This is a genomic window from Streptomyces sp. NPDC055103 (assembly GCF_053607625.1).
This window is the reverse complement of record NZ_JBSGTX010000006.1, coordinates 57,672-148,482: the sequence shown is the minus strand read 5'-3', so window position 1 is coordinate 148,482 and position 90,811 is coordinate 57,672. Positions and strand designations below refer to the sequence as shown.

General features: G+C 72.7%; 89 protein-coding genes, 1 tRNA gene, 1 other RNA gene and 1 pseudogene (1 of these 92 running past the window's edge). 48 read left to right on the top strand and 44 right to left on the bottom strand.

The genetic code is table 11. The annotated features are described in order from the left end of the window. The first annotated feature begins 143 nt into the window (after positions 1–143). The 3 genes from ACWFR1_RS06525 (at position 144) to ACWFR1_RS06515 (ending at position 2,733) form a co-directional block, all read left to right on the top strand. On the top strand, positions 144–719 hold the full coding sequence (locus ACWFR1_RS06525; RefSeq protein ID WP_453547171.1) for a TerD family protein: 576 nt from the start codon (positions 144–146) through the stop codon (positions 717–719). Positions 720–748: 29 nt separating this feature from the next. Next, complete coding sequence (locus ACWFR1_RS06520; RefSeq protein WP_453547169.1) at positions 749–1,888, top strand: DUF475 domain-containing protein; 1,140 nt, start codon at positions 749–751, stop codon at positions 1,886–1,888. Between the two features lie 107 nt (positions 1,889–1,995). After that, positions 1,996–2,733: a TerD family protein gene (locus ACWFR1_RS06515; RefSeq protein WP_453547166.1), complete on the top strand. Its 738-nt coding sequence runs from the start codon at positions 1,996–1,998 to the stop codon at positions 2,731–2,733. 54 nt (positions 2,734–2,787) lie between these two features. On the opposite strand, the gene ACWFR1_RS06510 is transcribed toward ACWFR1_RS06515, so the two are convergent. Next, positions 2,788–3,717 carry a TerD family protein gene (locus ACWFR1_RS06510; protein ID WP_453547164.1) on the bottom strand — a complete coding sequence of 310 codons (930 nt, stop codon included), beginning with the start codon at positions 3,715–3,717 and terminating at the stop codon, positions 2,788–2,790. A gap of 186 nt (positions 3,718–3,903) precedes the next feature. Here ACWFR1_RS06510 and ACWFR1_RS06505 point away from each other — a divergent pair, with 186 nt between their 5' ends. Genes ACWFR1_RS06505 through ACWFR1_RS06495 form a run of 3 tightly spaced genes read left to right on the top strand, consistent with a single transcriptional unit; the run spans position 3,904 to position 8,480 of the window. After that, a complete protein-coding gene (locus tag ACWFR1_RS06505) occupies positions 3,904–5,109 on the top strand; it encodes an HpcH/HpaI aldolase/citrate lyase family protein (RefSeq protein WP_453547162.1) in 1,206 nt (401 codons plus the stop codon). An 18-nt stretch (positions 5,110–5,127) separates the two neighbouring features. Continuing rightward, positions 5,128–7,662, top strand: coding sequence for a phosphoribosyltransferase (locus ACWFR1_RS06500; protein WP_453547160.1), 2,535 nt, complete (start codon positions 5,128–5,130; stop codon positions 7,660–7,662). Further along, the gene (locus ACWFR1_RS06495) at positions 7,659–8,480 is read left to right on the top strand and encodes an HAD family hydrolase (RefSeq protein WP_453547158.1); all 822 of its coding nucleotides are present in this window, start codon (positions 7,659–7,661) and stop codon (positions 8,478–8,480) included. Before ACWFR1_RS06500 ends, ACWFR1_RS06495 begins: the two co-directional genes overlap by 4 nt. Before the next feature lie 83 nt (positions 8,481–8,563). Here ACWFR1_RS06495 and ACWFR1_RS06490 read toward each other — a convergent pair whose 3' ends face one another. The 3 genes from ACWFR1_RS06490 to ACWFR1_RS06480 form a co-directional block, all read right to left on the bottom strand. Then, on the bottom strand, positions 8,564–8,788 hold the full coding sequence (locus tag ACWFR1_RS06490) for an FmdB family zinc ribbon protein (RefSeq protein ID WP_453547156.1): 225 nt from the start codon (positions 8,786–8,788) through the stop codon (positions 8,564–8,566). 121 nt (positions 8,789–8,909) lie between these two features. Further along, positions 8,910–10,232: a hypothetical protein gene (locus tag ACWFR1_RS06485; protein WP_453547267.1), complete on the bottom strand. Its 1,323-nt coding sequence runs from the start codon at positions 10,230–10,232 to the stop codon at positions 8,910–8,912. Between the two features lie 128 nt (positions 10,233–10,360). Continuing rightward, complete coding sequence (locus ACWFR1_RS06480) at positions 10,361–11,131, bottom strand: DUF4097 family beta strand repeat-containing protein (protein WP_453547154.1); 771 nt, start codon at positions 11,129–11,131, stop codon at positions 10,361–10,363. A gap of 177 nt (positions 11,132–11,308) precedes the next feature. Between ACWFR1_RS06480 and ACWFR1_RS06475 the strand changes: the two genes are divergently transcribed. Continuing rightward, positions 11,309–11,383: transfer RNA gene (locus ACWFR1_RS06475), tRNA-Val, on the top strand. A gap of 73 nt (positions 11,384–11,456) precedes the next feature. Here ACWFR1_RS06475 and ACWFR1_RS06470 read toward each other — a convergent pair. From ACWFR1_RS06470 to ACWFR1_RS06455, 4 genes are all read right to left on the bottom strand, one after another. Then, a complete protein-coding gene (locus ACWFR1_RS06470; RefSeq protein ID WP_453547152.1) occupies positions 11,457–11,894 on the bottom strand; it encodes a hypothetical protein in 438 nt (145 codons plus the stop codon). Positions 11,895–12,132: 238 nt separating this feature from the next. Next, positions 12,133–12,357, bottom strand: a complete 225-nt coding sequence (locus tag ACWFR1_RS06465) for a DUF4240 domain-containing protein (protein ID WP_453547265.1) — start codon at positions 12,355–12,357, stop codon at positions 12,133–12,135. Between the two features lie 840 nt (positions 12,358–13,197). Continuing rightward, the gene (locus ACWFR1_RS06460; RefSeq protein WP_453547150.1) at positions 13,198–13,599 is read right to left on the bottom strand and encodes a hypothetical protein; all 402 of its coding nucleotides are present in this window, start codon (positions 13,597–13,599) and stop codon (positions 13,198–13,200) included. An 80-nt stretch (positions 13,600–13,679) separates the two neighbouring features. Further along, on the bottom strand, positions 13,680–14,291 hold the full coding sequence (locus tag ACWFR1_RS06455; RefSeq protein ID WP_453547148.1) for a DUF4253 domain-containing protein: 612 nt from the start codon (positions 14,289–14,291) through the stop codon (positions 13,680–13,682). 120 nt (positions 14,292–14,411) lie between these two features. Between ACWFR1_RS06455 and ACWFR1_RS06450 the strand changes: the two genes are divergently transcribed. Further along, complete coding sequence (locus ACWFR1_RS06450) at positions 14,412–14,945, top strand: DUF4231 domain-containing protein (RefSeq protein WP_453547146.1); 534 nt, start codon at positions 14,412–14,414, stop codon at positions 14,943–14,945. 56 nt (positions 14,946–15,001) lie between these two features. Here the strand turns inward: ACWFR1_RS06450 and ACWFR1_RS06445 are convergent, their stop codons facing one another. After that, complete coding sequence (locus ACWFR1_RS06445) at positions 15,002–15,448, bottom strand: lamin tail domain-containing protein (protein WP_453547144.1); 447 nt, start codon at positions 15,446–15,448, stop codon at positions 15,002–15,004. A 114-nt stretch (positions 15,449–15,562) separates the two neighbouring features. Between ACWFR1_RS06445 and ACWFR1_RS06440 the strand changes: the two genes are divergently transcribed. Beyond that, the gene (locus tag ACWFR1_RS06440; RefSeq protein ID WP_453547142.1) at positions 15,563–16,372 is read left to right on the top strand and encodes an MBL fold metallo-hydrolase; all 810 of its coding nucleotides are present in this window, start codon (positions 15,563–15,565) and stop codon (positions 16,370–16,372) included. Here ACWFR1_RS06440 and ACWFR1_RS06435 read toward each other — a convergent pair. Beyond that, complete coding sequence (locus tag ACWFR1_RS06435) at positions 16,314–17,072, bottom strand: GntR family transcriptional regulator (RefSeq protein WP_453547140.1); 759 nt, start codon at positions 17,070–17,072, stop codon at positions 16,314–16,316. The genes ACWFR1_RS06440 and ACWFR1_RS06435 overlap by 59 nt on opposite strands. A 197-nt stretch (positions 17,073–17,269) precedes the next feature. Between ACWFR1_RS06435 and ACWFR1_RS06430 the strand changes: the two genes are divergently transcribed. Beyond that, on the top strand, positions 17,270–17,491 hold the full coding sequence (locus ACWFR1_RS06430; protein WP_453547137.1) for a hypothetical protein: 222 nt from the start codon (positions 17,270–17,272) through the stop codon (positions 17,489–17,491). Between the two features lie 179 nt (positions 17,492–17,670). Further along, on the top strand, positions 17,671–17,931 hold the full coding sequence (locus tag ACWFR1_RS06425) for a DUF2277 domain-containing protein (protein WP_453547135.1): 261 nt from the start codon (positions 17,671–17,673) through the stop codon (positions 17,929–17,931). Here ACWFR1_RS06425 and ACWFR1_RS06420 read toward each other — a convergent pair. The 3 genes from ACWFR1_RS06420 to ACWFR1_RS06410 form a co-directional block, all read right to left on the bottom strand. Beyond that, positions 17,891–18,520 carry a DedA family protein gene (locus ACWFR1_RS06420; protein ID WP_453547132.1) on the bottom strand — a complete coding sequence of 210 codons (630 nt, stop codon included), beginning with the start codon at positions 18,518–18,520 and terminating at the stop codon, positions 17,891–17,893. The genes ACWFR1_RS06425 and ACWFR1_RS06420 overlap by 41 nt on opposite strands. A gap of 226 nt (positions 18,521–18,746) precedes the next feature. Beyond that, positions 18,747–19,256, bottom strand: coding sequence for a DoxX family protein (locus ACWFR1_RS06415; RefSeq protein ID WP_453547263.1), 510 nt, complete (start codon positions 19,254–19,256; stop codon positions 18,747–18,749). Between the two features lie 200 nt (positions 19,257–19,456). Further along, positions 19,457–20,107 carry an HNH endonuclease family protein gene (locus ACWFR1_RS06410; RefSeq protein ID WP_453547130.1) on the bottom strand — a complete coding sequence of 217 codons (651 nt, stop codon included), beginning with the start codon at positions 20,105–20,107 and terminating at the stop codon, positions 19,457–19,459. A 231-nt stretch (positions 20,108–20,338) separates the two neighbouring features. On the opposite strand from ACWFR1_RS06410, the pseudogene ACWFR1_RS06405 reads away from it, so the two are divergent. Next, a pseudogene (locus tag ACWFR1_RS06405) lies at positions 20,339–21,126 on the top strand (ABC transporter permease). On the opposite strand, the gene ACWFR1_RS06400 reads toward ACWFR1_RS06405, so the two are convergent. From ACWFR1_RS06400 to ACWFR1_RS06390, 3 genes are all read right to left on the bottom strand, one after another. Then, a complete protein-coding gene (locus tag ACWFR1_RS06400; RefSeq protein ID WP_453547127.1) occupies positions 21,110–21,778 on the bottom strand; it encodes an HAD-IA family hydrolase in 669 nt (222 codons plus the stop codon). The pseudogene ACWFR1_RS06405 and the gene ACWFR1_RS06400 sit on opposite strands and share 17 nt — an antisense overlap. A 157-nt stretch (positions 21,779–21,935) precedes the next feature. Continuing rightward, entirely contained in the window at positions 21,936–23,228 is a 1,293-nt protein-coding gene (locus tag ACWFR1_RS06395; RefSeq protein ID WP_453547126.1) for an enoyl-[acyl-carrier-protein] reductase FabV, read from the bottom strand. A gap of 153 nt (positions 23,229–23,381) precedes the next feature. Continuing rightward, positions 23,382–24,182, bottom strand: coding sequence for a peptidoglycan-binding protein (locus tag ACWFR1_RS06390; protein WP_453547124.1), 801 nt, complete (start codon positions 24,180–24,182; stop codon positions 23,382–23,384). A 547-nt stretch (positions 24,183–24,729) separates the two neighbouring features. Between ACWFR1_RS06390 and ACWFR1_RS06385 the strand changes: the two genes are divergently transcribed. Beyond that, positions 24,730–26,799 carry a DHA2 family efflux MFS transporter permease subunit gene (locus ACWFR1_RS06385; protein WP_453547122.1) on the top strand — a complete coding sequence of 690 codons (2,070 nt, stop codon included), beginning with the start codon at positions 24,730–24,732 and terminating at the stop codon, positions 26,797–26,799. A gap of 72 nt (positions 26,800–26,871) precedes the next feature. On the opposite strand, the gene ACWFR1_RS06380 is transcribed toward ACWFR1_RS06385, so the two are convergent. Further along, positions 26,872–27,357 carry a GNAT family N-acetyltransferase gene (locus ACWFR1_RS06380; protein WP_453547120.1) on the bottom strand — a complete coding sequence of 162 codons (486 nt, stop codon included), beginning with the start codon at positions 27,355–27,357 and terminating at the stop codon, positions 26,872–26,874. Between the two features lie 29 nt (positions 27,358–27,386). Beyond that, on the bottom strand, positions 27,387–27,719 hold the full coding sequence (locus ACWFR1_RS06375) for an antibiotic biosynthesis monooxygenase family protein (protein WP_453547117.1): 333 nt from the start codon (positions 27,717–27,719) through the stop codon (positions 27,387–27,389). 135 nt (positions 27,720–27,854) lie between these two features. On the opposite strand from ACWFR1_RS06375, the gene ACWFR1_RS06370 reads away from it, so the two are divergent. Beyond that, positions 27,855–29,003 (top strand): serpin family protein, encoded by a 1,149-nt coding sequence (locus ACWFR1_RS06370; protein ID WP_453547114.1) that lies wholly within the window; start codon positions 27,855–27,857, stop codon positions 29,001–29,003. 179 nt (positions 29,004–29,182) lie between these two features. Here ACWFR1_RS06370 and ACWFR1_RS06365 read toward each other — a convergent pair whose 3' ends face one another. From ACWFR1_RS06365 to ACWFR1_RS06355, 3 genes are all read right to left on the bottom strand, one after another. Beyond that, positions 29,183–29,863 carry an O-methyltransferase gene (locus tag ACWFR1_RS06365; RefSeq protein ID WP_453547112.1) on the bottom strand — a complete coding sequence of 227 codons (681 nt, stop codon included), beginning with the start codon at positions 29,861–29,863 and terminating at the stop codon, positions 29,183–29,185. Then, positions 29,860–30,981 carry a DUF2330 domain-containing protein gene (locus ACWFR1_RS06360; protein ID WP_453547110.1) on the bottom strand — a complete coding sequence of 374 codons (1,122 nt, stop codon included), beginning with the start codon at positions 30,979–30,981 and terminating at the stop codon, positions 29,860–29,862. Before ACWFR1_RS06360 ends, ACWFR1_RS06365 begins: the two co-directional genes overlap by 4 nt. A gap of 128 nt (positions 30,982–31,109) precedes the next feature. After that, positions 31,110–32,357: a cytochrome P450 gene (locus tag ACWFR1_RS06355; RefSeq protein ID WP_453547108.1), complete on the bottom strand. Its 1,248-nt coding sequence runs from the start codon at positions 32,355–32,357 to the stop codon at positions 31,110–31,112. Between the two features lie 241 nt (positions 32,358–32,598). On the opposite strand from ACWFR1_RS06355, the gene ACWFR1_RS06350 reads away from it, so the two are divergent. Then, entirely contained in the window at positions 32,599–33,768 is a 1,170-nt protein-coding gene (locus ACWFR1_RS06350; protein WP_453547106.1) for a steroid 3-ketoacyl-CoA thiolase, read from the top strand. A 93-nt stretch (positions 33,769–33,861) separates the two neighbouring features. Here ACWFR1_RS06350 and ACWFR1_RS06345 read toward each other — a convergent pair whose 3' ends face one another. From ACWFR1_RS06345 to ACWFR1_RS06315, 7 genes are all read right to left on the bottom strand, one after another. Continuing rightward, positions 33,862–34,263, bottom strand: a complete 402-nt coding sequence (locus ACWFR1_RS06345; RefSeq protein WP_453547103.1) for an aggregation-promoting factor C-terminal-like domain-containing protein — start codon at positions 34,261–34,263, stop codon at positions 33,862–33,864. 283 nt (positions 34,264–34,546) lie between these two features. Beyond that, the gene (locus ACWFR1_RS06340; protein ID WP_453547101.1) at positions 34,547–35,419 is read right to left on the bottom strand and encodes an ECF transporter S component; all 873 of its coding nucleotides are present in this window, start codon (positions 35,417–35,419) and stop codon (positions 34,547–34,549) included. After that, positions 35,416–37,332, bottom strand: coding sequence for an ABC transporter ATP-binding protein (locus tag ACWFR1_RS06335; protein ID WP_453547098.1), 1,917 nt, complete (start codon positions 37,330–37,332; stop codon positions 35,416–35,418). Before ACWFR1_RS06335 ends, ACWFR1_RS06340 begins: the two co-directional genes overlap by 4 nt. Continuing rightward, a complete protein-coding gene (locus ACWFR1_RS06330) occupies positions 37,329–38,555 on the bottom strand; it encodes an energy-coupling factor transporter transmembrane component T (RefSeq protein WP_453547096.1) in 1,227 nt (408 codons plus the stop codon). Before ACWFR1_RS06330 ends, ACWFR1_RS06335 begins: the two co-directional genes overlap by 4 nt. Beyond that, positions 38,552–39,277 carry an SCO2322 family protein gene (locus ACWFR1_RS06325; protein WP_453547094.1) on the bottom strand — a complete coding sequence of 242 codons (726 nt, stop codon included), beginning with the start codon at positions 39,275–39,277 and terminating at the stop codon, positions 38,552–38,554. Before ACWFR1_RS06325 ends, ACWFR1_RS06330 begins: the two co-directional genes overlap by 4 nt. Beyond that, on the bottom strand, positions 39,274–40,539 hold the full coding sequence (locus ACWFR1_RS06320) for a prenyltransferase/squalene oxidase repeat-containing protein (RefSeq protein WP_453547092.1): 1,266 nt from the start codon (positions 40,537–40,539) through the stop codon (positions 39,274–39,276). Before ACWFR1_RS06320 ends, ACWFR1_RS06325 begins: the two co-directional genes overlap by 4 nt. A 313-nt stretch (positions 40,540–40,852) precedes the next feature. Beyond that, positions 40,853–41,890 (bottom strand): MBL fold metallo-hydrolase, encoded by a 1,038-nt coding sequence (locus ACWFR1_RS06315; protein WP_453547089.1) that lies wholly within the window; start codon positions 41,888–41,890, stop codon positions 40,853–40,855. 130 nt (positions 41,891–42,020) lie between these two features. On the opposite strand from ACWFR1_RS06315, the gene ACWFR1_RS06310 reads away from it, so the two are divergent. From ACWFR1_RS06310 to ACWFR1_RS06300, 3 genes are all read left to right on the top strand, one after another. Next, positions 42,021–43,493 (top strand): aldehyde dehydrogenase, encoded by a 1,473-nt coding sequence (locus ACWFR1_RS06310; protein WP_453547087.1) that lies wholly within the window; start codon positions 42,021–42,023, stop codon positions 43,491–43,493. Then, the gene (locus ACWFR1_RS06305; RefSeq protein ID WP_453547085.1) at positions 43,493–43,726 is read left to right on the top strand and encodes a ferredoxin; all 234 of its coding nucleotides are present in this window, start codon (positions 43,493–43,495) and stop codon (positions 43,724–43,726) included. Before ACWFR1_RS06310 ends, ACWFR1_RS06305 begins: the two co-directional genes overlap by 1 nt. 140 nt (positions 43,727–43,866) lie before the next feature. Beyond that, positions 43,867–44,397 (top strand): hypothetical protein, encoded by a 531-nt coding sequence (locus ACWFR1_RS06300; protein ID WP_453547083.1) that lies wholly within the window; start codon positions 43,867–43,869, stop codon positions 44,395–44,397. Positions 44,398–44,460: 63 nt separating this feature from the next. Here the strand turns inward: ACWFR1_RS06300 and ACWFR1_RS06295 are convergent, their stop codons facing one another. Next, positions 44,461–45,099, bottom strand: coding sequence for a TetR family transcriptional regulator (locus ACWFR1_RS06295; protein WP_453547081.1), 639 nt, complete (start codon positions 45,097–45,099; stop codon positions 44,461–44,463). A gap of 237 nt (positions 45,100–45,336) precedes the next feature. Between ACWFR1_RS06295 and ACWFR1_RS06290 the strand changes: the two genes are divergently transcribed. The 4 genes from ACWFR1_RS06290 (at position 45,337) to ACWFR1_RS06275 (ending at position 49,296) form a co-directional block, all read left to right on the top strand. Continuing rightward, positions 45,337–46,671, top strand: a complete 1,335-nt coding sequence (locus ACWFR1_RS06290) for a glycosyltransferase family 4 protein (protein WP_453547079.1) — start codon at positions 45,337–45,339, stop codon at positions 46,669–46,671. Between the two features lie 145 nt (positions 46,672–46,816). Continuing rightward, on the top strand, positions 46,817–47,563 hold the full coding sequence (locus ACWFR1_RS06285) for a class I SAM-dependent methyltransferase (protein WP_453547077.1): 747 nt from the start codon (positions 46,817–46,819) through the stop codon (positions 47,561–47,563). After that, a complete protein-coding gene (locus ACWFR1_RS06280) occupies positions 47,560–48,648 on the top strand; it encodes a prenyltransferase (protein ID WP_453547075.1) in 1,089 nt (362 codons plus the stop codon). Before ACWFR1_RS06285 ends, ACWFR1_RS06280 begins: the two co-directional genes overlap by 4 nt. A 96-nt stretch (positions 48,649–48,744) precedes the next feature. Next, the gene (locus tag ACWFR1_RS06275; protein WP_453547073.1) at positions 48,745–49,296 is read left to right on the top strand and encodes a hypothetical protein; all 552 of its coding nucleotides are present in this window, start codon (positions 48,745–48,747) and stop codon (positions 49,294–49,296) included. A 4-nt stretch (positions 49,297–49,300) separates the two neighbouring features. Here ACWFR1_RS06275 and ACWFR1_RS06270 read toward each other — a convergent pair whose 3' ends face one another. The 3 genes from ACWFR1_RS06270 to ACWFR1_RS06260 form a co-directional block, all read right to left on the bottom strand. Next, positions 49,301–50,311: an LLM class F420-dependent oxidoreductase gene (locus tag ACWFR1_RS06270; protein ID WP_453547071.1), complete on the bottom strand. Its 1,011-nt coding sequence runs from the start codon at positions 50,309–50,311 to the stop codon at positions 49,301–49,303. Between the two features lie 112 nt (positions 50,312–50,423). Further along, on the bottom strand, positions 50,424–51,305 hold the full coding sequence (locus ACWFR1_RS06265) for a hypothetical protein (RefSeq protein ID WP_453547069.1): 882 nt from the start codon (positions 51,303–51,305) through the stop codon (positions 50,424–50,426). Positions 51,306–51,417: 112 nt separating this feature from the next. Continuing rightward, a complete protein-coding gene (locus ACWFR1_RS06260) occupies positions 51,418–52,329 on the bottom strand; it encodes an N-acetylmuramoyl-L-alanine amidase (protein ID WP_453547067.1) in 912 nt (303 codons plus the stop codon). A gap of 634 nt (positions 52,330–52,963) precedes the next feature. On the opposite strand from ACWFR1_RS06260, the gene ACWFR1_RS06255 reads away from it, so the two are divergent. Beyond that, entirely contained in the window at positions 52,964–54,586 is a 1,623-nt protein-coding gene (locus tag ACWFR1_RS06255; protein ID WP_453547064.1) for a hypothetical protein, read from the top strand. A 25-nt stretch (positions 54,587–54,611) separates the two neighbouring features. Here ACWFR1_RS06255 and ACWFR1_RS06250 read toward each other — a convergent pair whose 3' ends face one another. Then, positions 54,612–55,244 carry a class I SAM-dependent methyltransferase gene (locus ACWFR1_RS06250; RefSeq protein ID WP_453547062.1) on the bottom strand — a complete coding sequence of 211 codons (633 nt, stop codon included), beginning with the start codon at positions 55,242–55,244 and terminating at the stop codon, positions 54,612–54,614. Positions 55,245–55,304: 60 nt separating this feature from the next. Next, on the bottom strand, positions 55,305–55,712 hold the full coding sequence (locus ACWFR1_RS06245) for an ATP-binding protein (RefSeq protein ID WP_453547060.1): 408 nt from the start codon (positions 55,710–55,712) through the stop codon (positions 55,305–55,307). A gap of 84 nt (positions 55,713–55,796) precedes the next feature. Here ACWFR1_RS06245 and ACWFR1_RS06240 point away from each other — a divergent pair, with 84 nt between their 5' ends. From ACWFR1_RS06240 to ACWFR1_RS06230, 3 genes are read left to right on the top strand one after another with little or no spacing between them, the layout of a single operon-like run. Further along, positions 55,797–56,636 (top strand): helix-turn-helix domain-containing protein, encoded by an 840-nt coding sequence (locus ACWFR1_RS06240; RefSeq protein ID WP_453547058.1) that lies wholly within the window; start codon positions 55,797–55,799, stop codon positions 56,634–56,636. Next, entirely contained in the window at positions 56,605–56,877 is a 273-nt protein-coding gene (locus ACWFR1_RS06235; protein ID WP_453547056.1) for a DUF397 domain-containing protein, read from the top strand. The genes ACWFR1_RS06240 and ACWFR1_RS06235 overlap by 32 nt, the downstream gene beginning before the upstream one ends. Positions 56,878–56,879: 2 nt before the next feature. Further along, positions 56,880–57,311: a hypothetical protein gene (locus ACWFR1_RS06230; protein ID WP_453547053.1), complete on the top strand. Its 432-nt coding sequence runs from the start codon at positions 56,880–56,882 to the stop codon at positions 57,309–57,311. Positions 57,312–57,315: 4 nt separating this feature from the next. Here ACWFR1_RS06230 and ACWFR1_RS06225 read toward each other — a convergent pair whose 3' ends face one another. Continuing rightward, positions 57,316–57,726: a DUF4259 domain-containing protein gene (locus tag ACWFR1_RS06225; protein WP_453547051.1), complete on the bottom strand. Its 411-nt coding sequence runs from the start codon at positions 57,724–57,726 to the stop codon at positions 57,316–57,318. A 124-nt stretch (positions 57,727–57,850) separates the two neighbouring features. On the opposite strand from ACWFR1_RS06225, the gene ACWFR1_RS06220 reads away from it, so the two are divergent. From ACWFR1_RS06220 to ACWFR1_RS06200, 5 genes are all read left to right on the top strand, one after another. Beyond that, positions 57,851–58,849, top strand: a complete 999-nt coding sequence (locus ACWFR1_RS06220) for an endonuclease/exonuclease/phosphatase family protein (RefSeq protein WP_453547049.1) — start codon at positions 57,851–57,853, stop codon at positions 58,847–58,849. A 90-nt stretch (positions 58,850–58,939) separates the two neighbouring features. After that, complete coding sequence (locus tag ACWFR1_RS06215) at positions 58,940–61,102, top strand: acyl-CoA dehydrogenase (protein ID WP_453547047.1); 2,163 nt, start codon at positions 58,940–58,942, stop codon at positions 61,100–61,102. 13 nt (positions 61,103–61,115) lie between these two features. Continuing rightward, positions 61,116–62,315, top strand: coding sequence for a lipid-transfer protein (locus ACWFR1_RS06210; RefSeq protein WP_453547045.1), 1,200 nt, complete (start codon positions 61,116–61,118; stop codon positions 62,313–62,315). An 85-nt stretch (positions 62,316–62,400) separates the two neighbouring features. Beyond that, positions 62,401–63,909: an MFS transporter gene (locus ACWFR1_RS06205; protein ID WP_453547043.1), complete on the top strand. Its 1,509-nt coding sequence runs from the start codon at positions 62,401–62,403 to the stop codon at positions 63,907–63,909. A 25-nt stretch (positions 63,910–63,934) separates the two neighbouring features. Continuing rightward, complete coding sequence (locus ACWFR1_RS06200; RefSeq protein ID WP_453547041.1) at positions 63,935–65,227, top strand: phospholipase D-like domain-containing protein; 1,293 nt, start codon at positions 63,935–63,937, stop codon at positions 65,225–65,227. 2 nt (positions 65,228–65,229) lie between these two features. Here ACWFR1_RS06200 and ACWFR1_RS06195 read toward each other — a convergent pair whose 3' ends face one another. From ACWFR1_RS06195 to ACWFR1_RS06185, 3 genes are read right to left on the bottom strand one after another with little or no spacing between them, the layout of a single operon-like run. Next, the gene (locus ACWFR1_RS06195; RefSeq protein ID WP_453547039.1) at positions 65,230–65,835 is read right to left on the bottom strand and encodes a response regulator; all 606 of its coding nucleotides are present in this window, start codon (positions 65,833–65,835) and stop codon (positions 65,230–65,232) included. Continuing rightward, a complete protein-coding gene (locus ACWFR1_RS06190; RefSeq protein WP_453547261.1) occupies positions 65,832–66,164 on the bottom strand; it encodes an ATP-binding protein in 333 nt (110 codons plus the stop codon). Before ACWFR1_RS06190 ends, ACWFR1_RS06195 begins: the two co-directional genes overlap by 4 nt. Further along, on the bottom strand, positions 66,074–67,126 hold the full coding sequence (locus ACWFR1_RS06185) for an ABC transporter ATP-binding protein (protein WP_453547037.1): 1,053 nt from the start codon (positions 67,124–67,126) through the stop codon (positions 66,074–66,076). The genes ACWFR1_RS06190 and ACWFR1_RS06185 overlap by 91 nt, the downstream gene beginning before the upstream one ends. Positions 67,127–67,411: 285 nt before the next feature. Between ACWFR1_RS06185 and ACWFR1_RS06180 the strand changes: the two genes are divergently transcribed. From ACWFR1_RS06180 to ACWFR1_RS06170, 3 genes are read left to right on the top strand one after another with little or no spacing between them, the layout of a single operon-like run. Beyond that, positions 67,412–68,266 (top strand): MaoC/PaaZ C-terminal domain-containing protein, encoded by an 855-nt coding sequence (locus ACWFR1_RS06180; RefSeq protein WP_453547035.1) that lies wholly within the window; start codon positions 67,412–67,414, stop codon positions 68,264–68,266. Between the two features lie 40 nt (positions 68,267–68,306). Further along, positions 68,307–69,383, top strand: coding sequence for a Zn-dependent alcohol dehydrogenase (locus tag ACWFR1_RS06175; RefSeq protein ID WP_453547033.1), 1,077 nt, complete (start codon positions 68,307–68,309; stop codon positions 69,381–69,383). 29 nt (positions 69,384–69,412) lie between these two features. Next, complete coding sequence (locus tag ACWFR1_RS06170) at positions 69,413–70,357, top strand: 3-oxoacyl-ACP reductase (RefSeq protein WP_453547031.1); 945 nt, start codon at positions 69,413–69,415, stop codon at positions 70,355–70,357. A gap of 311 nt (positions 70,358–70,668) precedes the next feature. Here the strand turns inward: ACWFR1_RS06170 and ACWFR1_RS06165 are convergent, their stop codons facing one another. After that, positions 70,669–71,073 carry a winged helix-turn-helix transcriptional regulator gene (locus ACWFR1_RS06165; RefSeq protein WP_453547028.1) on the bottom strand — a complete coding sequence of 135 codons (405 nt, stop codon included), beginning with the start codon at positions 71,071–71,073 and terminating at the stop codon, positions 70,669–70,671. Between the two features lie 82 nt (positions 71,074–71,155). On the opposite strand from ACWFR1_RS06165, the gene ACWFR1_RS06160 reads away from it, so the two are divergent. Next, positions 71,156–72,265, top strand: a complete 1,110-nt coding sequence (locus ACWFR1_RS06160) for a Gfo/Idh/MocA family protein (RefSeq protein ID WP_453547027.1) — start codon at positions 71,156–71,158, stop codon at positions 72,263–72,265. Between the two features lie 185 nt (positions 72,266–72,450). Here ACWFR1_RS06160 and ACWFR1_RS06155 read toward each other — a convergent pair whose 3' ends face one another. Beyond that, positions 72,451–73,599 (bottom strand): hypothetical protein, encoded by a 1,149-nt coding sequence (locus ACWFR1_RS06155; RefSeq protein ID WP_453547025.1) that lies wholly within the window; start codon positions 73,597–73,599, stop codon positions 72,451–72,453. A gap of 234 nt (positions 73,600–73,833) precedes the next feature. Between ACWFR1_RS06155 and ACWFR1_RS06150 the strand changes: the two genes are divergently transcribed. The 5 genes from ACWFR1_RS06150 (at position 73,834) to ACWFR1_RS06130 (ending at position 78,832) form a co-directional block, all read left to right on the top strand. Further along, positions 73,834–74,871: an ABC transporter substrate-binding protein gene (locus ACWFR1_RS06150; RefSeq protein WP_453547022.1), complete on the top strand. Its 1,038-nt coding sequence runs from the start codon at positions 73,834–73,836 to the stop codon at positions 74,869–74,871. A 77-nt stretch (positions 74,872–74,948) separates the two neighbouring features. Beyond that, complete coding sequence (locus ACWFR1_RS06145; RefSeq protein ID WP_453547020.1) at positions 74,949–75,767, top strand: Nif3-like dinuclear metal center hexameric protein; 819 nt, start codon at positions 74,949–74,951, stop codon at positions 75,765–75,767. Continuing rightward, on the top strand, positions 75,764–76,504 hold the full coding sequence (locus tag ACWFR1_RS06140) for a zinc ribbon domain-containing protein (protein WP_453547259.1): 741 nt from the start codon (positions 75,764–75,766) through the stop codon (positions 76,502–76,504). Before ACWFR1_RS06145 ends, ACWFR1_RS06140 begins: the two co-directional genes overlap by 4 nt. Continuing rightward, positions 76,504–77,946 (top strand): bifunctional RNase H/acid phosphatase, encoded by a 1,443-nt coding sequence (locus ACWFR1_RS06135; RefSeq protein WP_453547018.1) that lies wholly within the window; start codon positions 76,504–76,506, stop codon positions 77,944–77,946. Before ACWFR1_RS06140 ends, ACWFR1_RS06135 begins: the two co-directional genes overlap by 1 nt. A 64-nt stretch (positions 77,947–78,010) precedes the next feature. Then, positions 78,011–78,832, top strand: a complete 822-nt coding sequence (locus tag ACWFR1_RS06130; protein WP_453547016.1) for a GNAT family N-acetyltransferase — start codon at positions 78,011–78,013, stop codon at positions 78,830–78,832. On the opposite strand, the gene eda is transcribed toward ACWFR1_RS06130, so the two are convergent. Further along, positions 78,813–79,460, bottom strand: coding sequence for a bifunctional 4-hydroxy-2-oxoglutarate aldolase/2-dehydro-3-deoxy-phosphogluconate aldolase (gene eda, locus ACWFR1_RS06125; RefSeq protein WP_453547013.1), 648 nt, complete (start codon positions 79,458–79,460; stop codon positions 78,813–78,815). The genes ACWFR1_RS06130 and eda overlap by 20 nt on opposite strands. 67 nt (positions 79,461–79,527) lie before the next feature. Further along, the gene (yaaA, locus tag ACWFR1_RS06120) at positions 79,528–80,295 is read right to left on the bottom strand and encodes a peroxide stress protein YaaA (protein WP_453547010.1); all 768 of its coding nucleotides are present in this window, start codon (positions 80,293–80,295) and stop codon (positions 79,528–79,530) included. A 94-nt stretch (positions 80,296–80,389) separates the two neighbouring features. Between yaaA and ACWFR1_RS06115 the strand changes: the two genes are divergently transcribed. Beyond that, the gene (locus tag ACWFR1_RS06115) at positions 80,390–81,832 is read left to right on the top strand and encodes an RNB domain-containing ribonuclease (protein ID WP_453547008.1); all 1,443 of its coding nucleotides are present in this window, start codon (positions 80,390–80,392) and stop codon (positions 81,830–81,832) included. Here ACWFR1_RS06115 and ACWFR1_RS06110 read toward each other — a convergent pair. Both ACWFR1_RS06110 and ACWFR1_RS06105 read right to left on the bottom strand, forming a co-directional pair. Continuing rightward, a complete protein-coding gene (locus ACWFR1_RS06110; RefSeq protein WP_453547005.1) occupies positions 81,777–82,628 on the bottom strand; it encodes a hypothetical protein in 852 nt (283 codons plus the stop codon). The two genes, ACWFR1_RS06115 and ACWFR1_RS06110, sit on opposite strands and share 56 nt — an antisense overlap. Beyond that, a complete protein-coding gene (locus ACWFR1_RS06105; protein WP_453547003.1) occupies positions 82,625–83,374 on the bottom strand; it encodes a MerR family transcriptional regulator in 750 nt (249 codons plus the stop codon). The genes ACWFR1_RS06110 and ACWFR1_RS06105 overlap by 4 nt, the downstream gene beginning before the upstream one ends. Before the next feature lie 136 nt (positions 83,375–83,510). On the opposite strand from ACWFR1_RS06105, the gene ACWFR1_RS06100 reads away from it, so the two are divergent. From ACWFR1_RS06100 to ACWFR1_RS06070, 7 genes are all read left to right on the top strand, one after another. Then, entirely contained in the window at positions 83,511–84,092 is a 582-nt protein-coding gene (locus ACWFR1_RS06100; RefSeq protein ID WP_453547001.1) for a Uma2 family endonuclease, read from the top strand. 46 nt (positions 84,093–84,138) lie between these two features. Next, positions 84,139–84,537, top strand: an RNA gene (gene rnpB / locus ACWFR1_RS06095) — RNase P RNA component class A. A gap of 195 nt (positions 84,538–84,732) precedes the next feature. Continuing rightward, positions 84,733–86,244 (top strand): DHA2 family efflux MFS transporter permease subunit, encoded by a 1,512-nt coding sequence (locus ACWFR1_RS06090; RefSeq protein WP_453546999.1) that lies wholly within the window; start codon positions 84,733–84,735, stop codon positions 86,242–86,244. A 46-nt stretch (positions 86,245–86,290) separates the two neighbouring features. Then, a complete protein-coding gene (locus ACWFR1_RS06085) occupies positions 86,291–87,400 on the top strand; it encodes a ketoacyl-ACP synthase III family protein (RefSeq protein ID WP_453546997.1) in 1,110 nt (369 codons plus the stop codon). A 64-nt stretch (positions 87,401–87,464) separates the two neighbouring features. Then, positions 87,465–88,733, top strand: coding sequence for a beta-ketoacyl-[acyl-carrier-protein] synthase family protein (locus ACWFR1_RS06080; protein ID WP_453546995.1), 1,269 nt, complete (start codon positions 87,465–87,467; stop codon positions 88,731–88,733). Beyond that, positions 88,730–89,947: a ketosynthase chain-length factor gene (locus ACWFR1_RS06075; protein WP_453546992.1), complete on the top strand. Its 1,218-nt coding sequence runs from the start codon at positions 88,730–88,732 to the stop codon at positions 89,945–89,947. Before ACWFR1_RS06080 ends, ACWFR1_RS06075 begins: the two co-directional genes overlap by 4 nt. Continuing rightward, positions 89,944–90,811, top strand: partial view of an acyltransferase domain-containing protein gene (locus ACWFR1_RS06070; protein ID WP_453546990.1) — the 5' portion only. It continues 419 nt past the right edge of the window; 868 of the gene's 1,287 nt are visible here — the first part of the coding sequence; its start codon is at positions 89,944–89,946; its stop codon lies beyond the right edge, outside the window. Before ACWFR1_RS06075 ends, ACWFR1_RS06070 begins: the two co-directional genes overlap by 4 nt.

The window sequence follows — 90,811 nt, the reverse complement described above, 5'->3', positions numbered from 1 at the left end:
TGCCTACGGTGGTGCGGGGCCCTCCAGGTCGAGAAGCCGCCCCGGGTGGCCGACGGCGAGCTCGGGCAGCCCGGTGCCGGCCCCGGTGGTTCAGCGTTAACGAGGCCTCTCCAGGCCAGTTCACGGGGGGAGGAATCAGCATCATGGGCGTCACGCTCGCCAAGGGAGGCAATGTCTCCCTCTCCAAGGCCGCTCCCAACCTCACGAAGGTCCTCGTCGGACTCGGCTGGGACGCGCGCTCCACCACCGGAGCCCCCTTCGACCTCGACGCCAGCGCCCTGCTGTGCCAGGCCGGCCGTGTGCTGGGAGACGAGTACTTCGTCTTCTACAACCAGCTCCGCAGCCCCGAGGGATCCGTCGAGCACACCGGCGACAACCTCACGGGCGAGGGTGACGGGGACGACGAATCCCTCATCGTCGACCTGAGCCAGGTCCCGGCCCATTGCGACAAGATCGTCTTCCCGGTCTCCATCCATGACGCCGACAACCGCGGGCAGAGCTTCGGCCAGGTCAGCAACGCCTTCATTCGCGTCGTGAACCAGCTGGACGGTCAGGAACTCGCCCGCTACGACCTCTCCGAGGACGCCTCGAGCGAGACCGCGATGATCTTCGGCGAGCTCTACCGCTACAACGGCGAATGGAAGTTCAGAGCGGTCGGCCAGGGGTACGCGTCCGGGCTCCGGGGCATCGCTCTAGACTTCGGGGTCAACGTTTCGTAAAGCCATGTAATTTCACGATGGGGTAGACAGTGGTTCTGAAAACCTTCGGCTGGTCGTTCGCGATCACTGCGCTCGGTCTGGTCGCAGCGGTGCTCTACGGGGGGTGGGAGGCATTCGGGATCGTCGCGATCCTCTGCGTCCTCGAGATCTCGCTGTCCTTCGACAACGCGGTGGTCAACGCCGGAATCCTGAAGAAGATGAATGCCTTCTGGCAGAAGATCTTCCTCACCATCGGTGTGCTCATCGCCGTCTTCGGCATGCGACTGGTCTTCCCCGTCGTGATCGTCGCGATCAGCGCGAAGATCGGCCCCATCGAGGCCGTCGATCTCGCCCTCAACGACGCCGAGCGCTACGAGCAGCTCGTGACCGACGCGCACCCGTCGATCGCGGCCTTCGGCGGCATGTTCCTGCTGATGATCTTCCTCGACTTCATCTTCGAGGACCGTGACATCAAGTGGCTCGGCTGGCTGGAGCGCCCGCTGGCCAAGCTCGGCAAGGTCGACATGCTGTCGGTCTGCATCGCCCTCATCGTCCTGGCGATCAGCGCCATGACCTTCGCGACCCAGGCCCACCAGCACGGCGGTACGCACATCGACGCGTCGTCGACCGTGCTGCTCTCGGGCGTCTTCGGTCTCATCACGTACCTCGTCGTGGGCGGTCTCTCCAGCTACTTCGAGAACAAGCTGGAGGAGGAAGAGGAGCGCGAGCACGAGGCCGAGGAAGAGGCCAAGCGCAGCGGCAAGAAGGTCACCGTGGTCCAGCTGGCCGGCAAGGCCGCCTTCTTCATGTTCCTCTACCTGGAGGTCCTCGACGCCTCCTTCTCCTTCGACGGTGTCATCGGCGCCTTCGCCATCACCAACGACATCGTCCTGATGGCGCTCGGCCTCGGCGTCGGTGCCATGTACGTCCGTTCGCTGACGGTCTACCTGGTCCGTCAGGGCACCCTCGACGACTACGTCTACCTGGAGCACGGCGCGCACTACGCGATCGGCGCACTGGCGGCGATCCTCATGGTCACCATCCGCTACGAGATCCCCGAGGTCGTCACCGGCGGCATCGGTGTCGCCCTCATCGGCTGGTCCTTCTGGTCCTCCGTCCGCCGCAACAAGCGGCTCGCGGCGGCCGAGGGCGGCGCCGAAGACAAGACAGAGGTGTCCTCCGGGGTGTGACACCCCCGGTAACGAGGAACGCTTCTCTGCGGGGCGGTCGGTGCACCCGGCCGCCCCGCAGGCATGTGCGTGGTGCGGAATGTGCGAGCAGTGGGGGTGGGGGCGGCATGGGCTTCTGGGACAACCTGTTTCCGGGGCGGGCGGCGCAGTTCGACATGGGCGGCGCCGCGTCGAACACGATCGATCTGACGAGGAGGCGCCCGTCGGTCTCGCTGTCCAAGCAGGGCGCGGCGACCGGGAACCTCCGGGTCAACCTCTCCTGGCGGATGCGGACCTCCGACCTCGAAGGCCGGTCCCGGCAGAGCGGCCGGCTGCTGCGCAATCCCTCGCAGCTCTTCAAGCCCGAGGTGGTCCAGGCGCACACCCAGGGCGTCGTCAACGTCGACCTGGACCTGGGGTGCCTGTACGAGCTCGCCGACGGCACCAAGGGCGTGGTGCAGCCCCTCGGCGGCTTCTTCGGTGACCTCAACGCGGCGCCGTACGTGAAGCTGAGCGGCGACGACCGCTTCGGCGCCCCGTCCGGAGAGACGATCTTCGTCAATCTGGACCACAAGGACGAGATCAAGCGGCTGCTGTTCTTCGCGTACATCTACGACCAGACACCGGCCTTCGACCGTACGCACGCCAAGATCACGCTCTACCCGAGCAACGGCCCCAGGATCGAGATCGAACTCGACGAGCGCGCCCCGCAGGCCCGCTCCTGCGCGGTCTTCTCCGTGGAGAACGTCAAGGGCGACCTGACGGTCCGCCGCGAGGTGCGGTTCGTCTACGGCTTCCAGGCCGAGCTGGACCGGCTGTACGGCTGGGGACTCCAGTGGGGGCGCGGCTACAAGACCAAGGCGTGACAGGTGCTGCCCCGGGCCTCGGCCCCCTCAGGGGTCTCCGGGAGTCCCCGGGTCTCAGGGCCTGACGAACTGGGGACCCATGGGCGGCATCCGGAACTCCGGAGCCGCGTGCGGATCCGGCGGGCGGACGGGCTGCGGATAGCCGTAGGCGGGCCCGGGGCCCGGGGCCGGGGCGTTCACCGGCTGCTGCGGGTACCCGTAGGCGGGCGCCCGGTCCGGCACGGGAGGTACCGCCGGCTGCGGCGGTACGGGGGCGTGGATCACGGTCGCGTCGAGATCCGGGGAGCCCGCGACGGGGAAAGCGGAGGCAGGGACGCCGGTCGCGCCGCTCTGGGCCTCCTGGCCCTGGGACTGGATCTGGAGCTCACGGGCGTCCGGGGCGCCCTGAGCGGCCGCCTGGGCGGCCGCCTGAGCGGCTTCCTGGGCCGCCTCCTGGGCGTCCTCGTCGACCGAGATGCCGAAGTCCGTGGCGAGACCGACGAGGCCCGTGGGATAGCCCTGGCCCACCGCGCGGAACTTCCAGGTGTCCCCGCGCCGGTACAGCTCGCCGCAGATGACCGCCGTCTCCTCGCCGGTCTCCGCCGTCACGTCGAACCGCGCCAGCGGCTCGCGGTCCGGCCCGGCCGTCGCGTCGTACAGCAGGATCCGCAGGTCGGAGACGGACCGGAAGGTGCCGCCGTCGGAGGAGGCCGCGACGACCACCCGGTCGACCGAGGCCTCCACATTGCCCAGATCGGCCTCCACGGTGTCCGTCAGCCCCTGGGCCACCCGCTTCTTCGGCAGCCGCCGCACACACCCCGAGGGGTGGCGCGGCTGGTTGTAGAAGACGAAGTCCTCGTCGGACCGCACGCGCCCGTCGGCGCCCAGGAGCAGGGCCGAGGCATCCACGTCAGGGACCCCGGGGCCCGGGGTCCAGCAGAGCACGGCCCGTACGGCCGCGGTGTCGAGAGGGACGTTGGAGCCCTTCAGCATCGCGTGCGTCATGACCGCAATCCTGCCCTCCCGCCCGACCCGCGGACAACGCGGGGGCACCACCGATACCGGGACGAGATGACGGATGCTGACGAGTTACCTGAATTTCATGCAGGGAGGGAACTACGGACACCCGCACCTACGTACTATTACCGGCCACATGTCGTCAGGGCCCAGAGAGGCAGACGGGGGACTTACATGCGTCATTTCGGGCACATCCCGTCCGCAACGCGGACCGGGTTGTTCCACAGCGAGCCGGCCGAGTTTTCGGCCGACTCGCCCGCGAGCACGCTCGCCGTGGCCCTCGGGGCCACGCTCTACAGCCCGGCCACCCGGCCGCGGCTCGCCGACGACATCCGCAAACAGGCGGCGCGTGGCGTGGTCTCCATGGTGCTCTGCCTGGAGGATTCCATCAGCGACGCCGACGTCGAGGCGGGCGAGGCCAACCTCGTCCGGCAGTTCGCCGACCTCGCCACCGGGACCGTGACGGGTGCCGCCGGGACCGTGACGGACGCCGACACCGGCACGGACGTACCTCTGCTCTTCATCCGGGTGCGCGATCCGCACCAGATCACCGACCTCGTCGCCCGGCTGGGTGACACGGTCCGGCTGCTGTCCGGATTCGTACTGCCCAAATTCACCGAGACCCGCGGCCGCGCCTTCCTCGAAGCACTCACCCAGGCCGAGCGGACGAGCGGCAGGCGCCTCTTCGCCATGCCCGTCCTCGAGTCCCCCGAGCTCCTCCACCTGGAGACCCGGGCCGAGACCCTCGCCGGCATCGCCTCGATCACGGGCAAGTACCGCGACCGCGTCCTCGCCCTGCGCCTCGGCGTCACCGACTTCTGCTCCGCCTACGGCCTGCGCCGCTCGCCCGACATGACCGCCTACGACGTCAAGATCGTCGCCAACGTCATCGCCGACGTCGTCAACGTCCTCGGCCGCTCCGACGGCACCGGCTTCACCGTCACCGGGCCCGTCTGGGAGTACTTCCGACCCGGCGAGCGCATGTTCAAGCCGCAGCTGCGGCGCAGCCCCTTCCTGGAAGGCCGCGCCGAGGACCTGCGCACCGCCCTCATCGAGCACGACCTCGACGGCCTGCTGCGCGAGATCGAGCTCGACCGGGCGAACGGCCTGCTCGGCAAGACCTGCATCCACCCCACCCATGTGGTGCCGGTGCACGCGCTCTCCGTGGTCAGCCACGAGGAGTGGAGCGACGCCCAGGACATCCTGCGGCCCGAACAGGGCGGCGGCGGGGTGCTGCGCTCCGCGTATACGAACAAGATGAACGAAGTGAAGCCGCATCGCGCGTGGGCCGAACGCATCCTCCTGCGCGCCGAGGTCTTCGGCGTCGCCAAGGAGGACGTCGGCTTCGTGGATCTGCTCACCGCCGGACTTGCCGGCTGACGAAGGGACGTCGACGACGTGGTGTGGACCGGAACGTGGGTCGCGGAGCGACTGGGCGTCGAACTGATCGGCGGCGAGGAGCTACCGGCCCTGTTGGGCCTCGCACTGCGTCGTAACCCCAAGCGGGCGCACCTGCTCGTCTCCAGCGTGCTCGGCAAGCACGTGCCGCAGCGGCCCTCCGTCGTGTACGGCTCCGGCCTCGGCCTCGGCGTCCGCGTCCGCGAGCTCCTCGGCGACGAGGAGGCGGCCCGCTCGGTCGTCCTCGGCTACGCGGAGACCGCCACCGCCCTGGGCCACGCCGTCGCCGACGGCCTCGGCCTCGCCCCGTACCTCCACTCCACCCGGCGGCCGGTGGCCGGAGTCGCCCCCGCGGGCGGCTTCGAGGAGTCCCACTCGCACGCGACCTCGCACCTCCTGCTGCCCGAGGACCCGAAGCTCCTCGCCGGCGCCGGACCGCTGGTCCTCGTCGACGACGAGTTCTCCACCGGCAACACCGTCCTCAACACGATCCGGGACCTCCACGCCCGCTACCCGCGCGAGCGGTACGTCGTCGTGGCCCTCGTCGACATGCGATCCACCGCCGACCTGGGCCGCCTGGACGCCTTCGCGGCGGAGATCGGCGCCCGCGTCGACCTGATATCCGCCGCTGCCGGGACCGTACGCCTCCCCGAGGGGGTCCTGGAGAAGGGCCGGGCGCTGGTGGCGGAGCACGAGAGGGCGTACGAGCCGAAGGCCGCCGCGGGCCCCGTCGCCGCTCCCGGGGCGCACGCCCCCGTGCGGGTGGAGCTCGACTGGCCGGCGGAGCTGCCCGACGGCGGCCGCCACGGCTTCACGCCCGAGCACCGGGAGCTCCTGGAGGAGACCCTGCCCGGCCTCGCGGCCGGCATCGGCCGGGCCTTGGAGGCCTCGGAGACCCCGGGGACCTCGGAGACCTCGGAGTCTCCGCATTCCACCCGCGCCGGCCACATGTCGCACACCCACCGCATCCTCGTCCTCGGCTTCGAGGAACTGATGTACGCGCCGCTGCGGCTCGCCACCGCCCTGGAGGAGACCGGGCACGACGTCCGCTACTCCACCACCACCCGCTCGCCGGTCCTCGCCGTCGACGACCCCGGCTACGCGATCCGCACCCGCCTCGTCTTCCCCGCCCACGACGACCCGGCCGACGGGCCCGGCGAGCGCTACGCCTACAACGTGGCGGGAGCGGGCTTCGACGCTGTCGTCCTCGTCGTCGACTCCGCCGCCGACACCCCGGAACTGCACGCCCCGGACGGCCTGCTCGCACAGCTCGCCGCGCACGTCCCGCGGGTCGCGCTCGTCGTCGTCCCCTCGTACAAGCCCCCAGTCTCCGAAGCTCCCGACGCTCCCGAAGCTCCCGAAAGGAGCTCCATGCTGCCCGAGCCCCTCCGCGGCCCCGCCTTCTCCTCGTACGCGCCCGAGGAGGTCGGCTGGCTGCTCCAGGACCTCTCGGGCGTCGAGCTGGAGGCGCCCACCGAGGAACGCGAGGAAGCCATCCAGAGCGGCGGCGCGCACTACGCCGAATCGCTCCCCGTCGAATACCAGCCCAGCGCCCGCTACCAGGAGCTCTTCCACTCGGCCCTGGAGGGCTCCGCCGCCCGAATAGCCCGCGCGGTCGGCACCGTCACCGAGACCGTCCTCGCCGAGCGCCCCGGTCGCAGCCCCGTCCTCGTCTCGCTGGCCCGGGCCGGCACCCCCGTCGGCGTCCTCATGCGCCGCTGGGCCCAGGCCCGCCACGGCCTGGACCTCCCGCACTACGCCGTCTCCATCGTGCGCGGTCGCGGCATCGACGCCAACGCGCTGCGCTGGCTCGCCGCCCACCACGACCCCGCCGACGTCGTGTTCGTCGACGGCTGGACCGGCAAGGGCGCCATCACCCGCGAACTCGCCGAGGCCATCAAGGAGTTCGAGGCCTCCGAAGGGGTCTCGGGCTTCGACCCGGAGATCGCGGTCCTCGCCGACCCCGGCTCCTGCGTCCGCACGTACGGCACCCGCGAGGACTTCCTCATCCCCTCCGCCTGCCTCAACTCCACGGTCTCCGGCCTGATATCGCGCACCGTGCTCCGCCCCGACCTCGTCGGACCGAACGACTTCCACGGCGCCAAGTTCTACCGCGAACTGGCCGGAGCCGATGTCTCCGGCGCCTTCCTCGACGCCGTCGCCGCCCGCTTCGACGAGGTCGCCGAGACCGTCGACGTGGACGTCAAGGAACTCCTCGCCGCCGACCGCACCCCCACCTGGGAGGGCTGGGCCGCCGTCGAGCGGATCAGCGAGGAGTACGGCATCCACGACGTCAACCTGGTCAAGCCCGGCGTGGGCGAGACCACCCGCGTCCTGCTCCGCCGCGTCCCCTGGAAGATCCTCGCCAAGCGGGGCGCGGACGCCGACCTCGCGCACGTCCGCCTGCTCGCCGAGCAGCGCGGTGTACCCGTCGAGGAGGTCGACGAACTCCCGTACAGCTGCGTCGGCCTGATCCACCCTCAGTACACCAGGGGTGCGACAGGCGCCGACGGCAAGGCGGTGGTGTCCCAGTGAGTACGCCGCCGAACACCACCCTGGTCGCGAGCGACCTCGACCGCACCCTCATCTACTCCAGTGCGGCCCTGGCCCTCGGCATGCCCGACGCCCAGGCGCCCCGCCTCCTCTGCGTCGAGGTCCACGAGTCGAAGCCCCTGTCGTACATGACCGAGGACGCGGCCGGCCTCCTCGCGCGACTGACCGGCGAGACCGTCTTCGTCCCGACCACGACGCGGACGCGCAAGCAGTACCAGCGCATCCAACTCCCGGGCGCCACACCGAAGTACGCGATCTGCGCGAACGGCGGGCACATCCTCGTCGACGGCGTCTCCGACCGCGACTGGCACACCACGGTGGTGAACCGGCTGGCCGAGGAATGCGCGCCGCTCTCCGAGATCCGCGCCTACCTCACCGCCACGACCGACCTGTCGTGGGTGCGCAAGCACCGGGTCGCCGAGGACCTCTTCGCCTACCTCGTCGTCGAGCGCGAGCGGCTCCCCGAGGAGTGGCTGGGGCGCTTCGGAGAGTGGGCGGGGGAGCGCGGCTGGACCGTCTCGCTCCAGGGCCGCAAGGTGTACGCGGTGCCGAAGCCGCTCACCAAGAGCGCGGCCGTCCGCGAGGTCGCCCGCCGCATCGGCGCCACGCTCACCCTGGCGGCCGGGGACTCACTCCTCGACGCCGACCTGCTGATGGCCGCGGACCGGGCATGGCGCCCCGGCCACGGCGAACTGGCCGACAGCGACTGGACCGCCCCCCACCTCGACGTCCTCGCGGAACGCGGCGTCGCGGCGGGGGAGGAGATCCTCCGCCGCTTCCGGGCGGCGGCGGCAGGCTAGGGGCCTGTCCGGCGGATCGGGGTCGGACAGGCCCAAGGGCCTGTCTTTCGGATCATGCCGGCTGGCCGGTGTCCCCGCGGGGCTCAGCCGCAGCAACCCCCGCCGCAGCAGCCACCGCCACCCCCGCCGCCGCCCGCGCTCTGCGCGGGGGCGGCGGTGCTGCTGCCGCCGACGGCCACGGCCGAGAGCAGCTTCACGGTGTCGTCGTGCCCGGCGGGGCAGGCGGCCGGAGCGGAGGACTCGGCCATGGGCCGGCTGATCTCAAAGGTGTCGCCGCAGGTGCGGCAGCGGAATTCGTAACGAGGCATGGGAACAGGCTAACGGCGGGCGGGCCCGGAGGGCAGTGAGCCCCGGGGGCGCAGCGCCCGCCGCGCACACCCCGCGGGGGACCCGCCGGTCTCACCTCACGCCCCTCGGGCCGGGCCGGGCTCAATGACCGGCGGCCGTGCCCCGGTCCTCCCGGATCTGCTCGACGACGCGCGCGGCGGTGGCGCGGACGCCCTCCAGCTCGGTCAGGAAGTGCCAGTAGTCGGGGTGGCGGCCCTCCAGCGTGCCGAGCGCCCGGTCGAGCCGGGCCACGGCCTCGTCGAGCGGGCGGGCGTGGCGCGGGTCGGGGGTGTTCCGACCCGCCATCGCCAGCCGCTGGGCGTCCCGTACCGCGAAGCGGGCGCGGTCGGTCTCCTCCTTCGGGTCCTTCGCGACGGCGTCCAGGCGGCGCAGCCGCTCCCCGGCGGCCGACACGGCCTCGTCGGTCGAGTCGAGGAGCGCGCGGACCGTGGAGAGCCGGGAGGTCGCGTCGGGCCAGCGCTGCTCCTCGCGGGCCTTCGCGGCCTCGGCGAGCCGCTCCTCGGCCTGCCGGAGCGTGCCGGCGGCCTGCTCGGGCACATGCTGGAGGTCCTGCCAGCAGGCCGCGGAGAATCGCCGCCGCAGCTCCGAGAGGACCAGCTCGACACCGCCGGCGCGGGTGGTCAGCGCCTCGGTGCGGGTACGCAGGGAGACGAGCCGGCGGTCGATCTCGGCGGCGCGCTGCGGCAGCCGCTCGGCCTCGGCGCGTACGGCCTCGGCGTCCCGCAGGACGCGGTCGGCGCGCTGGAGGGTCTCGGGGACGCCGTGCCGCCCGGCGCCCTCGTTGAGCCGGGTCAGTTCGGGCCCGAGCTGGGCGAGCCGCAGCGCGAGGTCGTCGGCGCGCAGACCCCCGTCCCGTACGGCGTCGAGCGCGCCGCTCGCGCCGCGCAGCGCCTGGCGGGCCCGCTCGACGGCGGGGGCGAGCCGGGCGAGCTGGGTCTCGGCGCGGTCCAGGAGCGGCGCGAGGCCCTCCTCGAACCGGTCGAGCTCGCCCTTGACCCGGTCGAGTTCGTCCTTGGCGGCGCTCAGTTCGGCGCGGGCGCGGCCGGCGGTGGCGGCGTCGAGCTCGTCACGGTCGAGGTCGTGGGCGTCGACGGCACTGATGTACGTGTGGCTGACCTCGTCGATGCGGTGCCCGAGGGCCTGGAATCCCTCGACGACGCGTCGCGCCTCGGGCGAACTGTCGACAGCGGTGATCGTCTCGATGGAGATCCGCAGCCCGCGCTGGGCGGTGTCGAGCTCGTAGAAGGCGGCCGCGGCGGCGTCCTTGGCGGCCTGGGCCTCGGCCCGCTGGCCCTCCCCGCGCCCGCCGAACCAGCGTCGCGTACCGCCCCCGGCGAAGGCCTGCGGCAGCAGCGCCCCGACCAGCAGCGGCAGCGCGAGGGCCAGTCGGAAGGTGGACGGAATCCTGGGCGCCGCACTGCCCCCAGGGGATGTCCTGCCGTCGCTCGCCGCCACGTACTCTCCCCGTGCTGTGTCCACCGTCACCGGTCCGGTTCATTCTCCCACCCGGTAAGGACGAACACACGGGCCGATCAGTTCGCCGTTCGTACGGAGATGTCACCGTCGTCACTGCGGACGCTCACTGCATGCCCGCTGCCGTCGCGGCGCGGCACGTCGACGTGGACGTCACCGCTGTCGCTGGAGCCGGTGGCCTCGTACTCGCCGGTGGGCAGGGTGACGTCGACGTCGCCGTCGTGGGTGATCACGTCGACCTGGAGGGGTACGGCCCCGAGGGCGATCAGCACGTCGCCGTCGTCGGACCGGACGAGCACGCGGGGCGAGCGGGTGTCGCCCTGGACGGCCAGGTCGCCGTTCTCGGTGCCGAGGTCGAGCGCGCCGGTGCTCTTGGCCACCTGTACGTCCCCGTCGTCGGACCGCACCTTCAACGACGTGGCGAACCCCTCCGCCGAGACGTCCCCGTTCTCGGTCTCGACGGTGACGGCGACATCGCGCGGCACCTGGATCCGGTGCACGGCGCCGCAGCTGGACGCCACGGCGTCACAGTCCACCCGCAGGGTGAGCCGCCCGTCCTCCAGCTTCCAGTCGGCGTCGGGCCCGGACCCCATGAACACCCACCCGTCGACCTGCCGCTCGACGACCACGTCGTCGACGTCGGCGGGCGTGACGACGATCTCGGAGTCGTCGGAGTCCACGGTGAGGGCGCCCCCGTCGAACGCGAACGTCCTCCTCTCGACCGGCGCGTCCCCGGTGTCCACCGTCCCGCAGGCACTGAGCGGGAACGCGGCGAGGAGAACCCCGCCGGCGGCGAGGAACACACGGGACGGGCGGCGTGCTGCGGCCATGACGATCGAACCCCCAGAAGAAGACATTCGGTCCGCCGACGGTACGAGCCCACCACCCCCCGTCACGATCCGGCGACCCACCGTCCACGGGGTGGGGCTACCCCCCGCCCACCACGCCACCGCGAACAATGGATTCGGCCCCCACCCGTCGGCCATGTAGGCTGTTGCCTCTTCCACGGGTGCGTAGCTCAGGGGTAGAGCGCTGCTCTTACAAAGCAGATGTCGGCGGTTCGAAACCGTCCGCGCCCACCAGGGAAAAGCCCCCGACCGATCACGGTTGGGGGCTTTCCCATGCCACATGGATGCCACCTGTCCACGACGGTCTTCAGGATTGCGTGGGCGGCAGCGTCCCGATTGGTGCCGCGCCGGCATGCTCCACCGTGCAGGTCGGATCCGGGTCATGCCAGAGAGCCACGGCGGCAACCGTCACCAGGATGAGGACAAGCTGGGTCTTCCACACCAGCGGCTTTGCCTTGGCGGCGCCCCACACCGCGACGCCCGCAAAGGCTCCGGCGGCCACGACCGCCACAGGGATCAACGGATCGAACTGGGCGGGATGAACCTCTGGACCAGGTATGGGCTCGCTGCCAGGTGCGAGACAGGCCATCCCCGAGAAAGCGGCCAGGAACAAGGCCGCGACAGCAAGTGGCGGAGTGAGGGCGATCAGCTCCGCCGCGAGCCACCCCACCCGCGTACCCCACACCCGCACGGCGGTTCCGGCCCGCGACCTACCCGCCGCGCCAGACCCCTCAGCGTTGACCATGATTCCCCCCTGCTGGTGCGCGGAGCGTACAGCAGGCGCGGAGTCATGTGATGAGAGGACCGACATGGCGAAATCGTCTACGAGCTGCCCGTCGGCGATAGCCGCCTCAGTCCCGCAGGTTCGGCCAGCCGTCCTTGTTGGAGTAGCTCTCGAAGCAGTACCGGGTCAACCGGTCCCACTCCTTGCCGGTGGCGAGCTCGTACGCTTCATCCGGCACGTACAGCAGCAACTCGCCGTCCTACTCGGTCGATGTGTACGGGGCGAACTCGTCGACGTCGGAGAAGGCGCTTTCCCACACGGCCTGTCCTGCGGCGACGACAGCGCAACGGGCGTACAGGAACCCGTCGTCCGACTGCGGGAAGGGGCTGCCGTTCCGCCTTTTCATGTTGGCGACGGGAAGTGTCCCGAACTGCTCCTGGTCCAAGCGGTAGAGAGCCTCTGCATGGCGTTCCGCGAACCCGATGACGTCCGGGTCGTGGCCGCCTCACTCGTGACGCGCATCCGGCGGACGTACTGCAGCGAACAGGGGCAGCCCCTGGAAACGGCTGACATCATGCTGCCGGCGGCCCCTGTGCGAGAGAGTCTACGACGTTCCCGTCAGTCGCTGACGGAACGCTGCTTGAGGGGGAAAGAGATGGAGTCGCTCGGTTATCTCATGGGTGCCTTGGCGTGGGGTGCGCCAGTTGCTGCTCTGCTGGTGGGGGCGCTCGCGACGGTTGTGGCCGTACGGTGGCGGCGGAAGGCGATCGCAGCCTTGGAGCGTGCAGAGTTGGATACCGACGCGCGGCTGACTGCTGAGTGGTCGGCCGAGTCAGGGCCCGGTTGGACGTCGCCTCGTGGGGGACAGGGGGACCCCCCGCGGCCAGTGCAGAAGGACTGACCTGCGGCGATGCGCCAGACGCGCCGAACCCGTGACGACGTATGCCGTCCGTGCTCCTGTCCGCGTTGTCTGCGCCTCCCCTGACGTGGCCGGCGCTGGGAACCTTCCGGGGTCTGATCGATGGCGATGTCGGAGACGGAAGGGGTCGGGATGGTCCAGTCGAAGTGTGGTGCTCCGACGCAGAGCGGAGGCCGGTGCCAGAGCAAGACGGTCATCGGGAGCTCGCGGTGTGCCAAGCATCAGGGGCCGTGGTCCGCGTACGGGGTGGAGCAGCGGAAGAAGAAGGAGGCCGAAGCGAAGATGCGGAAGCTCCGGAAGAAGCGGTGACGGGGGCTGTCGGCTCGCGAGGCTGACATCTACAGCTGACATCAACGGGCCCGGACGTGGGCGGTGCCGAGGGGACGCCAGTGTCGTTCTTCGCGCTCAGGCGTCGCCCGGGTTTCCCGGTGGCACGACCACGATCTGGTTCTCGTCCTCGTAGATGACCACGCCGGGGTTCGAGGACACCAGGCGACGGCACTCGACGCCGTGCGCGGCGAGCAGCTCCAGGTATCCGTCCACTCGGGTGATGAGCCATTCGGCGGACGACTTGAACCAGGCCACGGCACCCGGGTTCACGGCGGGGTCGTACACGCTGGGATCGACGCTGGTCGGGTTCGTGTAGTGGGCGTCGTACCAGTCGTTGGCGGACCTCCAGAACCGGTGCTGCTCCTCGGTCAACCTGCCCTGTGCCGCCAGCTCGTTGGCAAGGACGAAGACGCCGGGGAAGTGACCCCGCGCATGCCTTGCGGTTCCCTGGAACCGGACGTACGACGCTTGTTCCATGAGTGCTCCCCCCATGCCGACCCTCACTGTCCAGCGCGGATCCTAGGACAGGCCAGGAGCAGGTGCCCTCCGAGAGGGGCTCAGTCCCACCAGAAGGACCACATCTGCTTGCCCATGATGTGGTTGGCCGCGTAGGCGCGGAGGGTTTCGTCGTCGCCCTGGGTGATGGTGTCCGATGAGAAGGCGAAGTGTTCGGCGGAGACGGCTTCCGCTTCGCTCATCGTCCTGATGGGTGCCGCGACCGAGACCATCAGACGGTCGTGTCCCAGTCCCACGAGCCGGGCACCGAAGCGCTCTTCCCAGGATCGCAGGACTATGCGCATCTCTGACATGCCATAGGGCCAGCAGTCTGCGCCTGTCAGGCCGCGTTCCTCCGCCAGGGCCGGCAATTCCGTGCTGCGGTAGGCCCTGTCCAGGAGGTACGGCTCCCACGTGTCGTCGTCGTCCTCCGCCAGATCGGCCAGCACCCGCGCCGCTACTTGCTCCGTGTCCGGCCAGGCTGCCGACGGCGTGGCTGCCAGTCCGGGCCACTGGGCGTTGAAGGGAGCGACCACGTCGTCGAACGAAGCGGGTTCGCCGAAGAGGTCGACGACATTCTCCCGGCCGGGGAACTGCTCGCCGGGATGCGCGGCTTCCTGCGCGTAGGCCTCCCAGCTCTCGCCCAGGATCCGGTCCGCCGTACGTTCGTGCATGGCTGGTTTCTGCCCCCTCTGTGGAATCGCCAGGAAGTTACCAGCTGCCTCTGACAGCGACAGGGACGCCTGCCTGCCTGGAGTTGACGTGGGCCTGACCGGCCGGGTGTACTCCGGGGCATGGCTGAGGTGGGGGACGCGCCCGAATCCGGCGTGCAGAGCGGCGAGATGACGTCGCAGCGGTACGTCGAGACCAGGCTCGCGCAGTACCAGGAGTGGTACGACGTCAAGGCGACCCGGATGAAGGCGATGCATCTGCGGATGCGGACCGTGTCCGTCGTCGGCGGGGCGCTCGTGCCGGTGTTCGTGAACGTGGACCTCGCGTTCGCGCGGGTCACGGCCACCGTGCTGAGCGTCGTGGTCGTCGCCGCCGTGTCGCTGGAGAGCGTGTACCGGTACCGGGAGCAGTGGAAGAACTACCGGTCGACCGAGCAGCTGCTCGGGCACGAGCGCGTCTACTTCGAGACCAAGGTGGGTCCCTACAGCGGGCTTTCGAGGCGGGAGGCCTTCTCCACGCTCGTCGCCCGGGTCGAGCGGGCCATCGCCGGCGAGAACTCGGCGACGTTGAACGTGATGACGCTCGGCGGGCGGGTCAACGCCGATGTGCAGCAGCAGGCGGTTCCCGCCGCCCGGCAGGAGTCCGAGGGGTCCTGAGGCGGCCGCGAGCCCCGGGATCGCCGGGGCCCGCGTTCGTCAGCTGCGGGGTGCGGTCAGCACCACTTGTAGTCGACCTGCGTGGAGTTGTACCAGCAGTTGTCGACCCACGTGCCGTTCGGCTTGCGCAGCGTCGCCATGTCCTTGTCGTTGTTCCAGACGTACCAGCCACGGTTCTGGTAGACGTTCGCGGCGGTGTTCGTCCCGCGGCCCGTGCGGATCGTCACGATCTTGCCCGCGCCGAGGGTGTACGAGCCGAAGGTGTACTTGTGGTTGGCGAGGTCCGTCACCGTCCAGCCCCGCAGGTTCACCGCGTAGCCGGTCGAGTTGCGTATCTGTACGTACTCGGCGTTGAGGCTCGTGTTGGCGCCGCCGTCCGAGCCCGGGCTGTCGTAGTAGATCTTGTACAGGTAGACCGAGCCGGCGGCCTGGGCCGGCGAAGGCAGCAGCAGGACGCCGGCGGCGGCAGCGGTCACGGCCGCGAGCGTGCGTACACGAAGCATGAATGTCCCTCAGTTCTCTGCCGGACGCCCGCCGATGGGGTCCGGCGAGCACACAGAATACGCATTCCCTTCACCTCTTCCGCACAATTCGGCCAGGCGCCCTAGGGTGGGGCCATGGTCAGTGACGTACTGCGGATCACCGTCCTCGGGTCCGCCACCCCCTTCCCCCGGCCGGGCAACCCCTGTTCGGGCCATCTCGTCGAGGGCGGCGGCGTCCGCGTGTGGGTGGACGCCGGGACCGGCACGCTCGCGGAGCTCCAGCGGCACATCACGCTCGGCGACATCGACGCCGTCTGGATCTCCCACCTCCACGCCGACCACAGCGCCGATCTGCTCACCGCCTTCTACGCGTTGCTGTATGCCGGGCTCGAGCTGCCGGTGCCCGTGCCTCTCTTCGCGCCAGCGGGAACCGCCGACCGGCTCGCCGGGTTCCTGACGAACGGGCCCGAGCGCAGCCCTGTCGAAAGGGCTTTCGCCATCGAGGAGTTGTACGACGGGCACGTCGTCCGGGTCGGCGGGCTCACCCTTCGGTCGCGGGCCGTCGAGCACGGCGGGCTCGACGCCTTCGCCCTGCGCGTCGAGGACGAGGGAGGGGCTTCCCTCGTCTACTCCGGTGACTGCGAGCCCTGCCCCTCTCTTGTCGAACTCGCCCGGGACTGCGACCTCTTCGTCTGCGAGGCCGACGGGGACGTGCCCGGCCACCACTCCGCCGCGCAGGCCGGGCGGAGCGCCGTCGCGGCCCGTGCCGGGCGGCTCCTCGTCACCCATGTGGGGTCCGGCGTCGAGCCCGCCGAGGCCGTCGCGCTGGCCGCCGCCGAGTTCCCCGGCGAGGTCGCCCACGCCGACCCGGGCGCGCGGTTCGAGGTCACGCGTCGAAGTCGTACTCCAGGACGTACGACGACGAGTCGAGCGTCATCTCGTTGAGCTCCACCGCGACCCCCGGCCCCGTGAACGCCGTGCGCCCGATCAGGACCACCGGCGTACCGAACTCCAGGGCCAGCCGGTCCGACTCGTCCGCCGTCGGCATCCGGCAGCGGATCTCCTCGCGGAAGCGCACCGGCCGGTGCCCCAGCTCGGTCAGCCGGGCATAGGTGCCGCCCGGCCCCGTGTCCGGCTCCGTGATCGGCGTCCCGCGCACCAGCTCCGCCGAGAGGTACGAGACCGAGAGCAGCACCGGCTTCGCGTCGAGAACGAAGCGGCGGCTCCGGACGCAGACGGGCGCGCCCGGCGCGAGGTTCAGCGCCCCCGCGACCCGGGCTCCGGCCGCCGCCTCCGCCACCTCGATCTGGTCCACCACCAGGGCCCGGTCCTCCACGTCCGCCGACCAGACCGAGCGGCCGCTGCCCCAGCGGTCCCCGGCGAGGCGCGGGATGCCCCGGCGGCGCAGCGGACGGAAGACCCGGACGAAGACCCCGGCGCCCTTGCGGGCCTCGGCGAGACCTTCGTTGCGCAGGACGGAGAGGGCCTGCCGCGCCGTCATCCGGGCCACGTCGTAGGTCGACATCAGGTCGTTCTCGCCGGGGAGCCGGTCGCCCGGCGCGAAGGCGCCCGACTGGATCGCGGTTCTCAACTCGTCCGCGATGCGCTGGTACTTGGGCCGACGAGTGCTGTCCTGGTCAGTCACGGGTGGACCACTCCCTTCATCTGCGGGACACCCTACGGCGCACCCCCGGGCCAGGGTGCACACGTGTGCGCCGTCCCGCCGGGTCGATCCATCCATCGGAGGACATCTCTAGAGATACGTTGACAGGGCGGGGTGTCCCCGCTTCTCTGGTGGTCCCCAGGATGCAGACTTCGGTACGGACGGGACGGAGGGGATGCGTGCAACCACTGCCCGAGGTCGGTGACCTCGTCCGCGACACCGCCACCGGGCGGGTCGGTTTCTATGTGGAGAGCGTCTCCGGACGCTTCCTGATCCGCGCCGTCCACGGCGGCGGGCAATGGGAGGCCGAGCCCGCCGACGTCCAGCTCGCCACGCCCCTGCGCGAGCTGCGGGCCCGCGCCGCCGAGATCAACGCGCGCAGCAGACGGGGCCTCTCGTGAGGTGAGCGCGGTGCTCGATGGGCTGCGGTGGGATCGATGGGCCGGGGTGGGCTCCATGCCGCTGGGCTCGGTGGGCTCGGTGGGCAGGGCTGGGCTCGGTGGGCTGAGGTGCGATGCGCTGCGGTGTCGTGAGTGGCGGAGCCGGGGCGATTGTCAGTGGGGCGCGCCACACTGGAGGCATGTGCCGCAGCATCAAGACGCTCCGACCACCCGCGCTGCCCGAGGAGGCGACCGAGGAGGACTTCCGCGCCGCCGCCCTGCAGTACGTCCGCAAGGTCTCCGGCTTCCGCGCGCCCGCCGCCCACAACCGCGAGGTCTTCGACCGCGCCGTGGACGAGATCGCGGAGGCGACCGCGAGGCTCCTCGCCGGCCTGGAGGTGCGCGGGGCGCACCCCGACGTCAGGAGACCGGAGCGGGAGCCGCAGCCGGACGCTGTATGACGTACGCGGCGAGGCCACCCGCCAGGAAGAGCGCGAGGGTCGACACCCCCGCGCTGAACCAGGTCGCGCCCAGCCACTGCCCGCCCAGCCAGCCGAGCCCCACGCTGTAGGAGGCCCAGGTCACGCCCGCGAGCGCCGACCACGGCAGGAAGTCCTTGATCCTCCGCCTGGCCGCGCCCGCGCCCAGGGAGACCACGGAGCGGCCCGCCGGCGCGAAGCGCGCGAGCACCACGAGCAGCCCCCCGCCCCGGGCCAGCGCGGTGCCGAGACGTTCCTGCGCCACGGAGAGGCGTCGGGAGCGGGCGATCGCCCTGTCCAGCCTCGCCCCGCCCCGCCGGGCCAGCCGGTACGCGAGGAAGTCGCCGAGCACGGACGCGGTGGCCGCGCAGAGCAGCAGCGGGAGGAGCGACGGCACGCCGGGGGAGGCCGCGGTGGCCGTCGCCGCGGCCGTGGCGGCGGTGATCACCAGGAAGCCGCTCGGCAGCACGGGCAGGAAGACGTCGAGCAGGATCGACGCCGCCACCACCGGGTAGATCCACGGGCCGGCGGTCAACGACCGCAGCGAGCCGAGGCTGTCGAGCAGATTCACAGGGCCAGAGCCTACGCGGGGGTGGGAACACCCCTGGCGGGCGGGTGCCGGGGAGGGGGGTGGGGTGTGCGAGGCGGCGCGGGGGGCGGTGTGCGGGACCGGGTGGGGATGCGGGGTGTGCGGGACCGGGATGGTGATGGTGACGGTGATGCGGGGTGTGCGGGGCGCGTACGGGAAAGGCCGGAAACCGTCCTGCGGTTTCCGGCCTCCTCCGGCTGCGTCCGGCTCAGGCCGCGATCGGCGCGCCCTGCTTCTCGTGCTCCTCGCGGGTCTTCACGCCCGCGCCGCGCCGGGCGCCGAAGAGCCCGTCGAGGGCCAGCGCGCCCGGGCCGGTGAAGACGAGCAGCGCGAAGGACCAGCAGAACAGGGCCGCGGTCTCGCCGCCGTTCTGGAGCGGGAAGAGGGCCTCCGGCTGGTGGACCTTGAAGTACGCGTACGCCATCGAGCCCGACGCGAGGAACGCGGCGCCGCGGGTACCGAGGCCGGCCAGGACCAGGACGCCGCCGACGAGCTGGATCACGGCCGCGTACCAGCCAGGCCACGTGCCGGCCGGGACGGTGCCGCCGCCCATCGCGCCGCCGAGGACGCCGAAGAGCGAGGCCGCGCCGTGGCAGGCGAAGAGCAGGCCGACGACGATGCGGAAGAGGCCGAGCGCGTAGGGCTGCGCCTGGTTCAGGCGGCCCGTGAGGGTGGTCGCGCCACCGCTGCTCAGGCTGCCGGTCGGACTGTCGTTCATCGGGCTGTCGTTCATGGGGGAACTCCTTCGGCCTGACCCCACCCGTGGGGAGGGCGAGGTGTGGGGGACGGAAACCGAGGCCGCAAGGTTAGGCACCCCTCACCAGTACTTGCAAGTTCAAACATTCAGCCACCGGGGAGCGTGTGGCGAGGCTCACTCCCCGGGGCCACTGTGGTGACGGTGGTTCAGGGGGTCCGTGGTCAGCAGCCGTTGAGGACGGACTGCAGGGCGCTCTTCTCCGCGGAGTCGATGCTGAGGTTCCAGTGGTACTTCACGTGCACCCACGCCCGGACGTACGTGCAGCGGTAGGCCGTGCGCGAGGGCAGCCACTCCGCCGGGTCCAGGTCGCCCTTGGACTGGTTGACGTTGTCGGTGACGGCTATGAGCTGGGGCCGGGTCAGGTCGTTGGCGAAGGCCTGGCGCTGCGCGGTCGTCCACGCGTTCGCGCCCGAGCGCCAGGCCTCGGACAGGGCGACCACGTGGTCGATGTCGAGGTCGGAGGCGACGGTCCAGGTGGCGCCGTCGTACTCGGAGTACCAGCTGCCGCTGATCGAGGCGCAGCTGGAGTCGGTGACGACGTTCACGCCGTCGCGCTTGAGCACGGTCTCGCGGGTGTTGCAGGTCCCGGACTGGGTGATCCAGTGCGGGAAGAGATCCCTGCTGTAGCCGGTGGAGGAACCTTCCGCCTTGACCGTGAGGGCGGCGAGGTAGGTCCGGGCGGTGGCCGCGCTGACCGGGGTCGGCATGGCCGCCTGGGCGGCCGGTGCCGTGGCGAGGAGGCCGGTGACGGTGAGGGCGGCGGAGGTGGCGAGTACAGCGAGTCGACGCGCGTAGATCATGCCGACGGGCATGTGAACTCCCTTGAGGTGGGGGGACCTTGGCTGGGATCGGTCCCCGCGAGGTGCCGGGCGCTGGCCCGGTCATCGTGGCGGCGCCAGGTTTCCGTGGGGGGTGCGCCAGGTAACAGGGTGGCGACATGAGCACGTCACATCAAGGGGTGTGACGTGACTGATGGAGCGCCAGATTCCGCCCGGCGCCCGTCCGTTACGGGAGGTCTCGGCCGTGCGCTCTGCTGTGGCCGTGTGCTTATGGACGTGAACGTCACCTTTGGGGCGGTACTCGCCGTCCTGCTCGCCCTCGCCGCCGGCGTCGTCGCCCTCGCGCACCTCGGCCGGGCCCGCGCACCCTGCTCGCCGGTGCGCGCGCCGCCGTCCAGTTGATCGCCGTCTCGCTCGTCATCGGCTGGGTGGTCCGCTCCGTACCGCTGCTGCTGTGCTTCCTGCTCCTGATGTACGCCGTGACGGTACGGACGGCCGGGCGGCGGGTCGTGCCCGCGCCGGGGCGCGGCTGGTGGTGGGCGGGCGTGCCGATCGCCGCCGCCGTGGCGCCGGTGGTGCTCGCGTTCGTCGTCACCGGACTCGTACCGGTGAAGGGGATCACGCTCGTGCCCGTGACGGGCATCCTCGTCGGCGGCGCGCTCACGGCCACCGTCCTCGCGGGGCGGCGCGCGCTCGACGAGCTGGAGACGCGGCGGGGCGAGGCGGAGGCGGGGCTCGCGATCGGGCTCGTCGAGCGCGAGGCGCGGCTCGAGGTCGCGCGGAAGGCCGCGGCGGACGCCCTGCTCCCCGGCATGGACCAGACGCGCACGGTGGGTCTCGTGACGCTGCCGGGGGCCTTCGTGGGCATGCCGCTCGGCGGCGCGCCGCCGCTGCACGCGGGCGCCGTCCAGCTCTTCGTGCCCATCGCCCTGCTCGCGGTGCAGGCGGTGGCCGCCGCGACCACCCTGGAACTGGTCGCGCGCGGCCGGATCACCCGGCCTGGGAAGGCCGGCGCGGAGGTGGGCCCCGGGGGTGCTAGGCCAGGGCGGTGAGGGTGATCGTGCCGTCCGGCGCGGCCTCGACCCGCAGCCGGGTGAGGTCCGCGACGTGGAGGTCGGGGGCGAAGGCAGCCGCGCGCGGGCCCACGCCCACGATCCGCATGCCGGCCGCGCGACCCGCCTGGATCCCGGCCTCGGAGTCCTCGAAGACGACGCAGTCCGCCGGCGCGAAGCCCAGCTCGGCCGCTCCCTTGAGGAAGCCCTCGGGGTCCGGCTTGCTCGCGCTGACGCTCTCGGCGGTGACCCGCGTCCCGGGCATCGGCAGCCCGGCCGCGCCCATCCGCGCCTGGGCGAGGGCCTCGTCGGCCGAGGTCACCAGGGCGTACGGCAGCTCGGCGATCGCGGCCATGAACGCGGGGGCGCCGGGGACGGGCACGACGCCGTCGAGGTCGGCGGTCTCCTCGGCGAGCATCACGCGGTTGTCGGCGTAGTTCTCCTCCATCGGGCGTTCCGGGAGGAGGACGGCCATCGTCGCGTACCCCTGGCGGCCGTGGACCACCTTGAGGACGGCGGCCGCGTCCAGACCCTGCCGCTCGGCCCAGCGGCTCCAGCAGCGCTCGACGACGGCGTCCGAGTTGACGAGGGTGCCGTCCATGTCGAGGAGGAGGGCGCGGGCGGTGAGCTGTGCCGGGGTGGTGGCGGCCATCGGGTCTCCAGGGAGGGGTACGGCGAACGAAGCGGTCCCGCCCGCCGGTCAGGGAGTACGGGCGGGACCACTTTGTTTTTCCACGATACAAAACCGGGAGCCGTCTTGGCCAGCCGGTCGCCCCCGCGGGGACCGGTGGCGTGGTCAGACCGTGCGGTCAGGCCGTGTGGTCGGGCCACGGGACGTCGGTGGCCACCGGGGCGCTGTAGTCGATGCCCGGCACGGAGAACCCGTACAGGCGGCGGACCTCGTCGCGGAACCAGGCGAGGTCGGCGAGGCCGGCGATGGTGTCGGTCGTGGCGGCCTCCCAGCGTTCGGCGACGGCCGCCTGGACGCCGTCGGCGAGCTCCCAGTCGTCCAGGCGGATCCGGCCCTCGTCGTCCAGGGCGAGCGGGGCGACGCCGGTCAGCCGGTCCCACAGGGCGGCGAGCTGGTGGATCGGCGGGACCAGGTCCTCGCCGAGGACGCCGCGCAGCAGGCCGGTGTACAGGGCGATGCCGGGGATGGCGGTGGAGGACTGGGTCACGGCGGCGGCGTTGACGGAGGTCACGGCCCGCCCGCCCACCGTCTTGCCGAGCCGCTCGTCCAGCGTGCGGGCGGTGGCCTCCAGGTGGGCCTTGGCCACGCCGATGGTGCCCTGCCGGTAGATCGCCGCCGTCAGCGGCGAGCCGATGTACGACAGCGCGACGGTGGCGAAGCCGTCGGCGAGCAGGTCCCGCCCGGCGAGGTGGTCGATCCAGCGCTCCCAGTCCGCGCCGCCCATCACGGCCACCGTCTGCTCGACGTCGTCGCCCTCGGCCGGCCCGGTCTCGACCTCACGGACCTCGGGAACGCCCTGGTCGTCGAAGAGGAGCGTCTTCGTGCGGTTCGCCCGCCCGATCGGCTTGAGGACGGAGGCGTACGTGGTGCCGGTCTCGGGGTCGGTGCGCCGGGGCGCGGCCACCGAGTAGACGAGGTAGTCCAGTCTGCCGCCGAAACGCCGCTCGACGAGGTCGGCGACCTGGTCCTTCATCGTGTCGGAGAACGCGTCGCCGTTGAGGAAGACCAGGTCCCGCCCGGCGCCGCGGGCGAGTTCGGCGGTGGCGGCGGTGCGGTACCAGCCGGCCGTGCCCGTACGCCGCTCGGTGGGGGCCTTCTCGAAGGAGACCGCGATGCCGCGGATGCCGGCGCGCTTGAGTCCGGCGAGGGTCGCCGCGAGGCCGTATCCGGCGGAGGCGCCGATGATCAGAGCCACCGGTCCGGTGCCGTCCGGTGCGGTGCCCTCCAGTCCGGCACCCTGCGGTCCGGTGCCGTCCAGCCCGGCGCCCTCCGGTATGTCGGCCGGGGCCGGGGCGGCGACAGGAGCCGGGCACGCCTGCCACATGTCGGCCACCAGCCGCGCGCAGCCCGCCGGATGGGAGTCGAGGAAGAGGAAGCCCCGGTTGCGGGGGGTGAGAACGCGCTCGCTCACGATTGCAGTCCTTGGTTCGGCCGGCACGAGGGCGCGGTGACCGGCCGGGCCACCGCGTTCCGCCAGTCTGCGACAGGGCGGACACGGACAGTGGCCCCGCCAAGGACAATGATCGCGAGCCGGTCTTGGAGCGTTCCACCAGTTCCGGACACCTCAGAGCACGGTGCTCCGCTCCAGCGCCTCCCGCGTGCGGGGGCCGTACACACCCTTCGGGTCGCCCTCGATGTACATCCAGGACTGGTAGCTCTTCACCGCGCGCCAGACTTCCTGGTCGTACTCCCCGTCGGGGGAGCCGTGGTAGGCCCCCGCGAGGGTCAGGCGCTTCTGGAGCTCCAGCACTTCGGCCCCGGTCGAGCCGAACCTCAGCGTGGGTGCGGGCTCCTCGGTGGTCTCCTCGGGCGCCCGCGTGGTCGGCGGGGCCGTCGTCGGCGCCGCGGTCGTCGGGGCAGCCGTGGTGGTGGCCCGCGGAGGGGCCGCCGCTGTGGTCCGCGAGGGGGTGGGCGTGGGGGACGGCGAGGCGGAGGTGGTGGACGGGCGCGCGGATGGGCGCGCGGACGGGGTCGAGGGGGTGGGCTCCGGCGTCTCGGACGTCGGGGCCTCCGAGACGGCGACGTTCAGGGACGCGCTGGTGGTCACCTCGGGCACGGCCGCCCGGTCGTCGGTCTCGTCCCCGCCGGCGAGGAGGACCGCCGCGAAGGCGGCGGTGCCCGCCACGGCGACGGCTGCCACCGCCGCGACCACCATGCCGCGCTTCCGCCCGCGCGCCGGGTCCTGCTCGGTCGCCGGGTCGACGATGCGGCCGATGCCGTGCAGCAGCAGCGGCGCCGTCTCGAAATCGCCGTCGCCGTTGCCCGCGCCCGCGCCCTCGCCCTCGCCGTTGCGGTCGCCGTTGCCATAGCCGTGGCCTCCGCCGTACGGGCTCGGGGGCGGACCCAGGTCCTCCGGACGGATCACCGCCAGCTGCGCCGTCGGCGGGTCCTCCGGCGCGTAGCCCCCGACAGGCCCGGAAGGCCCGCCGAGCCCGGAAAGCCCGGAAAGCCCGGAAGGCCTAGCAGTCCCGACCGGCCTAGCAGTCCCGACTGGCCCAGCAGTCCCGACCGGCCCAGCAGTCCCGACAGTCCCGACAGGCCCGGAAGGCTCAACAGGCCCGACGGGTCCCGAAGCCCTCGTGGGTTCCACGTACCCCGAAGGCCCCGGGCCTCCCATGGCCTCCGCGGGCTCCGTCGCGCCCAGCGTCACGTACGGCCTGATCCGTAGCGGATCGAAGTCCTCGGCCGTCGCTATCTCCGCCTGGGCGCAGGCGCAGCCAGGTCTGTGTACACCGCATTCAGGACAGGCATGTCCGGTCATGATGGGTCCCCTCCCCGAGACAACTGCGAGCGATTATGCAGCCCGTCCCCGTTCGGTAGATGAACGGCGTACGTCTCAGCAGGCCATATCGGGACATTCGGACCAGGATGGAGGAGTTGTCCGAGGACGAGGCCCCCGAGGAGACACGCCCATGGCCCAGGAAACGAGCCCGTCCCAGCTCGGCGGCGATCCCCTGCCCGGGGAGGGCCAGAGCCACCGCACGGTCATGGTCGCGATCGGCGCGCTGCTGCTCGGCATGCTGCTCGCCGCGCTCGACCAGACCATCGTCTCCACCGCCCTGCCGACCATCGTCAGCGAACTCGGCGGCATGGAGCACCTCTCCTGGGTGGTCACCGCCTACATGCTGGCGGCGACGGCGGCCACCCCGCTGTGGGGCAAGCTCGGTGACCAGTACGGCCGCAAGAAGCTCTTCCAGGCCGCCATCGTCCTCTTCCTCATCGGCTCCGCCCTCTGCGGCATCGCCCAGAACATGCCGCAGCTCATCGCCTTCCGCGCCGTCCAGGGCCTCGGCGGCGGCGGTCTCATGGTCCTGTCGATGGCGATCGTCGGCGACCTCGTCTCCCCGCGCGAACGCGGCAAGTACCAGGGCCTCTTCGGCGCCGTCTTCGGCGCCACCAGCGTCCTCGGCCCGCTGCTCGGCGGCCTCTTCACCGAGCACCTCTCCTGGCGCTGGGTCTTCTACATCAACCTGCCGATCGGGATCGTCGCCCTCTTCGTGATCGCCGCGGTGCTCCACATCCCGGTGCGCTCCACCCGGCACACCATCGACTACCTCGGCACCTTCCTCATCGCCTCGGTCGCCACCTGCCTCGTCCTGGTCGCCTCCCTCGGCGGCACCACCTGGGCCTGGGGCTCGGCGCAGATCATCGGCCTCGCCGTCCTCGGAGCCGTACTCCTCGTCTGGTTCGTGTACGTCGAGCGGCGGGCCGCCGAACCGGTCCTGCCGCTGAAGCTGTTCCGGATCCGGACCTTCAGCCTGGTCTCGGTCATCAGCTTCGTCGTCGGCTTCGCGATGTTCGGCGCGATGACCTATCTCCCCACCTTCCTCCAGGTGGTGCAGGGCGTCAGCCCGACCATGTCCGGCGTCCACATGCTGCCCATGGTCCTCGGCATGCTCATCACCTCGACCGCCTCCGGCCAGATCGTCTCCCGTACCGGCCGCTGGAAGGTCTTCCCCCTGGCCGGCACCGCCCTCACCGCCCTGGGACTGCTCCTCCTCAACGAGCTGACGGAGACCACGTCCACCTGGGAGATGAGCGTCTACTTCTTCGTCTTCGGCGCCGGGCTCGGCCTCGTCATGCAGGTCCTCGTCCTGGTCGTGCAGAACGCCGTCTCGTACCAGGACCTCGGCGTCGCGACCTCGGGAGCCACCTTCTTCCGCTCCATCGGCGCCTCCTTCGGCGTCGCCGTCTTCGGCACCATCTTCACCAACCGGCTCACCGGCAAACTCGACGACGTCTTCGCGAGCGCGGCGAGCGCCGGGGAGGAGATCCCGCCCGGCGTCGGCGCCGACCAGGTCGCCGCCGACCCGCGCACCATCGCCGAACTCCCGGCCGACCTGCGCCCCTCCGTCCTCCACGCGTACGCCACGTCCATCACCGACGTCTTCCTGTACGCGGCTCCGGTCGTCCTCGTCGCCTTCGTCGTCGCCTGGTTCCTCAAGGAGGACAAGCTGCGCGCCTCGGTCACGGCGCCCGACACGAGCCAGACCCTCGCCTCCAACCCGGTCGAGCGCTCCTCGTACGACGAGTGCGCCCGCGCGCTCTCCGTCCTCGGCTCCCGGGCGGGCCGCAAGGAGATCTACGAGAAGATCACCGACCGCGCGGGGCTCGACCTGCTGCCCGCCGCGAGCTGGCTGCTGCTGCGGATCCGCCGGCACGGCACCGTCGAACCCGCCCGGCTCGCCGAGACCACCCCCGTACCGCTGCGGGCGATCACGGAGGCCTCCCGGCAGGTGGAGGAGCGGCGGCTGGCCAGCCGGGAGGGGGTCCAGCTGTTCCTGACCGAGGAGGGCGTCGAGGCGGCGACGAAGCTCGCCAAGGCGCGCGAGGAGTCGCTCGCCGAACTCCTCGGCGACTGGTGGGGACCGGACCGGCCCACCGACCTCGTGAAGCTGGTGGAGGAACTGACGGCCGAGCTGAACGGCTCGGACGGGGAACGGCCTCACACACCCGAACCGCCCCGCGACCACCACGCGTAGCCCGGGCCAGGGGCCGGGCCAGGGGGCGGCTCAGGTGGCGGGGCGGAGGCCGTGCGTGTGCGGCGCGTCGCCTCAGAGGTCCTTGCCGTACCAGATGTCCATGTACGGGCCCGTGCAGTACGCCGGGATCTCCCCGTACCCGTGCCGCGTGTACAGGGCGCGTGCCTCGACCAGGTCCAGGCGGGTGTTGAGGACCATCCGGCGGGCGCCGAGGCCGCGGGCCGCGTCCTCCAGCTCGCCGAGCAGGGCCCCGGCCCCGCCCAGGCCGCGGAAGGCGTGACGCAGGAAGACCCGGGTCAGTTCGGCGCGCCCCTCGTCGAGGAGGAGCACACCGCCGCAGCCGGCGGCCTTCCCCTCGTACCGCGCGACGAGGAACTGCCCGGTCGGCGGGGTGAGCAGTTCGACGCCGTCGTTCGTCAGCCCCTCGTCGATCTCCGCGGCGGTCACGGGCCGCTTCCAGTACCGGCCGGCGACGTCGTCGTAGTAGTCGCGGCGGAGGGCGACGGCGTCCGGGGTGTCGACGCGCTCGGGGGAGAAGTTCCAGGTCATGCGCGCCATTGTGCGGCGCGCACGACCCGGGACGCAGCTCAGTTCTTCGGGGACGCCTGCTGCACGACCTCGAAGGACCAGAGGGTGGAGCCGGAGGCGGCCGGCTTCGGCCGCTCGCCGCCCTCGGCGCCACCGCCACCGCCGTGCGCGGCCTTCATGGAGCCGTTCATCCAGTTCTGGAAGTCCTCCTCGCTGCGCCAGCGGGTGTAGACGAGGTACTGGTCGGTGCCCTCCAGCGGGCGCAGCAGCTCGAACCACTCGAAGCCGTCGGACCCCTCCACGGCCCCCGCGCGGGAGGCGAAGCGCTGCTCCAGGACCTCACGCTGCTCGGCCGGAACGGTCAGGACGTTGATCTTCACCACACTGGGCACACGACACCTCTCAGTTCAGTACGCACTTTGTGTCCGCAGTCTCCTACACCGGTCCCCCGACCCGCCGGAGGCCTTCCGGCGGGGAAGCGGTCATGATGCTCACGAAGGCAGGAGACCGATGACAGGGGGCAGGGCGTGAGCGGGTTCGAGGTGGCGGTCCGGGCCGGTGCGGTGCGGGAGTTGGCGGCGCGCTGGCTGCCCCGTCTCGGGGACGGTGACTTCGTCGTGTCGCCGGTCGGGCTGTGGCTGGCCCTCGGGGCCGTCGCCTCCGGGGCGCGGGGGCGGACCGGGGAGGAGCTGGCGGGGCTGCTCGGGGTCGACGGGGAGGAGGCGGCCCGGGCCGTGACGGAGGTCGGGCGGTGGCTCGGCGGGACGGACGGGGTCGGGGTGGCGACCGGGGTGTGGAGCACGATGCCGGTGCTCGACGGCTTCCGGCGCGGGCTGCCCGACGTCGGGTTCGGGGTGCTGCCCGGTGCGGCCTATCACGCCCTGCCCGACGCGGTCTTCGGGGCGACGGACGACATGTCGTGGGGCGAGATCCCCGACGCCCAGGAGGAGCTCGACGCGTGGGTCGGGCGCGCCACCGACTGGCGGATCCCGCGGCTGCCGCTCGAACTCGACGGTTCCGAGGACCTCGTCCTGATCAACGCCCTGGCCCTGAAGGCCTCCTGGGCGACCGCCTTCCCCGGGCACCTCACCCGCGACGAGCCCTTCACCGACGGGAGCGGCGAGACCCGGCCCGTACCGACCATGCGGCAGCGGATTCCCGCCGGGTGGGTCTGGTACGTGGACGGGGTGACCGTCGTCGAGCTGCCGTGCGACGGGGGCGCCCGGGTGCGGTTCGTGCGGGGGCGCGAGGGGGCCGGGCCGGGTGAGGTGCTGCCCGCCGCCTGGGCCGGGGCGGGTGAGCGGACGCCGCTCGCGGCCGACTCGGCCGATCTCGCGCTGCCGCGCTTTACGCTCCGTACGAGGACCGAGGTCGACGCCCACCTCGACGCGCTCGGAGTCCGTCTGGCGCTGCGTCGCGAGGCCGACTTCTCGGGGATCTCCGAGGCCGCCATGTACATCGACAAGGTCGTGCAGGAGGCGGTGGTCGAGGTCGCCGAGGAGGGGGTCGAGGCGGCGGCCGTCACCACGGTGAGGATGACCCGGAGCGCGGCCGCCCCCCGCCCCGCCACGGTGGAACGCATCGCCTTCGACCGCCCCTTCGGGGTCGTCGTCCTCGACGGCGACGGGGAGGTGCCGCTGTTCGCGGGGTGGCGGAGAAGCGCGCCGGGGGCCTGAAGCCTCGGGCGTGTTTCGAAAGTCCCGTCTGCCGGGCGGCGTCTGGCACGCACGCTCGCCGCGTTGTCGGGATCATCCCGATACACCAGTATCGGGACGACCCTCCGCCTTGCGATCGCACGCACCAGACGCCGCCCGGCCTGCCCTTCGGGCAGACGACGCTACTTTCGAAACACGGCCTAGGGCTCGACGACGCGGGCGATCAGCAGGCCGTCGTGGCCCTTCGTGCCGACCGTCTGGAACGCGGTCGCGTCCAGCCGCGGTTCGCGCGCCACCAGCTCGAACATCTCGCGGGTGCCGGTGACGGCCGGGTCGTCCGGGTGCGGGGTGGCGATCCTCCCGCCGCGCACCACGTTGTCGACGATGATCACCGTGCCCGGGCGGGAGAGCTTCAGCGCCCACTCCACGTACCGCGGGTTGTTGACCTTGTCCGCGTCGACGAAGACGAGGTCGAAGGGGCCCGCGCCCTCCTTCTCGAGGAGCGGCAGGCTGTCCAGGGCCGCGCCCGTGCGGACCTCGACGATCGTGTCGAGGCCGGCGCGGGCGATGTTGGCGCGGGCGACGTCCGCGTGCGCGGGGTCGTACTCCAGGGTGATCAGCCGGCCGTCGGCGGGCAGGGCGCGGGCCAGCCAGATCGTGCTGTAGCCGCCGAGGGTGCCGATCTCCAGGATGCTCCGGGCGCCCTGTGTCGCGGCCAGCAGGTGCAGCAGCTTGCCCTGGTTCGGGGCGACCGCGATCTCCGGCAGGCCGGCCGCCGAGGACGCGGCGAGCGCGCCGGTCAGGGCCTCGTCGGCCGGGGCCAGCAGTTCGGTGACGTAGCGGTCGACGGCGGTCCACAGGTCGGTCTGAGGGTTCGTCATGCGGCCGAACGTACACCGGGGATGGGTGCCGGGCGGCGCCTCGACGCGCGTACGGCGAGGAGCGTCGCCGCTGCCCCGAGCAGCACGCCGCCGCCGACCGTCGCCAGCCACGCGGGGATGTCGCCACCGATCGTCAACAGGCGTTCCGTGTAGACGACTTCGCGGTACGGGGTGTCCGCGACCGCCCGCAGGTGATGGTCGTCGGCGATGCGGTCGGGGCGGGGGAACCTCTGCTCCAGGGCGGTGAGGTAGACCGGTCCGGTGCCCGCGAGGCTCGCGACCGCGCCCTCCGGACGGCCGATCCGGCCCGCGAAGGTGACCTCGGGGGTGTCGCCGCCGATGGGGGAGCGCGGCTCCATCCGGTGGTCGGCGAGGATGTGGAGACCGAGGCTCTGGGCGTCCTTCGCGAGTCTCGACAGCCGCATGGGATAGACGAGTTCGGGGGAGGCGAAGGCGATCCGCAGGGGCGTGAGCTCGCCGGAGAGGACCGCGTCCTTCTCCGCGGGCGCGAGGCGGACCGCGACGTACTCCCACTTCCGGTCCACATATGGCCGCAGCGCGTCCGTGAGGCGTTCGGGCAGCTCGAAGCCGTTGGCGCTCAGCCAGTCGCCGAGGGCCTCGGGGTCGGTGGCGGTCAGCCGGGCCACGTCGAAGGGACCGAGCCGCTCGCGACCGACGACCCCGACCCCGGCGCCCCCGCCGGGGGGCGCGGCGGCGCCGGCACCGTCCCCGTAACCGTGGGAGAACGGCCAGTCGTCCCCGCGCGGCCAGAAGTAGAAGCGGTCGCGCTGCTCGGGCTCGGTGAGCCGGTCGAGGGCGTCGAAGAGCGCCGGGTCGCCGAGGGTCACGTCGGCCCGGCCGGGCACTGGCATGATCCACGCGGCGCGCCGGGCGTTCCCGTGGACGCGGAAGCGCATGACGACGGTCTCGGTGTCGCCGTCCCAGTGGACGGCCGACTCCTCCCGGTCGACGCCGATGCGTTCGGCCTTGTCCGGGATCATGGCGCCGCAGCCGCAGGCGTACGCCGGTGCGACGAGCTGGCCGAGTTGGAGCGCGAGCAGCGCGACGACGATCGCGACGACTCGGCTGGTCAGGCTTGTTCTGTGTGTCCCCCGCATGGGGGGTCGGACGCGGCCGGTGGCGGTCCGGTTCCGACCGATGGCGGTCCGCTTCCGGCCGCCCCGGATTCAGGACCTCGCTCGGAGCAGGGCTGCTGCCCCGGGCTCAGCCCCTCCTCCTCCCCCCGTCACGCCGACGTACGGACCCTGAGTTCCTTCACGCCGTTCAGCCAGGCCGCCCGCAGCCGGCGGGGTTCGCCCGCGAGCGTGAGGTCGGGCAGGACGTCCGCGATCGCGTTGAAGATCAGGTCGATCTCCTTGATGGCGAGCGACTTGCCGAGACAGAAGTGCGGTCCGCCGCCGCCGAAGCCGAGGTGCGGGTTGGGGTCGCGGGTGATGTCGAAGCGTTCGGGGTCGGTGAAGACCTCGGGGTCGTTGTTGGCGGAGGAGTAGAAGAGGCCGACGCGGTCGCCCGCGCTGATCTTCTGCCCGCCGATCTCGGTGTCCTGGGTGGCCGTCCGCTGGAAGGAGACCACCGGGGTCCCCCAGCGCACGATCTCCTCGGCGGTGGTCGCCGGCCGCTCCCGCTTGAAGAGTTCCCACTGGTCGGGGTGGGTGAGGAAGGCGTGCATGCCGTGGCTGATGGCGTTGCGCGTGGTCTCGTTGCCGGCGACGGCGAGGAGGAGGACGAAGAGCCCGAACTCGTCGGAGGAGAGGTTGCCCTGGCCCTCGGCGGCGACGAGCCGGCTGACGATGTCCGCGGCCGGGCACTCCTTGCGCGCCGCGGCCATCGTCATGGCGTAGCCGATGAGTTCCATGGCGGCCTCGGCGCCGACCTCTTCGGTGATGGCGTACTCGGGATCGTCGTACGCGATCATCTTGTTCGACCAGTCGAAGATCCGGGAGCGGTCCTCCTGGGGGACGCCGATGAGTTCGGCGATCGCCTGGAGGGGCAGCTCGACGGCGACCTGGGTGACGAAGTCGAAGGTGCCGTCGGGTCCCGCGCCCTGCCGGGCCTCCTCGGCGATGGCGCGGGCGCGGTCGCGCAGGACCGTCTCCAGGCTCCGGATCGCCCGGGGGGTGAAGCCGCGCTGGACGATCTGGCGGACCCGGGTGTGCTCGGGCGGGTCCATGTTGAGCATGATCAGCTTCTGGACGTCGATCTGCTCCTGAGCGATGCTCCCGTTGAAGCGGATCACGGCGGTGTTGAGGTTCGAGGAGAACAACTCCGGGTGCGTGGACACGTACTTGACGTCCGCGTGGCGCGTGACGGCCCAGTACCCCTCGTCCTGGAAGCCCGTGATGCCGGCCGGCTGGGGGCACCACCACACGGGGGCGGTCTGCCGCAGTTCGGCGAACTCCGGCAGGGGTACGCGGGTACGGAGGAGGTCGGGGTCCGTGGCGTCGAAGCCTTCGGGGAGGTGAGGGCAGGACATCGGCAACACGCTCCATTATCCGATGATTATCTGATGGCCCATCAGAAACTGCCGTGAAAGTTAGTAACGAGTTCGCCAAGTGGCAAGAGGCGGAGCGAGAACTGTTGCGCCCCGGACCCTTGCGTACCCGGGGTAGCAGTCATAAGACTGCACTCAGAACTAGAACGCGTACTAGTTCCCCAGGGACGCCGACCGGACGAGGTGCCGGGACACCTCGACCGGTCGAGGAGAGGACGAGCTCATGGCCGCGGAACCCGTCATCGTCGAAGCCGTACGCACCCCCATCGGCAAGCGCGGAGGCGCGCTCGCCAATCTCCATCCCGCCTACCTCCTGGGCGAGACCTACCGTGAACTCCTCGGCCGCACCGGCATCCACGCCGACTGCGTCGAACAGATCGTCGGCGGTACGGTCACCCACGCCGGCGAGCAGTCCATGAACCCGGCGCGCACCGCCTGGCTCGCCATGGGGCTGCCCTACGAGACGGCCGCCACCACCGTCGACTGTCAGTGCGGCTCCTCGCAGCAGGCCAGCCACATGGTCGCCAACATGGTCGCGGCCGGCGTCATCGACATCGGGATCAGCTGCGGCGTCGAGGCCATGTCCCGCGTCCCGCTCGGCTCCGGCTCCAAGCACGGCCCCGGCAAGCCGTTCCCCGACGAGTGGAACGTCGACCTGCCCAACCAGTTCGAGGCCGCCGAGCGCATCGCCCGCCGCCGTGGGCTCACGCGCGAACGCGTCGACTCCCTCGGCCTCCTCTCCCAGGAGCGGGCCGCGATCGCCTGGTCCGAGGAGCGGTACAAGCGCGAGACCTTCGCCGTGCAGGTCCCCACCACGGAGGCCGAGCAGGCCGCCGGGCAGGGCATGTGGCGGCTCGTCGACCGGGACGAGGGCCTGCGCGACACCACCATGGAAGGCCTGGCCCGGCTCAAGCCCGTCATGCCGACCGCCGTCCACACCGCCGGGAACTCCTCCCAGATCTCCGACGGCGCCTCCGCGATCATGTGGGCGTCCAAGCGCATGGCCCGCGCCCTCAAGCTCCGCCCGCGCGCCCGCATCGTCGCCCAGGCCCTCGTCGGCGCCGACCCGCACTACCACCTCGACGGGCCGGTCGACGCGACCCGCGCGGTGCTGGGCAAGGCCGGGATGAGCCTCAAGGACATCGACCTCGTCGAGATCAACGAGGCCTTCGCGTCGGTGGTGTTGAGCTGGGCGCAGGTCTTCGACCAGGACCTGGAGAAGGTCAACGTCAACGGCGGAGCCATCGCCCTCGGCCACCCCGTGGGAGCCACCGGCGCCCGGCTCATCGCCACCGCCCTGCATGAACTGGAGCGCACCGACAAGGAGTTCGCGCTCATCACGATGTGCGCGGGCGGCGCGCTGGCGACCGGCACCATCATTCAGCGGCTCTGACTCCCGGCCTTCCGGCACGGAAAACGCCGCAGGCCCCGCCCCTCCGAGCGGAGGGCGGGGCCTTGCGGGTGCGCTGTGCGGCGGCAGGGACTCTTAGTACCAGCCGTTGGCCTGCCAGAACGCCCAGGCGGCGTTCGGGGAGCCGTAGCGCTCGTTCATGTAGTTCAGGCCCCACTTGATCTGCGTGGCCGGGTTGGTCTTCCAGTCGGAACCGGCCGAGGACATCTTCGAGGCCGGCAGGGCCTGGACCAGGCCGTAGGCGCCGCTGGACGAGTTGGTGGCGGTGTGGTTCCAGCCGGACTCGTGCGAGACGATCTTGCTGAAGGACGCGTACTGCGAGGCGGGGACGATGTCACGAGCGAGCTCCTGCGGGCTGGCGGCCGAAACCGAGCCCGTCGTACCGAGCACCGCACCCGACGCGCCCAGCAGCACGGCTGCGGTGGCGGCGAAGGTCTTCTTGCGGGCGGCGATACGAGTGGTGAGCGTGCTGATCAACGTTTCTACCTAACGTCGGGAACGGGGGTCGCGCCGGGCGATTTCGGCAAGCCGGAACCAGAGCCCGGGAGACCCGGGAACTGGGGGAACCGGCCGTCCGAGGCTCCGTGGTGAACACCGGCTGCCTGGCGACGTCCTCTACAGAACCAGGGCTGGAGCGCCGATGCAACGACCCCCGGTACGAGGAAGGTTCGGACCCGGGCGGAAGGGCCCAGGGAGGGTGTGGGGCGTTTCCGCAGGTCATGCCCTGTTGTGGGGTGTTTTGACCGGGTGCGCCTGGCTACTATTCCGGCTCGTACGTGACGTAGGTCCTGTGGGGCGCCTCACCCGGAGCGGCCTTTTCCGGGCCTTCGAATGTGACCTGGGCCTCGAAGTTCGCCCGTCGAGTGGCACGGCGGAGGGCCTTCAGAAGCGTGGATCCGATGGTGAGGGTGAGGACGACGGTGAGGACGGCGCGGCCGAGGTCCCAGCCGAGGGAGGTGGCGAGGACGTAGGCGAGGAAGCGGACCAGGTTGTGGTCGAGCGGGGCGCCCGGCTCGAAGGAGATCCCGCTGCTCATGCCCTGGAGCAGGACCCAGCCCTGGAGGTTCATGACCGTTCCGTACGCGAACGCCGCCACGAAGCCGTACGCGGAGAGCATCAGCAGCTCACCCCGGCCCCGGAGCCCCCGGGGGGCGGGGAGCAGTCCGGCGCCCATCGTGAACCAGCCCATCGAGAGCATCTGGAACGGCATCCAGGGCCCCACCCCGCCCGTGAGCAGGGCCGACGCGAACATGGTCACCGAGCCCAGGACGAAACCGAAGCCCGGCCCGAGGACCCGGCCGCTCAGCACCATCAGGAAGAACATCGGCTCCAGGCCGGCCGTCCCCGCCCCGAGCGGGCGCAGCGCGGCCCCCACGGCGGCGAGCACCCCCAGCATCGCGACGGCCTTCGCGTCCATCCCGCAGTCCGCGATCGTCGCGATTACGACCGCGACGAGGAGGGGAAGGAGGGCGGCGAAGAGCCAGGGCGCGTCCCCGGCGTGCGAGGTGACGGCCGAGTCGACGTCCGCGAAGAGAGGCCAGCTGAAGGCGGCGATCCCGATGAGCGACACCAGGACCAGCGCGGTGATCGAGCGCGGGCCGAGCCGGACGGGGCGACCGCTCGTCTGCTTCACAGCGCCGCCTCCACCTGCTCGACCGTGAGCCAGGGCTGCGGCGCGAGGATCTTGGCGACCTGCGGGGAGAAGGCGGGGGAGGAGACGACGACCTCGGCCGTCGGGCCGTCCGCGACAACCTCGCCGTCCGCGATGATCACCACCCGGTGCGCCAGCTCCGCCGCCAGCTCCACGTCGTGCGTGGCGAGGACGATCGCGTGACCGTCCGTCGCGAGCGCGCGCAGATGCGTGACCAGACGGGCCTTGGCCGCGTAGTCCAGACCGCGCGTCGGCTCGTCGAGCAGGAGGAGGGGCGGGCGGCCGGTCAGCACGACGGCCAGCGCGAGCGCGAGCCGCTGCCCTTCGGAGAGGTCCCGGGGGTGGGTGCCGTCCGCGACCCCCGGCAGCAGCTCGGACACCAGGGCCCGGCAGGTCCCGGGCCGCGTGCCCGCGTCCGCGTCGGCCGCCGCGCACTCGGCGGCGACGGTGTCCGCGTACAGCAGATCCCTCGGCTCCTGCGGGACGAGGCCGACCTGGCGGATCAGCTCGCGGGGGGCGGTGGTGTGGGGGGTGAGGCCGGCTACGCGGACCGTGCCGGAGGTCGGCGCGATCATGCCGACGAGGGTGGAGAGGAGGGTGGACTTGCCGGCGCCGTTCCGTCCCATGAGCGCGACGGTCTCGCCGGCGTCGACCCGGAGGTCCACCCGGCGGAGGGCCTCCACGCGGCCGCGCCGCACGGCGAGCGCGTCCGCGAGGACGAGGGGGGTGGGGGCGGTCGGTGTGGTGGGGGTGGTGGCTGGGCCGGTCGTGCGGGTGCGGCGCCGTAGGAACGGGAGGATTCCCCCACCCCGGCCCTTCCCGAAACCGGGGGCGCTGCCCCCGGACCCCCGGTCCTCAAACGCCGGACGGGCCGAGATGGCCCCCTCTCGGGAGCGCGCTGAGAGCGTAGAGGTGTCGCCCCGCAGAGCAGCCTCGCTCCCGCCGAGCTCGGTGGCCAGGGCCTCGCCCGCCGTGGAGCGGTGCACACTCAGCCCGTCCGGCGTTTGAGGACCGGGGTCCGGGGCAGAGCCCCGGTTTCGGGAAGGGGCGGGGTGGGGGAGACGCCCCGCAGGGTCCCGCCCTTCCAGCCGGCCCTCCAACCGTCCCTTCAGCTCGCCCGACCGCCGCCGCGCGTCCCGCACCGTCAGCGGCAGCGGGGACCAGCCCGCCAGTCGGCCGAGGGCCACCACCGGCGGGTGGACCGGTGAGATCGCCATGATCTCGGCCGGCGGGGCCATGACGGCCTCCGGCAGGAGGATGACCTGGTCCGCGTACTGCACGACCCGCTCCAGGCGGTGCTCCGCCAGGAGGACCGTCGTGCCCAGGTCGTGGACCAGACGCTGGAGCACCGCGAGGACGTCCTCCGCCGCCGACGGGTCCAGCGCGGACGTCGGCTCGTCGAGGACGAGGACCTTGGGGTGCGGCGTCAGGACCGAGCCGATCGCGACGCGCTGGCGCTGCCCGCCGGAGAGCGTCGCGATGGGGCGGTCGCGGAGTTCCGCGAGGCCCAGGAGGTCGAGGGTCTCCTCGACCCGGCGCCGCATGACGGCGGGCGCCAGGCCCAGCGACTCCATCCCGTACGCCAGCTCGTCCTCGACCGTGTCCGTCACGAAGTGCGCCGACGGGTCCTGCCCGACCGTGCCCACCACGTCCGCCAGCTCGCGCGGCGGATGCGTGCGGGTGTCCCGGCCGTCGACCGTCACCCGGCCCGTCAGGGTGCCGCCCGTGAAGTGCGGGACCAGGCCCGAGACCGCTCCGAGGAGCGTCGACTTACCGACACCGGACGGGCCGACGAGCAGCACCAGCTCGCCCTCGGGGACCGTGAGGTTCACGTCCCGCAGGGTCGGCTCGGCACCGTCCTCGTACCTCACCGATACGTTGTCGAAGCGGATCACGAGCTCTCCTTGGCAACGGCGGTGGCAACGGCGGTGGCAGCGGTGTCCTGCGGTAGGGAGTCATGCGGCACGGACTCTTGCGGCACGGTGTCCTCTGGTACGGACTCCCGCGGTACCGGCGCCACGAACGCCGGGATCAGGCCCACCAGGATCGAGGCGGCCGGCCAGAGCGGCAGTTCCGGTGCCTCCAGGGGGACGACCCCGGGGTGCAGCGCCTCCGGTGCGTACGCGTTCGCCCAGATCATCAGGACCGCGACCGCCACCCCGGAGCCCGCGACCAGCCAGGCCCGCGCGCCCCAGCGGTCGGGCCGGTACCGGGTCCGTACCGTCCGCAGCCCGCCGAGCCGGAGCCCGGCCATCGCCGCGAGGAGTCCCGCCGCCAGCAGCGGCAGCCCGTACGCCGCGCCCTCCGCCGCGAGCAGCCCGTACGAACCGGCGCAGACGCCGAGCAGCCCGCCCAGGGTCAGGACGTTCGTCGTACGGCGTACGGACGCGGGGACCTGGGCCGTCCGGCCGTACCCCCGCGCGTCCATCGAGGCCGCCACCGCGATCGACCGCTCCAGCGCTCCTTCGAGCACCGGCAGGCCGATCTGGAGCACCGCCCGGACCCCGCCCGTGGGCCGGCCCCGGAGGCGGCGGGCGGTCCGCAGCCGGACCACGTCGGCGACCATGTTCGGCGCGAAGGTCATCGCCACGACGACGGCGACCCCGGCCTCGTACAGCGCCCCCGGCAGCGACTTCAGCAGCCGCGCCGGGTTGGCGAGCGCGTTCGCCGCGCCCACGCAGATCAGCAGCGTTGCCAGCTTGGCGCCGTCGTAGAGGGCGAAGACCAGCTGCTCGGCGGTGACCCGGCCCCCGATCCGTACCCCTTGCGCCCACTCGGGCAGCGGCACCTCGGGCAGCGTGAACAGGACGTGCGTCCCCGGGATCGGGGAGCCGAGCAGCAGCGAGAACACGACCCGCAGGAAGACGACGAACAGGCCGAGCTTCACGAACGCCCCGTACGAGCGCGCCCAGGGCGCGTCCGTGCGGCGGGCCGCCACGACGTACCCCGCGACTCCGACGAGCAGGCCGAGGAGGAGGGGGTTCGTGGTGCGGGAGGCCGCGACGGCCAGGCCGAGCGCCCACAGCCACCAGGCTCCGGCGTGAAGGGCGTTCGAGCGGTTCGCCACGGGCGCGGTGAACGGGGCCGTGAACGTACTGCGGCTAGGGGCCGGACTCATCCGCGACGGCGGGCCTTCCAGATCGCCGCGCCGCCCAGGGCGAGCACGGCCGCCCCGCCGGCGAGCACGCCGAACGACGGGCCGCCGCCGCTCTCCTCGCCGGAGGCGGAGGAGGGAGCGGCGGTGGCGGAGGAGGGAGCGGTGGTGGCGGACGCGGCCGACCCGGTCGGTTCGGGCGACTGCTCATCGCCCTCCGCGACCGGCTCACCACAGCCCCGCGCCGGATACCCGGCGATCCCGCACAGCATCGCCGCTCCGTCGTACCGCAGTGGCTTCGCCACCTCGGCCAGCGCCTCCGCGCCCGTCGCGTCCTCCCGGACCTGCGCGCAGCCGGCCTCGACCGGCTTCGCCGGCGGCTTCTCGCCGGACGGGGCGTCCTTCGGACCGCCGAAGTCGACGACGACCGCGATCCGCTTGCTGCCGTCCTTCTTCGCCACGCCCGCGCAGACCTCCGCGAAGTCGGGGGCGGCGGAGGGCCTGGAGGTGTCGCTCGTGCCCTGGCTGAGCGCGAAGCGGAAGCCGATCGCGTCGCCGTCGGCGGGGCGAGCGGTCGCCGGTCCCTGCGTGGCGTAGGTCCAGGACGTCCCGCCGTCGCTCTCCCAGAACGACCAGTAGCGGTATCCGGCGGCCTGCGCCGGGGCCGCCGCGACGGTGAGCGTCAGGAACGCCCCGGCCGCGGCGCCCGCGATCCGGGCCGTGCGTCCGGTGAGGGCGGTCGTCACTTCTTGCGGCCGCTCACGAGGAAGCCGATGCCGACGCCGACGACCATGCCGATGCCGATGATCCACCAGATGTCGAAGCCGCCCTCGTCGTCGGTCGTCGAGGAGGCGGAGGTGTCCGGGGTCTTGGGCGCGGGGCCGGTGGCGTTGAGCTGCTCGACGAGGTCGGCCGTGCCGAACTCGCGCGGGTCGGTGTCCGTCGCGCGGGCGGCCAGGATCAGCTGCGCGTAGGCGGCGGGGCCGTTCTCCTTCGCCCAGGCGGCGGAGTTCTTCTCCAGCCAGGCGAGGGCGGGCTGGGCCTGCTGGGTGGCCCCGGCGGCGGCGAGCGCGACGACCGCGTCGGCGGTGTTGCCGATGTCCGGCTTCTCCGTCGTGTCGGTGGAGCCGGGCATCGGCGGGGCGGTGAGGTGGCCGGTCTTCGCGAGGGCCTTCGCCAGGTAGGAGGCGCCGTTGAGGGCGGCCCGCTCGGCGGTCGGCTTCGTCAGGTCCTGGCAGGTCGGGGCCTGCTCGGGGGAGGCCTTGGTGGAGACGATGCTCTTGCCGAGCCCGGCGAGGGTGGCGGCGGCGGTGGCGTCCGCGTTGGCGAGCAGCTTGCCGTTCTTGTCGGGCTGGTACGCGAAGGCTCCGGCGCCGTCCTTGTCGGAGCAGGGCACGGCGAAGGTGAGGAGCGTGTCGTACGGGGTGCGGCCCTCGGCGGAGGTGTACGAGCCGGGCTTGACGCCGGTCGCGGCGAGGGCGCCGGCGATGAGCGAGGTGGAGTTGGCGTCGCTGGGGCCGCCGGGGGTGTAGCCCCAGCCGCCGTCCTTGTTCTGCACGGACCGCAGCCAGTCGTCGCCGGCCGTGACGGCCGTGTTGACCTTCTCCGGCTCCGCCGCCTGACGGCGGACGGCGCCGAGCGCCTGGACGGCGACGGCGGTGGCGTTGGTGTCCCGCATCGTCTTCGCGTCGCAGGGCTGCGTCGTGTCCGCGCGGTAGGAGCTGAAGGAGCCGTCGGCGCACTGCTGGGCGAGGAGCCACTCCACGGCCTGGTCGGCGGGCTGGTAGCCGGTGGCGCGCTGGGCGAGGAAGGCGAGGGACTGACGCCAGACACCGTCGTACGTCGGGTCCTTCGTGCCGTACAGGCCGGTGGAGGCCGCGCCGCCGGAGGGGGCGGACGCGGACGGGGAGGGCGAGGCGGCGGCCGGAGCGGCTGCCGCGGGGGCTGCGGTGCCGAGTACGACTGCGGCGGCTGCGAGCGCGGCGGCGCCGCGGCGGACGGTGTTCATGGGGCCCTCTCCTGCGGCCGGGCACCGGCACGCCTCAGGGGCACCAGGCTCCGGCTCCGTATTCCTCGACGGTGCCGGCGGTCACGTCCCGGACGGGGCATTCCGACTTGCCGCCCCTTTGGCGGGGCGGCTTACGGTTGCGGGTCAGTGCCGGATTTCCACCGGCTTTCCCCCGTACGGGCATGATGACGACCCGCTCACTGTACCGGCCCGTACGCCCGCCACCCGGGGGTGGGAGGCGCCTCACACCACGCCGAGGCCGGGCCGGTGCGGGGACCTCCCATCACGCCGAGGCCGCCCCGTCGCGGGGACCTCACACCGCGACGTACGTCACCGGGTCCGTGCCCGGCACGGCCTCCGCGCGGCCCAGCTTCACCAGGCGGCGGACGTGGGCCTCGGCCTCGCTGACGGCGATGTTCCGGGAGCCGTGGGGGATGTCGGCCCAGGGGCGGTTCCACTCCATCCGCTCGGCGAGCTGCCAGGGGGTGAGCGGGGTGGCGAGCAGGCGGAGGAGCCCGGTGAGGCGTTCCTCGTGGTGGGTGAGGAGCTCGTCGACCCGGCCGGCGGCGTCGGCGAACGCGTACTGGTGGGCGGGGAGGACCTCGGCGACGCCGAGGCGGCCGATGCGTTCGAGCGAGTCGAGGTAGTCGCCGAGGGGGTCGGTCTCGTGCACGTCGCCGGGGTGCTCGTACAGGCCGATGTGCGGGGAGATCCCGGGCAGCAGGTGGTCGCCGGAGAAGAGCCGGCCGTGCCCCGGCAGCCCGGCGGGGTGATCCTCCTCCAGGTGGAGGCAGACGTGGCCCGGGGTGTGGCCGGGCGTCCAGATCGCGCGCAGCCGCCGGCCGGCGAGGTCGAGGAGCTCGCCGGGGACGATCTCGCGGTCGGGGACGGCGGAGCGCAGCCCCGGCAGGGTCCGCATCCGGCCGGAGGCCCGGGCGGCCCGCAGCGGGGCGACGTGCTCCTCGGGGGCGCCGACGGCGGTCAGCTTGTGGACCATGTAGTCGAACCAGGTGCCGGGTTCGGCCTCGCGGGTGCGGCGGACGACGGCCGTGTCGGCGGCGTGCATGGCGATCCAGGCCCCGGACTCCTCGCGGACCCGGCCGGAGAGGCCGTGGTGGTCGGGGTGGTGGTGGGTGATGACGACCCCGTGGATCTCCTGGACCGACAGGCCCAAGGCGACGAGGCCGCCGGTGAGTTCGTCCCAGGAGGCCGGGTCGTCCCAGCCGGTGTCGACGAGGACCGGCCCGCGGTCGGTGTCGAGGACGTGGACCAGGGTGTGGCCGAGCGGGTTGTCCGGGATGGGGACCCGCAGGGACCAGACGCCTCCGCCGTGCTCGGTCACCTGGGTCATGTGGGCGCCCTCATCTCTCCAAAGACCGTGCGGAGCCTGCTCGTTCCGTTGCCCATCATAACTAGAACTGGTATCAGTTCTAGTTCTGAGACATCGTCAGAGATTTTCATCTCCTCGGGAGGCCGCGGTCATGACCGAGCTTGTGGAGCACGGAAAGCTGTTCATCGGCGGGGAGTTGACCGATCCGCTCGGCGACGCGGTCATCGAGGTGATCTCGCCGCACACCGAGGAGGTCATCGGGCGTGTCCCGCACGCCTCACCGGCCGATGTCGACCGGGCCGTCGCCGCCGCTCGCCGGGCCTTCGACGAGGGGCCCTGGCCGCGGATGAGCGTGGAGGAGCGGATCGCGGTCGTCACCCGGATCAAGGACGCGATCGCCGCCCGCTACGAGGAGATCGCCCGCTCCATCAGCTCGCAGAACGGCTCCCCGTACTCCTGGTCCGTCCTCGCCCAGGCGCTCGGCGCGATGATGGTCTGGGACGCGGCGATCACCGTCGCCCGCGACTACGCCTTCGAGGAGCGGCGCGGCGGCGTCCTCGGCCCGCTGCTCGTCCGGCGCGAGCCGGTGGGTGTGGTCGCGGCGGTCATCCCGTGGAACGTGCCGCAGTTCACCGCCGCCGCCAAGCTGGGGCCCGCGCTGCTCGCCGGCTGCGCCGTGGTCCTCAAGCCCTCGCCCGAGGCGCCCCTCGACTCGTACATCCTCGGCGAGATCGCCGCCGAGGCCGGGCTGCCCGAGGGGGTGCTCAGCATCCTGCCCGCCGACCGCGAGGTCAGCGAGTACCTCGTCGGTCACCCCGGCGTCGACAAGGTCTCCTTCACCGGTTCCGTCGCGGCCGGCAAGCGGGTCATGGAGGTGGCCTCCCGCAACCTCACCCGCGTCACGCTCGAACTCGGCGGGAAGTCGGCCGCCGTGATCCTGCCCGACGCGGACCTGGACGCCACCGTCGCCGGGATCGTCCCCGCCGCCTGGATGAACAACGGTCAGGCCTGCGTGGCCCAGAGCCGTATCCTCGCCCCGCGCTCCCGTTACGAGGAGATCGCCGAGGCCCTCGCGGCGGCGGCCGGCGCGCTCGTCGTCGGCGACCCGCTCGACCCGGCCACCCAGGTCGGCCCGCTCGTCGCCCGGCGCCAGCAGCAGCGCTCCCTCGACTACATCGGCATCGGCCAGGCCGAGGGCGCCAAGGTCCTCGCGGGCGGCGGGCGTCCGGCCGCCCTCGACCGGGGCTGGTACGTCGAGCCGACCCTCTTCGGCGGCGTCGACAACTCCATGCGGATCGCCCGTGAGGAGATCTTCGGCCCGGTCATCTGCCTCCTGCCGTACGGCGACGAGGCCGAGGCCCTCCGGATCGCGAACGACTCCGACTTCGGGCTCAGCGGCAGCGTCTGGACCGGGGACGTGGAGCACGGCATCGACTTCGCCCGGTCCGTGCGCACGGGCACGTTCAACGTCAACACCTTCAGCCTGGACATGCTCGGCCCCTTCGGCGGCTACAAGAACTCGGGCCTGGGGCGGGAGTTCGGCCCCGAGGGCTTCGGCGAGTACCTGGAACACAAGATGATCCACCTGCCCGGTGGTTACGAGGCTCCCGCGGGCGGGGCGTGATGGGGGACCGCTGGCACGTCGAGGTCGACCGGAGCGTCTGCATCGGCTCCGGCATGTGCGTCAACCACGCCCCGGCCGCCTTCCGGCTGGACACGGCCCGTCAGTCCCATCCGGTGGAGCCGGAGGTGGACGCGGGGGAGACCCTGCTCGCCGCAGCCGAGGGCTGTCCGGTGGAGGCCATCATGATCGCCCTCGCGGACGGAGGCGAGCCGGTGTTCCCGCCGGAGGAATGACGGGGGAGTGACAGGGGAGTGACGGAGGAGTGGTGGAGGGACGCGCACCCGGAGCGCGCCGCGCTGTCGTTCCCTTGTGCAAAACTGGGCCCTTGGTCACGGGGGCAAGGGGCCTTTGTGTGTGCGTATTTGGGAGTGCTGTGCGCAAGGTGAAGTGGGCGGCTGCGGCTGCTGGTGTCGTGCTGCTGGTCGCTGGTTGCGGTGGCGCGGGCGGTTCGGACAAGGGCGGTTCGTCCTCGGCCGGCGCGGCCGCCACGGGCGGTTCGGGCTCGGGCGGCGGCGAGCGGCTCGACGGCGCCGCGGTCACCAAGGAGCTGGAGGCCGCGGCGACGGGGGCCGGCTTCACGCAGGACGCCTCGGGCGAGGACATCGCGCCGGAGCTCAAGGACTGCATGGTCAGCTGGACGGCCGACGCCGAGAAGGCCGCGGACCCGGGCAAGTCCTACAAGGCCACCGTCGCGACCCTGACCGGCGGCGGCTGGAAGGAGCTCCGGAACCACGAGCAGAACGGCTCGGTGATCAAGTCCCTGGAGAAGAGCGGCTGGACGCTCCAGGCCAGCAACCACTCGCAGGGCCCGCTGAAGATGGTGATGTTCATCGCCGCCGACGGCGGTCCGGAGTGCGCGGCGAAGATCGCGGCCGACAACGCGAAGGCCAAGCAGTCGTCCTGACCCCGCCGAGCCGACCGTGCCCCCGACCCGTCCATCGGACGTCGGGGGTACGGACGGACACCCTCAGCCGGACGGAGACGGCTCCGGTCCGCCCGGCGTCGTCAGGTCGATCAGCCGGCAGACCGTCTCGATGTCGATCTTCACCTGCGCGATCGAGGCACGCCCCGACAGCCAGGTGATCAGCGCCGAGTGCCAGGTGTGCTCGATCACCCGCACCGCCGAGAGCTGCTGCGGGCTCGGGTGCTCCGCCCCCATCGCGTCCAGGATGATCGCCGTCGTCAGCCGCGACACCGTGTCGACCTCGGGGCTCACCCCCCGGTCCGCGAAGGTCAGCGCCCGCACCATCGCGTCGGCGAGCTGCGGTTCCCGCTGGAGCGCCCGGAAGGCGCGCATGAGGGTCTCCGCGACCCGCTCCGCCGGGTCCGTGCCCGCGGGCGGCCGCTTCCGCAGGGTGGTGTGCATGTGCTGGAGCTGGTCCTGCATCGTCGCGACCAGCAGATGGATCTTGGACGGGAAGTAGCGGTACAGCGTGCCGAGGGCCACCCCGGCCGCCTCGGCGACCTCCCGCATCTGTACGGCGTCGAAGCCGCCCCGCGCCGCGAGCTGGGCGCTGGCGTCCAGGATGCGCCGTCGCCGCGCCTCCTGGCGCTCCGTGAGGGGCGGCGCCGAGGGGCCGAGGCCCGCTCTGTTGTCTGCGGTCATGAGTTCCCGTTCCGTGCGGTAGGAGCGGCGGTGGGGAGCGACAGTATGGCGGCCCGGCCGTCGTGGCGCGAATCACCTGTTCCGGCTCTCACCACGGGGCTACCTGCCGGTAGATTCTGTCCTCCTGTGCGATCAAGAAGATCATGCAAGAAGATCGAGAACGATCAAGTCTGTAACTTGTTCTAGATTAGCGCGAGCGGTTACGCTCCGGCGAAACACGCTCGAAGGGGGTCGCGCATGACCGCGGAAGCCATAGAGGCAAGCCCGGCAAGCCCCCGACAGGGCCTCGCGACGGACGGTGACAGCCCGTTGCGGATCGCTCTCCTCACGTACAAGGGGAACCCGTTCTGCGGTGGCCAGGGCGTCTACGTCCGCCATCTCTCCCGTGAGCTCGCCCGCCTCGGCCACAGCGTCGAGGTCATCGGCTCCCAGCCGTATCCCACGCTGGACGAGGGCGTGCCGCTCACCGAGATCGCCAGCCTCGACCTCTACCGCTCCCCGGACCCCTTCCGGACGCCGAAGCGCGACGAGTACCGGGACTGGATCGACGGCCTCGAAGTCGCCACCATGTGGACCGGCGGCTTCCCCGAGCCGCTCACCTTCTCCCTGCGGGCCCGGCGCATGCTCGCCGCCCGCCGCGGCGACTTCGACGTCGTCCACGACAACCAGACCCTCGGCTACGGCCTCCTCGGCGGCACCCGCGCCCTGGGCGCGCCGCTCGTCACCACGATCCACCACCCCATCACCGTCGACCGGCAGCTCGAACTCGACGCCGCCGCCGACTGGAAGCGCCGCGCCTCCGTCCGCCGCTGGTACGCCTTCACCCGCATGCAGAAGCGCGTCGCCCGCCGGATGCCGTCCGTCCTCACCGTCTCCGGCACCTCCCGCCAGGAGATCGTCGAGCACCTCGGCGTACGCGAGGACCGCATCCGGGTCGTCCACATCGGCGCCGACACCACGCTCTGGTCCCCGGACGCGGCCGTCGCCGAGATCCCCGGCCGGATCGTCACCACCTCCAGCGCCGACGTCCCGCTCAAGGGCCTGATCCACCTGATCGAGGCGCTCGCCAAGCTCCGCACCGAGCGCCCCGACGCCCATCTCGTCGTCGTCGGCAAGCGCGCCGAGGACGGCCCCGTCGCGCAGGCCATCGAGCGGTACGGGCTCGAGGGCGCCGTCGAGTTCGTCAAGGGCATCAGCGACACGGAGCTCGTCGACCTGGTGCGGTCCGCGCAGGTCTCCTGCGTGCCGTCGCTGTACGAGGGCTTCTCGCTGCCCGCCGCCGAGGCCATGGCCACCGGGACACCGCTCGTCGCTACCACCGGCGGCGCGATCCCCGAGGTCGCGGGCGCCGACGGCGAGACCTGCCTCGCGGTGCCGCCGGGCGACGCGGGCGCGCTGGCTGCGGCGCTGGGCCGAGTCCTCGGTGACGCCGAGCTCCGGGCCCGACTCGGCGCGGCGGGCCGCGCCCGGGTCCTGGAGCGTTTCACCTGGGCCCGCGCGGCCCAGGGCACGGCGGACCTCTACCGCGAGGCCGTCGAGCGCCAGGGAGCCCGTCAGGGCGTCCGCAGGTGACCGTCCGGCTCGCGGACCTTCCCGGCCCTCCGCACCCTCCCGGCTCTCCGCGCTCCTCCGGATCTCATCGATCTCCCCGCTCTCCGCAGTCTCTCCGTTCTCCGCACGCGCACCACCCCCGTCCCGACCACGAAGGCAGGCCCTCGTGCTGACCGTCGACTTCACCCGCTTCCCGCTCGCCCCCGGCGACCGCGTGCTCGATCTGGGCTGCGGTGCGGGCCGGCACGCCTTCGAGTGCTACCGGCGCGGCGCCCAGGTCGTGGCCCTCGACCAGAACGGCGAGGAGATCCGCGAGGTCGCCAAGTGGTTCGCGGCGATGAAGGAGGCCGGGGAGGCCCCCGCCGGGGCGACGGCCACCGCGATGGAGGGCGACGCCCTCAACCTTCCCTTCCCCGACGAGTCCTTCGACGTCGTGATCATCTCCGAGGTCATGGAGCACATCCCGGACGACAAGGGCGTCCTCGCCGAGATGGTCCGCGTCCTCAAGCCGGGCGGCCGGATCGCGATCACCGTGCCCCGCTACGGCCCCGAGAAGATCTGCTGGGCGCTCTCCGACGCGTACCACGAGGTCGAGGGCGGCCACATCCGCATCTACAAGGCCGACGAGCTCCTCGGCAAGATCCGGCAGGCCGGCCTCAGGCCGTACGGCACCCACCACGCGCACGCCCTGCACGCGCCGTACTGGTGGCTGAAGTGCGCCTTCGGCGTCGACAACGACAAGGCGCTGCCGGTCCGCGCCTACCACAAGCTCCTGGTCTGGGACATCATGAAGAAGCCCGCCCTGACCCGGGTCACCGAGCAGCTGCTCAACCCGGTGGTCGGCAAGAGCTTCGTGGCGTACGCGACCAAGCCCCACCTCCCGAAGGCCGACGCCGCGGACACGGCCAAGTGACGAGCCCCGAGCGGATCGCCGAGCACCTCGTGCTGCCCGGCGTCCTCACCGCCGAAGAGGCCGCCGAGACCGTCACCGGGATACTCGCCGTCCAGCGCGAGGACGGGGCCATACCGTGGTTCCGGGGCCACCACCTCGACCCGTGGGACCACACCGAGGCGGCCATGGCCCTCGACGCGGCCGGCGAGCACGCCGCCGCGACCCGCGCCTACGAGTGGCTCGCCCGCCACCAGAACGCGGACGGCTCCTGGTACGCGGCCTACCACGACGGCGACCCGGACGACGTCACCGACCGGAGCCGCGAGTCCAACTTCGTCGCGTACATCGCGGTCGGCGTCTGGCACCACTACTTGTCCACCGGCGACGACGCCTTCCTCGACCGGATGTGGCCCGTCGTCTACGCGGCCGTCGAGTTCGTCCTCGGACTCCAGCAGCCCGGCGGCCAGATCGGCTGGAAGCGCGAGCCCGACGGCGAGGCCGTGACCGACGCGCTCCTCACCGGCTCGTCCTCCATCCACCAGGCGCTGCGCTGCGCCCTCGCCATCGCCGAGGCCCGCGAAGAGCCGCAGCCCGACTGGGAGTTGGCGGCGGGCGCGCTGGGTCACGCGATCCGCAGGCACCCCGAGCGCTTCCTCGACAAGTCCCGCTATTCGATGGACTGGTACTACCCGGTCCTCGGCGGAGCGGTCACCGGACCCGAGGCCACGGCCCGTATCGAGGCCGCCTGGGACGCGTTCGTCGTGCCCGGCCTCGGTGTGCGGTGCGTGATCCCGAACCCGTGGGTCACCGGCGGCGAGTCCTGCGAACTCGCCCTCGCGCTCTGGGCGACGGGCGAATCGGACCGCGCCCTCACGATCCTCCAGGACATCCAGCACCTGCGCGCGGCGAACGGCATGTACTGGACGGGGTACGTCTTCGAGGGCGCCACGGAGAGCGACAAGGCCATGTGGCCGGAGGAGCAGACGGCCTGGACCGCGGGCTCCCTGCTGCTCGCGGTCGCGGCCCTCGGCGGCGACGAGGCCACGGGCGCCGTCTTCGGCGGCGAACGCCTTCCGGCGGGCCTCGAACCGGACTGCTGCCCCTGACGCGACGGCTCAGGGCGGCCCGTTCGGAGTCGCCCGAGTGGCGGACACCCTGGGGCTGGGTGAGGCTGACGCCACAGTCATCAGGGAGGTCCTGTCGTGCCCAGAAGTGTCTCGCGCGGAGTGGTGGCGCTGCTCCTGTCCTGCGCCCTGCTCCTCACCACCGCCGCCTGTGAGGACGACGCCGACGCGCAGAGCGGGAGCGGCGCCGCGACCCCGTCGGCCTCGGCCACCTTCGAGCAGCAGAGGCTGGCCAAGACGCGGTTCGTGGCCAACGCCGGGCTGGCCGCCGGTGCCACGTACCAGTGGATCGTGAAGCCGTACCGCGCGGGCAAGTTCACCAAGGGTGCGGATGGCCGGACCTTCGCCCTGGTGAAGGCGGGCCTCGCGGGCGCGTTCACGTACAACCGGCTCAAGGCGGCGACGAACAACGCCAAGGGCGACCCGCTGCTCTCGAAGGCGGTCGCGCCGCTCACGGCCGGGATCGAGTCGCTCAAGGACCTCGGGACGAAGCTCCGCAAGGGCGAGGTGGGGGACGCGGACGTCGGCGCCTTCGAGTCCGTCATCAACAGCGTCAAGGACGCGGGCAAGAGCGCCGGCGCCGAGGTCGTCGACAAGGTACCGAGCGCCTCCCAGCTCAGCGGCGGCTGACCGGTCAGGCGTTGAGCTCCGCGAGTACGCGGAGCGTGGCGGGGTCCGGTGCCGTGACCAGCAGGTCCGTGACCGGGCCCCGTCGCCACGCCTCCAGGCGTTCGGCGATCCGCCGGCGGGGACCGACGAGCGAGATCTCGTCGGCGAAGGCGTCCGGCACGGCGAGCACGGCCTCCTCGCGCCGCCCCGCCGCGAACAGCTCCTGGATGTGCGCGGCCTCCTTCGCGTACCCCATCCGCCCCATGAGGTCGGCGTGGAAGTTCCGGGCGGCGTGCCCCATGCCGCCGATGTAGAAGCCGAGCATCGCCTTGACGGGCAGCAGTCCGGCCGCCACGTCGTCGCAGAGGTGCGCCCGGACCATGGGGGCCACCAGGAAGCCCTCCGGGAGGCGGTCGGGGAGCGTGTACACCTCGGCCCAGCGGTCCGGGGACCAGTAGAGGGGCAGCCAGCCGTCGGCGATGGTGAGGGTCTGCGCGATGTTCCTGGGGCCCTCGGCGCCCAGCAGGACCGGGAGGTCCGGCCGGAGCGGGTGGGTGATCGGCTTGAGGGCCTTGCCGAGGCCGGTGCCGTCCGCCCCGGTGTACGGGTGGGAGTGGTGCCGTCCGTCGAGCCGGACGGGGGCCTCGCGGCGCAGGACCTGCCGGATCACGTCCACGTACTCGCGGGTCGCCGTCAGCGGGGAGCGCGGGAAGGGGCGGCCGTACCAGCCCTCGACGACCTGCGGCCCGGACAGGCCGAGCCCCAGCATCACGCGCCCGCCGGAGAGGTGGTCGAGCGTGAGCGCGTGCATCGCGGTCGCGGTCGGGGTGCGGGCGGCCATCTGCGCGACGGCGGTCCCGAGCCGGATGCGCGAGGTGTGCGCGGCGATCCAGGTCAGCGCGGTGAACGCGTCGGAGCCCCAGGCCTCCGCCGTCCACACGGAGTCGTACCCGAGCCGCTCGGCCTCGCGGGCGAGGTCGAGGTGGGCGGGGGAGGGGCCGCGGCCCCAGTAGCCGAGAGCGAGTCCGAGGCGCATGACACGAGAACCTTTCTGACGGTCCGTCAGCTCAGTTCTCCGGGACTGTACGCCAACGGCCCCCCGCCCGGAAGGGATTCCGGACGAGGGGCCGCCGAGGCGTGTCTACGCGTCAGCCGCGCTGGATGCCCGTGGTGTCCTGGAGGACGCCGCGGCGGCCGTCCTGGGTCTGGGCCACCAGGGCCGGGCCGCGCTGCTCGACCGCGAGGTACCAGGTACCCGGCGCCAGTTCGGCGATCGGCGCCTGCGAGCCGTCCTCCGCGTACAGCGGACGGGCGACCGGCACCGCGAACCAGAACGGCGCGAAGTCCGCGGCCGGCTGCGCCGCCTGCGGGGCCGGGGCCTGGGCGGCCTGCGGCTCCGGCTGCTGCGGGGCGTGCGGCTGGGGAGCGTGCGGCTGCGGGGCGCCGGCCTGCGCGCCGAACGGCTGGCCCGCACCCTGCGACGGGTCCTGCGGGGTGCCGTACTGCTGCTGCGCACCCGGGTAGCCGTAGCCACCGGCGACGCCCTGCTGGCCCGGCTGGCCGGGCTGCATGCCGTACGGCTGCGGGGTCTGCGGGCGCGGCGCGCCCACGAGCGGCGCCTTGAGGGCGGGCACCAGCGGACCGGCGACGGCGGCACCGGCCACGACGAGCGCGGCGATCAGGCCGAGGATCAGACCGGCGCCGGCGTTGTTCGCCTCGAAGATCCACATGAGCAGGGTCCACGCGGCGGCGATGGTGAAGCCGGCACCGACCTGGCCCAGCTCGAGACCGGCCACCTTGCGCTGCTGCGGCAGCCCGTGGGAGACGACGATCAGTGCGGCGCCGGCGATGCCGAGGAAGAAGGTGCCCCAGCCGAGGTAGGACACCTCCCACGCGTTGGGGGTCTCGTACTGGGCGCAGAACGAGTCGGGGCCGTCGCAGCCGGCGACGCCCAGGAATGAGGCGATGAACAGCACCACCGCTGCACCGATCAGCACGCCATCGCCTCGGGTGAGGGAGCGGATATTCACGTAAGAGTCCTTCGTCGGGTCGTCGTCGCGTCGTCGTCGCGTCGGGGTGGCGCTCAAGGTCGTGGCACGGGGGCGGCCCCATGTTACGGACCGAATCTATCGCTCGCCGGTTCTACCCGTTGAGGTAGGTGCCGATGCCGTCCGCGATGCCCTGGGCCGCCTTCTGTCGCCAGGCCGCCGACGTCAGCAGCGCGGCGTCCTTCGGATCACGCATATTGCCGCATTCGACGAAGACCTTGGGCACGGTTGAGAGATTCAGCCCGCCGAGATCGTCACGGACGTCCAACCCCGTACCCGAGCCCAGGTAGTTGGAGGGGGCCGTGCCCGTCGCGCGCGCGAAGCGGTCCGCGATGTCCTCCCCGAGTTCACGGGAGGGCCCGACGATCGGCGCGGTGTCCGCGGCGCCCGAGCTCACCCGGGCGGGGAGGATCACATGGAAGCCGCGGTGGCCGACGGCCGAGCCGTCCGCGTGGACGGAGACGACGGCGTCGGCGCCGGCCTCGTTGCCGATCCGGGCGCGCTCGTCGATGCAGGGGCCCCAGGGGCGGTCCGCGTCCTGGGTGAGGACCACCTTCGCGCCGCGCGCGACGAGCAGGTCCCGCAGCCGGTGGGAGACGTCCAGGGTGAAGGCGGCCTCCGTGTAGACGGCCTGCGTGGCGGTGCCGTTCGTGGAGGTGCCGGTGGTGTCGCACTCCTTGCGGCCCGTGCCGATGTTCACCTTCGCGTTGATCTCCCGGGAGTGCCGGAAGTTCCCGGGGTTGTGGCCGGGGTCGACGACGACGGTCCGGCCGGCGAGGGAGCGGGTGCCCTGGGAGGCGGTGGGGGAGGGGGCGCTGGATGTACGGGGCTGGCCGGGTGTGGCGGCCACGGCGGGCGGCGGTGTCTGCGTCGCGCCCTTCCCGGACGTCGGCGAGGCCTGGGACGCCTGGGAGGCTCCGCAGCCGGCGAGCGCGGCGCCGCAGCCCGCGAGGGCCAGCGCGAGGGCGAGGGTACGGGGAGTGGTCTTCCGGTGGTCGTACGGCACCCCGCGACTTTAGGCCCTGCGCGGGGCGAATGCGGGGAGCCCCAGGTCGCAGGTTGGTCACCGCTTCGTGGAACCGTGGACGCGTGTGCGCGGACGGTGAAGGGTAGGTGTACGAGGCGACGGTGGGGTGTCACCGCGCATGGACCCACGAGGGGGAACCGTGGTGGGGGAAGAACCGAACGACGCACGTCCCGAGCCGTCCGACCGCATTCCGGGAGACGGATCGTTAGACAGACCGCCGCAGGGGATGCCCGGTGGGGCGAGTGGTGCCGGTAGCGGCAGTGGTACGGGTGGGGGCTTCGGGGCTCCGGCGCCCTGGGAGGCCCCGCCGCCGAGCGGACCGGCTCCGAGCGCCTCGGCCGAGGGAGCTCCGGCGGCTCCCGGCTTCGGCCCGCCGACCGGCTCCGGGGCCGGGCAGGGGCAGGGACAGGGCCAGGGGTCCGGGCAGGGTCAAGGGCAGGGGCAGGGCCAGGGGTCCGGGCAGGAGTCGGGGCCGGGATACGGCCAGGGGTACGGGCCGGGACAGGGCCAGGGGTACGGGCCGGGACAGGGCCAGGGGTACGGGCCGGGACAGGGCCAGGGGTCCGGGCCGGGATACGGGCAAGGGCCCGGGCACGGATACGGACCCGCGCCCGTGCCGCCCGGCACCGGCGCCGCCACCGGCCCCGCGACCGTGCCCGGCTGGGCGGGCGCGGGCACACTGCCGCCGCCGCCCGCCGCACCGCCCGGGTACGGTCCGCCGCCCGGCTCCGGGCCGCGCGGCGAGGCGAACCCGGCCCAGGCCGCCCTGATCGGCCTGCTCAACCTCTCCTGCCTGGGCCTCGGTTACGTCTTCCTGCGCAACTGGATCGGCGCCGCGCTCTGCTGGGCCGCCACCGTGGCCCTGCTCGTCCTGGTGCTCCCCGCCGACGTCGACGGCGTGCCCCCGGGTGTCCTCATCGGCTACGGCGCCTTCCTGCTCGTCGTCGCCGCCGACGGCGCCCGGCGGGGCCTGCGCGCGACGCTCCGCCTCGGCGCCTCCTTCCGGCGCCTCGCGCTCCCGCTCGCCGTCGTCCTGCTCGCCGTCCCCGCGGGCGGTTCGCTCGCCTACGGGGCGGCCCGCGACGAGGCGCGCGAGCAGGCGCTCCTCGACCGGCTCGCCGCCGCGGACGCCCAGGTGAAGTCGGCCGACGGCCTGGCCTTCGACAAGGCCCAGCCGATCTTCGCCAAGGCGCTTGACGTGTACGAGGACCTCGGCACGAAGCAGGCGGGCTCGCGAGCCGGGAAGCTGGTCCCCGAGCGGCTCGACGCGTACTACGAGACGGTGTCCTACCCGTACAAGAACACGATGTACTGCGAGGCGATCGCCCCGCTCAAGCACCTGCGGGGGCTCGCCGACTCGTTCGACAAGGAGCTCCTGGGCGCCCGCCCCGCGAAGACCGACGAGCCGCTGGCCCACTCCCTCTACGAGTGCGGGACGTCGGCGCTCGGTGTGTCGACCGCCACACCGACCGCCGAGACGAGCCTCAACGAGCTCCTCGGCACCTTCCCGAAGTCCTCGCACGCCACCCGCGTCGAGCCGGCCGTCCGGGCGGCGCTCAAGACCCGTACGACCGCGCTCGACAGCGGCACCGAGCCCTGCGAGGTCACCGCCGAGCTCCACACGCTCCGGACGTCCCTCCGGGCCATGACGGACCCCTCTCTCGACGGCGCCACCCGCGAGGCGAAGGAGGCGGCCCAGCGGGGTGACTTCGCCTGCGGGAGCGACCAGTTCAAGGACAAGGAGTTCGAGGAGGCGGCCAAGACCATGACCGAGTACGCCAAGGCGTACCCGGACAGCCCGCAGGCCGCGCACGCCCGCTCCATCGCCATCGCGGCCGAGATCGCCGACGAGGAGCCGGCCGCCGGCAAGAAGCTGCCCCCGTCGGAGGTGCCCGGCGGCACCCGGATGATCATGGTGGTGAGCAACGACGGCCCCGGTGAGGTCGAGCTGCTCTACACCGGCCCGATGACCGGCAAGGTCACGCTCAAGGCCTGCGCCACCTGCACCAAGTACCCGGGGCCGATCTTCTCCCAGGGCAAGAAGGTCAAGGCCTGCACCGGGCCGTCCTCGAAGTACCCGAAGGCGACCCTGCTGCTGCCCGCCGGCGACTACCACTTCCTCCAGAAGCGGGCGACCACCGGCACCTCCACGGCGGGGGACACCAAGACCAGCAAGGCGAAGATCGAACCGGGCTACAGCTACACCAACTGCCTGTACGTGACGTCAGGGTTCTGACGTCACGCCCGCTTCGGGTCCCGCGTCAGCCCCGGCGGCGCAGGACCCGCAGCGAGTCGGTGACCGAGATCTCCTCGAAGTCGCCGGACTCCAGGGCGCGCAGGTAGATCCGGTACGGCGCCTGGCCGCCGTCCTCCGGGTTCGGGAAGACGTCATGGATGACGAGCAGGCCCCCGGGGGCGACCTTGGGGGCCCAGCCCTCGTAGTCGTTCGTGGCGTGCTCGTCGGTGTGCCCGCCGTCGATGAACACCAGCCCGAGCTGCCCGCCCCACGCCTTCGCGACCAGCGGCGACCGGCCGACGACCGCGACGACGTGCTCCTCAAGACCGGCCTTGTGCAGCGTCCGGCGGAAGGTGGGGAGCGTGTCCATCAGCCCGACCTCCGGATCGACGACGCTCGGGTCGTGGTACTCCCAGCCCGGCTGCTGCTCCTCGCTGCCCCGGTGGTGGTCCACGGTCACCGCGACCGTCCCCGCCTGCCGGGCCACGTCGGCGAGGAGGATCGTGGACCGCCCGCAGTACGTCCCGACCTCCAGCAGCGGCAGCCCGAGCTTCGCGGCCTCCGTGGCCGCCTTGTACAGCGCGAGGCCCTCCCCGGCGGGCATGAAGCCCTTCGCGGCGTCGAAGGCGGCCAGGATCTCGGGCGCGGGCACGGACATGGTGTCTCCTACTGGCGAGTAGTACGCGGGTACGGGCGCCCATCGTGCCCTACGCGTGCCCTACCCGTCGCACTCGAACCACACCGTCTTCCCGTCGGCCGCCTCCTCCGCTCCCCACCGGTCCGTCACCGCCTCCACCAGCACCAGCCCCCGCCCGCTCTCCTCCAGCGGCCCCGCGAGCTTCGCGATCACCGTCCCGGGCACGCCGTCCGCGACCTCCACCCGCAGCCCGTACGGCTCCCACAGCATCAGCACGGAACACCGCCGACCGGGCACGTGCCGGACGACGTTCGCGACGAGCTCGGTGAGCGCGAGCGCGCCGGAATCGGAGAGCCGGTCGAGTTCCCACCGCGTGAGGAAGATGCGCAGGATGCGGCGCATGTGACCGGCCGAGTGCTCACCCACGGTGAAACCCATCCGGTAGCTGGTGGCAATTACCGGGGGATAGAGGTCAGTTGCGTGATTCATGCCACCAGGGTGGAGTGCTGTCGTTACGCTCGGCTACGGACTGAACGCAACGCCTCACCGCGTGAGCTTGGGGGTGACCTCGCCGTGGTCAACATCCGGAACCTGGATCCCAGCGCCTCGCCGCTGGACTACTACGGATCCGAACTCCGCCGCCTGAGGGAGGAGGCCGGCCTCAATCAGCAGCAGTTGGGTGACATCGTCTTCTGCACGGCGTCGCTGATCGGCCAGATAGAGACGGCGAAGAAGGTCCCCACGCGACGCTTCTCGGAGCAGCTGGATGCGGCGCTGCTGACGGGCGGGGTGTTCTCGCGGCTGATCGGGCTGGTGCTGAAGAGCCAGCTGCCGACGTGGTTCCAGCCGTACGCGGAGATGGAAGCGAAGGCGACGTACATCTCGACGTACCAGTCGCAACTGGTCTACGGCCTGCTCCAGACGGAGCCGTACGCCCGGGCGGTGCTGTGCGTCGACAACCCGGGGCGGCTGGACGAGTTGGTGGCGGCCCGGATGGAACGCCAGCGCATCTTGGAGCGCGAGCATCCGCCGGTGCTGTGCGTCGTGCTCGACGAGGCGGTGCTGTACCGGGAGATCGGCGGCGCCGAGGTCATGCGAAACCAACTCGCCCACTTGTTGGGGTTCCTGGACCATCCGTGGATCCAGGTGCAGGTGCTTCCCTTCGAGGTGGGGCAGCACTCGGCGATGATGGGTTCGTTCAATCTTCTGCGCTTCGACGACGACCCGGACCTCTTCTACGCGCCGGTCTGCGGTGGGGGGCATATGACCGCTCATCCGCAAGTGATCAGGGAGCGGTCTGTCGGCTACGCTCGGCTGCAAGCCTCGGCCCTCTCCCGGGAGGCCTCGGCGACGCTGATCGAACGTGTGATGAGGGAGCGGTATGGGCACCAGCCAGGACCTGCGGTGGCGTAAATCCTCGTACAGCGGCTCCGATGGCGGCGACTGCGTCGAGTGCGCCCCGCTCGGCACCGCCGCCTGGCGCAAGTCCTCGTTCAGTGGCCCCAACGGCGGCGAATGCATCGAAGTCGCCGACCTCGACGCCCACATCGCCATCCGTGACTCCAAGCGCCCCGAAGGCCCCGCCTTTCTCGCCCGGCCCGCCGCCTTCACGGCCTTCGTGCGGGCCGCCGCCGAGGGACGTATCGGGCGCTGACCGTGGCGACCCTCATAGGAACCATGGTCCTCGTCATCGGCCTGCCGGCCTGGGCGGGGATCACCTACGTCGGCCTCGTCCGGGCCCGGCGGGGCGACGCCCTGCCGGAGCCCGACCCGCCCCGCCCCCGCCGCACCCCCGCCAAGAAGGCCGCCTGGATCGCCGGGCTCGCGTACGTCGCGGGCGGCGCGCTGCATCTGTACGGCATGTCGTACCTGCCGTTCCTCTTTCCCGAGGACGCGTGCTGGTTCAACGCGGGACACAACGCCGTCCCCGACTCCAGCAGCGCACTCCCCGTCAGCCTGGTGTGCGCCGGCGAGGAGATCGTCCCGTGGTGGGTCAATCCCGGTCTCCTCGCCCTCGGCGTGACCGCCGTCGCCGCGACCGTCACGAGCGTCGTCCTCGCCGGGCGGCGTCGCTTCGGCGACCGTTGACGGGTCAGGCGGCCCCCGTCAGGACCGCCCGGAGCTTCCGTACGCCCGCCTTCCACTCCTCGCCGTCCGACTCCTCCCACAGCTCCAGGAGCTCCGACTCCGGGGTGAGGACCCTGTCCAGCGCCGCGACGGCGAGCGGACGCAGCTCCGCCGGGAGTTCGGGCAGGGGCTCCTTCGGGCCGTACGCGGTCGTCACCGGGTCTCCGCCCGGGCACTGCGCGGCGACCAGCGCCGCCGACGCGATGGCCTGCACCGCCTCGTACGAGTCCAGGTAGTCGTCGTCGCCGGTCGCGGTCACCTCGTGGAAGGCCGCGCGCAGCACCTCCGCCCGCTTCTCCGGTGGGGCCTCGTCCACCCGCGCCGAGAAGTCGGCGGCGGTGTCGTTGTCGAACGGTCCGATGTCCCACGTACCCATGGTGTGCTCGCTCCCTCTGTTCGTGTTCTGCGGGCATCGTGGCAGGGGCCACTGACAACGCCCCGGCGTCCGGGCGGACATGCGAGGATGCGCCGTCCGTTACCGATCATGAAAGGACGTGCCCATGCGCGCGTCGTTCAGAGCGCTGCTTGCCGCGCTCTTCTCGATAGGTCTGCTCCTCGGCGCCGGGGCCGGCCCCGTCCAAGCCGACGTGGTCACCCCCGAGACCGCGAAGCCGCTGCGCTTCATCTCGTACAACGTGTGCGGGGCGAAGTGCCCCATCGCGGCGGAGGGGGCGACGGCGACGGAGCTGGCCGCGGCCAGGTCCGCGTGGGTGTCCGGGCTGGTGGCGGAGATCGACGCCTGGGACTCCGACCTGGTCATGCTCCAGGAGCTCTGCTACGGGCAGTGGAAGATGATCCGTGACGCGCTGACGCCGCAGCGGCGCGTGGGGAACGCCAGCTACGAGACCGTGTGGGGCGCGTCGCTCTCGGCCGCCTCCGACTGTGACCAGTGGGATCCGGTCGACCGTCGTTTCGGTCTGGCGATCTTCTCGAAGGGGGAGGGCTCGATCGTCGCCGGTACGCGGACCGTCACCTTCCTCCCCGAGGTGGTCACGACGCCGACGGAGGACCGCATCCTCCTGTGCACCCAGGCCGGTCTGGACGGCCGGGTGGTCAGGGCCTGCAACACCCACATCGACCCGCACGACGCGACCACGGCCCTCCAGATCCCGAAGGTGACCGAACTCGTCGAGGGCGCCAGGAAGGACGGCGAGCCCGTGGTCCTCGCGGGGGACTTCAACCAGCGTCCCGAGCACGCCGACATGAACACCGTCTACAACCACGGGACGGGTTCGACCGGCCGGTTCCAGGAGGTCGACGAGAACGACCAGGCGGAGTTCGCCGGGGACGACTGCGCCCCCGAGACGACGGTTCGCTGTCGCAGCGGTGAGGAGACCGCCAGCCCGGCCTGCTCGGACCACACCTCCGAGACCAGCAAGATCGACTACGTCTTCCTGAGCTACGAGTGGTTCAAGACCGTGCAGGGAGACGCGCTGCCCTGCGCGTCGGGGCTGTCCGACCACCACCTCCTCCGCGGCGCGGCGGCCTGGGAGCAGTAGTCCCGGACCGCGTCGCCCTGGACTGGATTCCTGTACCCAAAAGCCTTTCTGACCTTCCGTCAGAATGGAACGTGTTCTAGTCTGCGGCGCATGGGCATCGCCATCACGCACGAACAGCGGGAGCTCGCCCGATCCGTCCGCGGCCGGCTCACCCGCGCCGTCCCTCCCGAAGAGGTCCGCAAGCACCTGGACGTCCCCGACTCCGCCGCCGGCCGGCCCGCGTACTGGGACGCCGCCGTCGAGCAGGGGCTCCTCGGGCTCCATCTCCCCGAGGAGTACGGCGGCGGGGGCGGCGACCTCGTCGACCTCGCCGTCGTCGTCGAGGAGGCGGCGCGGGCGCTGCTGCCCGGGCCGTACCTCCCCTCCGTCCTCGCCGCCGAGGTCCTCCACCGGGCCGGGCAGGGGGAGCTGGCCGCGTCGATCGCGGGCGGGGAGCGGATCGCGGCGGTCGCGCTCGGCGGTACGGGGAGCCTCGCCGCCGTACGGACCGCGAGCGGCTGGCTCCTCGACGGCGCCGCGCCACCCGTCCTCGGTGGGGCCCAGGCCGACCTGGTGATCCTCAGGGCCGCCACCGCCGACGGCTCCGTCTGGCTCGCCGTCGACGCCGAGGGGCTCGCCGTCCGGGCCCACGAGAGCGCCGACCCGACCCGGCCCACCGGCGAGATCACCGCCCGCGCCACCCACGTCCCCGCCGCCCGCGAACTCGCCCTCGACACCGGCCTCGTACGGGACGTCGCCGCCGTCCTCCTCGCCGCCGACGCCTGCGGGACCGCCGACCGCGCCGTCGAGACCGCCGCCGAACACGCCCGTACCCGCGAACAGTTCGGGCGGCCCATCGGACAGTTCCAGGGCGTCAAACACCTCTGCGCCGACATGCTCGTCCGGCTCGAACAGGCCCGCGCCCTCACCTGGGACGCCGCCCGCGCCGGCCACGACGAGGCCCGCTCCCTCACCGCCGCCCTCGCCGCCGCCACCGCCCTCGACGCCGCGTACACCTGCGCCAAGGACTGCATCCAGATCCTCGGCGGCATCGGCTTCACCTGGGAGCACGACGCCCACCTGCTGCTCCGCCGCGCCGTCGTCGCCCGCCAGCTCCTCGGCACCGGCGACCACCACCGCCTCGCCGCCCTGCGGCACGCCGCCGACGGCGTCCGGCGCGGCCTCCGCCTCGACCTGCCGCCCGAGGCGGACACGTACCGGACGCAGGCCCGCGAAGCCGTCGCCCCCGCCGTCGGCCTCGACCCGGCCGCCGCCCGGCGCGCCCTCGCCCCCACCGGCTACGCCGCCCCGCACCTCCCGGAGCCGTACGGACTCGGCGCGGGTCCTCTCCAGCAGCTGGCCGTGCAGAGGGAGTTGGACGACGCCGGGATCTCCCTTCCCGGGCTCGGCATCGGCGCCTGGGTCGTCCCCTCGCTCCTCGCCCACGGCTCCGCCGCGCAGCAGGAGGCGCACCTCGGGCCGACCCTGCGCGGCGAGCGGCTCTGGTGCCAGCTCTTCTCCGAGCCCGGCGCCGGCTCCGACCTCGCCTCCCTCCGCACCCGCGCCGAGCGGATGGAGGACGGCCGGTGGCGGATCAACGGCCAGAAGGTGTGGACGAGCGCCGCCCAGTGGGCCCACCACGGCATCCTGCTCGCCCGCACCGACCCCACCGTCCCCAAGCACAAGGGGCTGACCTACTTCCTCGTCGACATGCGGCACACCCCCGGCATCGACATCCGGCCGCTCAAGGAGATCACCGGCGACTCCCTCTTCAACGAGGTCTGGTTCGACGACGCGATCCTGCCCGCCGACGCCGTCGTCGGCGAGGTGAACGACGGCTGGCGGGTCGCCCGCAACACCCTCGGCAACGAACGCGTCCACATGGCCGACCAGGTCGCCTTCGACACCGGCCTCGAAGCCCTCATCGAGCGGGCCGGGCGGGAGGACGGTCCCGTGCGCGTACGGGTCGGGGCCCTCCTCGCCGAGGCGCACGCCCTCGCGTGCATCGGCCTGCGCACCACCCTCCTCCAGGTGTCCGGCCTCGAACCGGGCGCGGGCGCCAGCGTCCGCAAGCTCGTCCAGACCCTCCACCAGCAGAAACTCGCCGAACTCACCCTCGAACTCCTGGGCCCCGAAGGCGCCTTGCGCGAGGGTCCCGGCGAGCGGGCGCTGCACGGAATGCTCATGTCGCGCTGCCTCACCATCGCGGGCGGCACCACCCAGGTACAGCTCAATGTCGTCGCCGAGCGCCTGCTCGGCCTACCGAGGGACTGAGGGGGAACAGCTCATGGGGAAGGCGTACGTCGTCGGCGTCGGGATGACGAGGTTCGAGAAGCCGGAGACCCGGGACTGGCAGTACTGGGACATGGCGAAGGAGGCGGGCACCGCCGCCCTCGCCGACGCCGGCGTCCCGTACGAGAGCGTGGAACAGGCGGCCGTCGGCTACTGCTTCCAGGCCTCCACCGCCGGCCAGCGGGCCGTGTACGAACTGGGGCTCACCGGCATCCCCGTCTACAACCTCAACAACAACTGCGCGACCGGCTCCACCGCCCTCATGACCGCCCGGCAGTTCGTCGAGGGCGGCATCGCCGACTGCGTCCTCGCCCTCGGCTTCGAGAAGATGTCCCGGGGCTCGCTGGGCGGGGGCGGCTCGGCGGGAGCCGAAGACTTCAAGACGTCGCCCGTCGCCCGGCACTACGGCATCATGGCCGCCGCCCACGGCTTCGAGATGTCCCCGCCCACCGCGCAGATCTTCGGCAACGCCGCCCGGGAGCACATGGAGCGGTACGGGACGACCGAGGTGCAGCTCGCGGCCGTCGGCGCCAAGAACCACCAGCACTCGGCGAACAACCCGAACGCGCAGTTCCAGGACGTCTACACGGTCGACGAGATCCTCGCCGCCAGGACCGTCCACCGGCCGCTCACCAAGCTCCAGTGCTCGCCCACCTCCGACGGCGCGGCGGCGGCCGTCGTCGTCTCCGAGCGGTTCGTCGAGGAACACGGGCTGCGCGGAAGGGCCGTGGAGATCGCCGCCCAGGCGATGACCACCGACACCGGGGAGTCCTTCGCCTCGGGCTCCTGCATCGACGCCGTCGGCCGCCCCATGTCCCGGGCCGCCGCCCGCCAGGTGTACGAGCGCTCCGGGATCGGCATCGAGGACGTGGACGTCATCGAGCTCCACGACTGCTTCTCCATCAACGAGCTCCTCACCTACGAGGCGCTCGGCATGTGCGAGGAGGGCGCCTCCGGCAAACTCGTCGAGTCCGGCGCCACCACGTACGGCGGGCGCTGGGTCGTGAACCCCTCCGGCGGGCTCATCTCCAAGGGCCACCCGCTGGGCGCGACCGGCCTCGCGCAGGCGACGGAGCTGGTCTGGCAACTGCGCGGCGAGGCGGGGCCGCGGCAGGTCACGGGCGCGCGGGTCGGGCTCGCGCACAACATCGGCCTGGGCGGCGCGGCGGTGGTGACACTCCTGCGGAAGGCGTAGGTCCGCTCCCGGGGCCGAGACGTACGGAGGCGCCGGAGGGCGTAGGGCGAAATGCCCATGTACGGGGCTGAGGTGGTCTGCGACCATGACATGCATGCCGCAGACCGACTCCGCCACGGAAACCCCCTCCCGTACGCCCTCGATACGCACCCCCCGCCCGTGGCTGGTCGTCCTGACCGCCTGCGCCGCCCAGTTCCTCGTCGTCCTCGACGTCTCCGTCGTGAACGTCGCTCTGCCGTCCATGCGGGCCGACCTCGGGCTCTCAGAGTTCGGGCTGCAGTGGGTCCTCAGCGCGTACTCGATCGCCTTCGCCGGCTTCATGCTGCTCGGCGGCCGGGCCGCCGACCTCTACGGGCGGAAGGCGATGTTCCTGCTCGGGCTCGGGCTCTTCACCGCCGCGTCCGTCGTCGGCGGCCTCGCGCCGGAGGGCGCGTACCTCATCGGCGCCCGCGCGGTACAGGGCCTCGGCGCCGCCTTCCTGTCGCCCGCCACGCTGACCCTGGTCACCGGCGCCGTCGCGGCCGGGCCCGCCCGCACCCGGGCCATCGGCACCTGGACGGCGGTCGGCGCGGCCGGCGGCGCCGCGGGCGGCTTCGTCGGCGGCCTCCTCGTCGACCTGCTCTCCTGGCGCTGGGTCCTCCTGATCAACGTCCCCATCGGCGTCCTCGTCCTCGCCGCCGCGCTGCTCTGGCTCCGCGAGGGCCCCACCGGCACCGGCCGCCGTCTCGACCTGCCCGGCGCCGTCCTCGTCACCGGCGGCCTCGCCACCCTCGCGTACGGCATCGTCCAGACCGAGGAGGCAGGCTGGTCCGACCCGGCCACCGTCCTGACGCTGCTCGGCGGGCTCGCCCTCCTCGGCGCCTTCGTCGCCGTCGAGGCGCGCACGGCGGCCCCGCTGATGCCGCTGAAGATCTTCCGCAACCGGGCCGTGTCGGCGGCCAACGTGGCGATACTGCTGTGCGGTTCGAGCTCCTTCGGCATGTGGTTCTTCATGACGGTGTACGCGCAGAACGTCCTCGGCTACACCCCGCTCCAGGCGGGCCTCGCCCTCGTCCCCAGCTCCCTCAGCGTCATCCTGGGCTCCAAGCTGGCCCCGCGCCTCATGCCGGCCCTCGGCGCCCGGAACGTCGCCGTGGCCGGCGCGCTCATCGGGGCGGCGGGCTTCGCCTGGCAGTCGACGCTGACCGCCGACGGCACCTTCCTCGGGACGATCCTCGGCCCCGGCGTCCTCATGATGGTCGGCCTCGGCCTGGCCACCACCCCGCTGGCCACGCTCGCCACCTCCCACGCCGGACCGGGCGACGCGGGCCTGGTCTCCGGCCTCGTCAACACCTCCCGCACGATGGGCGGCGCCCTCGGGCTCTCCGTCCTCTCCACGGTCGCCGCCGCCGCGGCGGCACCGCCCACGAGCGCCTACGTCCCCCTGGAGGGCTCCTCGTCACCCGCCGCCCAGGCGGCCCAGGCGTACCTGGCCTCCCAGGCCTACCTGGTCCCCGGCTACGCCATGGCCTTCCGCGTCTCGGCCGTGATCCTCGTGGCGGCGTCGGCCCTGATGCTCCTGTGGCTCCCGAAGCCGGTCCGGCGCGTGGGGTGACCAGGTCCGGGGCGACAATGCCCGGGTGATCTCGATCAAGAGCAAGTTCAGAACGGCCGTGACCGCGCTCGCCGTTGGCGCCGCCCTGACCGTCGCGCCGTCGGCGTCGGCGGAGCCGGTCCTCGCGGTGACCACCGGCGCCGTGTTCAACGACCCGAACAGCGCCGAAGCCGCCGCCAGGGGCCGGATCCTCTTCCACCTGGCGGACCTCGTCGACGGCGCCGAGGCGGGGTCGTCCATCCGGATATCCCTCTACCTGTTCCAGTCGGTGTACCTGGCGAACAAGCTGGGCGACGCCCACCAGCGGGGCGTCACCGTCCAGGTCGTCGTCGACGACGACAGCAGGTCCACGGGGCTCGACACCCTGAAGACCCGGCTCGCGGACCCGACGGGCGGCCCCGACTCCTGGGTCCGCGGCTGCAAGGAGCAGGAGGCCTGCCTGGCCCTGGACCCGGGCACCACGGAGACGGCCCCGAAGGGCACGTACGACAACGTCAACCACAACAAGTTCTTCCTGTTCTCCCGCACCAAGGGCAAGGGCGACACCTACGCCGACGACGTGGTGGTGCAGTCCTCCGGCAACCTCACCGGGCAGGACGTCGACGACTGGTGGAACGACGCGCTGACGGTCGCCGGCAACCCGGCCCTGTTCGACGCGTACACGCAGTACTTCACCGACCAGGCGGCCGCCGCCGTCGGACAGACACCGCAGGTCGCCGACTACGCGCACGACACCCAGGCGGGCAAGGCCAAGGTCTACTTCTTCCCCCGGGCGACCATCGACCCCGTCGTCAACATCCTCGCCACGGTGGCGCCGGTCGGCACCCCGGACTCCTGCGGCGGCAACTCCACCGGCTTCGGCACGACCGACGGCCGTACGAGGATCCGCATCGCCCAGGGCCACATCACCCGCACCGACGTCGCCAGGAAGCTGTGGGAGCTCGCCAACGCCGGCTGCCAGATCGAGATCGTCTACCGCTCGCTCGACAACTGGAGCGACACGACGGGCAAGCCGATGTCGGAGGTGGCGAACTGGCTGACCAGGCCGGTGACCGGCAAGGGCCGCATCACCCTCCACCAGCTCGACAACGACCGCCGGGGCGGCTCCGACTCCCACACCAAGTACCTGCTGATCGAGGGCACGTACTACGGCGGCGCGAACAAGAAGATCGTCTTCACCGGCAGCCACACGTACACGCAGACGGCCCTCAGGTACAACGACGAGACGCTGCTCAAGTACGAGGACGCGGCCGTCTTCGGCGCGTACGTACGGAACTTCGAGGACCAGCGCGCGGCGGCCCTCTCCGAGGGCCTCTAGGGCTACAGCCACCCCTGCTGACGTGCCGCCCGCACCGCCTCCATGCGGTTGCGGGTGGACGTCTTGCCGATGGCGGAGGACAGGTAGTTCCGGACGGTGGACTCGGACAGCCGGAGCCTGACCGCGATGTCCGCGATCGTCGCCCCGTCCACCGAGGCGGCCAGGGCCTCCCGCTCCCGGGCCGTCAGCGGGTTCGGGCCCGCGCCGAGGGCCGCGGCCGCGAGGGCCGGGTCGATGACCGTCTCGCCCCGGAGGGCCTTGCGGATCGCCTCGGCGAGCTCCTCCACCGGGCCGTCCTTCACCAGGAAGCCCACCGCGCCCGCCTCCATCGCCCGGCGGAGGTAGCCGGGGCGGCCGAAGGTCGTGAGGATGAGCACCCGGCAGTCCGGGGCCTCGTCCCGCAGGTCGGCGGCGGCGTCGAGACCGCTGCGCCCCGGCAGCTCGATGTCGAGAAGCGCCACGTCGGGCCGCGACAACAGCGCCGCGTCCACGATCTCGTCACCCCGCCCCACCTGGGCGACGACCTCGATGTCGTGCTCCATCCCGAGCAGCAGCGCCAGCGCCCCGCGCATCATGCCCTGGTCCTCGGCCAGCAGGACTCTGATCATCGCGTCCGGTCCCCCTCGTGGTCGTTCTCGGCGGCGTCGTCACTCATGGGCTCCGCCGGGAGCTCCGCGGCGACCCGGAAGCCGCCCTTGGGCGCCGGTCCCGACTCCAGGGTGCCGCCTGCCGCCGCGACGCGCTCGCGCAGACCGCGGAGACCGCTGCCCGGCGGGCCCTGCGCCGGGCCCCGGCCGTCGTCGGTGACCGTGAGGCGGACGCGGTCGGCCGTGCCGTCGAGGGCTATCACGCAGCGGTTCGCGCCGCTGTGCCGTACCGCGTTCGTCGCGGACTCCCGGACGACCCAGCCGAGGAGGGCCTCCGTCTGCGGCTCCAGGAGCGGGCCCGAGCGGCGTACGACCGGTTCGATGCCGGCGGAGGAGAGCGCGTCGCGCGCCCGGTCCAGCTCCGTGGCGAGGCCGCCCTCGCGGTAGCCCGTGACGGCCTCCCTGATCTCCGTGAGCGCCTGGCGGCCCACCGACTCGATGTCCGCGAGCTGGGAGAGGGCGCCGTGTCGTCGGTACGCAGCCGGGCGCGGTCGCCGCGGATCTCGACGGAGGCGACCCCGGGCAGCGTTCCGAGCCACTCCGTCGGGCCGCCCGCCAGGTCGAAGGCGACGAGGCTGCCGCCGGCCGCCCGCTTGAGCTCCTCGCCGGTGCCCTCGGCGAGGAGCCGGCCCGAGTCGAGGACGACGATCCGGTCGGCGTACGTGTCGGCCTCCTCCAGGTAGTGGGTGGAGAACAGGACGGTGTTGCCCCGGCCCGCGTAGCCGCGCATCGCGTCCCAGAACTCCTTGCGGGCCTCGATGTCGAGGGCGTTCGTCGGCTCGTCGAGGACGATCAGCTCCGGGTTCCCGGCGAGGGCGACGGCGAAGCGGACCCGCTGGACCTGGCCGCCGGAGAGCCGCTCGACCCGGCGGTCGGCGAGACCGGTCAGACCGGAGAGGGCCAGGGCCAGGGCCTCGGCCACCGGCATCGGCGCCGGGTACGTCCGGGCGACGAAGGCGACGAGCTCACGGACCGTGACCCGGGGGACCGGCCGGCCCTCCTGGAGCATCGCGCCCACCCGCCCCGCCGCGACGGCGCGGGCCGGCGCCCCGCCGAGGAGCCGGACCCGGCCGCTGTCGGGTGCGTCGAGGCCGAGGAGCAGGCCGATGGCCGTGGACTTTCCGGCGCCGTTCCGGCCGAGCAGGGCCACCGTCTCGCCGGGCGGGACCACGAGGTCGAGGCCGTCGACGGCGCAGACCGTTCCGTACGCCTTGGAGGCCGCCTCGAAGGCGACCGCGGGTTCGTTCGTCATACGGACGACGCTACGGAGCCGGGGCCCCGCGCGGCAGGCGTGGATGTTCGGACCTGGCCGTGACAAATGTCCCGGGAGCGCACGTGCTGACGCTTCGTCAGGTAAGGGTGCGGGGAGGGTTCCCAACTCCTCCCGCCTCGGCTATACATGGGGTCCACCGACCTAGAACGCGTTCTAGAACGGCCGCGTTCCGGGACGGTCCCGCACGGCCTCGGTGCGACCGACGGTGCGGACGGTCGCACCGAGGTCTTTCCCGCCACCTCGCCCACGAGGAGCAGCAGCCCGATGCCGATCGACCCCGCCAAGGCCGTCGCCGCCGAACCCCGCAGCGCCGAGATCTCCTGGGACCACAAGGACGTCCAGCTCTACCACCTGGGACTGGGAGCCGGCCTGCCCGCGACCGACCCCGACGAGCTCCGCTACACCCTGGAGTCCAGGCTCCACGTCCTCCCCAGCTTCGCCACCGTCGCGGGCGCCGGCATGGGTGTCGTCGGCGGGCTCTCCGCCCCCGGCATCGACATCGACCTCGCCGCCGTCCTGCACGGCGGGCAGTCGGTCACCCTCCACCGGCCCGTCCCCGTCAGCGGCCGGGCCGTCTCCACCTCCCGCGTCGCCGCCGTGTACGACAAGGGCAAGGCCGCCGTCCTCGTCCTGCGCTCCGAGGCCTCCGACGCCGACGGCCCGCTCTGGACGAACGACGCCCAGATCTTCGTACGCGGCGAGGGCGGCTGGGGCGGCGACCGCGGGCCCTCCGAGCGCCTCGCGCTCCCGGACCGGCAGCCCGACGCCACCGTCGAGCGGCCCATCCGCGAGGAACAGGCCCTGCTCTACCGGCTCTCCGGCGACTGGAACCCGCTCCACGCCGACCCCGAGTTCGCCAAGCTCGCCGGCTTCGACCGGCCGATCCTGCACGGCCTTTGCTCGTACGGCATGACCCTCAAGGCCGTCGTCGACACCCTGCTCGACGGGGACGTCACCCGGGTCCGCTCGTACCGCACCCGCTTCGCGGGGATCGTCTTCCCCGGCGAGACCCTGCGCGTCCGGATGTGGGCGGGCGAGGGCGGCGTCCAGGTGACGGTCACCGCCGTGGAGCGCGACGACGCCCCCGTACTCGCCGACACCGTCGTCGAACACTCCTGACACCTCGCCCCATTCCCGTACTCCCGAGGGGAGCCGCACCATGCGCGCAGCCGTACTGCACGAGATCGGCCAGGACAAACTCGAGGTCCTCGACGACGTCGAGGCGGTGGGCTTCGGGCCCGGCAAGGTGCGGATCCGTGTCCGGGCCACCGGCCTCTGCCACTCCGACGTCTCCGCGATGAGCGGTGTCCTCCCGCAGCCCGCCCCCTTCATCCCCGGTCACGAGGGCGCGGGCGAGATCCTCGACATCGGCGACGGCGTCACCGGCCTGACGCCGGGCCAGCGCGTCCTGCTCTGCTGGCTGCCGGCCTGCGGCACCTGTCCCGCCTGCAAGCGCGGCCAGACGCAGCTCTGCCTGGCCGGCTTCATGAACGCCGGCACGCCCAACTTCAAGCGCCCCGGCGGGGACGTCTTCGGCTTCGCCGGCACCGGCACCTTCACCGAGGAGGTCGTCGTCCCCGCGGGCTGCGCCGTCCCGATCCCCGACGACGTGCCCTTCGACATCGCCGCCCTCATCGGCTGCGGCGTCACCACGGGCCTCGGAGCCGCCATCAACACCGCGAAGGTGGAGGCCGGTTCGTCGGTCGCCGTCATCGGCTGCGGCGGCGTCGGCATCTCCGCGATCCAGGGCGCCAAGCTCCAGGGCGCCGCCCAGATCATCGCCGTCGACCCCGTCGCGTCCCGGCGCGAGGCCGCGCTGCGCTTCGGCGCGACGGAGGCCGTCGCCCCGGACGCGCTGGCCGACGCCAAGCAGCGGATCACCGGCGGCGAGGGCTTCGACTACGTCTTCGAGGTCGTCGGCAAGTCCGCCACCGCCCGCACCGCCTACGAGACGACCCGCCGCGGCGGCACCCTCTGCATCGTCGGCGCGGGCGCCCTCGACGACTTCCTCCAGCTCAACATGTTCGAGCTGTTCTTCGACGAGAAGAAGATCCTGCCCTCCATGTACGGCGGCGGGGACGTGCTCACCTCGTACGAGCGGACCATCGCGCTCTGGCGGGCCGGCCGCATCGACCTGGAGTCGCTCATCACCCACCGGGTGCCGCTGGCCGGGATCAACGAGGCACTGGAGCAGATGCGCACGGGCACGGCGCTCCGCACCTGCATCGAGATCTGAGATCCGACACCTGAGAGGACTTCTGCGAGATGTCACTCCCCCTTGAGGGCTTGAGCGCGATCGTCACCGGCGCCGGACGGGGCCTCGGCCGCGCCGAGGCGCTCGAACTGGCCCGGCTCGGCGCGGCCGTCGTCGTCAACGACTACGGACAGGCCGGCCGCGACGGCTCGGGCGAGGCCTCCGCCACGCCCGCCGAGGAGGTCGTCGCGGAGATCCGCGCGGCGGGCGGCCGGGCGGTCGCGCACCTCGGCGACGTCGCCGACTTCGAGACGGCGCGGGGCCTGATCGACCTGGCGGTGTCCGAGTTCGGGAAGCTCGACGTCCTGGTCAACAACGCGGGCATCCTGCGCGACCGGATGGTCTTCTCGATGAGCGAGGACGAGTGGGACTCGGTCGTACGGGTCCACCTCAAGGGCCACTTCAACACCACCCACTTCGCGGCGGTGCACTGGCGTGGCCGGTCCAAGGCGGGGGAGACCGGCGTCTACGGCCGGATCGTCAACACCTCCTCCGAGGCCTTCCTCGCCGGCTCGGCCGGCCAGCCCAACTACGCGGCGGCCAAGGGCGGCATCGTGGGCCTCACGACCTCGTCGGCGCTCGCGCTCGCCCGGTACGGGGTCACGGCCAACGCCATCTGCCCGCGGGCCAGGACCCGTATGACGGAGGACGTCTTCGCGGGCTTCGCCGAGCCGGCGACCGAGGGGGACCTCGATCCGCTGTCCCCCGAGCACGTGGCACCGCTCGTCGGCTACCTCGCCTCCCCGGCGGCGGCCGGGGTCAACGGCCAACTGCTCGTCGTGCACGGCGGGATGGTCGCGGTCGTCGACCGGCCCAGGGTGTCGGCGAAGTTCGACACGGCCAAGGAGGCCTTCACGTACGAGGAACTGGACTCCGTGCTGACCCCGCACTACGCGGCCCGCCCGGCGGGCGAGACCTTCGCCGCGGCGGAGGTGCTGGCCCTGAAGAAGGGCTGACCCGACCGGGGGAGACGGTGGGGAACGGTGAAGGGCCCCGGGGAGACCCGGAGCCCTTCACCTTCACCGTGCTGAACCGCCTGCTGAACCGCCTGCTGGACTGCTCGGTCACTGCCCGTCGGACGGACGGCGGTGGCGCCCGTGCGGCGAGGACGAGGAGTCCTCCGCCGGCGACGCCTCACCGCGGTGCCTTCCGGAGCCGTTCGGTTCCTTACCCTCCGTGCTTGCTTCCGACATGGTGCAACTCACCCCGTACGAATCGGTCTTTCGGTCTTGCTGTGCAGCCCGTGAGTTTAACGAGGCGAACTCCGTCATGTCCCGTCGTACGCGTCGCGGGCCCGGTCGATCGCCTCGACGTGCCGCTCGGCCCAGCCGGCGAGGCCGACCAGCGAGTCGTACAGCTCCCGCGCCATCGGCGTCGCCACGTACTCGACCTTCGGCGGCACCGTCGGGAAGACGGTGCGGGTGAGCAGCCCGTCGCGCTCCAGGTTGCGCAGGGTGAGCGTCAGCATGCGGCGGCTGATGCCCGGGACCTGCCGCTCCAACTCGGTGAAACGGGCCGGGCCCTGCGTCGTGACCAGCAGGACGGCGATGGTCCACTTCCCGCTGACCCTGCCGAGGACGTCGAGCACCGAACAGGCGGCCCGCGCGGCAGGAGATTCGCACTCCTTCACGGCGCTGACCTGGACGGTCACATCGGTGTTCCCCTGAGACATGAATGTGCCTCCTTCCGCCTCGGATCATCGTCCCGGACCATGATCCCTGTCACCGGAACGGAACGGACCAGGGGGAGTCACCATGGCGGACAGGATTCGTGTAGGAGTGGTCGGGGCGCACGCCGAGCGTGGTTGGGGGCGCGCCATCCACCTGCCGGCCCTCGCGGCCTCGCGGGACGACTACGAGATCACCGCGGTCGCCGGGACGAGTGCGGAGTCGGCCCGCGCGGCGGCCGGGGTGTGGGGAGCCCGGCACGCCTTCGACGACGCCCGCGAGCTGATGGCGCACCCCGAGGTCGACCTGGTCACCGTCGCCGTACAACTCCCGCAGCGGGACGGCCTGGTGGACGCGGCGATCGCGGCAGGAAAGCACGTGTACAGCGAGTGGCCGCTGGCCCTCGACGCGGAGACCGCCGAGCGGTTCCGTACGAGCGCGGCGGCGGCCGGCGTCCAGGCCGCGGTCGGGCTCCAGTCCCGCCACCACCCGGCGGTCCGCCATCTACGCGACCTGCTCGCCGAGGGCGCGGTCGGCGAGGTGCTCTCCACCTCGCTCACCTACTCGCTCGCGGCGCCCGAGGTCTGGTCGCAGCGGTACACGGCGCTGTTCGACGAGACGAAGGGCGTCAACCACGTGGCCGTCGTCGGCGGTCACTCCCTCGACATGTACCGGTCGATCGTGGGCGACTTCGCCGAGCTGTCTGCGACCCTGACGACCCGGATCCGCACGGTCACCCTCCAGGAGACCGGCGAGGACATCGAGGTGACCTCGCCGGACCAGATCGTGGTGGCCGGCCTCCTGGAGTCGGGGGCCGCGGCCTCCGCGCACTTCATGACGGGCGGCCCGCGCGGCGACGGCTTCCGTGTCGAGGTGCACGGGCGGACCGGCCGGCTCGTGCTGCGCTCCACCGACGACTCGCTGGTCGGCCCCGAGTTCGTCCTCACACGCGCGACGGCGAACGGCGGTCCCGTCGAGACGCTCACGCTGCCCGCGCGCCACCTCTCCGACGCCGCCGGTCCGGCCCTCGCGCCGGGGCCGGTGAGCAACGTGCGGCAGGTGTACGCGGACCTCGCGCGGGCGATCCGTACGGGCGAGTCCTTCGCGCCCGACTTCGGCACGGCGGTCCGCACGCACCGGCTGCTCGACGCGATCAAGCGGTCCGCCGAGACGGGCGCGCGGCAGCGGCTGGGCTGACCGCCGGTCCGGGCACGGGCTCGGCCTCGTCCGGGCAAGGGCTCGACTCCGTCCCTGCAAGTGCTCGACCTCGCCCGGGCAAGGGCTCGGCCCGGTTCGGGCAAGGGCTCGACCCCGTTCGGGTACGCGCTCGACCCCGTTCGGGTACGCGCTCGACCCGCTCCGGGCGAGGGCTCGGCCCCGGCTCAGTCGGCGGGCTTGCGGTCGGCCAGTGGTGCCTGCTGCAGAGGCACCGGGCGGCACACCCGGGGCTCGTCGGCGACCACGACCACCGGGACCGGTTCCGGCTCGGGCGGTGTCTCCAGGTCCGCGAGCCCGCACGGCGCCCCCGCCGTCGCGTACGGCAGCCGCAGGACGCCCTCGGTGGTCCACAGCCCCGCGCCGGCCAGCCAGCCCGCGGGCGCGGCCGACTGGGCCATCCGGCGGGACGAGGGCTCCCAGGTCCCCACCCAGCTCCCGCCCGCCGCGTCGATCCGCAGCGCCACCGAGCAGCTCTCCGGCATCAGCACCTGCCCGGGCTGCACCGCGAACGGCGTCACGGTCGCGTCCTCGAGCCGCAGGCACTCCGGGAACCGCACCGGCAGCAGGCTGCCGAGCACGCCCCAGCCGAGCCGCTCGCGCCCCGGCGACGGCGCGTCGGAGCCGATGAGGAGCAGCCCGCTGTCCGGGTCGGCGAGGAGCAGCCGGTCGTCGCTCTCCTCGGTGATCTGGAGCAGCGGTGTCACCTCGCCGCCCCGCTCCAGGTCGACGGCGACGGCCTTCACGGGCCCGTCGTCGAGCCGCCGGTCGAGCGCGAGCATCCGGCCCGTGCGGTCGAGCCACACGCCGCCCGCGCAGCGGCCCTTGACCTCGGCGACCTGCTCGGGGCCGAAGGCGCCCCCGGCGACGAGCCACAGCGTCGTCGTGTCGGGGCCGACGCACATCGCGTACGCGCAGATGCCGTCCGGCGAGGGCGGCAGCAGGACGAGCCGCTCGGAGCCCGGCGCCTCCACCGCCCCGAGCTGGAGCTCGCCGGTGGCGGGGCCTGTGGGGTAGAGCAGCGAGAACGTGTTCCGCCGCCCGTCCACGCGGCGGGCGACGAGCACCCGGCCGTCCGCCAGGGGCAGCAGCCGGGTGTGCGGCTCCTCCGGCTGGCCGAGGGGGAGCGGGACGGCGTACGGCTCGGGGCCGTCGAGCGTCCACCGCTCCACGTACAGGGCGTCACCGGCGCCCGCGAGCCTGGCCGCGTACGCGCCGTTGGCCGTGATCGTGAAGCCGGCCGATCCCGGCGACCCGGTGGGGTCCTTGTCGCGGTCGTCGTCCTCGGCCGCGGTCTCGATGGCACACGCTGTCATCGACTCGTCACCTCCGGCCACGAAGCTAGTTTTCGCACTTCCTGCCGAACAACACGAGCAGGGTCACTTCACACATAAGGGTGATCGTGCGGCGGTTCGGCGGATGGGGAGGGGGCGGCTGTGCTGGAGTGACCGGTGATGAGTAAGGTAAGGCGAGCCTAAGCGGAGCCTGTGGCTCCGGCCGGTCGCGCCCGTACCCCTGTTTCCCCGTCACCCGTACGCAGGAGCCTTCTCATGTCCTTCCGCCGTCGTGGCACCGCCGCCGTCGTCGCCCTCGCCGCCGCGCTCTCCCTCGCGGCCTGCGGAGGAGGGGACGGAGGGTCCGACGCCGCCTCCACGAAGGAGGACGCGACCAAGAAGAAGGACGTCGCCACCGGCGGCAAGGACTTCGGCGACGCCGCCGCCAAGACCGCGGCCATGGGCACCGACGCGAAGCCGGGCCAGTTCCCGCGCACGCTCACCCACGCCCTCGGCACGACCGAGCTGAAGGCCGCGCCCAAGCGGGTCGTCGTCCTCGACGTCGGCGAGCTCGACAACGTCGTCTCCCTCGGCGTCCAGCCCGTCGGTTACGCCCCCTCCGAGGGCGACGACGGCATCCCCGGCTACCTCAAGAAGGACGCCGGCACCCCGAAGTCCGTCGGCACCATCAACAACCTCAACCTGGAGGCCATCGCCAACCTCCAGCCCGACCTCATCCTCGGCAGCCAGCTCCGCGCCGCCGACAAGTACGACGAGCTGTCGAAGATCGCGCCGACCGTCTTCTCCATCCGCCCGGGCTTCACCTGGAAGGAGAACTACCTCCTCAACGCCGCCGCGCTGGACAGGTCGGCCGAGGCGAAGACGAAGCTCGCCGCGTACGAGACGAAGGCGAAGCAGCTGGGGACGGACCTCGGTCCGAACAAGCCGACCGTCTCGATGGTCCGCTACCTGCCTGGCAAGATCCGCCTCTACGCCAAGGCCTCCTTCATCGGCACGATCCTGGAGGACACCGGTCTGCCCCGGCCCGAGAACCAGCAGATCGACGAGCTCGCGGCCGAGATCAGCCCGGAGAAGATCGACGAGGCGGACGCCGACTGGATCTTCACCGGCGTCTACGGCGACGCCAAGGCGACCAAGAAGGACGCCGCCCAGGCCAACCCGCTCTGGAAGAACCTCAAGGCCGTCAAGGCCGGCCAGGCCAAGGACGTCCCGGACGAGACCTGGTACCTCGGCCTCGGCGTGACCGCGGCGAACAGCGTCCTCGACGACCTGCGCGCGGACCTCGTGAAGTAGTAGCCCCGGAACCCCCGGCCGCGGGGTTATCCACAGGCCAGAACGGTAGGGCACGTGGGGAAGGTAGCCTTTCCCCCGTGCCCCGTCTGTCTGAAGTCATCGCCGCGCTCGACGCCCTCTGGCCGCCAGAGCGAGCCGAGTCGTGGGACGCCGTCGGCACCGTCTGCGGCGACCCCGACGCCGAGGTCACCCGCGTCCTCTTCGCCGTCGACCCCGTCCAGGAGATCGCCGACGAGGCCGTCGCCCTCGGCGCCGACCTGCTCGTCACCCACCACCCGCTCTATCTGCGCGGTACGACGACGGTCTCGGCCGGCCACTTCAAGGGCCGCGTCGTGCACGACCTCATCAAGCACGACGTCGCCCTCCATGTCGCGCACACCAACGCCGACACCGCCGACCCCGGCGTCTCCGACGCCCTCGCCGGCGCGCTCGACCTCCGCGTCACCGGGCCCCTCGTGGCCGAGAACAACCTCGGCCGGATCTGCGAGCTCGACCACCCCGAGACCCTCGCCGAGTTCGCCGCCCGCGCCGCGAAGCGGCTGCCCGCCACCGCGCAGGGCATCCGGGTCGCCGGCGACCCCGGCATGACCGTCCGCCGCGTCGCCGTCAGCGGCGGCTCGGGCGACAGCCTCTTCGACGCCGTACGGGCCGCGGGCGTGGACGCCTTCCTCACCGCCGACCTGCGCCACCACCCGGTCTCCGAGGCCACCCAGCAGTCCCTGCTGGGCCTGGTCGACGCCGCCCACTGGGCCACCGAATGGCCCTGGTGCGAGCAGGCCGCCGCCCAGCTCGACGAGATTTCCGACCGCCATGGCTGGGGCCTCCGCGTCCACGTCTCGAAGACGGTCACCGACCCCTGGTCCTCCCACCACACCTCCCCTGGAGCCCCCAACTGAACGCCGCGCCCGCCGACCAGATCCGCCTCCTCGACGTCCAGTCGCTGGACGTCCGACTCCAGCAGCTCGCCCACAAGCGCAAGTCGCTGCCCGAGCACGCCGAGATCGAGTCGCTGAACAAGGACCTCACGCAGCTGCGCGACCTGCTCGTCGCCGCGCAGACCGAGGAGAGCGACTGCGGCCGTGAGCAGACCAAGGCCGAGCAGGACGTCGACCAGGTCCGCCAGCGCGCCCAGCGCGACCAGCAGCGCCTCGACTCCGGCGCCGCCTCCCCGCGCGACCTGGAGAACCTCCAGCGCGAGCTCGTCTCCCTCGCCAAGCGCCAGGGCGACCTGGAGGAGATCGTCCTGGAGGTCATGGAGCGCCGCGAGTCCGCCCAGGAGCGCGTCTCCGAGCTGACCGAGCGGGTCTCCGCCGTCCAGAGCAAGACCGACGACGCCATCGCCCGGCGCGACGCCGCCCAGGGCCAGCTGGACGCCGAGGCCGCCTCCGTCACCAAGGAGCGCGAGCTCGTCGCGGGCTCCGTCCCGGCCGACCTGCTCAAGCTGTACGAGAAGCTGCGCGAGCAGCAGGGCGGCGTGGGCGCGGCGCGCCTCTACCAGCGCAAGTGCGAGGGCTGCCACATCGAGCTCAACATCACCGAGCTGAACGACGTCAGGGCCGCCGCCCGCGACGCCGTCGTCCGGTGCGAGAACTGCCGCCGGATCCTGGTCCGCACCTCGGAGTCCGGTCTGTAATGACGCCTGCTCGTGAGGTGATCGTCGAGGCGGACGGGGGCTCCCGGGGCAACCCGGGGCCCGCCGGTTACGGGGCCGTGGTCCTGGACCCGGTGACGGGCGAGACGCTCGCGGAGGCGGCCGAGTACATCGGCGTGGCGACGAACAACGTCGCCGAGTACAAGGGCCTGGTGGCGGGGCTCACGGCGGCCCGGGCGCTCTTCCCGGACGCCACCGTCCACGTCCGCATGGACTCCAAGCTGGTCGTCGAGCAGATGTCCGGCCGCTGGAAGATCAAGCACCCGGACATGAAGCCGCTGGCGGCCCAGGCGGGGCGGATCTTCCCGGCCGGCCAGGTCCGCTACGAGTGGATCCCGCGCGAGCTGAACAAGCACGCGGACCGGCTCGCGAACGAGGCGATGGACGCGGGCAAGCAGGGCCGCCAGTGGGAGCCGTCCGCCTCGACGGCCGCCCTGGGCGCGGCCGGTGCCGCGGTCCTGGCGCCGTCGGGCCCTCCCGGCGACGCGACGGCGGGCGCGGCCCGCGCGCGGGCCGCGCTTGCGGGGACCTCAGGGACCGGGGCCTCCGGGACCTCCGGGTCCGGGACCTCGCAGCAGCCCGAGGACGGGCTGTTCACCCCCGACGAGGCCGTCGCGGCCCAGGCCCGCGCCTCCCTCGCCTCGGCGGCACGGACCGAGGCGATCACCCACGAGGCCATCACTCACGAGGGTGCCGCCCACGGGCAGGCCGCCCACGAGGCGACCACCCACGAGGAGACCACCCACGAGGAGACGGTCTCCGCCGCTCCCCTCCAGGGCTGGTCCGGCGGGCCCGACATGAGCGCGCCGGCGACGTTCGTGCTGCTGCGCCACGGCGAGACCGCGCTCACGCCCGAGAAGCGGTTCTCGGGGAGCGGGGGCACCGACCCCGAGCTGTCGGCGGCCGGACTGCGCCAGGCCGAGGCCGTCGCCGAGGCGCTCGCGGCGCGCGGCACCGTCCAGGAGATCGTCACCTCGCCCCTGACCCGCTGCCGCCAGACCGCCGCCGCCGTCGCCGCCCGCCTCGGGCTCGACGTGCGGGTCGAGCGCGGGCTGCGCGAGACGGACTTCGGGGCTTGGGAGGGTCTGACCTTCGGCGAGGTCCGCGCGAAGTACCCGGAAGACCTCGACGCCTGGCTGGCCTCCCCGAAGGCCGCGCCGACCGGCGGCGGCGAGAGCTTCGCGGCCGTCGCCCGGCGCGTCGCGGCGACCCGTGACCGGCTGACCGCCGACCACGCGGGCCGTACCGTCCTCCTCGTCACCCACGTCACCCCGATCAAGACCCTGGTCCGGCTCGCGCTCGGCGCCCCGCCGGAGTCGCTGTTCCGTATGGAGCTGTCGGCGGCCTCGATCTCGGCGGTGGCCTACTACGCCGACGGCAACGCGTCCGTACGGCTCCTCAACGACACCTCGCACCTGCGCTGAGTCACGGCGGGCCGCGCCGTATAGGGCTGGACGCCCCACCCGGGGCGTACCAACATCACCGTTCATGACGTGGACCTTCACCGAGGACGCCGCCGCCTTCCGGGCCGCCGCCGCCGACCTGCTGGCCGCCGAGGCGGCCCGTAACACCGCCGTGCTCACCCTCATGGACTCCGCGGACCGGCTCGGCTGGTGGGCCGAGCCGGACGGCCGGGTCACCGGGGTGGTCGCGGTGTCCCCGCCGGGCGAACCGTCCTTCGGGGCCGTGACCGTGGAGGCGGCGCGCGCCCTCGCGCTCCCGGCGGGGGAGGAGCCGACGGTCGTACGGGGCGAGGCGGCGGCCGTCGAGGCCTTCGCGGAGGCGTTCTCCGAGGCCACCGGCCGCCCCTGGACGACCACCGTCCGGATGCGGCTCTTCCGGCTCGGCGAACTGGTCCCGCCGGACCCGGCCCCGGTCGGCCGCGCCCGGGTCGCCGCCGAGGCGGACATTCCGTTCGTCGCCGCCTGGGCGCGGGAGTTCGCCCGGGACATCGGGGAGGACGTCACGGACAAGGACTTCACCGGGCACGTCACGGAACGGATCACCGACGGCCGCCTCGTTCTCTGGGAGACACCTGACGGCCGCCCCGTGTCGATGGCGTCCGTCTCGCGCATGATCGAGGGCCAGGCCCGCGTCCACCTCGTCTACACCCCGCCCGCCGAGCGCGGACGCGGTTACGCGGCCGGCGCCACCGAGGCGGTCAGCCGCGCCGCCCGCGACGGCGGCGCCGCCCAGGTCCTCCTCTTCACCGACCTCGCCAACCCCACCAGCAACGCCCTCTACCAGCGGCTCGGCTACCGCCCGGTGACCGATCACCTGGGAGTCGCGTTCACCGGCCCCGACCGCTGACCGGAGCCCGCAGCGCCGCCGCCCCGCGTGCCAGCGCCTCGACGCGGGGCCAGTCGCGGGCCGCGAGGGCGTCGGGCGGCAGCATCCACGTACCGCCGACGCAGCCGACGTTCGGGAGGGACAGGTAGACGGGGGCGGAGGTGAGGGAGACGCCGCCCGTCGGGCAGAAGCGGGCCTGCGGGAGCGGGCCCGCGAGGGACTTCAGGTACGGGACGCCGCCAGCCGCCTCCGCCGGGAAGAACTTCATGTCCCCCACCCCGCGTTCGAGCAGCGCCACGACCTCCGAGGCCGTCGCGACGCCCGGCAGGAAGGGCACGCCCGACTCCCGCAGCGCGCCCAGGAGCCGCTCGGTCCACCCCGGACTCACCAGGAACCGGGCCCCCGCGCCGACCGCGTCCGCGACCCCGGCGGCGGAGACGACCGTGCCCGCGCCGACGACCGCCTCCGGCACCTCGGCCGCGATCGCCCGGACGGCGTCGAGCGCGGCGGGGGTGCGGAGGGTGACCTCGATCAGCGGTAGCCCGCCGGCGACCAGGGCGCGGGCCAGCGGGACGGCGTCGGCGGCGTCCTCGATCACGACCACAGGGACGACAGGGGACTCCGGGGCAAGGTCGAACACGCTCGTCATGGGCCTTATCGTGCCCACGGCGAGCGTCTCACGCAACGAGTGTTGCGCAGGGTGCAATGGTCGGGGGTTAGTGGATCTCGTCCACCAGGACGTCGAGCGCGCCCGCCCTGCCGCCGTCCTCCACCACGTACCCCAGGTCCCGCAGCGCCACCGCCAGTTCCGCCGGCGACCCCGGCTCCGCGCCCGCCTCCAGGAGGCTCCGCACGATCCGGCCCTTCGTCGCCTTGTTGAAGTGACTGACGACCTTCCGGGTCGGCGCGTGCAGCACCCGCACCGTCGCCGTCCGTGCCGCCACCTCGCCCTTCGGCTTCCACGCCGACGCGTACGCCGACGAGCGCAGATCCAGGACGAGACCGTCCCCGGCCGCCTCCGGCAGCACGGACGCCATCGCGCCCCGCCAGTGCGTGCCCAGCGCACCGAGCCCCGGCAGCTTGACCCCCATCGAGCAGCGGTACGAGGGAATCCGGTCCGTCACCCGCACCGCGCCCCACAGGCCCGAGAAGACGAGCAGGGACCGCCCCGCCCGCTTCCGGACGGCCGCGTCCAGGGTCGCCAGACCCAGCGCGTCGTACAGGACACCCGTGTAGATCTCGCCCGCCGGGCGCGCGCCCGCCGTCCGCAGCTCCACGTTCTTCGCGACCTCGCCGCGCAGCCCCTCGCTCAGCCCGAGGACCTCCCGCGCCTTCTCCTCGTCGGCCGCGCACAGCTCGACCAGCTCGTCCAGGACCGCCGCCCGCGCCTCCGCGAGCCCCGGCAGGGACAGCGACTCCGGCTTGAGCGGCGCCCCGCGCCCCGAGGAGGCCTTGCCTTCGGAGGGCGGCAACAGCACGAGCACGGTGGTTCTCCTTCGTCCGTACGGGGATGGGGGTGCGGCCCCGGCCACCAGCGTACGAGGTGCCGCACCCCGCCCCCGGCCATAGTCTCGGTCCATGCCACGCCGCCACATCCACGTGACCGGCGCAGCCGAGGCTCCGCTGCGGGCCGCCCTGCGCGCACTCCGTACCGAGCTCGCCGTCCCCGAGGCCTTCCCGCCAGCCGTCCTCGCCGAGGCCGAGGCCGCCGCGAAGGCGCCCCGGATCCCCGCGTACGACGCCACCGACCTGCCGTTCCTCACGATCGACCCGCCGACCTCCACCGACCTCGACCAGGCCATGCACCTGACCCGGCGGGCCGACGGCGGCTACCGCGTCCACTACGCCATCGCCGACGTCGCGGCCTTCGTCGCCCCCGGCTCCGCGCTCGACGCCGAGGCCCACCGGCGGGTCCTCACCCTCTACTTCCCCGACGCCAGGATCCCCCTACACCCCGCCGTCCTCTCCGAGGGCGCCGCCAGCCTCCTCCCCGGCGAGCCCCGCCCCGCGCTGCTCTGGCGGATCGACCTCGACGCCGAGGGGCGCAGGGTCGCCACCGACGTCCGCCGCGCCCTCGTCCGCAGCCGCGCCAAGCTCGACTACGCGGGCGTGCAGCGGCAGATCGACTCCGGCACGGCCGAGGAACCCCTCGCCCTCCTCCGCGAGATCGGACGGCTCCGCGAGGCCCTCGAAGCCGAGCGCGGCGGGATCTCCCTCAGCGTCCCCGAGCAGGAGATCGTCGAGAGCGACCACACGTACTCCCTCGCCTATCGGGCGCCGCTCCCCGCCGACGGCTGGAACGCCCAGATCTCCCTGCTCACCGGCATGGCCGCCGCCGACCTCATGACCGCCGCGGGCACCGGCATCCTCCGCACCCTGCCCACCGCCCCCGACGGCGCCGTCTCCCGGCTGCGCCGCTCCGCGCGCGCCCTCGGCGTCGACTGGCCGCACCACGTCTCGTACGCGGACGTCGTCCGCTCCGCCGACCCCACGAACCCGCGCCACGCCGCCTTCCTGCAGGAGTGCACCACCCTCCTGCGCGGCGCCGGATACACCGTCTTCACCGACGGCCACATCCCCACGCCGGCCGTGCACGCCGCCGTCGCCGACGAGTACACGCACTGCACCGCGCCGCTGCGTCGGCTCGTCGACCGGTACGCGGGCGAGCTGTGCGTGGCGGCGGTGGCGGGGAACGAACCGCCCGAGTGGGTACGGGCCGCGCTGCCCGCGCTCCCCGACGAGATGGCGGCCGGCTCGCGCCGCGCCAACACCGTCGAGCGCGAGAGCGTCGACATCGTCGAGGCGGCGCTCCTGAAGGAGCGGATCGGCGAGGTCTTCGAGGCGTACGTGATCGACGTGAAGGAGCGCGAACCGGCCGTCGGCACCGTCCACCTGGAGGACCCGGCGGTCGTCGCCCGGATCACGGGCGGCACCTCCGAGCTGCCCCTGGGGGAGTGGCTGCGGGTCAGGCTCGCGGCGGCGGACCCGGGCTCGGCAAAGGTGCTGTTCGCGCCCGCGTGAGGGCGCCGAGGAACTCACGGGGGTCGTCGGCGTGGATCCGGACGATCCGTACGGGCCGGGGCGCGCCGAGCAGCCGGGGCACGTCGACGGGCTCCGTCAGCTCGACGGTGACGGAGGTCCGCGAGCCGACGGCGAGGTTCAGCTCGCCGTCGGCCTTCTCGTGCGAGAACAGCGACTCGCGCCGGACGGAGGCGATCAGACCGAGCGGTACGGCCACGTCGACGTGCGCGGCCTGCCGAAGCCGCAGGACGTCACCGGTCAGCACGTGCGGCCGGGTCACGGAGGCCGCGTGCAGGCCAAGCACGAACAGCACGGTGTAGACGTCGAGGACGAGGACGACGGCGTGGACGGCGGGCCAGTCGGCGAGCAGGTAGGACATGCCGACCGTCTCGACCAGGCAGACGAACGCGAAGCCGTACATCAGGGCGGCCTGGTCGCGGGCGTGCGGGAAGACGCCGTCCACGCCGGCGACGCCGTGCGGCCGGCGCGCGACCCACCGCACCAGGCTCGTCATCAGCCGCAGCTCGTGCCCGACGAGCCGGAGCACCGACTCGGGTACGAGCTCCGCCACGGCCTCCCGGGCGGAGAGCCCGCGCCGCCGCAGCCGGAGGTAGAGGGCCCCCTCGGCCGCCACGAGCACCACGACCAGTGCCTCGGCGACGGCGAGGACGACCCCGGGTATCCGCACCCCGCCGACCAGACAGACGGCGAGGACGAGCTCGGCGGGCAGCGCGGTGTACGCGACGAGCCGCAGGACCCGGAGGAGCCCGGCCTCGACGCCACGGCGGCCGGTCACCGGTCCCCCTCCAGCCGCTCCCGCACCAAACGCAGCGCGAGGCGGACGGCGGCGGCCTGGGCCGGGGCGAGATCGTCGAAGAACACGTCCGCGAGGCCACCCGCGCCCTCGGCCGGCAGCTCCACGCCCGCCTCGTCCGGCAGACAGTCGGCGAGCACCCGGGCGGCCTCGGCCACCCGAGGGTCGTCTTGCTCCGCCCCGGCGAGGGCGTCGAGCCGCGCGTACACCTCGTGCGCGGACGCGGCGGTCCCGTGGAGCAGGCCGATCAGCCTGCCCCGCTCCTCCTCCGGGACGACGGTGTCGAGCAGGGCCAGGATCTCGCGGTCCTTCGCCGCCATGGGCGAGTCGGACACCGGACCGAGACCCGCGAGAAGCTCACCGAGCTCCGCCGACACAGGCCCCTCGGCGGGCAGCAGCCCGTCCCGCGCCCGGTCGAGCAGCGCGGCGAGCCGCTCCCGCCGCTCCCGGACGACCGCCTCCTGTCGGGCGAGATCCTCCTCCAGCTCCCGGAGCACCTCCACGAGCCCCCGCCCCTCGTCGTCCGCCAGCACCCCCCGCACCTCGTCGAGCCCGAGCCCCAGCTCTGTCAGCCGACGGATCCGCGCGAGCAGCACGGCGTCCCGGATCCCGTACTCCCGGTACCCGTTGGCCCGCCGCGGGGGCTCGGGCAGCAGCCCCGACTGGTGGTAGTGCCGCACGGCCCTCGGGGTGACCCCGACGAGCGCGGCGATCTCGCCGATACGCATGGCCCCCAGTAGAAACCCTGACGTCGCGGCAAGGTCAAGCGGTCGCTCCGGGGCACGCCCCCGATCATGTGCCACGATCGGGGGAACGACCCCGATCACAGGGACGGCGGGTGCCTCGATGTCCGACGATCACGACATGACTGCCATGCCGCACGAACCGCTTACGCAGGCGGACGTCCTGCTGGAGGGCTTCCTGGCTCTGGACACGCCGGAGGGCTTCCGCGCGGAGTTGATCGAGGGGGAGATCGTCGTGACACCGCCGCCGGACGGGGACCACGAGAAGTACATCAGCCGCGTCCTGCGCCAGGTAGTCAGGAAATCTCTGGTCGACATGGACGCCTCGGGGAACAAGGGCCTCAAGGCGTCCGGCGCCGCCGTGGAACGCCTCAGGAACCATGTCATCCCGGACCTCACGTTCGCCCCCGTCGACGCCGACCTGTTCGCGGGCGCCGATCCCTGGATGCCCTGCGACGGGGTCGCGATGGTCCTGGAGGTCACCTCCAGCCGCCCGAACGCCGACCGGGAGAGCAAGCGCCTCTGCTACGCCCGGGGCGGCATCCCGCTCTACCTGCTGGTCGACCGTGACACCTCCACGGTGACGCTCTTCACCGACCCGGACCGCGACGACTACCGAGAGCACCACGCCGTACCGTTCGGCAAGTCACTCCCGCTCCCCGCCCCCTTCGGCTTCGACCTGGAGACGGCCGAGTTCCTCTGAGGCCGGCCCTCTCCGAATCGGCGGGTAGCATGGTCGGCACGGCAGACGAGCCGGGCGGACGGCCGCGTGGAGATCCTCGGATCTCCCCGAGGAACGTCCGGGCTCCACAGAGCAGGGTGGTGGCTAACGGCCACCCGGGGTGACCCGCGGGACAGTGCCACAGAAAACAGACCGCCGGGGACCTCGGTCCTCGGTAAGGGTGAAACGGTGGTGTAAGAGACCACCAGCGCCTGAGGTGACTCAGGCGGCTAGGTAAACCCCACTCGGAGCAAGGTCAAGAAGGGACACCTCGGTGTCCCTGCGCGGACGTTCGAGGGCTGCTCGCCCGAGTTCGCGGGTAGACCGCAGGAGGCCGGCGGCAACGCCGGTCGTAGATGGATGGCCGTCGCCCCGACGACCGCGAGGTCCCGGGGCACAGAACCCGGCGTACAGCCCGACTCGTCTGTCGGCCGACCGGGGAAGGGCCTCCGACCGGGTTTCGACCCGGCCGGAGGCCCTTTCGGCTTTCCGGTGACGGAACCCACGCTCGCTGGATCCGGCCCCCGGGCCGCTTCAGAACTGCTCCAGTGGTGCGCTATCGCCCGGGGTGACCTTCTTCACGGCAGCAGTCGACGTTGTGAAGAAGGAGAGGGTTCCCACGATGGCCTCCATCGACGTACCGCCCACGGGTTCCGGGGTGACACACGGCCATCCGGGACGGACCGCCGCCGTCGCCGCGGTGGCCGTGTTCATGGTCTCCCTGGACAACCTGGTCGTGACGACCGCGCTTCCCGAGCTCCGGGACAGCCTGCACGCGAGCCTCAGCGCCCTGGAGTGGACGGTCAACTCCTTCACCCTGGTCTTCGCCGTGCTGCTGCTGTCCGCCGCGGTCGTCGCCGACCGCTTCGGACGCAAGCGGCTCTTCACCCTCGGCATCGCCGTCTTCACCGCCGGCTCGGTGATGTCCGCGCTCGCCCCCGGCATGGGGATGCTCATCGCCGGACGCGGTGTGCAGGGCATCGGCGCCGCGATCGTCCTGCCCCTCACGCTGACCCTGCTCTCGGCCGCGTACCCGCCGGAGAAGCGCGGAGCCGCGCTCGGCATCTGGGGCGCGGTCGGCGGACTCGCCGTCGCGCTCGGGCCCGTCGTCGGCGGCCTGGTCATCAACTACCTGTCCTGGCAGTGGATCTTCTGGATCAACGTGCCGATCGGCGTCGCCCTGCTCGCCCTCGCGCCCAGCTGGCTCGCCGAGAGCCACGGCGAGCGCAAGCCGCTCGACCTGGCCGGCACCGTCCTCGCCAGCGTCGGCATGCTCGGCCTCGTCTTCGGCCTCGTCGAGGGCAACGCGGCCGGCTGGACCAGCGCGCGGGTCCTCGGCAGCTTCGCCGTCGGCGTCCTCTCGTTCGTCGCCTTCCTCGTGTGGGAGAGCCGCGCCACGCACCCGATGATGCCGCTCTCCCTCTTCCGCAACCGCGGCTTCAACGCCATCAACGGCGTCTCGCTCCTCATGTACTTCGGCATGTTCGGCTCGATCTTCCTGGTCACCCAGTACGTGCAGACCGTGCAGGGCGCCTCGCCGCTCGGCGCCGGCGTCCGGCTGCTCGCCTGGACCGGCATGACGCTCATCGCCGCGCCCATCGGCGGTGTCCTCTCCGACAAGATCGGCGGCCGGCCGATCGTCATCGCCGGCATGGTCCTCCAGGCCGCGGGCCTCGCGCTCATCGCCGCCACCGTCACCGAGACCTCCGGGTTCCTGACGCTGCTCCCCGCCTTCGTGCTCAACGGCCTCGGCATGGGGCTCTACTTCGGGCCCGCCGCCAACCTGGCGCTCGGCGCCGTACGCCGCGAGGAGGAAGGCATCGCCTCCGGCGTCAACAACGCCATCAGGGAGCTCGGCGGCGTCTTCGGAGTGGCCGTCCTCGCCGCGGTCTTCGCCTCCCACGGCGGCTACACCGACGCGCACACCTTCGTCGACGGCATGGTCACCGCCCTGTGGATCGGCGCGGCCGCCGTCGCCGTCGCGGCCGTCTGGTCGCTGTGGCTCGACGGACGCGAGGACGAGCCCGCCTCCGCCGGCCAGGACGCGGCCTCCGGTGGTCAGGGCGGGAGCGAGAAGGCCTCCGGGTCGTCCGCCGAGCGTCCCGTCCAGGAGCCGGTGGGCGCGCGGGGCTGACCGACCGCCCCCGTACACAGCCCGAGCATCCCGTGGAGGGACCCAGTTGAGGTACGAACGCGACATCTTCGTCGCCGGGGTCGGCAGCAGCGTCCCGGCAACCCGCCGGGTGCGCGACGCCGTCGCCCAAGGACGGATCGACGAGCGCACCGCCCGGCAGATGCGGATGGACAGCGTCGCGGTGTCCGCGTCCGAACCCGGACCGGTGCTCGCCGCCACGGCCGGCCGGCAGGCCATGGCCCACGCCGGCCTCGGCCCCGCGGACATCGACCTGCTGCTGCACGCCACCGTGCACTACCAGGGCCACGACCTGTGGCCGCCCGCCTCGTACGTCCAGCGCGAGGTGCCGTGCGGCGAGGGCCCCGCCCTGGAAGTGCGGCAGATGTCCAACGGCGGCATGGCCGCGCTCGACCTCGCCGCCGGATACCTCCTCGGCGGCGACAGCAGGTCGGCCGCGCTGCTCACGGCCGGAGACCGGTTCTGCGAACCGGCCTTCGACCGGTGGCGCTCGGACCCGGGCACCCTCTACGGCGACGCCGGGGCCGCCCTCGTGCTCTCCCGGCGCGCCGGGTTCGCCCGGCTGCTCAGCCTCGCCACCGTCGCCGATCCCGAACTGGAGGGCATGCACCGGGGCGACGACCCGTTCGGCACGGCGCCGTTCGGCCGGCACCCCGTCGTCGACATGGAACGCCACAAGCGGGCCTACGTCGGCGGGGCGGGCATGTCGTTCACCGTCGCCCGCGTCGCCGCCGGACAGCGTGCCGCCCTCAAACGGGCGCTCGCGGAGGCCGACGTCACCCTCGACCGGATCGACCGGTTCGTCCTGCCGAACCTGGGGTGGCGCCGCCTCGACGCCGCCTTCTTCCAGCCCTTCGGCATCCCCGAGGAGCGCACCGTCTTCGACTGGGGCCGCACCGTGGGCCACCTCGGCGCCGCCGACCAGTTCGCGGCCCTCGCGCACCTCGCCGCCACGGGCGGACTCCGGCCCGGCGAGCACGTCCTGCTCGCCGGCGTCGGGGCCGGCTTCACCTGGTCCTGCGCCGTCGTCCGCGTCCTCGACACCCCGCCGGTCCCGCCGGCCGCCGTCCCTCCCGTGCCACCCGCCGTTCCCGCCGCCCCGCCCGCATCCACCTCCGTGGAAGGACAACAGAAGTGACCCGATCCGTACGCGTCGCACGAGGAGCCGCCGAGGCGCTCCGCAGCCGAGCGGGGGTGCGCCGGTGACCCGCAGAGTCGTCATCACCGGCATCGGGGCCGTCGCCCCGGGCGGCGTGGGCGTCAAGGCCTACTGGGAGCTGCTGACCTCCGGCCGCTCCGCCACCCGCACCATCACCCACTTCGACGCCTCGCCGTTCCGCTCGCGGCTCGCCGCCGAGGTCGACTTCGACCCGCGCGCCGCCGGGCTCAGCCCCCAGGAGATCCGCCGCCTCGACCGGGCCGCCCAGTTCGCCGTCGTCAGCGCCCGGGAGGCCCTCGCCGACAGCGGCCTCGACCTCTCCGCCCACGACCCCGGCCGGATCGGCTCCACCCTCGGCAACGCCGTCGGCTGCACCACCAGCCTGGAGCGCGAGTACGTCGTCGTCAGCGACGGCGGCCGGAAGTGGGAGGTCGACCACACGTACGCGGTCGCCGACCTCTACCGCCACTTCGTGCCCAGCTCCATGGTGGCCGAACTCGCCTGGCAGGCCGGCGCCGAGGGCCCCTCCGCCGTCGTCTCCACCGGCTGCACCTCCGGCCTCGACGCCCTCGGGCACGCCGCCGAACTCATCCGCGAGGGCAGCGCCGACGTGATGATCGCCGGCGCGACGGAGGCCCCGATCTCCCCGATCACCTCTGCCTGCTTCGACGCCATCCACGCCACCACCCCGCGCAACGACGAGCCGAACGCCGCCTCCCGGCCGTTCGACCTCACGCGCAACGGCCTCGTCCTCGGCGAGGGCGCCGCCGTCCTCGTCCTGGAGGAGCTGGAGAGCGCCCGCCGCAGGAACGCCCACATCTACGCCGAGATCGCGGGCTACGCCTCGCGCTGCAACGCGTACCACATGACCGGACTCAAGCCCGACGGACGGGAGATGGCCGAGGCCATCGACCGCGCCCTCGGCGAGGCCCGGATCTCCCCGGACGCCGTCGACTACGTCAACGCCCACGGCTCCAGCACCAAGATGAACGACCGTCACGAGACCGCCGCCTTCAAGCGGAGCCTCGGCGCCCACGCCTACGACGTACCCGTCAGCTCCATCAAGTCGATGATCGGGCACTCGCTCGGCGCCATCGGCGCCCTGGAGATCGCGGCCTGCGCCCTCGCCATCGAGCACGACGTCGTCCCGCCCACCGCCAACCTCCACAACCCCGACCCCGACTGCGACCTGGACTACGTGCCGCTGACCGCGCGCGACCACCGCACCGACGTCGTCCTGAGCGTCGGCAGCGGCTTCGGCGGCTTCCAGACCGCGATGGTCCTCGCGAACCCCGACAGGAGGAACCCGTGACCGCGGTAGTGACCGGCATCGGCGTCACCGCGCCCAACGGCCTGGGCGTCGAGGCCTACTGGAAGGCCGCGCTCGACGGGCGGGGCGGCCTCGGCCCCCTCACCCGCTTCGACGCCACCTCGTACCCCACGCGGATCGCCGGCGAGGTCGACGGCTTCGACGCCGCCGAGCACCTGCCCAGCAGGCTGATACCGCAGACCGACCACATGACCCGGCTCGCCCTGAAGGCCGCCGACGAGGCGCTCGCCGACGCGGCCGTCGACACCGCCGCGCTCGACGAGTACGGCATGGGCGTCATCACCGGCGCCTCCGGCGGTGGCGTCGAGTTCGGCCACCGCGAGCTCCAGAACCTGTGGAGCAAGGGCAAGGAGTACGTCTCCGCCTACCAGTCCTTCGCCTGGTTCTACGCCGTCAACACCGGCCAGATATCCATCCGGCACGGGCTGCGCGGCCCCAGCGGCGTCCTCGTGTCCGACCAGGCCAGCGGCATCGACGCGCTCGGCCACGCCCGCCGCCAGCTGCGGCGCGGCACCGGACTCGTCGTCTCCGGCGGCGTCGACGGCGCGCTCTGCCCGTGGGGCTGGGTCGCCCAGATCGCCACCGGCCTGCTGAGCCGCGTCGACGACCCCGAGCGCGCCTACCTGCCGTTCTCCGCAGACGCGTCCGGCTACGTGCCCGGCGAGGGCGGCGCGCTCCTCGTCGTCGAGGAGGCCGGGGCGGCCCGCGCCCGCGGCGCCCACCAGGTGTACGGGGAGATCGCCGGATACGCGGCCACCCTCGACCCGAAGCCCGGCTCCGGACGGCCCCCCGGCCTGGAGCCGGCGATCCGCACGGCCCTCGCGGAGGCCGGTGCGGCCCCCGCCGACGTGGACGTCGTCTTCGCCGACGCGTCCGGCGTACCCGCGCAGGACCGGACCGAGGCCGAGGCGCTCGCCGCCGTCTTCGGCGCGCGCGGCGTGCCCGTCACCGCGCCGAAGGCCGGTACCGGACGCCTCTTCGCCGGCGGCGGCTCCCTCGACACGGCCACCGCGCTGCTCGCCCTGCGCGACGGCGTGATCCCGCCGACCCCGTACGTCGACGCCCCCGACCCCTCGTACGGACTCGACCTGGTCACCGGCACCGCCCGCGAGGCCCGCCTCCGCACAGCCCTGGTCGTCGCCCGCGGCCACGGCGGCTTCAACAGCGCCGTCGTCCTGCGCGGGAGCGACCGGTGAACGGCGCGGCGCCCGGCGCGACGGGCCCGGTGAGCGGGGTGACGGGCGGGGCGACGGGCCCGGTGAGCGGGGTGACGGGCGGGGCGACGGGCCCGGTGAGCGGGGTGACGGGCGGCGCGACGGGCCCGGTGAGCGGTGTGACCAGCGGCGTGACCAGCGGGGTGGCTTCCGGCGGCCCCGTGGCGCCCACGCCCGTCATCCTCATGCTGCCGGGGCAGGGCTCCCAGTACCCCGGCATGGCCCACGGCCTCTACGGCACCGAAGCCGTCTTCACCGGGGTCGTCGACGAGGTCCTCGAACTCCTCGGGGCCGAGGGACGGCGGGTCCGGGACGACTGGCTCGCCGAGCGGCCCCTCGTCGACCTCGACGACGTCACCCGCGCCCAGCCCCTGCTCTTCGCCCTCGACGTCGCCTACGGCACCCTCCTCGCCTCCTGGGGCGTGCGGCCCGCCGCGCTCGTCGGACACAGCGCCGGCGAGTACGCGGCCGCCGTCCTCGCCGGGATCATGAGCCTGCCCGACGCGGTGGCCGTCCTCGACGCCCGCGTACGGGCGCTCGCCGCGGCCCCGCGCGGCGGGATGGCCGCCGTGGCGGCGAGCCCGGCGCTGCTCACGCCCTGGCTCACCTCGCAGGTCGTCGTCGGCGCGGTCAACGCCCCCACCCAGGTGATGATCGCCGGACCCGAGCCCCATCTGTCCGCCGTCACCGACGCCCTGGACGCCGGATCCCTGACCTGGATGCGGACCAAGGCCACCACCGGTTTCCACAGCCCCTCCGTCGAGGCGGCCTGCGCGAGCACCCTGCCCGCGTACGAGCGGATCGCCTACCGGGCGCCGCGGACCGTCGTGGTCTCCGGATACACCA

Excerpts from the sequence above, each read along its gene's own strand:
- ACWFR1_RS06410 (WP_453547130.1), bottom strand. The coding sequence starts at position 20,107 with ATGCCCGTCGGCATGATCTACGCGCGTCGACTCGCTGTACTCGCCACC.
- ACWFR1_RS06130 (WP_453547016.1), top strand. The coding sequence starts at position 78,011 with ATGACGTGGACCTTCACCGAGGACGCCGCCGCCTTCCGGGCCGCCGCC.
- ACWFR1_RS06250 (WP_453547062.1), bottom strand. The coding sequence starts at position 55,244 with ATGTCCGTGCCCGCGCCCGAGATCCTGGCCGCCTTCGACGCCGCGAAG.
- ACWFR1_RS06415 (WP_453547263.1), bottom strand. The coding sequence starts at position 19,256 with ATGAACGACAGTCCGACCGGCAGCCTGAGCAGCGGTGGCGCGACCACC.
- ACWFR1_RS06330 (WP_453547096.1), bottom strand. The coding sequence starts at position 38,555 with ATGAGTCCGGCCCCTAGCCGCAGTACGTTCACGGCCCCGTTCACCGCG.
- ACWFR1_RS06235 (WP_453547056.1), top strand. The coding sequence starts at position 56,605 with ATGGGCACCAGCCAGGACCTGCGGTGGCGTAAATCCTCGTACAGCGGC.
- ACWFR1_RS06205 (WP_453547043.1), top strand. The coding sequence starts at position 62,401 with ATGACATGCATGCCGCAGACCGACTCCGCCACGGAAACCCCCTCCCGT.
- ACWFR1_RS06290 (WP_453547079.1), top strand. The coding sequence starts at position 45,337 with ATGACCGCGGAAGCCATAGAGGCAAGCCCGGCAAGCCCCCGACAGGGC.
- ACWFR1_RS06365 (WP_453547112.1), bottom strand. The coding sequence starts at position 29,863 with ATGACGAACCCTCAGACCGACCTGTGGACCGCCGTCGACCGCTACGTC.
- eda (WP_453547013.1), bottom strand. The coding sequence starts at position 79,460 with ATGACGAGCGTGTTCGACCTTGCCCCGGAGTCCCCTGTCGTCCCTGTG.
- ACWFR1_RS06295 (WP_453547081.1), bottom strand. The coding sequence starts at position 45,099 with ATGACCGCAGACAACAGAGCGGGCCTCGGCCCCTCGGCGCCGCCCCTC.
- ACWFR1_RS06210 (WP_453547045.1), top strand. The coding sequence starts at position 61,116 with ATGGGGAAGGCGTACGTCGTCGGCGTCGGGATGACGAGGTTCGAGAAG.
- ACWFR1_RS06480 (WP_453547154.1), bottom strand. The coding sequence starts at position 11,131 with ATGGCCGCAGCACGCCGCCCGTCCCGTGTGTTCCTCGCCGCCGGCGGG.
- ACWFR1_RS06525 (WP_453547171.1), top strand. The coding sequence starts at position 144 with ATGGGCGTCACGCTCGCCAAGGGAGGCAATGTCTCCCTCTCCAAGGCC.
- ACWFR1_RS06270 (WP_453547071.1), bottom strand. The coding sequence starts at position 50,311 with ATGCGCCTCGGACTCGCTCTCGGCTACTGGGGCCGCGGCCCCTCCCCC.
- ACWFR1_RS06380 (WP_453547120.1), bottom strand. The coding sequence starts at position 27,357 with ATGGCGCGCATGACCTGGAACTTCTCCCCCGAGCGCGTCGACACCCCG.
- ACWFR1_RS06215 (WP_453547047.1), top strand. The coding sequence starts at position 58,940 with ATGGGCATCGCCATCACGCACGAACAGCGGGAGCTCGCCCGATCCGTC.
- ACWFR1_RS06115 (WP_453547008.1), top strand. The coding sequence starts at position 80,390 with ATGCCACGCCGCCACATCCACGTGACCGGCGCAGCCGAGGCTCCGCTG.
- ACWFR1_RS06185 (WP_453547037.1), bottom strand. The coding sequence starts at position 67,126 with ATGACGAACGAACCCGCGGTCGCCTTCGAGGCGGCCTCCAAGGCGTAC.
- ACWFR1_RS06225 (WP_453547051.1), bottom strand. The coding sequence starts at position 57,726 with ATGGGTACGTGGGACATCGGACCGTTCGACAACGACACCGCCGCCGAC.
- ACWFR1_RS06470 (WP_453547152.1), bottom strand. The coding sequence starts at position 11,894 with ATGGTCAACGCTGAGGGGTCTGGCGCGGCGGGTAGGTCGCGGGCCGGA.
- ACWFR1_RS06315 (WP_453547089.1), bottom strand. The coding sequence starts at position 41,890 with ATGACCCAGGTGACCGAGCACGGCGGAGGCGTCTGGTCCCTGCGGGTC.
- ACWFR1_RS06105 (WP_453547003.1), bottom strand. The coding sequence starts at position 83,374 with ATGCGTATCGGCGAGATCGCCGCGCTCGTCGGGGTCACCCCGAGGGCC.
- ACWFR1_RS06400 (WP_453547127.1), bottom strand. The coding sequence starts at position 21,778 with ATGGCCGCCACCACCCCGGCACAGCTCACCGCCCGCGCCCTCCTCCTC.
- ACWFR1_RS06170 (WP_453547031.1), top strand. The coding sequence starts at position 69,413 with ATGTCACTCCCCCTTGAGGGCTTGAGCGCGATCGTCACCGGCGCCGGA.
- ACWFR1_RS06455 (WP_453547148.1), bottom strand. The coding sequence starts at position 14,291 with ATGCACGAACGTACGGCGGACCGGATCCTGGGCGAGAGCTGGGAGGCC.
- ACWFR1_RS06360 (WP_453547110.1), bottom strand. The coding sequence starts at position 30,981 with ATGCGGGGGACACACAGAACAAGCCTGACCAGCCGAGTCGTCGCGATC.
- ACWFR1_RS06305 (WP_453547085.1), top strand. The coding sequence starts at position 43,493 with ATGGGGGACCGCTGGCACGTCGAGGTCGACCGGAGCGTCTGCATCGGC.
- ACWFR1_RS06350 (WP_453547106.1), top strand. The coding sequence starts at position 32,599 with ATGGCCGCGGAACCCGTCATCGTCGAAGCCGTACGCACCCCCATCGGC.
- ACWFR1_RS06450 (WP_453547146.1), top strand. The coding sequence starts at position 14,412 with ATGGCTGAGGTGGGGGACGCGCCCGAATCCGGCGTGCAGAGCGGCGAG.
- ACWFR1_RS06165 (WP_453547028.1), bottom strand. The coding sequence starts at position 71,073 with ATGTCTCAGGGGAACACCGATGTGACCGTCCAGGTCAGCGCCGTGAAG.
- ACWFR1_RS06150 (WP_453547022.1), top strand. The coding sequence starts at position 73,834 with ATGTCCTTCCGCCGTCGTGGCACCGCCGCCGTCGTCGCCCTCGCCGCC.
- ACWFR1_RS06180 (WP_453547035.1), top strand. The coding sequence starts at position 67,412 with ATGCCGATCGACCCCGCCAAGGCCGTCGCCGCCGAACCCCGCAGCGCC.
- ACWFR1_RS06505 (WP_453547162.1), top strand. The coding sequence starts at position 3,904 with ATGCGTCATTTCGGGCACATCCCGTCCGCAACGCGGACCGGGTTGTTC.
- ACWFR1_RS06320 (WP_453547092.1), bottom strand. The coding sequence starts at position 40,539 with ATGAACACCGTCCGCCGCGGCGCCGCCGCGCTCGCAGCCGCCGCAGTC.
- ACWFR1_RS06355 (WP_453547108.1), bottom strand. The coding sequence starts at position 32,357 with ATGTCCTGCCCTCACCTCCCCGAAGGCTTCGACGCCACGGACCCCGAC.
- ACWFR1_RS06460 (WP_453547150.1), bottom strand. The coding sequence starts at position 13,599 with ATGGAACAAGCGTCGTACGTCCGGTTCCAGGGAACCGCAAGGCATGCG.
- ACWFR1_RS06245 (WP_453547060.1), bottom strand. The coding sequence starts at position 55,712 with ATGAATCACGCAACTGACCTCTATCCCCCGGTAATTGCCACCAGCTAC.
- ACWFR1_RS06510 (WP_453547164.1), bottom strand. The coding sequence starts at position 3,717 with ATGACGCACGCGATGCTGAAGGGCTCCAACGTCCCTCTCGACACCGCG.
- ACWFR1_RS06195 (WP_453547039.1), bottom strand. The coding sequence starts at position 65,835 with ATGATCAGAGTCCTGCTGGCCGAGGACCAGGGCATGATGCGCGGGGCG.
- ACWFR1_RS06100 (WP_453547001.1), top strand. The coding sequence starts at position 83,511 with ATGACTGCCATGCCGCACGAACCGCTTACGCAGGCGGACGTCCTGCTG.
- ACWFR1_RS06425 (WP_453547135.1), top strand. The coding sequence starts at position 17,671 with ATGTGCCGCAGCATCAAGACGCTCCGACCACCCGCGCTGCCCGAGGAG.
- ACWFR1_RS06220 (WP_453547049.1), top strand. The coding sequence starts at position 57,851 with ATGCGCGCGTCGTTCAGAGCGCTGCTTGCCGCGCTCTTCTCGATAGGT.
- ACWFR1_RS06175 (WP_453547033.1), top strand. The coding sequence starts at position 68,307 with ATGCGCGCAGCCGTACTGCACGAGATCGGCCAGGACAAACTCGAGGTC.
- ACWFR1_RS06445 (WP_453547144.1), bottom strand. The coding sequence starts at position 15,448 with ATGCTTCGTGTACGCACGCTCGCGGCCGTGACCGCTGCCGCCGCCGGC.
- ACWFR1_RS06090 (WP_453546999.1), top strand. The coding sequence starts at position 84,733 with ATGGCCTCCATCGACGTACCGCCCACGGGTTCCGGGGTGACACACGGC.
- ACWFR1_RS06135 (WP_453547018.1), top strand. The coding sequence starts at position 76,504 with ATGACGCCTGCTCGTGAGGTGATCGTCGAGGCGGACGGGGGCTCCCGG.
- ACWFR1_RS06385 (WP_453547122.1), top strand. The coding sequence starts at position 24,730 with ATGGCCCAGGAAACGAGCCCGTCCCAGCTCGGCGGCGATCCCCTGCCC.
- ACWFR1_RS06310 (WP_453547087.1), top strand. The coding sequence starts at position 42,021 with ATGACCGAGCTTGTGGAGCACGGAAAGCTGTTCATCGGCGGGGAGTTG.
- ACWFR1_RS06490 (WP_453547156.1), bottom strand. The coding sequence starts at position 8,788 with ATGCCTCGTTACGAATTCCGCTGCCGCACCTGCGGCGACACCTTTGAG.
- ACWFR1_RS06155 (WP_453547025.1), bottom strand. The coding sequence starts at position 73,599 with ATGACAGCGTGTGCCATCGAGACCGCGGCCGAGGACGACGACCGCGAC.
- ACWFR1_RS06515 (WP_453547166.1), top strand. The coding sequence starts at position 1,996 with ATGGGCTTCTGGGACAACCTGTTTCCGGGGCGGGCGGCGCAGTTCGAC.
- ACWFR1_RS06440 (WP_453547142.1), top strand. The coding sequence starts at position 15,563 with ATGGTCAGTGACGTACTGCGGATCACCGTCCTCGGGTCCGCCACCCCC.
- ACWFR1_RS06160 (WP_453547027.1), top strand. The coding sequence starts at position 71,156 with ATGGCGGACAGGATTCGTGTAGGAGTGGTCGGGGCGCACGCCGAGCGT.